Genomic DNA, 114904 nt, shown 5'->3' with positions numbered 1-114904 from the left:
CTCCACGCCGCGCAGCCGGTCGCGCAGCTCCCGCAGCCCGGCGAGGTCGTCGGGGGTCACCCGACCGAGCGTCCCGCCGCCCGCGCCGAGGACGTCCGCCGGTACCGGCATCCCGAGAGCGCGGGCCAGCCCGACCAGGGCCCCCGCACCGGCGTCGTTCGTCGCGGAGCCGCCGAGCCCGACGACGATCCGTCGCGCTCCTGCGTCGAGGGCGGCGGCGAGCAGCTCCCCCACCCCGCGGCTCGAGGTGCGGGTGGGGTCGCGCTGGTCGTCCGGGACCAGCGGGAGGCCGACGGCCTGCGCCGACTCGACGTACGCGGTCCTGCCCACGAGCAGGACGACCGCAGGGACGGGCGTGCCGACCGGCGACGCGACGGTCACCGGGACGAGCTCACCGCCGAGCGCCGACTGCAGCGTGGCGACGAACCCGGGGCCGCCGTCGGAGAGCGGCCGCACGGTCACCTCGTCGTGCGGAGCCGTCGTCCGCCACGCTCCGGCGATGGTCTCGGCAGCCTCGGCGGCCGTCAGGCTCGAGCCGAAGCTGTCGGGGGCGATGAGCACGCGCACGGCCGCATCGTGGCACGGTCTGCCACCGAGAGCTGTGCGAGGATCGCCGCGTGAGTGTGAGCACCTTCTCCGAGCCGGCTCCGTCGGCCCTCCTGCTGCTGGGCCGCGGTGTCGACCTGGCCTCCGAGCGCGGCGTCGAGTGCGTCGGCGACCTCCCCGCGCCGAGCGACCCGGACCTCGTCGAGCGAGCCCGCGCCGCGCGCGCTGCCCTCGGCTCTCGCGCGTTCGTGCTGGGTCACCACTACCAGCGCGACGAGGTCATCGAGTTCGCCGACGTCACCGGTGACTCCTTCAAGCTCGCGCGCGAGGCGGCCGCGCGGCCCGAGGCCGAGTTCATCCTGTTCTGCGGCGTGCACTTCATGGCCGAGTCCGCCGACATCCTCACGTCCGACCACCAGCAGGTGATCCTGCCGGACCTCGCGGCCGGGTGCTCCATGGCGGACATGGCGGCGATCGACCAGGTCGAGGACGCCTGGGACGTGCTGGCCGATGCGGGCGTCGCGGAGTCGACCGTGCCCGTGACGTACATGAACTCCGCGGCGTCGATCAAGGCGTTCACTGGCCGGCACGGCGGCACCATCTGCACGTCGTCCAACGCGCACGTGGCGCTGCGGTGGGCCTTCGACAAGGTGGGCGGCCTCGACGGCACCGGCAAGGTCCTCTTCATGCCGGACCAGCACCTCGGGCGCAACACCGCCGTCCAGCAGCTGGGTCTGTCGCTCGACGACTGCGTCGTGTTCGACCCGCGCAAGCCCGGCGGCGGTCTGACCACCGAGCAGCTGCGGGACGCCCGGATGATCCTGTGGCGTGGGCACTGCTCCGTGCACGGCCGTTTCTCCGTCCGGAACGTCACGGACATCCGTGCCGCGGTCCCCGACGTGACCGTCATCGTGCACCCGGAGTGCCAGCACGAGGTGGTCCTCGCGGCCGACCTGGTGGGCTCGACGGAGTACATCGTCAAGGCGCTCGACGCCGCCGCGCCGGGCAGCTCCTGGGCCGTGGGCACCGAGCTCAACCTGGTGCGCCGGCTCGCGGCCGCGCACCCGGACAAGAACATCCACTACCTCGACTCGACCGTGTGCTTCTGCTCGACGATGAACCGCATCGACCTGCCGCACCTGGTGTGGGCGATGGAGTCCCTGGTGGCGGGCCGGCCGGTCAACCGGATCGTCGTGGACGCCGACGACGCCCACTGGGCCCGCGTCGCGCTCGACCAGATGCTCGCCCTGCCGGGGTACTGACCGTGTCGACCGGCCACCATCTGCGTGTCGGCATCTTCGTGTTCGACGACGCCGAGGAGCTCGACGTCGTCGGCCCGTACGAGGTGCTCGCGTACTGGTCGCGGAACTCGGAGCTGCGGCCCGAGGTCGTGACGTTCTCGCTCGACGGCAGCGGCGTCCGCTGCGCCAAGGGGCTGCGTCTCGTTCCCGACCTGAGCGCCGACGAGGTCGGCCCGTTGCACGTCCTGGTCTACCCCGGCGGCTTCGGCACCCGCGCGCTCCTGCGCGACCCGGCCCACCTGGAGTGGGTGCGTGGGATGCGAGCGTCGACGCCGCTGATGACGAGCGTCTGCACGGGCGCGCTCGTGTACGCGGCAGCAGGGCTGCTCTCCGGGCGCCCGGCGACCACGCACTGGCAGGCGTTCGACGAGCTCGCGGTGATCGACCCGAGCGTGCTCGCCGACACCGAGGCCCGGTTCGTCGACGACGGCGACATCGTCACCTCGGCCGGGGTCTCCGCGGGGATCGACATGGCCCTGCACCTGGTCGCCCGGCTGGAGTCGGTCGACGCCGCGCGCGCCGTGCGTCGCGGCATCCAGTACGACCCCGAACCGCCCGTGTGACCGGGCTGCTCGACGCCCCCGTGCTCGAGCACGCGCTCCTGCCGGTGCGTCCCGGCGAGCAGGACGCGTTCGAGGCGGCGATGGCGCAGGCGGTGCCGCTCGTGTCGAGCATCCCGGGCTTCCGTGGGATCCGCGTCTCGCGCGGGGTCGAGCAGCCCGGGACGTACCTGCTGCTGATCGGGTGGGACTCGGTCGAGGCGCACGAGGTGGGCTTCCGCGGGTCGCCGGAGTACCTGCGGTGGCGTGAGCTCCTGCACCACTTCTACGACCCGTTCCCGGTGGTCGAGCACTTCGTCCCGGTTCCGGTCGAACCTACTCGCGAGTAACATCGCCGGAATGACCCGGATGATCCAGCTCGCGCTGGCCACCACCCGTCCCCGCCGTGCCGTTCCCGGCCGGGGCGTGCTCGACCCGTCGGTCACGCAGCTGCGGGTGCGCCTCGGTGACCTGGACTTCTACCGCCACGTGAACAACGGCGTGTACCTGCAGATGATGGACGTCGCGCGGAGCAACTTCCTCGCGGACCTCGGAGCGTTCGGCCTCCTGAACGAGCGCGGCTGGTACCCCGTCGTCGCCTCGTCGACCATCTCGTACCGCCGCTCGCTCACGCTCGGCCAGCGGTTCGAGATCACCACGCGGCTGCTCGGCTGGGACCCGCGCTGCGCCTACCTCGAGCAGACCTTCACGCGCGGCGGCCAGCATGTCGCCCGCGGGGTGATCGCCGGCCGGTTCCTCAGCCGGGACGGTTCGCGCGTGCCCGCGCCCGACGTCATCGACCTGCTGGGCACGCACGCCGGCCCCTCGCCCGAGCTTCCCGCCGACGTGCAGGCGTGGGCCGAGGCCGTCGGCGTGGCCCACCGGGAGCAGCCCGCGTCCTGAGAGCCCTGGCTGGATGGGCGCCTCAGCTGCCCGACGCCAGCCGCTCCAGCAGGAGCGCCTCGGCGAGCACGACCTTCTCCAGCTCTCCCAGGTGCACCGACTCGTTGGCGCCGTGCGCGCGGCCGTCGGGGTCCTCCACGCCGGTGACCAGGATCGCGGCGTCCGGGTAGACCTCCAGCAGGTCGGCGATGAACGGGATCGAGCCCCCGACACCGATGTCCACCGGGTCGGTGCCCCAGGACTGCCCGAACGCCCATCGCGCCGCCTGCATCGCCGTCGAGTCGGTCGGCGCCTGGAACGGCTTGCCCTTCTCGCCGTCCGTCACGGTGACGCGAGCGCCGAAGGGCGCCTTCGCGACCAGGTGCGACCGCAGCGCGTCCATCGCGGCGTCCGGGTCCTGGCCCGGTGCGAGACGGACAGAGAGCTTCGCCGACGCACGCGGGGTGATGGTGTTCGACGCGCTCGCCACGCGGGGGGCGTCGAAGCCGATGACACCGATCGCGGGGCGGGTCCACAGCCGGGCGGTGATCGGTCCGGTGCCCGCCAGGCGGACCCCGTCGAGCACGCTCGCGTCGGCGCGGAACGTGTCCTCGTCGTAGTCGACCGTCGGGTCCGGCGCGTGCACGAGGCCGGCGACGGCGACGTTGCCCTCGTCGTCGTGGAGCGTGGTGATCAGGCGTGCCAGCAGGGTGGGCGCGTCGAGGACCGCGCCGCCGAACATGCCCGAGTGCACGGCGTGCTCCAGCACGGCCACCTCGACCACGCAGTCCACGAGGCCGCGCAGGGACGTGGTCAGACCCGGGACCCCGATCGCCCAGTTGGAGGAGTCGGCGACGACGATGACGTCCGCGCGGAGCAGGTCCTGGTAGGCGTGCAGGAACGCGGTGAACGTCGGCGAGCCGATCTCCTCCTCGCCCTCGATGAACACCGTGACGCCCACGCCCAGCTCGTCGCCCAGCACCCGCAGGGCTCCCACGTGCGCGATCACCCCGGCCTTGTCGTCCGCGGCGCCGCGGCCGTAGAGGCGTCCACCACGCTCGGTCGGCTCGAAGGGCGGGCTGTCCCAGTCGGCGTCGTCCCCGGGCGGCTGGACGTCGTGGTGCGCGTACAGCAGCACCGTCGGCGCACCCTCCGGCGCCGGGCGGCGACCGACGACCGCGGGAGCACCCGACGGCACGGACAGGACCTGCACGTCGTCGAGGCCGGCGCCGCGCAGCAACGCCACGACGGCGTCCGCGCTCGCGGTCACGTGCGCCTGGTCGAACTCGGCGTTGGACACGCTCGGGATGCGGACGAGGGCCTCCAGGTCGGCGCGCAGCGCGCCGAACGCGGCGGCGGTCCGCGCACGCAGCGCGTCCGTCCGGTCGGTCGGGAGTTTGGACGAGAAGAGGGCGGCGTCGGTCACGGACAAGCACGCTACTCGACTACCCTGACGGGGTGTTCGGACGCAGCAACGACCCCCAGCCCGTGACTCCCGCACTGACGGAGAGCACGCCGCCGCCCACGGACGCGGGCAAGGGCCGCCCGACGCCGAAGCGCAAGGTCTCCGAGGCGGCGAACAAGCGCCCCCTCGTGGCACCCGCCTCCAAGAAGGCCAGCCGCGAGCGGGCGAAGGCGCAGCGGGACATCGAGTACCGGGCCATGCAGACCGGCGACGAGCGCAACATGCCGGCCAAGGACCGCGGACCTGTGCGCCGGTTCATCCGCGACTCGGTCGACGCCCGCTGGAACCTCGGGGAGTTCTTCCTGCCGGTGGCCGCGGTGTTCCTGGTCATCCAGTTCGCGCTGGCCAAGACCGGGTTCGCCGTCTTCGCCATCCTGGCGCTGTACGTCTACATCATCGCGGCCGTCATCGACGCGTGGCTCATGTGGCGGGGCCTGAAGAAGCGCCTCGTCGCCAAGTTCGGGATCGAGCACATCCCGCGCGGCGCGGCCATGTACGGCGTCCTGCGGGCGTTCCAGATCCGCCCGTCGCGCATGCCCAAGGCGCAGGTCAAGCACGGGCAGCGACCCGTCTGACGCCGCCGTAGGGTGGCGGGCATGGTTTCCTACCGCTACCTGGGCCGTTCCGGCCTGAAGATCACCGAGATCACCTACGGCAACTGGCTCACGCACGGCTCGCAGGTCGAGAACGACACCGCGAAGGCCTGCGTGCGCGCCGCGCTCGACGCGGGCATCACGAGCTTCGACACAGCCGACGTCTACGCGAACACGAAGGCCGAGACCGTCCTCGGCGAGGCCCTGAAGGGCGAGCGACGGCAGTCGCTCGAGATCTTCACCAAGGTCTACTGGCCCACCGGCCCCGGCGGCGCGAACGACTCCGGGCTGTCGCGCAAGCACATCCTCGAGTCGATCGACGGCTCGCTGCAGCGCCTCCAGACGGACTACGTCGACCTGTACCAGGCGCACCGCTACGACGAGTCGACCCCGCTCGAGGAGACGATGCAGGCGTTCGGCGACGTCGTGCGCTCGGGCAAGGCGCTCTACATCGGCGTGAGCGAGTGGACCGCGGACCAGATCCGCGCAGGGCACGCCCTCGCCACGGACCTCGGTTTCCAGCTGATCTCGAACCAGCCGCAGTACTCGGCCCTCTGGCGGGTCATCGAGGGCGAGGTCGTCCCCACGTCCGCGGAGCTCGGGGTGTCCCAGATCGTCTGGTCGCCGGTGGCGCAGGGCGTGCTGACCGGCAAGTACAAGCCGGGCCAGGCGCCGCCCGCCGGGTCGCGCGCGACCGACGAGAAGGGTGGCGCCCGGTTCATCGGGCGCTTCCTCGAGCAGCCGGACGTGCTGCAGCGGGTGCAGGACCTCACTCCCGTCGCTGACGAGCTCGGAATGTCGCTGGCCCAGCTGGCAGTGGCGTGGGTGCTGCAGAACCAGAACGTCGCGGCCGCGATCATCGGCGCGTCGCGACCCGAGCAGGTGACCGAGAACGTCAAGGCGTCGGGCGTGACGATCCCGGCCGAGCTGCTGGCACGGATCGACGCCGTCCTGGGTGACTCCGTGGTCTCCGACCCGGCCGAGACCGCGAAGAACGCGCCCCCGGCCCGCTGAGCGACGACCCGGCCCCAGCGATGGGGCCGGGTCTCTCTCTCACACCGTGACGAGCTCCTCCGTCGCGACCGGGACCGTCAGACGCGCCAGGAACAGGTGCACGAGCGGGCCGATGGCCAGCGCGTAGGCGAGCGTCGCGAAGCCGACCGTTCCGCCCAGCAGCCAGCCGACGGACACCACCGTCACCTCGATGGTGGTGCGGACCAGCCGCACGGAGCGCCCGGTCCGGCGGACGAGCCCGGTCATGAGCCCGTCGCGCGGCCCCGGCCCGAGGCGGGCACCGACGTACAGGCCGGTCGCCAGTCCGTTGAGCACGATGCCGGAGGCCGCCAGCGCGATGCGCACGCCGATCGGGTCGGGCAGCCCGTCGAGCAACGCGAGGAACGGGTCGACGAGCGCGCTGATCACGATGACGTTCGCGACGGTCCCGACGCCGGGGCGCTGCCGCAGCGGGATCCAGCACGCCAGGACGAGCACACCGGTCAGCAGGGTGACGACGCCGAAGGACAGGCCCGTGTGCCGCGAGATCCCCTGCGTCAGGACGTCCCACGGCATGCTGCCCAGGCCGGCGTCCACGAGCATCGCGATCGACGCCGCGTACAGGACGAGCCCGACCAGCAGCTGCACGCCCCGGCGGACGGGGCGCGCGTCGGGACGCATCCAGGGCAGCACCGCGCGAGCATACGTGCGCTCGTCGCCGGCCCTCACGTGAGCAGCTCGGAGTGCTCGGACCAGTCGTGCCGCGACGCCGGCGGAGGCCGGTGCCCCAGCCCGTCCTGCCGGACCGCGCGCCACAGCGTCACGACCAGCCCCGCGAGCAGGACTGCCGCCATCCCCATCCACAACCACATCTCCATGGACAGCCACTCTGGCCCGTATGTGGCATCGCTTGGAATAGCCACTTCTGGCATAGTGGCCCCATGACGATCGAAGAACTCCCCGCGGACCGCCGGATCAGCGGCCTGCGGCTGGACACCGTCCTGGGCGCGTGGCAGCGGCCTGGGCCGGCTTACGTCGCGCTCGCCGACGCACTGCGCGCCGCGATCCTCTCCGGCTCCGTCCCCCTGAGCACCCGCCTGCCGAGCGAGCGCGAGCTCGCCGACGCCGCCGGCGTGTCCCGCACGACCACCACCGCCACCTACGGGCTGCTGCGCGACGAGGGCTACCTCGTGAGCCGGCGCGGCTCGGGCACGGTCACCACCCTTCCGTCCGGACCGGGCGCACGCGTCTCGATGGCGGAGTCCGTCGGTCACGAGCCGGGCGTCGTCGACCTCGCGATGGCCGCTCCCTCGGCACCCTCGTCCCTGCACGGCGCCTACCTCGCCGCGCTCGACGCGCTCCCCCGGCACCTCTCCGGAACGGGTTACTCGCCGCTCGGCCTGCCGGTGCTGCGCGAGGCCGTCGCCCGCTGGTACACCGGGCGCGGCACCCCCACGAGCCCGGACCAGATCCTCATCACGACGGGCGCGCAGCAGGCGATCCACCTCCTGGTCACGGCGCACGCCGGACCCGGAGACCGCGTGGTGGTCGAGCACCCCACCTACCCGCTCGCGATCGACGTGGTGCGGAGCGCCGGTGCCCGCCCGGTGCCGGTCCCGTCAGGCGGTTCCGGTCTGGACATCGACCTGCTCGAGTCGACCCTGCGGCAGGTGTCGCCCCGGCTGGTCTACCTGATCCCCGACCACCACAACCCCACCGGGACCAGCCTCGACGACGAGGAGCGCGCCCAGGTGCGTGCCCTGGCCCGGCGGTATCGCACGGCGATCGTCGGCGACGAGGTCCTGACCGAGCTGACCATGGACGGCCCGGCTCCCCGCTCGTACGCAGACGACGGCACGGCGTCGGCCCACGTCATCTCGATCGGCTCGGCGTCCAAGAGCTACTGGGGTGGGTTGCGGGTCGGCTGGGTCCGCGCGCACCCGGACCTGGTGTTCCGGCTCGCCACCATGCGTGCCCATACCGACCACGGGACAGCGGTGCTGGAGCAGCTGGTCGTGGCCGAGCTGCTCGCGCAACCCACCGACCTCCTGGACCGCCGACGGGCCGAGCTGCGCGCCCGGCGCGACCTGCTGGTCGGCCTGCTGCTCGACCAGCTTCCCTCCTGGCGTTTCGACGTGCCGGCAGGCGGGCTCTCGCTCTGGGCGGATCTGGGCGCACCCGTGTCCAGCGCGCTCGCCGCGATCTCCACCCGGCACGGCGTCCGCGTGGTCCCCGGCACGGCGTTCGGGGTGGACGGCAGCTTCGAGCAGAACCTGCGACTGCCGTTCACCACCTCACCCGACGACCTGCGCCGAGCCGTCGCCGGGCTGGCCTCGGCGTGGGCAGGCCTGGGGATCACCGCACCGGTCACCGGACCCGACCGGCTGCACGCGCTGGTCTGAGGTCAGATCAGCGGCAGCGTGAGGGTCGGCGTCGCCTGGGCACCCTCGTGGAGCAGACCCACCGCGTGCACACCCTGCGCAGCCAGCGTGCGCCAGTGCTCGCCGAGCCACTGCTCGGCGTCGTACTGCGTCGTGAACACCGGGCTGACCGGACGGTCGAGCGCGGACCCGTCCGCGCCGTCGAAGCGCCACTCCCACTGCGGCCGCACCACCATCACGCGACCGCCTTCCGCCGAGCCGGACCACGCAACGCCTCGTCGGCCGCGAGGGCGCGGGCGATCCGCGACGCATACGCCGGACCCTCGTAGATCAGGCCGGTGTAGCCCTGCACGAGGGTCGCGCCGACGGCCACGTACTCGCGGGCGTCGGCGGCGGTCGTGATGCCGCCGACCCCGACGATGACCGCGTCCGGACCCAGCTGGTTGCGCAGTCGCGCCACCACGTCGAGACCACGGGCGAGCACGGGCGGGCCGGACAGCCCGCCGGGTCCGAGGTCGTGGCCGATGGTCGTGTTGACCGCGACGATCCCGTCGAGCCCCAGCTCGGCGGCGAGCTCGGCCACCGCGTCGACGTCGTCGTCGGACAGGTCGGGGGCGATCTTGACCAGCAGCGGCACGGGAGCCAGCCCGGCTGACGTGGTCGCCTCGTCGGCCGCCACGCGGGTGGCCTCCAGGATCGGGCGCAACGCCTCGACCGACTGCAGGTCGCGCAGACCCGGGGTGTTCGGGGACGACACGTTCACCACCAGGTAGTCGGCGTACGGCGCGAGCCGGCCAGCGCTCGTCGCGTAGTCCGCCGGTGCCTGCTCCGCCGGGGTGACCTTGGTCTTGCCGATGTTCACCCCGACCACGAGCCGTCGGCCCGCCGGGGTCGCGCGCAGGCGCCGCAGCCGGGCCGCCACCGCCGCCGAGCCCTCGTTGTTGAAGCCCATCCGGTTGCGCAGCGCCCGCTGCTCGAGCACGCGCCACAGGCGTGGCGGCTCGTTGCCCGGCTGCGCGTGCGCGGTGACCGTGCCCACCTCGACGAAACCGAAGCCGAGCATCGTCAGGCCGGCGACGCCGACCGCGTTCTTGTCGAATCCGGCCGCCAGCCCGAACCGCGAGGGGAACCGTCGCCCCCAGACCTGCACGGCGCCCTCGTCGGAGGCCCGGAAGACCCGGTGGACCGCGCCACGCAGGAGCGGGACCTGCGCCACCACCCGGATCAGCCGGAACGCGACCTCGTGCGCGCGCTCCGGATCCATGCGGCGGAAGACGAGGTCGAACAGCAGTCGGTACACGTTCTTCACCCTAGGTCGTCCGACGCGGGCGGCACGTCGGGCGTCCGCCCCGTGCGCCACAGCCACACCAGGCCGAGGAACGGCAGCACCAGCGGGACGTAGCCGTAACCCTGCCCGAACGCCGACCACACCGTCTCGTCGGGGAAGTCCCCCACGTCCACCAGCGACAGCAGCCCGACGGTCAGCACGCCGAGCATCTCGATCGACACCGCCCACCACGCGAGCGTCCGCCGGTCGGTGGCCAGCGCGATCGTCGCGACGACGTACACGAGGCCCGCGCCGAGCGAGAGCAGGTAGGCGATCGGCGCCTCGTCGAGCTTGGTGGCCACCTGGTAGATCCCGCGGGCCGTCGCGGCGAGCGCAAGGATCCCGTACACCGCCACGAGGAGGCGGCCCGGGCCGCTCCCCGTCGGTCGCTGCCTCGCCGTCGGTCGGTCGGTCACACGGTCCCCCAGATCTGGAGCAGTCGGAACTCGAGGAAGGCCACGGTCAGCGTCGCGACGAGCAGCACCACCGAGCTCCAGCGGGTGCGCTCGGCGAACGCCCACGCGGCTGCGATCGGCAGGATCAGCGCCTGCGTGAGGACGTAGCCCCAGAGCAGGACGCCGTCGACGTCGGGCGAGCCGGTCGCGGCGAGGATGCCGGCGATCGCGGCCTGCAGGACGAGCACACCCTCGATGACGGCGGCACCCCACAGCTGGCGCAGCACCACGGCGCGGTCCCGGACGACGAACCAGGCTGCCCACGCACCCAGGGCCAGGCACAGGGCGCCGACGAGCAGCGCGAGGGGGACGATCACGATGCCCCACCGTACCGGCGACAGACATCGAGCCCGTGCACGTCCGTGCCTATCATCGACGCGTGACCGTCTCGCTGACCTCCCACGACCCTGCCCGCCTCGCCGTCGACGCCCTCGTGGTCGCGGTCGCCCAGCAGGACGGTGCACCAGCCGTCCTCGGCCTGGAGCGCCTCCCCAAGGACCTGCGCGCCCAGCTGGCCTCTGCAGCTGCGCTCGGGATCACCGGGGCCCCCGACGAGGTCCGCCGGCTTCCCGGCACGGGGCTGACCGCCACGGTGCTGGTGCTCACGGGCGTCGGGCCCGCGGACAAGATCACCCCCGAGACACTCCGCCGTGCCGCGGGCGCTGCGACGCGCGAGCTCGCCGGCACCGCGAGCGTCGGTCTCGCGCTCCCGGCCGACGACGCCGAGTCGGTGGCCGCCGTCGCGGAGGGCGCCCTGTTCGGCGCGTACTCCTACACGCGCTACCGCGCTTCCGAGGCCGCCAAGCATGCGCCCGTCGGCACGATCCAGGTCGTCACCGCGCACCCCCGGGACCGCGCGACGCTGGCCGCGGTCGCCCGCGCCGAGGTCGTCGCCGCCGCGGTGCACGGCACACGCGACCTGGTCAACGCCGCGCCGAACGACCTGTACCCCGCCGCATTCGCCGAGGCGGCGAAGGCCGCCGTCAAGGAGTCGGGCGCCAAGGGCCTGAAGATCACCGTGCTGGACGACAAGGCGCTCGCCGCCGGCGGCTACGGCGGCCTGATCGGCGTCGGGCAGGGCTCCGTGCGCGGTCCCCGGCTGGTCAAGGTGTCGTACTCGCCGTCGCGTCCGAAGGTCAAGGTCGCGCTCGTCGGCAAGGGGATCACGTTCGACTCGGGCGGCATCTCGATCAAGCCCGCCGCCGGCATGGAGGCCATGAAGTCCGACATGGCCGGTGCCGCGGCCGTGCTGCACACCGTCGTCGCCGCCGCGCGCCTCGAGCTGCCCGTCGCCGTCACCGGCTGGCTGTGCCTGGCGGAGAACATGCCGTCCGGGACGGCTCAGCGTCCGTCCGACGTGCTGACCATCCGGGGCGGGAAGACCGTCGAGGTGCTGAACACCGACGCCGAGGGCCGGCTGGTGATGGCCGACGGCCTGGTCGCCGCCATCGAGGAGAAGCCCGACGTCGTCCTCGACATCGCCACCCTCACCGGCGCCCAGCTCGTCGCGCTCGGGCACCGCGTGTCCGCCGTGATGGGCACCGACGACGTGCGCGGCGAGGTGGTCGCCGCCGCCGAGGTCAGCGGCGAGCAGTTCTGGCCGATGCCGCTGCCCGCGGACCTGCGCGCCTCGCTCAAGTCGAAGGTCGCGGACATCGCGAACATCGGCGACCGGTTCGGCGGCATGCTCACCGCGGGGATCTTCCTGCAGGAGTTCGTCGGGCAGACGCCCTGGGCCCACCTCGACATCGCCGGGCCCGCCTACAACGAGCGGACCGCGCACGGCTACACGCCCGTGGGCGGCACCGGTGTCGGCGTGCGGACGCTGCTGGCCCTGCTCGAGGGTCGGGCGCCGAAGGCCTAGGACGCCTAGGCGTGCTTGCGCTTGCGCGCGAGCCGCTGCCGCGAGTTCCAGTCCCGGACGCGCTGGGGGTAGCCGGTCCGCTGCACGTCGTACACGGGGATGCCCATGTCGCGGGCCAGCTCCCAGGCCGTCTTCGGGTCCGGCACCCGGCGCCGGGTCCACTCACCGTCCGTGGCGACGAGCATCATCGTCGTCGGCGTGGAGTTGGTCTGCGGCTCGACGTACGCCTCGACGCCGACGCGGGTGGCGACGAAGTCCTTCAGGTGGGCGAGCGTCGCCTCGCGCGCGTCGCGGTCCGTCGGCGCGTCGGTGGCGGCCGGCTTGCGGCGTGAGAACAGGCCCATGGCGCACGAGGGTAGCCTGCGAACCTGTCGATCTGCGGGGCGGACTGCGGACGTGACGCACGAGACGGAACAGCAGTCATGGGACGACTGTTCTGAGTGTCACATGGGCGCGTCCGCCGTCCGGGTCGTTCAGGGCCTGCGGGGATGACAGGATGGTCGGCGAGCTCGAGACCACCAAGTCTGCGTATGAGGAGTCTGCACGTGGCCGACACGAACGGCACCGCTTTCGACATCGTCGTCCTGGGCGGAGGCAGCGGCGGCTACGCAGCCGCACTGCGCGCCGCACAGCTGGGCAAGACCGTCGCCCTCATCGAGGCCGACAAGGTGGGCGGCACCTGCCTCCACGTGGGCTGCGTGCCCACCAAGGCGCTGCTGCACGCCGCCGAGCTGGCGGACAACGCCCGCGACGGCGCCCACTTCGGCGTCCACACGAGCCTCGACCACATCGACATGAACGGTGTGAACGAGTACAAGGCCACCGTCATCGGTCGCCTCTACAAGGGCCTGCAGGGGCTGATCAAGTCCCGCAAGATCACCGTGTTCGAGGGCTACGGCAAGCTCGTCGCCAAGGACACCGTCGAGGTCAACGGCGAGCGGGTCACCGGTGAGTACATCGTGCTCGGCACCGGCTCCTACGCGCGCTCCCTGCCCGGTCTGGAGATCGGCGGCCGGGTCATCACCTCCGACCAGGCCCTCCAGCTCGACTGGGTGCCGAAGTCGGTCATCGTGCTCGGCGGCGGCGTCATCGGGTCGGAGTTCGCCAGCGTCTGGAAGTCCTTCGGCGCGGACGTCACGATCATCGAGGCGCTCCCCCACCTCATCGCCAACGAGGACGAGTCCCTCTCCAAGGCCTTCGAGCGCCAGTTCCGCAAGCGCGGCATCAACTTCAACCTGGGCGTCCGGTTCGCCGGCGTGACCCAGGACGACAACGGCGTGCACGTCTCGCTGGAGGACGGCAAGACGTTCGACGCCGACCTCCTGCTCGTCGCCGTGGGCCGCGGCCCCCGCACCTCCGGCGTCGGCTACGAGGAGCAGGGCATCACGCTGGACCGCGGGTTCGTCATCACCGACGAGCGCCTGCACACCGGTGTCGGCAACATCTACGCCGTCGGCGACATCGTCCCCGGCCTGCAGCTCGCGCACCGCGGGTTCGCGCAGGGCATCTTCGTCGCCGAGGAGATCGCCGGGCTCAAGCCCGCCGGCATCGTCGAGTCGGGCATCCCGCGCGTGACCTACTCCGACCCCGAGGTCGCCTCGGTCGGTCTCACGGAGGCGCGCGCCAAGGAGGTCCACGGGGCCGACGGCGTCGAGACGCTCGAGTACAACCTGGGCGGCAACGGCAAGAGCCAGATCCTCGGCACGCAGGGATTCGTCAAGCTCGTGCGCCAGAAGGACGGACCGGTCATCGGCGTCCACATGATCGGCGCGCGCGTCGGCGAGCTCATCGGCGAGGGTCAGCTCATCGTGAACTGGGAGGCCTACCCCGAGGACGTCGCCTCCCTCGTGCACGCCCACCCCACGCAGAACGAGGCCCTCGGGGAGGCGCACCTCGCGCTCGCCGGCAAGCCGCTGCACGCCCACAACTGACCTCACGATTCGAAGGAGACACGAGCGGTCATGTCCGACAACGTGCAGCTGCCCGCACTCGGTGAGTCCGTCACCGAGGGGACCGTCACCCGCTGGCTGAAGAACGTGGGCGACACGGTGGAGGTCGACGAGCCGCTGCTCGAGATCTCGACCGACAAGGTCGACACCGAGATCCCGTCGCCGTTCGCCGGCGTGCTCGAGCAGATCCTGGTGCAGGAGGACGAGACCGTCGAGGTCGGCGCCACCCTCGCCGTCATCGGTTCCGGGGAGGGTTCGTCCTCGCAGGACGCCGCCCCCGCCGAGGAGGCGGCTCCCGCGGCCGCCGCCGAGGAGGCACCGGCCGAGGAGGCACCGGCCGAGGAGGCTCCCGCCGAGGAGCCCGCCGCCGAGGCCGCTCCCGCGGAGCAGCCCGTCGAGGAGCACGAGGAGCCTGCCGCTGCACCCGCTGCCGCCGAGCAGGGTGGCGGGACCGGCGAGAACGTAACCCTTCCCGCGCTGGGCGAGTCCGTCACCGAGGGCACCGTCACGCGCTGGCTCAAGGCCGTCGGTGACGAGGTCGCCGTGGACGAGCCGCTGCTCGAGATCTCGACCGACAAGGTCGACACGGAGATCCCGTCGCCGATCGCCGGCACGCTGCAGCAGATCCTGGTCCAGGAGGACGAGACCGTCGAGGTCGGTGCGGTGCTCGCCGTCATCGGCTCCGGCTCTGCGCCGGCCGCGCCGCAGCAGTCCGCCCCGGCCGAGGAGAAGGCGCCGGAGAAGGCCCCCGAGCCTGAGCCTGAGCCTGAGCCTGAGCCTGCCGCCGAGAAGGAGGCCCCGGCCGCTCCCGCGCCCGTCCCGGCGACACCGACGCCTGCGCCGGTTCCCGCCACGCCCGCTCCGGCCGCAGCCCCCGCGGCGGCGCCGTCCGTGTCGGGCACCTACCTGACCCCGCTCGTCCGCAAGCTCGCGGCCGACAAGGGCGTCGACGTGGCATCGCTGGTCGGCACCGGTGTGGGAGGCCGGATCCGCAAGGAGGACGTCCTCGACGCCGCGGCCAAGGCCGAGGCGGAGAAGGCTGCCGCGGAGGCCGCCAAGGCCCAGCCGGCTGCTGCGGCGCCTGCCGCACCCGCCAAGCCTGCAGCCGCCGTGCCGGCGGTCTCGCCGCTGCGGGGCACCACGGAGAAGGCCAGCCGGCTGCGCCAGATCATCGCCGAGCGCATGGTCGACGCCCTGCACTCGCAGGCGCAGCTGACCACCGTCGTCGAGGTCGACGTGACCCGGGTCGCGCGGCTCCGCGCAAAGGCCAAGGAGGACTTCAAGGCGCGCGAGGGCGTCAACCTCACGTTCCTGCCGTTCTTCGTGCTGGCCGCCGTCGAGGCGCTCAAGGCGTTCCCGAAGATCAACGGTGTGCTTGAGGGCAACCAGATCACGTACCACGCACAGGAGAACGTCGGCATCGCGGTCGACACCGAGAAGGGCCTCCTCGTCCCGGTCATCCGCGACGCGGGCGACCTGAACCTCGCCGGCATCTCGCGCAAGATCGTCGACCTGGCAGGCCGCACCCGCCAGAACAAGGTCACGCCGGACGAGCTCAGCGGTGCCACCTTCACGGTGACCAACACGGGCTCCGGCGGCGCGATCATCGACACCCCGATCGTCCCCGGCGGCACGTCCGCGATCCTGGGCACGGGCGCGATCGTCAAGCGTCCCGTCGTCATCCATGACGCCGACGGCGCCGAGGTCATCGCGATCCGGTCGATGTGCTACCTCTCGCTGTCGTACGACCACCGCCTGGTCGACGGCGCCGACGCGTCCCGCTACCTCTCCGCGGTCAAGAACCGCATCGAGGAGGGCGCGTTCGAGTCCGAGGTCGGTCTCTGATCCGCGGCACCTGACCCACCACGACGGCCCGGTACCCCGCGAGGGGACCGGGCCGTCGTGTGACGGTGCCTGGGGGCCCCCGGCGGGCCGACGGCGCACGCCGACCGTAGGGTGAGCGCCATGCAGGTCGTCATCGCCGGGTCGCACGGCTTCATCGGGTCCGCTCTCGTCCCCCACCTGCGGCGCAGCGGTCACGACGTCCGCGTCCTGGTCCGCGGTCCCGCGAGCGGCCCGTCGCAGATCTCCTGGGACCCCGACGCAGGACGCCTGGACCCCCACGCCGTGGCCGGTGCCGACGCCGTCATCAACCTCGCGGGCGTGAACCCCGGCTCGAGACCGCTCACGACGGCCCGCAAGCGGGAGGTCCTGTCGTCCCGCCTGAACACCACCGGCCTGCTGTCCCGGACGCTCGCCGAGCTCGACGACGGACCGCACGTGCTGCTCCAGGCGTCGGGGATCGGTGCGTACGGCTCCCGCGGGGAGGACGTCCTGGACGAGGACGAGCCGCTCGGGACCACGTTCTTCGCGAACGTCGTACGGCACTGGGAAGCGGCGACCGCACCCGCGCAGGACGCCGGGCTGCGGGTGGTCCACCTGCGGACGGGCATCGGGCTGGGCCAGGGCGGTGGCGCCCTCGGTCGCCTGCTGCCGCTGATCCGGCTGGGCGTCGGTGGCCGGCTGGGGTCAGGTCGGCAGTTCTGGCCGTGGATCACGCTGCTCGACCACGTCCGAGCCGTCGAGCACCTGCTCACCGCGCCGGTGCACGGTCCGGTCAACCTGGTGACCGCCCCGGCGCGCAACGCCGAGGTGATCGCTGCGCTCGCCCGGGCGATGCACCGACCCGCGGTGGTGCCGGTGCCCGCGTTCGCGCTGCGCGCGGTTCTCGGCGACTTCTCGTCGGAGGTGCTCGGCTCGATCCGCGCGATCCCCTCTGTGCTGGACGCGAGCGGGTTCGTGCCGGTGCACGCGGACCTGGCCACGGCAGCGGAGTGGGTCGCTCAGCCCGACTGACGTCACGGCTCGACGACGTCCCAGACCCGCCACCCCTCGGCGGTCCAGCGCAGGCCCAGCACGACCGTACGGGCCTCGGAGGCAGCCACCTGGACCGCGGAGCCGCCGTCGACAGGCACCCGCGAGTGCGCCGACATCGCGGACGTCACGGCGACGTCCGTCGTGTCACCTCGACTGCCGTCGTCCTCGACGACCCAGGCATCCTGCACGTCGACCGCGAGCCCGTCGACCCGTGCTCCCTCCAGGTCCGCGAGCAGCCGCGCGTCTGCCACGGCCGCCGGGCCGTCGGCGATGTCGACCGCCCGGAGCAGGGACACGTCGCCGGTCTCGATGACCTCGGCCCGCGCCTGGCTGAGCTCGATGGCGGCCTGCACAGGGTCGTCGGCCACGGGAGCCGTGGCGGGCTGGCGATCGAGGAGGCGCCATCCTCCGACGCCGGCCGCCAGGACCACCGCAGCGACCGCCACGCCCGTGCCGACACGTGCTGCGCGTCGCCTGCGCCGTTCCCGGGCCTGCCGGCGGGAGAGGACCTCTGCGCGTGCGGGATCGCCCTCGCGCGCCGAGGCCGTCAGCGCCGAGGAGGCCCGTGCGCCCGCGTCGGGGATCCGGACAGGTTCGGGGTCCGCGGTGTCGTAGCACGCGTCGACCACCCGGTAGGCGTCGAGCCCGGGCACCGTCAGCAGCTCGTCGAGGGCCGCCCGCAGGCTCCCGTCGTCCGCCTGGTCGGAGACCAGGTGCACGTCCGCGTCAGGCATCTGGCCGAGCACGGTGGCGACCAGTCGCCGTACGTCCGCCTCGGTGTCAGTGGCGCCGCAGAGGGCACCCCGCAGGTCGGTCAGCACCGGGCGGCCGTCGGGTCGGACCACGATCGTCGACTCGCTCACGGCCCCGTGGGACAGCCCGGCGTGGTGCAGCGCCGCGAGGGCGCCGGCCACGGGGATGGCCACCGTGGCAGCCTCGCCGTCGGCCAGCGGTGCCCGGGCAGCGCGGATCTGCGCGAGCGAGAGGCCGTCGACGTGCTCGACGACGAGCCCGAGCCGCCCGGACGACAGCTCGACGACGTCCAGCACCTGCGGGAGGTGCTCGTGCCGGACGGAGCAGAGCCGCGCGGCGCGCTCCGACATCCCGGCGTCGGCGACGGCGGGCACCACGTGCAGCTCGAGGCGTCGGTCGGAGCCGTCCAGGGCGACAGCGAGCCACCCGGACCCGGCGACCTCGACGGGGTGGAACCCGGCGTCCACGAGGGCGGTCTCGACATCGGTCGGCACGACGAACCTGTCCATCGGGACATCCAAGCCCGATGGGCGCGAGCCCGTCGGGGGTCGTCCACAGGCCCGTCAGGGCAGCTGGACCACCCTGCGCTCGGCAGCCGACACCAGCGCCGCGTCGAGCACCCGGGCGGTGCGGGCCGCATCGGCCGGGTCGACCGGGGGCGGGCCACCGTCGACGACCCACCGCACGACCGCGCGGTACACGTCGCCGTGCCCCCCGGCGGCCTGCGGCACCGGCAGCCGGTCCGCGCCGCGCACCAGCCAGCCCTCGTGCACGGGCTCGCCCGGCCGACGGGTCTCCTCGTAGGCGTCGTCGAGCGCGGCGAACGGGGTCGGTTCGCCCTCGAAGCTGGTCACCAGGTACGCGCCGCCGTCGCCCAGCACCCGCGTGCGTGGCCCGGGGGCGCCCACGACGGAGCCGGCCTGCAGGTGGCTCACGACGCCGTTACCGGCGTGCACGAGCGCGAGGAACACGTCGTCGACGGCCGGCGTGCTGCGGGCGTGGAGCTCGGCGTACACCTGCGCGACGGGTCCGAACAGCTGGACGGCCGAGTCGACCAGGTGGGCGCCGAGGTCGAGCAGGAGCCCGCCGGAGTCGGGGTCGTTCTCCTTCCAGCGGTTCTGCGGCACGGGCCGGAACCTCTCCCACCGCCGCTCGAACCGGTGCACGGTGCCCAGCTGTCCGCCGGCGAGCACCCCGAGCAGGGTCAGCTGCTCGGGGTCCCAGCGACGGTTGTGGAACACGGTGAGCCGCCCGTCGCCGCGCGCCGCCAGCAGCTCGGCGTCGTCCGCGGTGGTGGCCAGCGGCTTGTCGACGAGCACGTGCAGACCCGCGTCGAGCGCCGCCAGGACGTGCGTGACGTGCTCGCCGGTGGGGCTCGCGATCACCACGAGGTCGAGCTCGTCGGCGTGCGCCAGCAGACCGTCGACGTCGGGGACGACGCGTGCTCCCGGCCAGTCCGCCTCGACCTGCACCGCCCGGCTGCGCGTGACCACGGTCGTGACCTGCTGACCGGCCTCGCGCAGCAGCCGGGCGTGGATCCCCCGGCCCGCTCCCCCGTACCCGACCAGTCCGACCCGCAGTGCCTCCATGCGGCTCACTCTAGGTCGGGCGTGACCTTGTGCAGACCGTGCTCCTGGTGCCGGGACAGCGCGCTCGGCCACCACGTGCGGCGGCCGAGGTCGTGCACGAGCGCCGGGACGAGCAGGCTGCGGACCACGAACGTGTCGAGCAGCACCCCGAACGCCACGATGAACGCGATCTGCGCGAGGAACAGCAGCGGGATCACACCGAGGGCCGCGAAGGTCGTGGCGAGCACGATGCCCGCCGACGTGATCACGCCGCCCGTGACGGCGAGCCCGCGGACCACGCCCGCGCGCGTCCCGACCTTCAGCGACTCCTCGCGGACGCGCGTCATCAGGAAGATCGAGTAGTCCACCCCGAGGGCGACGAGGAACACGAAGGCGAACAGCGGGACCACGGGATCGGCGCCGGCGAAGCCGAGGACGTGGTTGAAGACGATCGCCGAGACACCGAGCGCGGCGGCGAACGAGAGGACGTTCGCGGCGAGCAGGAGCGCAGCAGCGGCCACCGAGCGCAGCAGGAACATCAGGATCACGCCGATGACGAGGAGCACGACGGGGACGATGACCCGTAGGTCACGCTCGCTGGCCCGGTTGGTGTCCAGCGTCTCCGCCGAGGCACCCCCGACGAGCGCCGTGGGGCTCACCTCGTGGACCGCGGTGCGCAGGTCGTCGACGGTGGCGACGGCGTCCTGCGTGTCGGCGGACGCGGTCGTGGCGACGTCGAGACGCACGCGGTCGTTGACCACGATGGGCGCCGCGCCGTCGGTGGGCGCGCCGGCGCCTGCCGGCGCGCCGGTGTAAGGGGTCACCGACTCCACGCCGTCGACGCCCTCGGCTGCGGTGGTGACGGCGTCCACGTCCGCCTCGTCCACGATGACGATCGCGGGCTGGACGGATCCGGCCGGGAAGTGCTCCACCAGGACCTCCTCGCCGGCCACCGCGTCCACGTCGGTGAGAAAGATGTCGACCTGGTTGGTCCCGGACGCGTTCAGCGTCGGCAGGAACGCCGCACCGACGCCGAGGGCGAGGGCCGTGACGATCCACACGGGCCTCGCCTTGCGACCGACGAACCGTGCCAGTCGCGGCCACAGCCCCGGGCCGTCGGCGGGGTCGGGCTCGATGGCCGTGTCGACGTGCGCGTGCTCGGCGGTCGTGGCGACGACCGGCGTGGGCCGCGGCGCTCGCGGCCAGAACAGGATGCGCGAGTGCCTGCCGAACACCAGCAGCAGCGCGGGCAGGAGCGTGAGCGCGCCGAGCAGCGCGGACGCGATGCCGATCGCGGCGACCGGGCCCAGGCTGCGGTTGGAGCCGAGGTCGGACAGCAGGAGGCACAGCACGCCGGCGATGACGGTGCCGGCGCTGGCGGCGATCGGCTCGACGCACGCCCGCAGCGCGCGCCTCATCGCGGCCGCGGGGTGCTCGACACGGGCGAGCTCCTCCCGGTAGCGCGCGACGAGGAGCAACGCGTAGTCCACCGACGCCCCGACCACGAGGATGGACAGGATCCCCTGTGACTGGCCGTTCAGCACGAGGGTGCCGTTCGCGGCCAGGTTGTAGATCACGAGACCGGCGAGGCAGAGCGCGAACACGGCGGTGAGGATCACGACGAACGGCAGGAACGGCGAGCGGTACACCAGCACGAGGATCAGCAGCACGGCGCCGAGCGCCACCAGCAGCAGGACGCCATCGATGCCGCCGAATGCGGTCACCAGGTCGGCGACGAACCCGGCCGGACCGGTGACCCACGCCTGGAGCCCTAGCTCGCCGGCCGAGGTCGCGGTGGCCCCCAGCTCGGTCTCCAAGGAGTCACGCAGGGCGACCACGAACGAGTCGGTGACGCCCTCCTCGTCGGCCAGCAGATCCTCTGCCTTCGCACCGTCGAGCGAGAAGGCGACGAGCACCGCCTCGCCGTCCTGCGACGGCACGACCGCCACCTCACCGACGAGGTACTCGGACCAGGTGCCGTCGTTGCCGGGCGGCAGCGCCATGTCCGGCACCGCCTGCGCCCAGTCCTCGACGGCGGCCAGCTGCTCGGGCGTGACGCCGGACCCGTCAGCAGGCTGGAGGACGACGAGCGCGGGTAATGTCTCGGTGTCGACGAAGCCCTTGCTCTCCTCGGCGGCCTGGGTGGACTCGGCCGACGAGGGCAGGAACGCGGAGGCGTCGTTCGTCTGGACCTGCGACAGCTTGCCCTGCGCCATCCCTCCGGCCGACCCGATGCCGAGCCACACGACCAGGGCGACGCCGACGAGGACGGCGCGGAGGACGGTGGACCGGCGATTACTCAGCATGCTGAGTATCATTGAGGCTGATCGTCGAAACAGCAAATGGAAGGGCGAAGCGTGGACCACCAGGGCGTGCCGAGCGACGCGCTCGATCCCGCCTCCCCCGACCCGGCTCAGTGGCCGGTCGGTCGGCTGCTGTCCTCTGCCGCGCGTCGCGTCGAACGGGACTGGAACGCCCACCTGGCCACGTGGGACCTGAACCACGCCAGCCACGCCGTCCTCGCCCACCTCCTGCGCTCGCCCATGTCCCAACGTGAGCTCGCGACCGCCAGCAGTGTCACCGAGCAGACGATGAGCCGCGTCCTGACCCGCATGGAGCGCAGCGGGTACGTCACGCGGGCGCCGCACGACGACGACCGGCGCCGGCACGTGATCACGATCACGGACGCGGGACGCTCGGCCTTCTTCGTGGCGTCGGACCGTGAGCTCGCCGCGTCGATGGTCACCCGCGGGCTCACGCCGGAGCAGGCCGAGCAGCTGCGGCGGCTGCTCGTCGTCGTCGCCGGCGAGCGAGGGCCGGAGGACGACCCCGACCTCTCCGCAGGATCCGCGGGTTAGCCTGGCGGCATGCGGTTCGACGAGCTCGACCTCGGCACACGTCTGCTGCCCTACGAGCCGACGTGGGAGCTGCAGCGCGAGATTCATGCGGCGGTCGCAGACGGCACGCGGGAGGACGTCGTGCTCCTGTGCGAGCACGAGGACGTCTACACGGCCGGCCGTCGCACCGCGTCGTGGGACCGGCCCGTCGACGGCACGCCCGTCGTCGACGTGGACCGCGGAGGCCGCATCACGTGGCACGGACCCGGTCAGCTCGTCGGCTACCCCATCGTGAAGCTCGCGACGCCCATCGACGTCGTGCGCTACGTGCGCGTCCTGGAGGAGGCGCTCATCCGGACGTGCGCGGACCTGGGGCTGACCGCGATCCGCGTGGACGGTCGCAGCGGCGTGTGGTTCGCCGCCGACCACGACCGCCGGGAGCGCAAGGTCGCCGCGATCGGTGTGCGCGTCTCCCGCGGCGTCACGATGCACGGCTTCGCGCTCAACTGTGAGCCCGACCTGGCCGCGTTCGACCGCATCGTGCCGTGCGGGATCGAGGACGCCGACGTCACGTCCCTCTCGGCGGAGACCGGTCGGCGCGTGACGATCGCCGAGGTGCTGCCCCTGGTCCGCGGTCACCTCGTCGACACCCTGGTCCCGATCCTCGCCGCGCACCCCGCCGTCGCGGTGTGACGCGCGACTCCCCCGCAGCCGACGGCGCGACGGCGGGTTAGTCTGACCGGCGTGACGATCGCAGCCGATGGCCGACGCATGCTCCGCATCGAGGCGCGCAACGCCGAGACCCCCATCGAGCGCAAGCCGGAGTGGATCCGCACGCGCGCGACGATGGGCCCCGAGTACACCGAGCTCAAGGGCCTCGTGAAGCGCGAGGGCCTGAACACGGTGTGCGAGGAAGCCGGCTGCCCCAACATCTTCGAGTGCTGGGAAGACCGCGAGGCCACGTTCCTCATCGGCGGCGACCAGTGCACGCGGCGCTGCGACTTCTGCCAGATCGACACCGGCAAGCCGGCCGACTTCGACGCCGACGAGCCCCGCCGCGTCGCCGCGTCCGTGCAGGCGATGGGCCTGAAGTACTCGACCGTCACCGGCGTGGCCCGCGACGACCTGCCCGACGGGGGCGCCTGGCTCTACGCGGAGACCGTCCGCCAGATCCACGCGGTCAATCCGGGCACCGGCGTCGAGCTGCTCATCCCGGACTTCAACGCGACGCCCGAGCTCCTGGACGAGGTCTTCTCGTCGCAGCCCGAGGTCCTGGCCCACAACCTCGAGACCGTCCCCCGCATCTTCAAGACGATCCGCCCGGGCTTCCGCTACGACCGGTCGCTCTCGGTGATCACCCGCGCGCACGACGCCGGGCTGGTCACCAAGTCCAACCTCATCCTCGGCATGGGCGAGACCACCGAGGAGGTCGTCGAGGCCCTGGGCCAGCTGCGCGAGGCCGGCTGCGACCTCATCACGATCACGCAGTACCTGCGCCCGTCGGTGCGCCACCACCCCGTGTCGCGCTGGGTGCGCCCGGAGGAGTTCGTCGAGCTCTCGCAGGAGGCTGAGCGCCTCGGGTTCCTGGGCGTCATGTCCGGGCCCCTGGTCCGGTCGTCGTACCGCGCGGGCCGGCTGTGGGGTCAGGCGATGCGCCGCTACGGGCGGCCGATCCCCGAGGCGCTCGCGCACCTCGCGGAGCCGACGACCTCGCGCCAGGAGGCTGCGAGCCTGCTCGCCCGCTGACGGGGTCAGGAGGGGGCAGATCGGTCGGTAGACTTCGGGCCCATGGCCCGCGACAAGACCTCCGACGCTGCACCGACGCCCAAGGTGAAGAAGACCCGCTGGTACCACCAGGTGTGGCAGGCGTACCAGATGACCCGGAAGAACGACCCGGCGGTCACCTGGATCATCCTCGCGGTGTTCGTCGGCATCATCGCGGTGGGCCTCGTCATCGGGTTCCTCGTCAACGCTTTGATCTACGTCCTGCTGCTCAGCATCCCGTTCGCGCTGCTCGCGGCGATGTTCGTCCTCGCCCGCCGCGCGGAGACTGCCGCGTACACACAGATCGAGGGCCAGCCCGGTGCGGCTTACGCGGCGCTCGGGACCATCCGCCGCGGCTGGACGTTCACGCAGGAGCCGGTCGCCGTCGACCCCCGCACGCAGGACCTCGTGTTCCGGGGCGTGGGCCGCCCGGGTGTCGTCCTCGTCGGCGAGGGCCCGGCCCCGCGCATCGGCAAGCTCCTGGAGGCCGAGCGCAAGCGCACCGCCCGCGTCATCTCCGGTGCGCCGATCACGCTCATCCAGGTCGGCGACGGCGAGGGTCAGGTCGCGCTGCGCAAGCTGCCGCGTGCCGTCCAGAAGCTCCGCCCGAAGCTCAGCAAGCAGGAGGTCGCCGAGGTGAACAAGCGGCTCACCGCGCTCGGCGGCGTCCGGCTCCCCGTGCCGAAGGGTGTCGACCCGATGCGCGCGCGCCCCGACCGCAAGGGCATGCGCGGCCGCTGACCGCCCGATGAGCGACGGGCGTTGGAACCACAACACGCACTACCACCGGCTCGCCCTGAGGCTCGCAGGCGGCGCGTCGAGCGCTCTCGACGTCGGGTGCGGCGAAGGGCTGCTGACGCGCGAGCTGCGCGCAGCCGGCGTCGCGCGCGTCACCGGCCTCGACCTCGATCCGGACCAGGTCGCGCGCGCCCGGTCACTCGCGCAGGCGGACGACGGGCTCCGGTACGTCGCCGGCGACGTCCTCGAAGTCCTGCAGGGCGAGCGGTTCGACCTCGTGACGTGCTTCGCGACGTTGCACCACCTCGACCTCGACGACGGCCTGCGGCGACTCCGCGAGCTCGTCTCCCCCGGCGGTCACCTGGTCGTCGTCGGGCTCGCCCGCGTCGCCACGCCCACGGACGCGGCGCTCAGCCTGGCCGCCGTCCCGGCCGCGAAGGTGGCCGACCGTGCCCGCGGGCACTGGGAGCACGGTGCACCCGTGCGGGACCCGGAGCACAGCTACGGCGACGTGCGGACGGCCGCGCGGTCGATCCTGCCCGGCGTGCTGTGGCGCAGACGCCTCTACTGGCGCTACAGCCTGGTCTGGCAGTCCCCCGCCTGAGCGGTCACCGGCGGACGATCGCCGTCCCGGCCACCCGGTCGTGCAGTCCTCGGCCGTCCGAGTCCCAGACGACCGCCGGGACCACGAGGCACAGCAGGACGGTGCGGGCCAGCGCGCTGAGGAACCCGGGCGCCATCGTCGCCCACGCTGCGTCGTCCCGCTTCTGCCCCGGGAACACGCGACGCACCCGCAGGCCCACGAGCCGGTGCCCGAGGGTGTGACCGATCGAGCCGACCAGGAGCACGTTCTCCAGGGCGAAGATCGCGAGGGTGGCCAGCGGGTTGCCGCGGCTCAGCAGGAACGCGTCCGGGTCGCTCACGAAGAACGCACCCGAGATCGCCAGGCACGCCACCCAGTCGATGGCGAGCGCCGCCACCCGCCGGCCCAGGGGCGCCAGCGCTCCCGGCCCCTCGGACGGCAACCCCAGCCGTCCACCTCGGCCGCTGCCGGGTTCGGGTGCCGGTCCGCCGCCGAGCCACGAGCTGAGGTCGCCTCTGTCTGCCACCTGGAAAGGTTAGGCGACGAGTCGGAGCCAGACGGCAATGCCCCGGAAACACCAGCGGTATACGACGTTCGTACGGTGACCCCACCTGCTCCGCTGACCACACCGGGGCGTCGAGTCCTGCCTGAGGGGTCTTCATGAGCGGAAACGCCGTGCGTCGCGAGGCGATCTGGAACGTCGAGGCCTACGTGCCGCCCGCCATCAGCTTCAACGGTGCCGAGGCACCCGGCGAGATCTTCGGCCTCAACGTCTTCAGCAAGACGGTCATGCAGAAGCGGCTGCCCAAGTCGGTCTACAAGTCCGTCATCGCCACGATCGAGCACGGCGCCATGCTGGACCCGGACGTCGCCGACGCCGTCGCCTCCGCGATGAAGGACTGGGCCCTGGAGAAGGGTGCGACGCACTACGCGCACGTCTTCTACCCGCTCACCGGCCTGACCGCCGAGAAGCACGACAGCTTCTTCGAGCCGGTCGGCGACGGGTCCTCGCTGGCGGAGTTCGCCGGCAAGACCCTCGTGCAGGGCGAGCCGGACGCGTCGAGCTTCCCGAACGGCGGGCTGCGCAACACGTTCGAGGCCCGCGGGTACACCGGCTGGGACGTGACGAGCCCGGCGTACATCCTGGAGAACCCGAACGGCAACACCCTGTGCATCCCCACCGTCTTCGTGTCGATGACCGGTGAGGCCCTGGACCACAAGACGCCGCTGCTGCGCTCGCAGCAGGCGATGGGCGAGCACGCGGCGCGCATCCTGACGCTCTTCGGGCACGAGAACCAGAAGGTCGTGGCGTTCTGCGGTCCCGAGCAGGAGTACTTCCTGGTGGACCGGCACTTCTTCCTGGCTCGCCCGGACCTGCTGAACGCTGGTCGCACCCTGTTCGGCACCAAGCCGCCGAAGGGTCAGGAGTTCGACGACCACTACTTCGGCGCCATCCCGGACCGCGTGCTGGGCTTCATGATGGACACCGAGCGCGAGCTGTTCAAGCTCGGCATCCCGGCCAAGACGCGGCACAACGAGGTGGCCCCCGGCCAGTTCGAGATCGCGCCGATGTTCGAGCGCGGCAACCTCGCGGCCGACCACCAGCAGCTCCTGATGACCACGTTCAAGGCGATCGCCAAGAAGCACGGCATGGAGTGCCTGTTCCACGAGAAGCCGTTCGCCGGCGTCAACGGCTCCGGCAAGCACGTCAACTTCTCGCTGGGCAACGCCGACCTGGGCTCGCTGCTGGTGCCGGGCGACACCCCGCACGACAACGCGCAGTTCCTCGTCTTCTGCGCGGCCGTCATCCGCGCGGTACACAAGTACGCCGGCCTGCTGCGGGCCTCGGTCGCGTCCGCCACGAACGACCACCGGCTGGGCGCCAACGAGGCTCCCCCGGCGATCATCTCGATCTTCCTCGGTGACCAGCTGGCCGACGTGTTCGAGCAGATCGCCAAGGGCGCCGCCTCGTCGTCCAAGGGCAAGGGCGTGATGCACATCGGCGTCGACACCCTGCCCGTGCTGCCCACCGACCCGGGCGACCGCAACCGCACCAGCCCGTTCGCCTTCACCGGCAACCGGTTCGAGTTCCGCGCACCGGGCTCGATGCAGACGGTCGCCGGTCCGATGACGACGATCAACACGATCATGGCCGACTCGCTCGACTACGCGGCCGGCGTGCTCGAGACGGCGGTCGCGGCCGGCACGGACTTCGACACCGCCGTGCAGGACCTGCTCACGCAGATCATCACGGACCACGGCAACGTCGTGTTCAACGGCGACGGCTACTCCGCGGAGTGGCCCATCGAGGCGGAGCAGCGAGGCCTGGCCAACCTCAAGACCACGCTCGACGCGCTGCCCGAGCTCATCACCGACTCCGCGATGGAGCTGTTCGAGCGGTACGGCGTCTTCAACCACCGCGAGATGCACAGCCGCTACGAGATCGGCCTGGAGCAGTACACGCTCACGATCGGGGTCGAGGCCCGCCTCTCCCTGGAGATCGGGACCACGGCGATCCTGCCTGCCGCGGTCAAGCACCAGACGGAGATCGCCCTGAACATCGGTGCCCTCAAGGCCGCCGGGGTCGAGGCGGACACCGCGCCGCTCGACGAGGTCGGCGCACCGATCACCGCGCTCCGGGCCGGGCTGTCCGCCCTGCGCGCCGCGCTCAAGGCCGACGTGGGCCACTCGGCGCTCGCGGAGGCCGAGCACGCCCGGGACGTGCTGCTGCCGGCGATGGCCGACGTCCGGGCGGCCGCCGATGCGCTCGAGGAGCTCGTCGCCGACGAGCTGTGGCCGTTGCCGACCTACCAGGAGATGCTCTTCATCCTGTGATGAGACGGGCATGACCGACACCCACGCCCAGGGCATAGGGTCAACATTCGTTACACGAGGGACGGCCCCGTAACGCTGTCGAAACACTTGGTACACGACAGAGAAACCAGGCGCTCGTAACCTCGCCTTGCCCGACCCCACGGGTACCACCGACCGAGGAGCAGCGGATGTTCAGCAAGCCAGAGGAAGTCCTGGCGTTCATCAAGAGCGAGGACGTGAAGTTCGTCGACGTCCGGTTCTGTGACCTGCCCGGCACGATGCAGCACTTCAACGTCCCCGCGTACTCGCTGGAGCTGGACTTCTTCACCGAGGGCCAGATGTTCGACGGGTCCTCGATCCGCGGCTTCCAGGCGATCCACGAGTCGGACATGAAGCTCATCCCCGACATCAGCACGGCGTACCTGGACCCGTTCCGGGTCGAGAAGACGCTGAACATCAACTTCCACATCGTCGACCCGTACACCGACGAGCCCTACAGCCGCGACCCGCGTCAGGTCGCCGCGAAGGCCGAGGCGTACCTGAAGTCGACGGGCATCGCGGACACGGCCTTCTTCGCCCCCGAGGCCGAGTTCTACATCTTCGACGACGTCCGCTTCCACACGAAGCAGAACGAGTCGTTCTACTCGATCGACTCCTTCGAGGCCGCCTGGAACACGGGCCGCGAGGAGGAGGGTGGCAACCTCGGCCACAAGATCCCCTACAAGGGTGGCTACTTCCCCGTGCCCCCGGTCGACGGGTTCTCGGACATCCGCGACCAGATCAGCCTGCAGCTGGACGCCCTCGGCCTCGGTGTCGAGCGCGCCCACCACGAGGTCGGCACCGCCGGCCAGCAGGAGATCAACTACCGCTTCGACAAGCTCGCCATCTCCGGCGACAAGGTCATGCTCTTCAAGTACGTCGTGAAGAACGTGGCGCACGAGAACGGCAAGACGGCGACCTTCATGCCGAAGCCGCTCTTCGGTGACAACGGCTCGGGCATGCACGTCCACCAGTCCCTCTGGAAGGACGGCGAGCCGCTGTTCTTCGACGAGAAGGGCTACGGCGGCCTGTCCGACCTCGCCCGCTGGTACATCGGTGGCCTGCTCAAGCACGCGCCCTCGCTGCTGGCGTTCACCAACCCGACGGTGAACTCCTACCACCGCCTGGTCCCCGGCTTCGAGGCCCCCGTCAACCTGGTCTACTCGGCCCGCAACCGCTCCGCGTGCATCCGCATCCCGGTCACCGGTTCGAACCCGAAGGCCAAGCGCATCGAGTTCCGCGTGCCGGACCCGTCGTCGAACCCGTACCTGGCGTTCGCGGCCATGCTCATGGCCGGCATCGACGGCATCCAGAACCGGATCGAGCCGCCGGACCCGGTGGACAAGGACCTGTACGAGCTGCCCCCCGAGGAGCACGCCCAGATCCAGCAGGTCCCGGGCTCCCTCGGCGAGGTCCTCGACCACCTCGAGGCCGACCACGACTTCCTCACGGCGGGCAACGTCTTCACGCCCGACCTGATCTCGACGTGGATCGACTACAAGCGCAACGCCGAGGTCGACCCGATCCGTCTGCGCCCGCACCCGCACGAGTTCGAGCTGTACTACGACGTGTGATCGTCCCGCCTCACGGCTGCTCCCGTGAGGCGGTGACCTGCAGTGACGGCACCCCCGTCGCCCTCGTGGCGGCGGGGGTTCCGCACGTGTGGGGGGCGCATGGACTGATCCCCTGTTCTCGCCTGCAGGGACGCTCGCACGATGGCCCGCCCAGACGCCGGTGCCCTCGAGCACGATGTTGGACGCGGCACCGTCCGGCGAGGAGACTCGAAGACGGCCCGGGACTCGACACCACCCGGGGAAGGGCGGCCGACGATGGCCGGGCACGGCGCGGCGGACGAGGCGGAGCTCGAGCGTCTGCGACGCGCGCGCGACGACGCCACCGACCAGTTCACCGCAGCGAACGCCGTCCTCACCGCCCTCGGCCGGTCGGCCATGGACCCCGACGCCGTCCTCGACACGATCGTGGACTCCGCTCGCCGCTTGTGCCGGGCCCAGGCCGCGCAGGTGTACCTCATCGACGGCGACAGCTTCACGCTCGCGTCCTCGGTCGGCGTGACCGATGCGTTCCGGCGTCACCTCGAGGCGCACCCGATCCGGGTGGACCGGGACACGATGGTGGGACGGGCGGCCACCGATCACAGCGTCCAGCAGATCGCCGACGCGCAGGAGGACCCCGCGTACCGGCGCCGTGACATCCAGGAGATCGCCGGGTTCCGCACGGTGATCGCAGCGCCGATGCTCCTGGACGACGAGGTCGTCGGTGCGTTGTCGTTGCTCCGGAGCGACGTCGACCCGTTCGACGCGAGCGGGTCCGCCCTGCTCGAGACCTTCGCCGCCCAGGCGGCGGTCGTCGTGCGCCACGTGCACCTGCTCGCGGCCCTCGACACGCGCGGCGCCGAGCTCGGGCGCCGTGTCGACCAGCTCGAGGCGCTCAGCGAGGTCGGCGGCCTGGTGAGCTCGAGCCTGGTGCTGGACGAGGTGCTGTCGACGATCATCAAGAACGCCGTCCGCTTCTCGGGCTGCGACGGTGGATCCGTCATGGAGTACATCGAGGACGACCACTCGTTCTCGGTCCGCAGCGCCTACGCCAGCAGCCCCGAGCTCCTCACCCGACTCCGCGAGGTACGGATCGAGCTGGAGACGACCCTCGTCGGCCGCGCTGCACGCGAACGCCACCCGATTGCCGTCCCGGACCTCGACGACGTGGACCTCGACCCTCATCTCGCGGTGCTGCACGACGACGGCTGGCGATCCGTGCTCGCCGTGCCGGTGCTGCGCGGTGAGCGGATCATCGGTGCGCTCGTGGTGCGACGCCGGACCCCTGGTGCCTTCGCGCCTGCGACGGTCGACTTCCTGGAGACGTTCGCCGGCCAGTCCGCCCTGGCCGTGACGAACGCGCGGCTCTTCCGGGAGCTCGAGCTCAAGTCCGCCGAGCTGGAGGTGGTGAGCCAGCACAAGTCCGACTTCCTGGCGAGCATGTCGCACGAGCTCCGGACCCCGCTCAATGCCGTGATCGGGTTCTCCGAGGTGCTGCTCGAGAGGCTCTTCGGCGACCTCAACGAGCGGCAGGAGGAGTACTTGCGGGACATCCTCAGCTCCGGCCAGCACCTCCTCGAGCTGCTGAACGAGATCCTCGACCTGTCGAAGGTCGAGGCCGGTCGCATGGAGCTGGAGCCGTCCACGTTCTCGGTCCCAGCGGCGCTGGACTATGCCATCGCGATGGTCCGGGGGCGTGCGACCGTCCACGGGATCACGATCACCCTGGACGTCGATCCTGCGCTCGACATGGTCGAGTCCGACGAGCTGAAGTTCAAGCAGGTGCTCGTGAACCTCCTCAGCAACGCGGTGAAGTTCACTCCCGACGGTGGCCATGTCTCGGTGGGCGCGCACCAGGTCGGGCGGGACGTCGAGGTCACGGTCCGAGACGACGGCCCCGGGATAGCGCCCGAGGACCGAGAGCGCATCTTCGAGGCGTTCCAGCAGGGGCGACGGGGAGCGCCCAAGGAGGAGGGCACGGGTCTGGGTCTCACCCTGTGCCGACGTCTCGTCGCGCTCCTCGGCGGCCGGATCTGGCTGGAGACGGAGATCGGCGCCGGCAGCACGTTCGGCTTCTCCGTCCCTGCCGGCACCGCGGTGCCCACCACCACCGCGCCACGTGTCGACGCCCCCGCGATCGTGGTGGTCGACGACGACCGCGCGTCGCTGGACCTGCTCGCCGCCTACCTCGACGGGCTCGGCGTGCGCGTCGTCCGGGCCCGAGACGGGCGGGCCGGACTCGATGCCGTGCGATCCACTCTGCCCGTAGCGGTCGTCCTGGACATCCGGCTCCCCGGGATGGACGGCTGGGCGGTGCTCGAGCACCTCAAGGCGGACTCGACCACGCGAGACATCCCCGTCGTCGTCGCCTCGATCCTCGACGAGCGGCCACGTGGCCTCGCGATGGGAGCCTCGGAGTACCTGGTGAAGCCGGTCGGCCGTGACGAGCTGGTGAGCGCTCTGCGACGGGCCGACGCCCTGCCCACCGACCTCGGGACCGCGTCGACGGAAGGAGCTCGGCGATGACGGGTGGCCGGATCCTCGTGGTCGAGGACAACGCGCTCAACCTCAAGCTGATCCGAGACGTGCTGCAGGTCGGCGGCTACGAAGTCGTCGAGGCCCGCTCGGGCGAGGAGGGCGTCCACCTCGCGCACGACTGCTCCCCCGACCTCGTCCTGATGGACCTGCAGCTCCCCGGCATCGACGGGGTCGAGGCCTTGCACCAGATCCGTCAGGACCCCGAGATCGGCGACGTCCCGGTGGTCGCCGTCACGGCCTTCGCCATGGAGGAGGACCGCGAGCGCGCCTACGCGGACGGCTTCGACGGCTATCTGGCCAAACCGATCAGCGTGCGGGCCCTTCCGTCCCAGGTCGACGCGTTCATCGTCCGCGGCCACCCCCATGGCTGACCAGGTGACGATCCTCGCCGTCGACGACCTGCCGCAGAACCTGCGGCTGCTCCAGGCGGTCCTCGAGCCGCGCGGCTACCGGCTCGAGCTCGCGTCGTCGGGCGAGGAGGCGCTGGCGTTCCTGGCGAAGCCTGACCAGGTGGTCGACCTGGTGCTTCTCGACATCGTGATGGCCGGCATCGACGGGTACGAGGTCTGTCGCCGGGTCAGGGCTGACCCGCGCACCGCGTACCTGCCTGTGGTGATGATCACCGCGAGCGGAGACCAGGAGAAGCTGCACGCGATCGAGGCCGGCGCCGACGACTTCGTCGCGAAGCCTTTCCACCAGGGCGAGCTCGTCGCACGGGTGGCGTCGCTGGCTCGGGTGAAGCGGTACCAGGACACGATCGCGCGGCAGGCCAGCGAGCTCGCGGAGTGGAACCGCGAGCTCGAGACGCGCGTCCGCACGCAGGTGGATGAGCTGCAACGGCTCCAGCGGCTCCGTCGTTTCCTGCCGCCGCAGCTCGCGGACCTCGTGATCGACTCCGGGGACGAGTCGCTGCTCGACAGCCACCGCCGGGAGATCGTCGTCGTGTTCTGCGACCTCCGCGGGTTCACGCCGTTCGCCGAGCAGTCCGAGCCGGAGGAGGTGATGCAGGTCCTGGGCGAGTACCACCGCGAGCTCGGCGAGCTGATCGTCGAGTACGAGGGGACCCTCGAGCGATTCACCGGTGACGGTCTCATGGTCTTCTTCAACGACCCGGTCCCCTGCGACGACCCGGCCTGGCGGGCGGTCGCGATGGCGATGGCGATGCGCGACCGCGTCGCTCGCCTGGCCCAGGGATGGACGCGGCGCGGGCACGACCTCGGCTTCGGCGTCGGCGTCGCGCAGGGCTTCGCCACCCTCGGACGGATCGGCTTCGAGGGCCGCTCGGACTATGCCGCCATCGGAAGCGTCACCAACCTCGCGGCGCGGCTCTGCGCCACGGCCGGCCCTGGCCAGGTCTTGGTCAGCGAGCGCGTCTTCGCGGCGGTCGAGGAACGCGTCGCCGGGCATCCGGTCGGTGCACTCGAGCTGCGCGGGTTCAGCCGACCCGTGAGCACCTACGTGATCGGGAGTCCCGAGATGAGCCAGCCATGACGACGTTGGACGAGCTCGACGACGCAGCGCGGTGGGAGCGGTTCGTCGGGCTCCAGCAGCGGATGCGGTCCGTCTGGGACACGATGCGCCTCGATAATGACGACGAGTCGGTCGTGATCGTGCCCTCGGTGGCGGTCGACTCCCTGGCCAGCGCGGGCCTCGCACAGGCGTTCGAGGAACGCTTCCTCTTCCTCCTTCTCCTGCTGCGGCAACCAGCGCTCCGGATGACCTACGTGACGTCGACCCCCATCAAGGACGGCATCATCGAGTACTACCTCGCACTCCTGCCGGGGGTGATCCCGAGCCACGCTCGTGCCCGGCTGACGCTCGTGTCGGTGGACGACTCGACGTCCCGACCGCTCGCCGAGAAGCTGCTCGAGCGGCCGAGGCTGCTCGCGGACATCGGGGCCGGCATCCTCAACCGCGAGCGCTGCCACCTGATCGCGTACAGCACGACCAACCGCGAGAGGGACCTCGCCCTCACCCTCGGCATCCCGATGTACGGCTCGGACCCGCGACTGTCCGCCCTCGGCACCAAGTCGGGGTGCCGTCGGCTCTTCGCGGAAGAGGGCGTCCGGCACCCGCTGGGCGCCGAAGGGCTCCGGGATCGGGAGGCGGTCGTCGACGCCATCACGTCGATCCTCGCCGAGCACCCCGGCACGGCATCCATGATCGTCAAGCTGAACGACGGGGTGGCGGGCAACGGCAATGCAACGGTCGACCTGCGTGACGTCGACGGAGGTCGTCCAGAGCTGGTGGCCGAGCGTGTCGCTGTGCTCGAGCTGGAGTCGCCCACTCTCACGCGTGACGAGTACTGGGACCGGTTCGCCCGCGACGGCGGCATCGTCGAGGAGCGGGTCACCGGCACCGAGCTGCGCAGCCCGAGCGTCCAGCTCCGGGTCCTGCCCGACGGCCAGGTCGAGCTCCTGTCCACCCACGACCAGCTGCTCGGCGGTCCCAGTGGCCAGCGCTACATCGGCTGCACCTTCCCGGCGGACCCTGCGTACTCGCGACTGATCAGCGGTCCTGCGGAGGTCATCGGCCGGCGCCTCGCGGCGGAAGGCGTCCTCGGCCGGTTCGCCGTCGACTTCGTCGTCGTGCGCGACGACGCGGGCGAGTGGGTGGCGCACGCGATCGAGCTGAACCTGCGCAAGGGAGGCACTACCCACCCGTTCCTCACTCTGCAGTTCCTCACCGACGGTCGTTATGACGGACCATCCGGGCGATTCCTCACGTCGACTGGCGCCGAGCGGCACCTGGTCGCGACGGACCATCTGGAGAGCCCGGCATTGCGTGCCCTGCGAGTCGGCGACCTCTTCGACGCCGTCGCCCGCCACCGGCTGCACTTCGACCAGTCCCGCGAGACAGGTGTGGTGTTCCACATGATCAGCTGTCTGACCGAGCTGGGCCGGGTCGGGCTGACCGCGATCGGGAGCACCCCGGACGAGGCGATGGACATCTTCCGGCGCGCCGAGCAGATCCTGCTGACCGAGGCGACGACGGCCGGCCGTGCGGCGGAGCTTCCGGCATGACGCCGGAACCCACGGCTCGGCTCTGGTACGTCGCGTACGGCTCGAACCTCAGCGCCAGCCGCTTCCGCCACTACCTGCGGGGTGGGAGGCCGCCCGGCAGCCGCCGCACGTACCCCGGGTGCCGGGACCGCCGCGACCCCGAGCGCACAGCAGCCCTCGTGATCGCAGGTCGCCTGTACTTCACCGGGTCGTCGGCGACCTGGGGCGGGGGGACCGCCGTTCTCGACCCGTCCGCGCCCGGCGAGGTCCCGGCGATGGCCTACCTCCTGCGTCCAGGACAGCTGGCAGACGTGCTGGCCCAGGAGATGGGCCGCGAGCCCGGGACGGACCTCGACCTGCCTGCTCTGGCGCGTGACGGGCGCCATCGGCTGGGACCCGGACGCTACGAGACAGTCGTGCGCATCGGGACCCTCGACGGGATGCCGCTCCTCACCCTGACCGCCCACCGGTGGGACGCGGCGCCGCTGAACCGTCCGAGCGAGGCCTACCTGTCCACGATGGCCACCGGGCTGCGGCAGGGTCATGGCTGGGACAGCGAGCGCATCCGGTCGCACCTGGCGACGATCGCGGGCGCGCAGCCGCCCTCCCGGCGGGCAACGCCGTAGCGCCCGCCCGGATCTCGACGTGGATCGACAACACGGCGGACGCCGAGGTCGCCCCGAGGGTCTGCGCTGTCGCACCAGGCACTCGGTGTCGGAAGCCGGGGGTCAGAGCTCTGATGGCCCGGTGGTTCACGCCGACCTCGGGTGTGCCTCCCGCTCGCCGAGGCCGAAGCGTTCGTGGATGAGGCCGTGCCGCAGGCCGCGGTCGCTGACCGTCAACCGATCCATCCCCAGCTTGTCCATGACGGTGCGCACGATGCAGGCGCCGGCGAGGATCACCTCGGCGCGCTTCGGCTGCAGCCCCACGATCGACCGGCGTCCGTCGGCGTCGAGCGACCGGTACGTCTCGATCTGGCGTTCGACCTCGGCGCGCTCGAGCACCGAGCCCTGGACGGCGACCGGGTCGTAGCGCGCGAGTCCCAGCATCACGGCGGTGAGGTTGGTCATCGCACCGCCCATCCCCACCAGGGCGTCCGGCGCCTGCCGGTCGTCCAGCCGGTCAAGGTCCGCGGCGATCGCCGCCAGGGCATCCTGGAGCGTCTCCGGGGAGACCTGCCTGTCGAGCCCGAAGCGCTCCGTGTAGCGGGCCGCGCCGACGTCGACGCTGAATCGCTCGTCGACCACGTCGCCGTGGCCGAACGTGAACTGTGAGCTGCCGCCGCCGGTGTCGAAGACCACCACCGCGCCGTCCGACCCGCCGAGGCCGGCAAGGGCGGCGACGTAGGCCAGACGGCTCTCCTCGTCACCGGAGATGACCTCCACGGAGACCCCCGTCGCCCGTTCGATCGACTCCAGGACCTCGGTGCGGTTCTCGGCCATGCGCAGCCCGGCGGTCCCGACGGCGGCGATCTCCCTGACCAGGTGCTCGCGGGCCTCCTCGACCATGCCGCGGATGGCCTGTGTCGTGCGCTCGATGGCCGCCGGCGAGACCCTCCCCGTCTGTGCGAGCCCGGCGCCGAGCTGGGTCACCTCGGCGCGATCGACCAACGCCTCCCACCGCCCGCCCAGGATCGGCTGGCCGATGTGGAGCTTCACCGAGTTGGTGCCCACGTCGATGGTCGCGTACCTGGGCGGCGCGTTGTCGAACAGCGCGCCCAGGCCACGCGGGTAGCTCGTGTTGACCCGGTTGCCCAGCCCCACGGCTCGGACGGCGGCCACGACCGCGTCCCGGTCCTCCGACTCGATCGCGATCGTCCTGGTGACCCACTCGCCGACCTCGACCTCGGAGAGCTCGCCGATGCAGCCCTCGATCGTGTGGCGGACGCGCCGCTTGCGGACGGGAACTGCCCGAACGCCGGGGTGGGGGTCGACCAGCTCCCGGAGGAGCTCCTCGAGGCTGTAGGTCTCCTGCGCCAGGTCGGGCATCGGCTCACGCAGCGCGGCGAAGATCGCGGCGATGTCGCTGTGGCCGAGCGGGAACGGAGCCTTGAGGACCGGTTCCCACCGTTCCAGCCCACCGAGGCCGACCTCACGGATGAGCTTGATGTCCATGAGGCCGTCGCGCACCTTGACGGTGTCGCCGCGCACCGACAGGAGGTAGAGCTCGTCGCTCTCCTTGGTGCCCGTGGGTACCTGGCCGGCCAGGAAGTCCTCTGCCGGGCCGAACGCCACGCCGAACGTGCGCCACTCCCACCGAGGGATGATCTCCGTCTGCCCCATCGGTCACCACCTCCTCGGATTGCGCGACCGTCGGCACAGTGCGGCCGGGTTCATGCCGGCTTTGCTTGCAGCTCCGCGGAGAAGAACTCCAGAGCTGTGCTGGTCTTGGTCTGCTGTGCGCCGGTGATGTCGACGCCCTTGTCGCCGAGGAGCCGCCGGAGGTCGCCGGCGACAGCGATGCCTTCCGTGGGGAGGCACTTGGTGGACAGCTCGAGGATGCGTGAGCCATCCGGGTAGAACCACATCTCGGCGACGAGCCGGCGGTCGAACGTCTCCGGCACGACCTTCAGCTTGAGCACGAAGATCGGTCCGAGGATCGACAGGTCGTCGATCGTCAGACCGTCGGGGGCGTGCTCGGCGAAGAACGCCCGCTGCTCCTTCGAGAACAGCTTGCGCAACGGCCGTTCACCGGACGCCGAGGCCCGGACCGCGGTGGCGGGGAGCTTGTTCTTCAGCGACGCGGAGCACACGAAGCTGCCGGGGACGATGTCCACCTCGACGCTGAAGTTCGGCGACTTGCGGATGTCCCTCGGGAGCTCGCTCGGGACGACGGGCCGCAGCTTCACGACCGAGTCGTTCCCGCCACCCTGGATCCGCCGCGCCCGCACGACGACGCCGACCTTGTTGAGCGCGAGATCCGGGGTGTCGAAGAAGTACACGTGGCGGATCTGGGCATCGATCGGGTCCAGGCCGAGCGTCGCGGTCGTCGAACGGTGCGCGACCTCGGGCACCGTCACCTTCAGCTCGATGCCGTCAGCCTCGCTGACCAGCTCTCGCAGCCGCAGCAGCTCGTCGGACAGCAGCACGCCTCCCGTGGTGGCCACGTCGCCCTTTCCCGCCCGCGCCGCACAGGGCGCTCCGACGTGCGTCAATCTACGCCGATCGGCGCCCCCGCATGCCGATTCCGCGCCTCCGCTCACACCGGTGCGCCGGTCCAGGCTCCCACCGGACAATCGGGACGTATCTGGCACGTCGCCAGACCGCTCCTGGTCTTCGAGCGGGCACATCGAGGTGCCCGCACTCATCTGGGGGCAGAAGACCATGGCATACGAGATCCGCGGATCCCTGTGGGGAACGCTGTGTCACGACGTCCGGGAGCCGCTCGCCGGCCTCGAGCTGCGCGCGTACCGGTCGACGGGCGACCGAGCCACCGAGCAGGCGGTGGCGGACGAGAAGGAGACGTTCCACGAGGTCGCCGAGGGCGAGCGCACGGGGGCACCGCTAGCCGTGGCCCGCGTCGACGACTCGGGAGCGTACGTCCTGACGATCGACGACAAGGAGTACGACGGCGGGCCGCTGGACCTCGACCTGTACGTCGAGAAGGCGCCGCGGCCGCGGCAGGACCCGACCTCGAAGCCGCGCCAGCTCGCCGTCACCACGCTCCAGCCCCGCTGGCGGCAGACCGAGGACCGCGTCATCGCGGTCTGGGAGTACGCGATCCCGAACCGGTTCTGGTGCCACATCCTGGCGCTGTTCGGCATCTGGACGATCAGCGGCCGGATCACGACGTGCGACGACAAGACCCCGATCCCGGGTGCGGTCGTCTCCGCCTTCGACGCCGACTGGTTGCAGGACGACCCGCTCGGCACCGCCACCACCGACGGGACCGGCCACTACGTCCTGACGTACCTCGCGTCGAACTTCCGGCGCACACCGTTCTCGCCGTACATCAACGTCGAGCTGACCGAGGGTCCGGACGTCTACGTCAAGGTGGAGCTCGGCGGGCAGCCGATCATCACCGAGACGCAGTCGGACGGTCGCAAGCCTGGCCGGCAGAACGTGGGGCACTGCTTCTGCCTGGACCTGTGCACCGACAAGCTGCCCGGTGGTCCCGAGACCGTGCCGCACTGGCAGCAGGTCGAGGTGTTCGACATCCACCCGGGCAACGGCCAGCCGGGCTCCACGTTCGACACGCTCGGCTACGCCGATCCCGCGGGCGGTGCGTACGTGTTCGGCGGGACCGTGACGCTGCGCGGCAACTGCCCGCTCACCGACATCGGCACCGGGCACCCGCTGAAGTACCGGTTCCTGGTGGGCGAGTACACCTGGACCGGTGCGGAGGACCCGGCCAACCCGCCGACCGTCGCCCCCGCGAGCCTGACGCCCGTGACGACGCAGGTCACCGGCACGCACGTCGGCTACGTGTTCTACACCGACGGCAACAGCCAGGCGCAGTCGGTGTCGGTCGTGGTGACCGCGGCCAACCTCGACGCCGACGGCTTCGTGCAGATCGACGGCCTGCCGGTCACCGTGCCGATGTACAACCCGCCCGGTTCGACCGCGGTGGTCAACGTGAGCGGGTCGAACTTCCTGCGCACGTTCGACCTGCTGGAGCTGAACACGGCGCCCATCACGGCACTGCACCCGACGAAGAAGCCTGGTGGTCTGCCGAAGGCGCAGGCGGGCGAGACCCTGCCTTCGGCCGAGCAGGAGCCGGTCCGCCGGTACCGCGTGGGCTTCGAGGTGCGCGACGCCGTCACCAACGCCACGACGCACACCGACCAGCTCGACTCGATCATCTTCGACAACTCGGCGGTCATCGCCACGCTGGACCTCGAGGAGCTGCGGCTCAACGGCTGCAACCCCTTGTCCGGCGCGACCTTGATCCACCTGCTGTACACGGTGGACCACCCGCACCTGAGGAACTTCTCCGTCACGATCAACAACAACGGGGGCTCTGTGCACATCCCGCCGGAGACGCCCTCGGGTGCGTTCACCACGGGGGGCTACTCGTTCCGGGGCGGCGCGTCCGGCCCGCACAACGGCTCGTTCACGGGCGGCCTCCCGATCGACGTGTCGGCCGACCCGGCGTGCGCCTACTCGGTCAACCTGGGCTGGGTGACGCGTCGGTACCTCGACACGAGTCAGACGCTCCAGCGGCTGTACTGCCACTGACGGCGGTCTCGGGGGCGTCCGGTCGCACCGGGCGCCCCCGAGTCAGGACCAAGGACCCGTCCGCAGACGGCCCTGGCGGGGCACGATGGTGGTACCGGCAACCCCGGCTCTGTCCGAATGCACCCACCAGGAGCGACCATGTCCGCCGTCCACCCGTCCCCCACCCCGCGTGACCGCGTACGACGTCTCGTCGAGACCGTCCGGTGGGCACCCGCACCGGTCTGGGGCGAGTCGACCGGTGAGCGCACGCGCTACTCGGTGTACCTGGCGGGGAGCATGCTCGCCTGGGCCGTGGCCGGCCTGGTGATGGCTGCGCTGATCGGTGCAGCGCTCAGCCTCGTCGTCTGACGCAGGTCAGGCGATCCGGCGCAGGGCGATCGCGGCATACATCAGCGCCGCGACGGTCTCGCCGTCGGTGATCGTGCCGTCCGCGACCATCGCCATGACGCCCGTCCACGGGACGGTCCGCACTGCGGTGATGCCCTCGACGGCGTGCTCGGTGGGCTCGCCGGACGGTCGGAGGACGCGCGCGAGGAAGACGTGCTCGGGCGCGTTGCAGATCCCGTTGAGCGCGAACATCGATCCCACGCGCTCCCAGGAGTCCGCGACCAGACCGGTCTCCTCCCGCAGCTCCCGCTGCGCCGCGAGCAGCAGGTCCTCGCCGTCGGAGCCACCCGCGGGGACCTCGAGCGACACTCCGGTCGTGTAGCGGTCGACCTCCACGAGCACGACCTCGTCGTCGGCGGTGACGGGAACGATGAAGACCGCGGGATTGCGGACCTCCACCACGCCGTAGATCCCCGCGCTGCCGTCCGGGCGGTCGACGGCGTCCTCCCGCACCCGGACCCAGGGGTTCTCGTACACGGTCGTCGAGCTGCGCGTGCGCCAGAGCGTCATGAGAGAAGCCTTTCAGACGGTCGGAGGGATTGCGCTTACCGGACAGGATGTGACACCTTACGGAAACCGGTTTCTCACCCACCTGTCGGAGACAAGGACGTCTCATGAGAGCTCGTCGTACCCTCGTCGTCACCCTCGCCGCAGGAGCTCTCCTGCTCCCCCCGACGACCGCGAGTGCCACTCCCCCGCCCCCCGCCGTCGACCTCGGCCGTGAGGTCCTCCCGCCCGGCGACGGCTGGGCCTCCTACGAGGGCCCGACCGTCCCCGACGGCAAGCCCACCGTCGCCACCGGGACCACCGGCGGGGCCGCCGCGGACGCCTCCCAGGTGTACGTCGTCGACACGTGGCAGGAGCTGCGCGACGCCCTCGCCGGAAAGGCGGGCGGCAGCCAGACGGACGCGCGCACCAACACCGTCCCCCGCATCATCTACGTCACGGGGACCATCACGGCCTTCGACCCGGCGACCTGCCACAGCTTCGCCCAGCAGGTCACGGTCTCCGACACCGGCCGGCCGTTCAGCGTGGCCGACTACATCGCGTACTACGACCCCGCCGGACCGTGGGGCAAGGTCAAGCCGAGCGGACCCCTCGAGAACGCCCGCATCGCGGCCGCGGCGATCCAGGCGACGACGACGCTCCAGCACGTGGGCTCGAACGTCACCCTGGTCGGTGTCGGTGACGACGCGCAGATCGTCGGCGCCAGCATGCGGATTCGCGACGCGCACAACGTCATCGTCCGGAACCTGACCGTCGCCGACGCGTACGACTGCTTCCCCGTCTGGGACCCGACCGACACCGCCGTCGGCAACTGGAACTCCGCGTACGACAACGTCTCGGTGTGGACGTCGACGAGCGTCTGGGTGGACCACAACTCGTTCGACGACGGTGCCCACCCGCACTCCGCGCTTCCGGTGGTCTTCGGCCGTCCGTTCGAGACGCACGACGGCCTGCTCGACATCACGCACGGCTCCGACCTGGTGACCGTCAGCTACAACACGTTCACGGAGCACGACAAGACCGAGCTCATCGGCTCGTCGGACTCCCGGCCGCAGGACCGCGGCCAGCACCGCGTCACGCTGCACCACAACCACTGGGTCGACATCGGCCAGCGGGCGCCCCGCGTGCGGTTCGGCGACGTGCACCTCTACGACAACCTCTACACGCAGACCACCGAGGGGCTGTTCCAGTACCACTGGGGCGCCGGCATCGAGTCGAGCATCTACGCGGAGAGCAACGCGTTCGAGCTGGCGCCCGGCGTCGACCCGGCACGCATCATCACGCGCTGGGCAGGGACGCAGCTGTTCGAGACCGGCTCGACGGTGAACGGCCAGCCGACCGACATCCTCGCCGCGTTCAACGCGACGGCGCCGGTCCCGCTGGCCGCGACGGCGCGGTGGAACCCGGCCGACGTGTACGACTACACGCTCGACCCGGTCGAGGACGTCCCGGCGATCGTCCGTGCCGAGGCCGGCGCGGGCGTGCTCTCCTCCGGTACCCCCGTGGCCACGGCCGCTCCGGGTGTCGCCGTGCTCTCCGACGACAACGGCCAGGGCACCGGCCTCTTCGACGGCTCCTACACAGTCACCGCGAACCTCTACTGGGGCCAGAACGCGACGGTCGCCAAGCTCTACGAGAACGGCGTCCTCGTCGGCGCCCAGTGGCTCACCGGTACGACCCCCCGCCGTCAGACGGTGGAGTTCCCGATCACCGGCAGGGTGAACGGGTCCTACACCTACGTGGTCGAGCTGCTCAACCCGTACGGCACCAGCACGTCACGACCGCGCACCGTCGTCGTCAAGGACGCGTCGCCCGCGCTCGCGGTCCTGTCCGACGACAACCGCGACGGTGACGGCTCGTTCACCGTGACGACCAACCTGTGGTGGGGCACCAACGCGACGCACTACGCCCTCTACCGCGACGGGGTGCTGGTCGACGAGCAGGACCTCACCGCGGCGACCCCGCGACGCCAGACCGTCCGGACGACGGTGACGGGTCTCGAGCCGGGCACCTACCGGTTCGTCGCGGTGCTCAGCAACGACGCCGGGAGCACGCCGACGGCGGAGCGGGCGGTGACCGTGAAGCGCTGACCTGTGCGCGGGCTGGGAGTCAGTTGTGGAGAGTCCCGGCACCACTGCACACAACGTGCACGGGACCCGCGCGCAAGTCCCTGACGTGCGAGAACACGCGGTCCTACGTTGTCGTCCATGAGCGACACCGGAGCACCGACGCCACCGACTCCCCCTGCTCTCCCCGGCCCGCCACCCACCTGGGTGGCGGGCCGCGGCGTGCCTGTCCCGCGCGAGGCCGGACGCCTCGCGCAGGTGCTGACCGCGTTCTGGGCGGAGCGACGACGACCGGTGGCCGCGAGCACGCTCGTCCTGTGCGGCGTGGTGGGCGTGGTCGGCGCCGTGCTGCTCGTCGGCCACCAGCCCGGCCTCGGTGCCGCGCTGATCGGGCTGGTCGTCTGGGCCGCAGCGGCGCCCGCACTGATCCGTCGCCGGAACGTCAACGACCTGATCACCGCGGCACTGTCGATCACGCTCTTCGCCGTGGTCGCCCTGCGCGACGCGGGCTGGGTCGTCGTGCTCTGCGCGCTCGTCGCCGCCTGGACCGGCGTGGTCGCCGTGACGTCGACCCGCTCCGCCCCCGCCGCTGTGCTCGCGCCGCTGACCTGGGCTGCGGGCACCGTCCGCGCGATGCCGTGGGTGGCGAAGGGCATCGAGACCCTCGCGGGCGCGCGTCGCGGACAGCTGCTCGTCGCGCTGCGCAGCGTGGGGATCACCGTCGGCCTGCTGGTGGTGTTCGGCCTGCTGTTCGCCAGCGCCGACCGCGTCTTCGCCCGGATGATGCCGCGCGTGGAGGCGGACCTGCTCCCGGGCCAGCTGGTCGTCGGCGTGCTCGTTGCCGTCGTCGCGGCCGCCCTCGCGCACCTGGCTCTCGCGCCGCCCAGCTGGTCCGACGCCCGCCTCGCACCGCGGCCGGCCGCGAAGCGCGCCGAGTGGCTCCTCCCCGTCCTCGCGCTCGACGCGATGGTCCTGCTGTTCGTGACGGTCCAGGTCGGCGCGTTGCTCGGCGGCCACCGCCACGTGCTCGAGACCGAGGGTCTCACCTACGCCGAGTACGCGCGGGAGGGGTTCGCCCAGCTGGTGGCGGTCACCGTCCTCACCCTCGTCGTCGTGGCGGTCGCCGCGCGGCGCGCACCCCGCGAGACCCCCCGAGACAGGCTGGTCTCCCGGCTGGCGCTCGGTGCGCTCTGCGTGGGGACCCTGGGCGTCGTGGCGTCCGCGCTGCGCCGGATGGACCTGTACGTCGACGCGTTCGGGCTCACACGGCTGCGCGTGTTCGTGACCGTCACGGAGATCGCCCTCGCCGCGGTCTTCGTGCTGCTGCTCGTGGCGGGGATCCGGTGGCGCGGCGGATGGCTGCCGCGAGCCGTGCTCCAGGTGGTGGGCGTGGCGATGCTCGGCCTCGCCCTCGTCAACCCCGACGCGCAGATCGTCCGCCACAACACCACGGCCGACCTGGTCACCACCCTCGACGCCGACTACCTCGCCGGGCTGTCCGCCGACGCGGTCCCGGCCTACGACGAGATCGAGGGCGACCCGGCGCTGCGTCAGTGCCTGCTCGCGTCGACCAGCGTCGCGTCGTCCACGGGCATCGGCGGCTGGAACCTCGGCCGGGAACGCGCCGCGCAGGTGCTGGCGACCGAGCAGCCCGACAGCGACCGGTGGTGCACGTCGGACCGGTGATCCGCGGTCAGACGAGGACGGGTTCCTCCTCCTCGACGGGTACGGCACCTCGGGGTCGTGCGAGTAGGGTCACCAGGCCGAGCACGAGGAGCGCGATGACGAACACCCCGACCACGTACGCGGGGGTGAGCCGGTCCGCCAGGACGAGCGCGAGCGCGGCCAGGGCGATGATCACGACGCGGACGAGCGTGCGCTGCTCGTCGAGCCACACCCCGACCGGTCCCGTGCTGATGCCCCGGCGATCCCCCGCACTGCGCAGCCAGGCTGACGCGTGGGACGACGACGCGCGCAGCTGCCTGGCCGCGGTCGTGCCGCCCGCGGCGAACGCGATGATCGCCAGCAGCAGTCCGAGCACCAGGCCGACCCGCAGCTCGATGCGCAGCAGGGAGACGAACTGGTCGTAGATCGCGACCGCGGTGTCCACGCGTTGCACGGTCGGCGGCAGCGAGCTGGCATACAGCGATCTGCCGAGCGCCAGCGCGATCCCGAGCAGGAGCATCGCGCCCGCCAGTGACAGCCCCGCCACGACCAGCGCCCGCGACCGGTGCTGTGCGGCGAGGACGCCGGCGGCGAGCAGCGCCAGCGACAGGTACGGCAGCAGCCCGCCGACGATGTCGATGAGCCGGTACGCGCTCTGCAGCCGCACGAGGTCGGCGCTCGACGCGATCGGGAACGTCACGTTGATCGTCGGGATCCGGCTCACCAGCGTGAAGCCCGCCTCCTCCAGCGAGGTCTTGACCTGCTCGATGATCGGGGTCACGTCGAGCGTCAGGGTGCCCGTGTCGCTGATCTGGGCGAGCGCGTCGGGGTCGCCTCGCAGCGTCGCGACGATCTGCTCGTGGGCGGCCCGGTTGGCCTCCTCCCAGACGTTCTCGAAGGCGTCCGAGCTGACGATCTTGGTGACGTTCTTGCGGATGAACCCGGTGATCGCCTCCTGCAGCGGCGCCTGCAACGAGGTGACGGCCTGGCCGACCAGAGGCGGCAGGTCGAGCCCGGCGACCGCGTCGGTCGCCTGCGTGGTGAGCTCCTCGACGTTCAGCGCGTCGACGACGGCGATGGTGATCCGGTTCGCCACGGCCGACTGCACCAGCGGGTCCTCGGCGATCGGCGCGACCGTGTCGACGTAGTTGTCGGTGGAGACGACCAGCCCGCGAGCCCAGCTGCCCACGACCGCGATCGGAGCGAGCAGGGCGCCGATGAGGATCAGGACGACCGCGGCGGTCGAGCGGCCCACCTTGCGCCGGGGACGGGGTGCCACCGGGGCGGGCGGCGGGACGGTCGCCGTGGCCCGCAGGCGCGCGTTCTCCGTCTCCAGGAGCTGCAGGCGGGCCAGCAGCACGGCGCGGTCCTCGGCCGGCGAGGACGCGGGGACCTGGACGTCGATGCTCGTCGGGATCTCCGCGGTGTCGTGCGGCGATCCGGTCGGGATCTCGGCCGTGTCGTTCTCGTCCTCCGGCGACGCCACCGCGTCCGACGGCCCGGTGTCGTCCGGGATCTCCTCGTCCGGCGTCACGTAGGGCGACTCGGTGTCCGGTGTCGCCGCGGCGTCGTCCGTGGCGGGCGTGCCCACCGACGGGTCCGGGGCTCCGGCCGGCGGCTTCGCGCCGGTTCCTCGCGGCTTACGGGGCGACGGCTTGTTCTCGACCACGAAGTGCCCTCCCGACATGTCGGACATGTTGCGACGAGCCGAGCATGTCAGTAGCGCTGCTCAGAGCGCGAGAGGCAGGCCCGCACCGGCTCGGCGCGGGTCACCGTCGCGAGCCGCGTCGACCGGTACGGTGCCACGGAGACGAACGCCGCCCGCGAGCCCGCTCGCCTGCCCGCACGGGGGACACGATGCCGAACATCCCTGTGACTCACCCGGTCCGCGTAGGCGCGCGGGACCCCCGCAAGCCTCCGGCGTGGCTCCCCCGCGCGCTCCTGATGACCGGGTTCGCGGTCTTCCTCGGGCTCGCGACGTGGCGGGCGCTGTCCGTGCTGGGCAACGTCATCTTCATCGTGGTGATCTCGTGGTTCCTGGCGCTGGCGATGGAGCCGCCCATCCGGTGGCTGGTCGCTCGCGGTCTGCGACGCACACGTGCCACCGGGCTGGTGATGATCGCCTCGCTGGTGGGGATCCTCGCGGTGATCGCGCTGTTCGGGGGCCTGTTCGTCACGCAGGTCATCGAGCTCGTGCAGTCGTTGCCGGAGTACTACGCGCAGTTCGCCGACTGGGTCACGCAGAGGTTCCCGGTCGAGATGCCAGAGGCGGACGACCTGCTCGTCGGGCTCAGCGAGAACTGGCAGCAGCTGGCCCCGGGCCTCATCGGCCTCGGCTCGACGATCGTCGGCGGGCTGTTCACCGCCAGCGCCGTCCTACTCGTCGTCTACTACATGGCGAGCGCGGGCCCCAAGCTCCGAGCGGCGATCTGCCGGATGCTGGCCCCCGCCCGGCAGCGCGAGGTGCTGCGCCTGTGGGAGGTCTCGCAGGAGAAGGTCGCCGACTTCATCAGCTCGCGCATCGTGCTGGCGGCGCTGTCGACGTTCTTCACGTTCATCTTCCTGACGATCCTCGGCATCCCGTACGCGCTGCCGCTCGCGGCGTTCACCGGCGTGGTCTCGCAGTTCGTCCCGACCATCGGCACGTACATCGGCGGCGCGCTGCCCATCGCCGTCGCGCTCGCCGTCGACCCCGTCAAGGGCCTGCTCACGCTGGCGTTCATCGTGGGGTACCAGCAGGTCGAGAACCTGATCTTCTCGCCCAAGGTCTCGCAGCGGTCGCTCGAGATCAACCCCGCGATCGCGTTCCTCGCGGTGATCGCGTTCGGCGCGGTCTTCGGCCCGATCGGGGCGTTCCTCGCACTGCCGGTCGCGGCGACGATCCAGGCGGTCTCGTCGACCTACATCCGCCGGCACGACCTGGTCGACGACGAGCTGCTCCGCGAGGACGAGCAGGCGATGCGACGGCAGCGAGGGTGGGTCGACATGCCGGAGGACGAGCCCGACGAGCCGTCGGAGGGCCCGGAAGATCAGCCGTAGAAGACGCGCTCCACCACCGCGCGGGCCCGTCGCGCGGTCCGCAGGTAGTCCTGCTCGAGCTCACCGCCGGACCCGGCGGGGTACCCGACCACGCGGGCCAGCCCGGCGAGAGCCTGCCGGTCGTGCGGCAGGACGTCCGCGTGCGCTCCCCCGCGACCGCTCCACAGCACGTTGGCGTCCCGCAGCCGGCTCGCCAGGAGCCACGCCTCGCTCAGCACCCGTGCGTCGTCGGCGTCGAGGAGACCCGCCTCCGTCGCCGCCTCGAGGGCCGCCAGCGTCGCCGTCGTGCGCAGCGCCGGCACCTCGTGGGCGTGCTGGAGCTGGAGGAGCTGCGCGGTCCACTCGACGTCCGCGATGCCACCGCGTCCCAGCTTGAGGTGCCGGGCGGGCTCGACGCCTCGCGGCAGCCGCTCCGACTCGACCCGGGCCTTGATGCGGCGCACCTCACGCTCCACCGCCGGCTCGACCCCGCCGGCCGGGTACCGCAACGGGTCGATCAGCCGCAGGAACCGCTCGCCGAGCTCGTCGTCACCGGCCACCGGGCGCGCCCGCAGCAGCGCCTGGGACTCCCACGGCGAGGACCAGCGCTCGTAGTACTCGGCGTAGGAGTCGAACGACCGGACCAGCGGACCGTTGCGGCCCTCCGGGCGCAGGTCGGCGTCGACCTCCAGGGTCGGCTCCGGCCCGACGGTGCCGAGCAGCGTGCGCAGCTTCGTCGTCACCAGCAGCGCGAACTCTTGTGCCGCCCGCGGGTCCGCCCCCTCGACGGGATCGTGCACGAACAGCACGTCGGCGTCGGAGGAGTAGCCCATCTCCGCGCCGCCCCACCGACCCATCGCGACGACGAGCAGCCGCGTCGGGCTCGTCTCCAGCCCCTTGTCCGCGCGCGCCTCCCACTCCGCCACGCGCAGGGCGCCGACGAGGACGACGTCGGCCGCGACGCTCAGGCTCCGCGACGCACGCTCGCCGGTGACGACGCCCAGGACGTCCGCCGCGGCCGTCCGCGAGAGCTCCCGCCGACGCAGCCCGCGCAGGGCCGTCACCGCCGTGACCTGCTCGTCGGACCGCGTGAGGATCGCGTCGGCCTCGGCGGTCAGCCGCTCGAACGTGCGGGGCACAAGGTCGGCGTCGTCGGCCAGCCACGTCACGGACTCGGGCGACTTCGTGAGGGCGTCGGCGACGTAGCGGGACGTCGACAGCACCTGTGCGAGCCGACGGGCCGCCGTGCCCGAGTCACGGAGCAGCTTGAGGTACCAGTGCGTGGTGCCCAGCTCGTCGGACAGGCGCCGGAACGCGAGCAGGCCACCGTCCGGGTCCGCGCCGTCCGCGAACCACCCGAGCATCACGGGGAGCAGCTGCCGCTGGATCGAGGCTCGTCGCGACACCCCCTCGGTCAGCGCCGCGATGTGGCGCATGGCGCCCGCAGGGTCGGTGTAGCCGATGGCTGCGAGCCGGGCCTTGGCGGCCTCCGGGGCGAGGCTGGCCTCCGCGGTCGACAGCTGGGCGGTCGCCGGCAGCAGCGGCCGGTAGAACAGCTCCTCGTGCAGGCCTCGGACCTCGCGACGCGTCGCGCGCCAGCGGTCGTTCAGGCCGTCGGCGCCCTCGGCCCGCATGCCGATCGAGCGCGCGAGCCTGCGCAGGTCCGGCTCGGTCGTCGGCATGAGGTGCGTGCGGCGCAACCGGTGGAGCTGGATCCGGTGCTCGAGCACCCGCAGGAGGCGGTAGCAGACAGCCAGGTGGGCCGCGTGCGAGCGCCCGACGTACCCCCCGGCAGCCAGCGCGGCGAGCGCCGTCAACGTGCTGGGGCTGCGGATCGTCTCGTCCGCGCGCCCGTGCACCAGCTGCAGGAGCTGGACGGTGAACTCGACGTCCCGCAGGCCGCCGACCCCGAGCTTGAGCTGCCGGTCGGCCTCCGCCGCGGGCACGTGGCCCTCCACCCGGCGGCGCATCGCCTGCGAGTCCTCGACGAAGTGCTCGCGGGTCACGGCGCTCCACACGAACGGCTGCGTCATCTCGACGTACTCGCGTCCGAGCGCCTCGTCGCCCGCCAGCGGTCGCGCCTTGAGCAGCGCCTGGAACTCCCAGGTCTTGGCCCAGCGCTCGTAGTACGCCTTGTGGCTCGCGATCGTGCGCACGAGGGGCCCGTTCTTGCCCTCGGGTCGCAGCGCGGCGTCGACCGGCCACAACGCCGGCTCGCCCGACGGCGTCGAGCACACGCGCGCCAGGCCCGCGGCGAGCCGCGCCCCGACCGCGAGAGCCTCGGCCTCGTCGACCCCGTCGACGGGCTCGGCGACGTAGATGACGTCGACGTCGCTCACGTAATTGAGCTCGCGGCCACCGCACTTCCCCATGCCGATGACCGCGAGGCGCACGCCTCGGCCGTGGTCGTCGAGATCGGCACGGGCCAGCGCGAGGGCCGACTCCAACGCCGCACCCGCCAGGTCCGCCAACGCGGCCGCCACACCGGGCAGCCGGCTGAGCGGGTCGGTGCTGGTCAGGTCCGTCGCCGCGATGCGCAGCAGGCGCGTGCGGTACGCGAGCCGCATCGCATCCGTCCCGGCCGCCCCCGCCAGCGTCGCCACCGGGACGTCGGCGTCCGCGTCGGCTGCGACCGCGTGCAGCAGCTCGGCCCGGACCTCGGCCACCGGGACGCCCGTCCCGGGCACGTCGTCGAGGAGCACCCGCAGCGTCTCCGGGTGCGCGACGAGCGTGTCCCCGAGTGCCACGGATGCGCCGACCACCGCGAACAGCCGGGCGCGCGGCGGACCGTCCTCCTCCAGGATGTCCCGCAGGACCGCGAGCAGCTCGGGGTCCCCGACGACCGCGCCGGCGAGCTTCGCCAGCGCGAGCACCGCCTGGTCCGGGTCCGCGACGTCCGCGAGCGGCGGGATCAGCACGTCCGCGGGCGCGTCGACCACCTGCAGGAGCGCCGCGTCCGCGAGCAGCCGCTCGGCACGGCCGGCGTCGGACACCCCGACCCGGGTCAGGCGACCGGCCAGCGTCGACCCGCGCCCGGCAGAGGTCGAGCTCACGCTCACAGCACCGGGAGGAACCGCCGCAGCTCGTACGGCGTCACCTGCGAGCGGTAGGCCTCCCACTCCTGGCGCTTGTTGCGCAGGAAGTAGTCGAACACGTGCTCGCCCAGCGTCTCCGCGACGAGCTCCGACTTCTCCATGATCGAGATCGCCGCGTCCAGCGACGTCGGCAGCGGCTCGATGCCGAGCGCGCGCCGCTCCGAGTCGGTGAGCTCCCAGACGTCGTCCTCGGCACCCTCCGGCAGCTCGTAGCCCTCCTCGACACCCTTGAGGCCGGCGGTGAGCAGCAGGGCGTACGCGAGGTACGGGTTGGTGGCGGAGTCGACCGCGCGGTACTCGATGCGGCTCGAGTTGCCCTTGCCGGGCTTGTACATCGGCACGCGGACCAGCGCGGAGCGGTTGTTGTGGCCCCAGCAGACGTAGCTCGGCGCCTCGGCACCGCCCCACAGCCGCTTGTAGGAGTTCACGAACTGGTTGGTGACCGCCGTGATCTCGGCGGCGTGCTTGAGCAGCCCCGCGATGAACGAGCGCGCGGTCTTGGACAGCTCCAGGTGTCCGCCGGGCTCGTGGAAGGCGTTGCGGTCGCCCTGGAACAGCGACAGGTGCGTGTGCATGCCGGAACCGGGCTGGTCGGCCAGCGGCTTGGGCATGAAGCTGGCGAAGACGCCCTGCTCGAGCGCGACCTCCTTGACCACCGTGCGGAACGTCATGATGTTGTCCGCGGTGGTCAGGGCGTCGGCGTAGCGCAGGTCGATCTCGTTCTGGCCCGGTCCGGCCTCGTGGTGGGAGAACTCCACCGAGATGCCCATCGACTCGAGCATCGTGATCGCGGCGCGGCGGAAGTCGTGCGCGGTGCCGCGCGGCACGTGGTCGAAGTAGCCACCCTGGTCGACGGGCACCAGCGGCAGCGTCGGGTCCGCGGGGGCGTCGAACAGGTAGAACTCGACCTCGGGGTGCGTGTAGAAGGTGAACCCCTGGTCGGCGGCCTTCGACAGCGCCCGCTTGAGCACCGTGCGGGAGTCCGCGAGCGACGGCTCGCCGTCCGGCGTCAGCAGGTCGCAGAACATGCGGGCGGTGCCGTGCCGCTCCCCCCGCCAGGGCAGGATCTGGAACGTCGACGGGTCGGGCTTGGCGATCATGTCCGCCTCGTACACCCGGGTCAGCCCCTCGATGGCGCTGCCGTCGAACCCGATCCCCTCGGAGAAGGCGGCCTCGAGCTCTGCGGGTGCCACCGCCACCGACTTCAGGATCCCGAGCACGTCGGTGAACCAGAGACGGATGAAGCGGATGTCCCGCTCCTCGACCGTGCGGAGCACGAACTCCTGCTGCCTGTCCATGCGGTACATCCTGCCTGATGAACGGTCCGGTGAACGGCCACTGTCCGGGGCGGGTCGCACGAGATGGTTAGGCTCGGCCACATGCCTTCCCCCCGCATCGCTCTCGCGCAGATCGACACGCGCGTGGGCGACGTCGACGCGAACGCCCAGGCCGTCCTCGACTGGGCCCGGACGGCCGCCCAGGCGGGCGCCGACCTGGTGGTCTTCCCCGAGATGACGCTGACCGGCTACCCCATCGAGGACCTCGCGCTGCGTGCGTCGTTCCGCCGCGGGGCCGAGGCCGCGCTGCAGCGCACGGCTGCGGCGCTGGCCGCCGACGGGCTCGGCGACCTGGCCGTCCTCGTCGGGACCGTCGGCGAGAAGTCGGTGACGCCGGTGCACGAGCCCGGTGCGCCCGAGGGCCCGAGGCGCCCGACCAACCAGGCGGTCCTGCTCCAGCACGGCCAGGTGCAGGTCCGGTACGACAAGCACCACCTGCCCAACTACGGCGTCTTCGACGAGTACCGCATCTTCGCGGCCGGCGACGACGTCTGCGTGATCGACGTCGCGGGCCGACGGGTGGGCGTCGTGATCTGCGAGGACATCTGGCAGGACGGTGGACCCGTATCGCAGATGGACGAGAACGAGGTCTCCCTGCTGGTGGTGCTCAACGCGTCGCCGTACGAGGAGGGCAAGGGGTACCAGCGCGTCGAGCTGGCCGCACGCCGCGCGCACGAGGTCGAGGCTCCCGTCGCGTACGTGAACCTGGTGGGCGCGCAGGACGACCTGGTGTTCGACGGCGGCTCCTTCGTCATCGCCACCGACGGCACGGTGCTCGCGCGCGCCCCGCAGTTCGTGGAGCACCTGCTGGTGTGGGACCTGCTCGGCGACGACGACGCCCCCGCGACCGGCGTCGTCGCACCCCCGCTCGCACCCGACGAGGAGGTCTACCGCGCCCTGGTGACCGGCCTGCGCGGCTACGTGACGAAGAACGGGTTCCGGTCCGTGGTGTTCGGGATGTCGGGCGGGATCGACTCGGCGCTCGTCGCCGCGATCGCTGCGGACGCGATCGGGGGCGAGAACGTCGTCGGCGTGTCCATGCCGTCGGTGTACTCCTCGGAGCACAGCAAGGACGACGCGGCCGACCTGGCCAAGCGGATCGGCGCGGACTACCGGGTGCAGCCGATCGCCCCGATGGTCGACGCCTTCGAGGGCGAGCTGGCGCTCGACGGGCTCGCGGCCGAGAACCTGCAGGCCCGCGTGCGCGGCGTGATCCTCATGGCGCTGTCCAACTCCGAGGGCCACCTCGTGCTCGCCCCCGGCAACAAGACGGAGCTCGCCGTGGGCTACTCGACGATCTACGGCGACGCCGTCGGCGGCTTCGCGCCGATCAAGGACATCGACAAGTCCCGCGTGTGGGCGCTCGCCCGCTGGCGCAACAACGCGGCCCTGGACGGCGTCTTCGGTCCCGACGAGCTCCCTCCGATCCCGGAGTCCTCGATCACCAAGCCGCCGTCGGCGGAGCTGCGCCCGGGCCAGGTCGACCAGGACTCGCTCCCCCCGTACGAGATCCTGGACGAGGTCCTCGACGCCTACGTCGAGAACGCCGAGGGGCGTGCGGAGCTGCTCGCCCGCGGGTTCGACCCCGCCGTCGTCGACAAGGTCCTCGCCCTCGTCGACCGCGCCGAGTGGAAGCGACGCCAGTACCCGCCGGGCACCAAGGTGACCGCGCTGGCATTCGGCCGAGACCGCCGGCTGCCCATCACCACCCAGTGGCGCGAGCCGTGACCACCCCGACAGGAGCTCCACGAATGACCTCGACCCCGAAGCGCGTGCGCGTGCACCACCTGCGCGAGGCGAAGGAGCGCGGTGAGCGCCTGACCATGCTCACGGCCTACGACGCCGTCACCGCCCGGATCTTCGACGAGGCCGGCATCGACATGCTGCTGGTCGGCGACTCGATCGGGAACACCATGCACGGGCACACGACGACCCTGCCGGTGACGGTCGACGACCTGATCCCCCCGGCACGCGCCGTCGCCGGAGCCGCCAGGCGCGCGTTCGTCGTCGCGGACCTGCCGTTCGGCTCCTACGAGGCCGGCCCCGCGCAGGCGCTGGCGACCTCGGTGCGCATGATGAAGGAGACCGGCGTCGCCGCGGTGAAGTTCGAGGGCGGCAAGCGGGTCGCCGCGCAGATCAAGGCGATCACCGACGCCGGCATCCCCGTGGTCGGGCACCTCGGCTACACGCCGCAGTCGGAGAACCTGCTGGGCGGCCCCCGCGTGCAGGGCCGCGGCGACCTCGCTGCCGAGCTGCTCTGCGAGGACGCCGTGGCCATCCAGGAGGCCGGCGCGGTCGCCGTGGTCCTCGAGATGGTGCCCGCGCCGGTGGCCGCACGCGTCACGGAGATCCTGCACATCCCCACGATCGGCATCGGAGCCGGCACGCAGTGCGACGGCCAGGTGCTGGTCTGGGTCGACATGGCGGGGATGACGGACTGGTCCCCGCGGTTCGCCAAGCGGTTCGGCGAGGTCGGTGCGGCGCTCAAGGCAGCGGCGGCGGCCTACGCCGACGAGGTGCGTGGCGGCACGTTCCCCGACGCGGACCACCAGTTCGACGCGTGAGGTCGGGGGGCGGGGCCCTCCGGGTCGTCGTCTGGGTCCTCGCGGCCGTCGTCGGCGGTGCGCTCGTCGCGCTCGCGGTCCCGGTCGCGTCGGGCGTCTACCCGGTCGCGCAGGTCGTCTCGTTCCGTGCGGTGCTCGGGGTGGGCGCCGCCGTCGCGGTCACCCTCCTGGTCGCCGTCCCGTGGTCGCGCCGTCGGCTGCTCCCGCTGACCCTGGCGTTCGCCCTGGGTGCCGCCGCGCAGGCCGCGGTGCTCGTCGTGCGGTCGTACCCGCAGGAGGCGGCGACTCCGGGACCTCGCGACGAGGTCGTCGTCCTGTCCTTCAACACCCTCGACACGGTGGGCGCCGAGGTGCTCGCCGACCTCGTCCTGGAGCAGGGCGCCGACGTCGTCGTCCTGCCCGAGACGTCGGCGCACGTTGCGCGGTCGACGGCGGAGCGGCTCGGGGCCGCCGGCCGGCCGATGCAGGTGCTGAGCGCGGACGGGAACACCTCGTTCATCGCCGGCACCGCGCTGCTCGTCTCCCCCGACGTCGGCACCTACCCGGTCGCACAGCCGCTGCCGACCCGCCTCGGCTCGTTGCGCACGGAACCGGTCGAGCCGCTGGGCTCACCGGTCCTCGTGGCCGCGCACCCGGTGGCGCCCGGCAACCGGATCTCGATGCCGACCTGGCGGACGGAGACCCGCCTGATCGCCGACGAGTGCAGCACCACACCCGGGGCGATCGTCGCCGGCGACCTGAACGCGACGCTCGACCATCCCGGGCTCCAGGACCTCGGGCCGTGCGTGGACGCCGCCCGGGCCGCCGGTGCCGCCTCGTCGGGCACGTGGCCGGCGGACGTCCCGACCGTGTTCGCCGCACCGATCGACCACGTCCTCGTCGACGCCCGCGCCTGGCGCGTGACCGGCTTCGAGGTCCTCCCGCCGACAGGCGCCAGCGACCACCGGCCGATCGTGGCGACGCTCGCCCGCCGCTGACCGTCGTCACTCGTCGGCGGGCTCGCCTCCGACGGCCCCGGCAGCCCTCTCGGCCTTGCGCTTCTTGCTCGCGGCGGCCTTCGCCTGCGCCTGCTTCTCCCACATCTTGAAGGCCTCCCGCCGCTTGGCCTCGTCCTTCTTGCGGAACGACTCGATCGTCGCGACCTGTTTCGCCACGGTGGCGGAGATGGCCCCGGCGTCCGGCTGGACGGGTCCGCCCCGAACGTCCTTGTTCGCCTTCTTCAGCTCGGGCTTGATCGCTCCCTCGCCCTCCGTCTCGACGGCTTTCACCGTCCGCGCGATGGCCAGGTCCGCCGCCTCGCGGAATGCCGCGGCGATCTCCTCGTCGGCGTCGTGCGCCAGGTCGCCGGCGAGCGGCTCTCCCGGCTCGGCGGCTGCCTCAGGATCGGGTACCGGACCCTTCAGGGCGTCGAGCCTCTCTTTGAGCTCGCGGCTGGCGGCGTGGTCGTCGACCTTCTTCTTGCCGTCCGAGGTCGTCGGATCGTTCGTCTTGATGTCGCCGGCGCCCTTGTAGATCTGGATGACCTCCATCTGGCCGTACTCGAGGCTGTCGGTCGGCGCGAGAGTCAGGCTCGTCAGGTAGTGGGCGACCAGCATGTCGGGCACGACGTGCTCGCCCGTCATCTCCCAGTAGGGCATGCGCAGCTGGTCCTTGGGCCCGTTCGAGGGCGCCTGCCATCCCGGCGGCTTCGACGAGTACGGCCCGCTCCAGCCGATGTTCGGTGCATGCCCGAGCGCATCCGTGATCGAGGCCCACAGCTCGGGATGTGCCTTGAGCATCGCCTTGAGCTCGTCGATCTTCACCTTGATGTCCTCGGCCTGCTTCTTCTTCTTGTCCGGGGTGACGTCGGCCACGAGGAGGTCGAGGATGACGTTCACCAGCGCCATCGCGTCGGGTACGGCGGCGGAGATGTTGACGTCGCCGTCGGAGTGCACGTGCAGCTCCTTCTTGCCCTTCTCGAAGGTGATGTCGTGATGCTCCGGACCGACGTCGAACTTTCCGTCGAACGTGACATCCGCGTCGTCGTCGGCGCCCGTCAGCGCGGCGAGCGCGCTCTGCGCCAGGCTGACCGCCTTGTCGATCAGCCAGTCGATGGCCTCCACGATCTTGGCGCGCAGGTCGATGATGATCTGCTTGACCTGCTCCGGGACGTCCCCGAGGCCCGCCTGGTTCGCGAGGAACCCGATGGCGACCGGGACGGCGTTGGCCAGTCCGGTCTCGAGCATCGCGGCGCCGGGTCCGACGTTGCCCTTGGCGATCTGCGCGACGGTCGAGACGTAGGAGTCGATGAGCTCGAGCAGCTCGCGCATGTAGTCGAGGACCGACTGGACGGCCTTGAAGAACGCGATGCACGAGTTGACGACGGCCATGATGCCGGTCGGGTCCAGCATCGACAGGACCTTCGCGATCGCCTTGTTGACGATCTCCTTCATGATCCACGACTTCGCCGCGTCGAAGATCAGGTCCCACAGGTTGCTCAGCTGCTCGCTGATCTTGTCCCAGATCGCCTCGATGCCGCGTTCCTGGACGTCCTTGATGAAGTCGAACGCCTGGCCGGCCAGCTCGAGCGCCGCCCGGATCTTGTCGACCTTCTCCTGGCCGATCTTCGCGGCGAGGCGTTGCCAGAGCAGCTCCACCGTCACGCCGGACACCTGGATGACCAGGGTGATGGCGGCTTCGAGCGTCAGCTCGGTGGGGGTCTCGATGCCGAGGGACTTCAGGCCCCGGAACATCCACGCGGCCAGCCCCTTGAGCAGGTGCTCGAGGATGTTGTCGAAGAACCGGCTGAAGCCCTGCTTCATCGCCTCGACGACGTTCAGCAGGAACTCGACCGGATCCCGCTTGATGTCGTCGATCGCCGACTCCACCTGGCTGAGGATGTGCCCGAAGATCTCGGGCGGGAAGTTCATCAGCCGCAGGATCAGCTCGACGACCACCTGGATCACGACGGCCGCGAACCGGATGATCCGCTCGAGCGGGTCCCCGAACTGGTCCAGGATCTTGTTGAACGTCTCGATCGGAGACAGCAGCGACTCGAGCGTGACCAGGTTCCAGATGCCGAGGAACGTGTCGGTGATGAGCGCCCAGGAGATGTTCAGCTCGGTCATCGCCGACGTGATCCGCCCGGCGGCGTTCGCGATCACGCCCGACTCGGCCAGCTTGGCGTACATCCCGTCGCCGCCGGGCAGCAGGAGGATGAACCCCTTGATCAGGTTCTCGGCCGTGCGCGGCACCGCGTCGCCGGTGAACGGGTCCTTCTCCAGGATCACGGTCAGCAGCTCGTAGCCGGGGATCTTCTTCGCGTACGACGAGAGCCACGCGAGCAGCGAGTCCTTGACCAGGACCAGCACCTGCGCGATGACGTCCTTCGCGAAGTCGCCGATCTGCTTGATGATCGAGAACGCCTGGTCGGCCAGTGCGGGCAACGTGTCCAGCAGGTTCGGCAGGTTGGCCGGGCTCAGCGCGGCGCCGGCCTGCTCGAGCAGCGCGGCGACCTGACCGACGATGCCCTTGAACTGGTCGATCTTCGAGTCGACCCAGTCGGCGGTCTTCTGCAGGGTGCCCCGCTCGGTCATCTGGTCCAGCACCTTCTGCTGGCCGATGACCTTGAGGAACTCGGTGAGGATCTCGACGGTGGTGGCCGGGACGTCCTCGCCGGTCAGGGGGTTGGTGTGCAGGACCTTCTTCGCGAGGCTCCAGTACGGCGCGATGCTGTCCTTCTCCAGCAGCGGCTCCGCGACGGCCGCGAGGACGGACCGGACCTTGGCGATGACGGCGTCCGCGATCTCGCTCAGGAAGGCCTTGACGTCGTTGACGATGGCGGACAGGTACCGGCGGGCGATCGCCAGGTTGAAGTCGACGCCCTCGGTGATCGACATCTCCTCCCAGGCGCTGTCGAGGTCGGCGAGCACCCGCGCGAAGGTCAGGTTGTGCCTCTCGAGGCCCTCGGACAGCATCGTGAAGACGTCGTCGAGCACCTTCGCGGCCTGCAGGACGGGTCCTGATGCCGCGCCGAACGGGCCGAACGTCAGCAGCTTCTCGACGAACCCCTGCCGGCCTTCCGCGGCCGACTCGCCCGTGATCGGGTCGCTGCCGATGACGGTGCTGACGACGGAGTACCCGGGGATCGACTGGATGTCGTGGATGAGCCAGTCGGGCATGACGGTGCCCAGCGACAGGCGGGCGACCTCGACGCGGTACACGCCGACGGCCTGCTGCTGCACGACGTGCGTGGACTCGTGCGCCATGAGCTCGAGGTCCGTCGCCGACTCGCCCTCGCCCAGGAAGATGTCGGCGCCCACGGTGAAGGCGCGCGCCTGCAGCGCCGCGGCGGCGGCGCTCGCGTCGGGGCCCTGGTGGACGCGGACGCTGCTGAGGTCGGCCCCCAGGACGGGCGCGACCCGGGCCTGGACGCCGGGTTCCAGCGGCACGCCGGTGCCCGGGCTCGCGATGAGCGACGCCACGCTCTGCGGGACCTCGACCTGACCGCCCTCGGCGATCTCCTCGGCGTGCTCGACGACCGACCCGGCCTCTGCCGCCGGCACCGGAGGCGCCGGTCCGGTGGCGGGGTCACGGGCTGCGCGCGCCCCGGGTGCCGAATCGCCATCCGACCGCGAGCGGCCGATCGGCGGGTCCGCCGGTGCCGCGGCCTGCGCCACGACCGTCCGCCGGTGCACGACGTCGGAGGCGACCCGTTCAGCCTCGCGCTCCACCGGGTCGTCCGGGTGCGTGACGGCCAGGCTCGCCCGGGCGACGCGGTTGCTCCACGCGTGCAGGGCGGCGTTGGGCGGCGAGCCACCGGCGCGCGCGAGCCGTGCGAGCTCCCCGTTCGAGTGCACCGCACCGACGGGCTGGCGCGCTGCGGGGGTGCCGACGGCCGCGGCCCGGTGCCGCCGCTCCGGCTCCTGGACCACCTCGCGCGCGAGCGTCGTCGGCACGACCTCACCCGCCCAGGGGGTCGCTGCCGGCGCGCTCGGACGGCTGCCCGGTCATCCACCCGTCATAGCCCATCGAGGCCCGACTCCGACCCTGCGACGGGCATCACCGCCCGAGCGGCTGCCCTTCGGGGCAGCTCACGGTGCGTCTTGGGGCACCGCGGCTCAGGACTGCTCCTCGTCCTGCGCTTCCCAGTCCTGGTTGCGCCTGCGCGCCTTCTCCAGGGCGTGCGTCGCCTCGTCGCGGGTCGCGTACGGCCCCATGAGCTTGGTCCAGTCGCTCTGCCGGCCCTCCTCGACCTCGTGGGTCTCGGTGTTGAACCAGTACTTGTCCGCCACGGCGGTCTCCCTTCCTCGGGGCACCGGTGCCGATGGCTGCTGACCGGCCGCGATGCCCTCCTGTCCGTAGACTGCCAGGTATGCCGCCCGTCCACGCGCCACGATCCGCCTTGGTCCCGGGCACGCTGAGCCCTCGCCGGTCCGTCCCGTCGGCAATCGCCCGTCCCGAGTACGTCGGCCGGCCCGGCCCGGCGCGGTGGACGGGCAGCAACGTCCTCGACCCCGACATGATCGAGCGCGTCCGCGTCGCCGCCCGTCTCGCCGCGCAGGCTCTCGAGCTCGTCGGCAGCCACGTCGCCCCCGGCATCACCACCGACGAGCTGGACGCGATCGGGCACGACTTCCTGGTCGAGCACGGTGCGTACCCGTCGACGCTCGGCTACCGCGGGTTCCCCAAGTCGCTGTGCACGTCGGTCAACGAGGTCATCTGCCACGGCATCCCCGACTCGACGGTGGTCGAGGACGGCGACATCGTGAACATCGACGTCACCGCCTACATCGGCGGCGTGCACGGCGACAACAACGCGACGTTCCTGGCGGGTGACGTCGACGAGGAGTCGCGGCTGCTGGTCGAGCGCACGCAGGAGTCGCTCGCCCGCGCGATCAAGGCGGTGGTCCCCGGGCGCGAGATCAACGTGGTCGGCCGCGTGATCGAGAAGTACGCGGCACGCTTCGGGTACGGCGTCGTCCGCGACTACACCGGGCACGGGGTGGGCCCCGCCTTCCACACCGGGCTCGTCGTCCCCCACTACGACGCCGCGCCCGCCTACGACACGCTCATCGAACCGGGGATGGTGTTCACCATCGAGCCGATGCTCAACCTCGGCACCCCCGACTGGGTCATGTGGGACGACGACTGGACCGTCCTGACGGCCGACGGCCGACGCAGCGCGCAGTTCGAGCACACCCTGCTGGTCACCGACACCGGAGCGGAGATCCTGACCCTGCCATGAGCGACCACAAGCACAAGAAGTCCCCCGAGACAGCCTTCGGCGTCGACATCGGCGGGAGCGGGATCAAGGGCGCCCCCGTGTCACTGGCCGACGGACAGTTCGCCGCGGACCGACTGCGCATCCCCACGCCCCAGCCGTCCACCCCCGATGCCGTCGCGGCGACGGTCGCGAAGGTCGTCGACTCGTTCCACCTGGGCAAGGACGTGCCGATCGGCGTGACGTTCCCCGCGGTGATCCTGCACGGCGTCGCGCAGTCCGCGGCGAACGTCGACAAGTCGTGGATCGGCACGGACGTCGAGAAGGCGGTGCACGACGCGACCGGCCGCAGGGTGCTCGCCGTCAACGACGCGGACGCCGCCGGGTTCGCCGAGGTGCAGTACGGCGCCGCGAAGGGCGTGCAGGGCGTCGTGCTCGTCGTGACGCTGGGCACCGGCATCGGCTCGGCGCTGATCGTGGACGGGCACCTGGTGCCGAACACCGAGCTCGGGCACCTGGAGATCGACGGGTACGACGCGGAGTCGCGGGCGGCCGAGAGCGTGCGGGACCGGGAGGACCTCGACTGGGCGCAGTGGGCGGAGCGCCTGCAGCGCTACTTCACCGTGGTGGAGAACCTGTTCTGGCCCGACCTCTTCGTCGTCGGCGGCGGGGTGAGCAAGCACCACGCCAACTTCCTGCCGCTGCTCGACATCCGCACGAAGATCGTCCCGGCGGAGCTGCGCAACGCCGCGGGCATCGTGGGTGCCGCCGCGCTGGCGGCAGAGGCTCACGGCTGACGTCCTGCGCGACCTCGTCGAGGTCGCCGCCGGGGTCCACGTCACGACGAGCGCGGTCTACTCGACGACGTCGACCGTGGTCGTCGGCCCCGACGGGTCGTGCCTGGTCGTCGACCCTGCACTGACCGCTCCCGAGGTGGACGGCCTCGCCGCGACGGTCCGCGCGCGCGGCTGGACGCCCGTCGCCGTGTGGTCGACACACGCGCACTGGGACCACGTGCTCGACGGTCCCGCCCTCGCGCACCTGCCCCGCTGGTCGGCCGGCGTCCCCGCCACCGATCGCGAGACGCTCGCCGCGGAACGGGACGCCGACCCCGAGCTCGCCCGGAACGATGGACCGCCGGCCCCGATCGCCGCGGCGGCGACGGCGTATCCCGAGCAGTCCCCCGGTGTGCTCGAGTGGCCCGGCCCGACCATCCAGGTCCTCGTCCACGCCGCGCACGCGCGACCGCACACCGCCCTCTTCCTGCCCGGAACCGCCGTGCTCGTGGCGGGCGACATGCTCTCCGACATCGAGATCCCGCTGCTGGACCTGTCTGCGGAGTACCCCGTCGACGACTACCTGCGCGCGCTCGCGCTGCTGGAGGCCACCGGCGCCGAGGTCGTCGTCCCCGGGCACGGGCAGGTCGGACGGGACCTCGGCCGACGTGCCGCCGCCGACCGCGCCTACCTGACCGGGCTCGTCGCCGGTGCGGACACCCCCGACGGGCGGCGCAGCACGCCCTGGACCGCCGCCGCCCACGCCGCGCAGCAGGCAGCCGTGGGACGATGACCGGCATGGGATGGCTCATCGCCGGCGCGGTCGTCACGCTCGTGCTCATGCTCGTCGCGGTGGACCGCATGATGGCCCGCGGCTGGTTCGACCGCCGTCGTCCACGCGAGCGCCGCCGGACCGGGGCCGTGGGTGGCGCCGGGGCGTTCGGTGCGCTCGTCGACGTGTTCCAGCCCAACCGCGAGTACCTCACCGCCGAGCAGGACCGCCAGCAGCTCGACATCAAGCAGACCGGCGACGCGGCCGGGCGGCTCGACCTCGACTCGGGCGTCGTCCGTCTGGACCAGGGTCCGTCGCCGAAGTAACGGGTCGCGCGTGTCGGTGCTCGCCCCTAGCGTGCCCTGCATGACACCCGTGGTCTCCCACCTCACGATCGACGCCGCCGACCCCCGCGCCCTCGCCAGCTGGTGGCGAGACGTCCTCGGGTGGTCCTTCGTCTGGGAACCGGCCGACGATGACGACGAGATCGCCATCCAACCCGCCGACGGCGCCGCGACCGGCTGGCTGTTCATCAAGGTCCCCGACGCCAAGGTCGCCAAGAACCGCCTGCACGCCGACCTGCGTCCGCCGAACGGCTCCGACCAGCCCACCGAGCTCGACCGCCTGCTCTCGCTCGGCGCGACCCGCGTCGACATCGGGCAGGGCGACGTCCCCTGGCACGTGCTGGCGGACCCCGAGGGCAACGAGTTCTGCCTGCTGCGCAGCACCCCCGACCAGCTCGCCGCAGCCCTCGCCGCGCAGGCGTCCGGCTCCTGATCGTTCCCCCGCACGGGTGACGGTGGCGCGTCAGCGTCGAATTCGGACGAATCGGTCGGTACCTTCCCTGAATGATCAGCGTCGAGCTACCGGTCCTGGGGGACGTCGTCTGGCAGGACTGGGAGCAGTGGGCCCCGCTGGCCATCTCCGTCCTGACGCTCGTTGCCGCCCTGGGCGCCTGGATCGTCGCGGGCAGAGCCGCCCGCCGGTCCAAGCGGCTCGCTGACGCCACCAACAGGCAGACGAAGGTCTTCGACGAGCAGGTGGCGATCGCCCGCGACGCCATCGCGCTCGCGCAGCAGGAGGCGCAGAGCGCACGTGCCGACGCCGACCGGCAGCGCGCCGAGTCCCACCGGATGCGCCGGATGCTCGAGGAGGCGCGGCTCGACGTGCTCGCCCCGACGATCGTCGCCCGGGCGTTCCCCGAGGGCTCCGGCACCCCGGGCAGGCCCGGGCTCGAGTTCTGCCAGCTCACCACCGGCGGACAGGACCGGTGGCGCCAGCTGACCGGTCAGCTCCAGGTCGGGCGCGACGAGACGTACGCGTTCCGCACGGCCCTGACCATCTGGTTCGAGAACGTGTCCGACGGCGTCGCTCAGGTCAACGTCATCGAGCCCGCCGGCGGCGAGCTGGACCTGCTGCCCGGGCATCCGCTCGTCGTCCCCGCACGGGAGTCCCGCAGCGTCACCTGGATGCGGCTGTGGACGTCCCGGGACCTCGACAGCGACGCCCGGATCCAGGACCCGGCCGCGTGGCTGTTCAACCTGACGTTCACGGTGACCGACCTGGGGGTGCACGTGCGCGACACCTACGCGTTCGACGGCGACCTGCGGTTCTTCGACCGGGACGGCTCGTGGCTCGTGGTGATGCCCGAGCCGCCACTGCCATGGACCTCCGACGTCGCGTCGATGCTGTCGGGCCGCACCTACGAGTCGCTCCCCGCGTCCGTCAGCTGAGCGCGGCGCGCACCAGCGTCGAGAGCTTCTTGCCGTCCGCAGACGCACCGGCGCGCGCGCCCGCCTCCTTCATCACCGCACCCATGTCCCGGATCGAGGTGGCGCCGACGTCGGCGATCACCGCGGTCACCAGTGCCTGCAGCTCGTCGTCGGACAGCTGCGCGGGCAGGTAGGTCTCGATGAGGTCGGCCTCGGCGGTCTCCGTCGCGGCACGCTCCGGCGCCCCCGCGTCCGTGTAGATCTGCGCCGAGTCGCGACGCTTCTTGACCTCGCGCGCCAGGATCTTGAGCACGTCGTCCTCCGACAGCTCCTTCTCGACCGTGCCGGCCTTCGCCTCGAAGCGCACCGCGCCGATGATCTGGCGCAGGATGCCCGTGCGCTCGGTGTCGCGGGCCTTCATGGCGGTGGTCAGGTCGGACGTCAGCTGGTCGAGGGTGCTCATGGAGCCATCGTGCCCTGCGACCGGCGACCGGCACAGCCGGAATGTGCCGGGCCGCCGCGATCAGCGGGTCGCCCGCCGACGGATCACCGTGAGGCTGAGGCCGGACAGCACCAGGAGCAGTGCGGAACCCAGCGTGATCGCCACGCCGTCGCTCCCGGTGTCCGCCAGCTCGGCCGAGGTCGAGCCGTCCGCAGCGAGCACCTCGGAGTAGAACTCCGCCGAGGCGTCGCTGTCCGCGGCGAGGACCTCGTCGACCGTCGCCGGGGCATTCGGAGTTCCGGGCAGCTCTGGGCGCGGTGTCCCGGGGAGCTCCGGGCGCGGAGTCCCGGGGAGCTCCGGGCGCGGAGTACCGGGCAGCTCCGTGCGCGGAGCCTCGTAGGCGAACGGCTGGGTGCTGCAGCCGAGGTCCTGGCTGCCGACGACGGCCGACTGTCCCTCGTTGACGTAGATGCGCACCGATCCGACGGTCGGGTCCACCAGGGCGTCAGCCGCCAGGTCGTACGACTCGTAGTAGCCGCCCTTCAGCGAGGCGTCCGGGAGGACGCCCTGCTGCGAGGTCCAGAAGCGCCCGTCGCCGTCGTAGTGCAGCTGCGCCGACAGGTCGCCGCCCTCGATGAGCACGCCGCCCCACCAGATCCCGGACGAGGAGACCAGGTCGGTGCCCAGGCCCGCGGCGATGTCGGACAGATGCGTCCCGGCCGGCAGGTCGAGCCGAGCCCATGCCGAACCGGCACCGACGGTGCCGTCCAGGCGCAGACCTCCCTCGACATACGCGGAGCCGCTGTTGGGCTTCAGCACCCACCCTCGCGTGTCGAGGTTGGTGCCGAGCGGCAGCACGTCGCGAACCTCGCAGGTCGGGATGTCGATGCCGGACGTCGGCAGCGAGGCCGCATCACACGTCACGGCGGCGATGGCGTCGTGACCCTGGACATCCACGACGCGGAGCGTCGGCTCGCCCTGCGGCGGCACCGGGTCCTCGTCCCACGCGGCCGTGTCCTCGACGGTGACCGTCGTGGTCGTCCAGTAGAAGTACGCGCCGGTGTCGCCGCCCTTGCTCTCGAACCACACGACACCGATCGGGTCACCCTCGTGGTACGTCGACGTGTTCGCGGTCCACTTGCCCTGGGCGGGCGTCGGCCAGGCCGGCGCGATGTCCTGCGCACCCTGCGGGTTCCACGAGTAGCGCTGGTCGGCGACCGTCTCCTCGTGGGTCTCGGCGGGGTGGTGCGCACCCGGCTTGCCCGGGACGTAGTCCGGGTTCGGGACCAGCTTGTACGTCGTCTCGACGGCAGGCGATCCCTCGGACGGGACACAGATGTCCGCCGGCGGGGCTGCAACGGGCTCGTCAGCAAGCGCCGCGCCCCCCGTGCCCAGCACGAGGGCAAGGCTCGCCCCCAGCACGACCAGGGTCTTTCTGAGCATGTGGTTCCCTTCAGCGTGTCCGCGCAGCGCGGACGATCGACGCTGCCCAGGACGCGGTACAACTCGCGAGCAGCCGTGGTGACGTGGGGTTCGTCGATGAGCGTCCGGCTCCGCGAGGAGCCCTCGGGCGTCCGACTCAGCGACCAGGGCGCGAGTCGACGACAACGCTCTGCCGACGTGTTCCGACCAGCGACGACACCTCAGCGCTGGATCACGTCAAGTCTGACGTGCCCGGGGAGGCGTCATCTGGGACCTAGGTCCGGGGAGGCGCTGCTCGCGCGCGCTCGAGGAGTCTGCGAGCGTCTTCGCACATCAGACGGCCAAGAGGCGGATGAGTCAGTCGATACGCCGGGTTCTGTCCTCGCGCGCGGTTGCCCGCACTGCGCGAGTGGCGGCCATCCCTCTACGACGCACGTTGCCGTACGCCTCCAGCGGCCTACCCGGGAGCTCGGGCGAGCAGCCCTCGAACGCTCCCTGTCTGACCTTGCTCCGGGTGGGGTTTACCTAGCCGCACCGGTCGCCCGGCACGCTGGTGGTCTCTTACACCACCGTTTCACCCTTACCCGACCGGCGGACCGGTCGGGCGGTCTGTTCTCTGTGGCACTGTCCCGCGGGTCACCCCGGGTGGGTGTTACCCACCACCCTGCTCTGCGGAGCCCGGACGTTCCTCGGCGAGCCCGAGGGCTCGACGCGGCCGCCTGACTGACTCATCCGCGCGCGCCAGCATACTCGGCGGCAGGTCCCACCCATCCGTCTCACGCTCGGCGCCGAACCACGGGCATGGACACCACACACGCACTGACCCGGCGCGAGCGAGTGATCCTCGCGCACCTGGCCCTGCCGTTGACGCTGAGCGAGATCGCGGCGTCCCTGTACGTCACCCGGAACACGGTGAAGTCGCAGGTCCGGTCGATCTACATGAAGCTCGGCGTGACGGATCGTGAGTCGGCGCTGGCGGCCGGTCGCGACCGCGGGGTTGTCCCTACGGACCTGGGGCTGCCCGAGGTGGAGCAGTCCCGGCGGCGGCTGATGGAGCTGCCGCGGCCGTCCGTTCAGACGTCCACGCGGTAGGTCAGGGACAGCTCGTCACCGGAGACGCCGCGGATCCCCCAGTTCTCCGGCGGGCTCTCGATGATGATCACCTCGAGGTCGTCGAGGGCGAGCCCGAGCGTGGGAGCGACGTCGTCGTAGAACGCGGCGATCAGGGCGCGCCGGGCCTCGCGCGTGCGGCCCGTGAAGCAGAGGATCTCGACGACCAGGTAGTCCTTGCCGCGCGGCGCCACCAGGTCGTCGGCGTCCAGGAGCAGGAAGCGGTGGAACCGCTTGTCCGCGGGCAGGCCCCAGGTCCCGGTGAGCGCCCGGTGCACCGCGTCGGACACGGACCCTCGGCGGTCCTGCCAGACGTCACGTCGGCCGTAGATCTTCACGTGCGCCATCTGGTCCTCCTCGCGCTGCACCGTGGCGCGGAGCCTACAGTTCAGGCGTGCTCGTGCTCCTGCCGCCCTCCGAGGGCAAGACGCCGCCGCGCGCCCGCGGCCCCCAGCTCGACCTCTCCAGCCTCTCGTCACCCGACCTGTTCCCCGTGCGGGAGAAGGTGCTGGACGCGCTCATCGAGGTCAGTGCGTCGACCGACGCCCTGCAGGTGCTGGGCGTCGGGGCCAGCCTCGATGCCGAGATCGCGCGGAACGTGCAGCTGCGCAGCGCCCCGACGCGCGAGGCGAAGCACGTGTACTCGGGCGTGCTCTACGCGGCGGCCGGCCTGGACCGGCTCACGCCGACGGGCCGTGCGCGCGCGGCGGAGAGCGTGCGGATCGTCTCCGGGCTCTGGGGGCTCGTCGCGCCGGACGACCTGATCCCCGCCTACCGCCTGTCCATGGGCACGCACCTGCCCGGCATCGGGTCGCTGCCCGGTGCGTGGCGCGGTGCGCTCGGTGTCGAGCTCGACGCGCGTGCCGACGGTGAGCTGGTGGTCGACTGCCGGTCCGCGACGTACCTCGCCGCGTGGCACCCGCCGCGGTCGTCCGACTGGGTGCAGGTCCGCGTGCTCCGTGAGCTCGACGGCAAGCGCTCGGTCGTCTCGCACAACGCGAAGCACACGCGTGGAGTCCTCACCCGTCACCTGCTGACCCGCCGCGGCCGCGCGCCGCAGGACGCCGAGGGGCTGGCCCGGGTCGCCGCCGAGCTCGTCGGCTCCGCCCTGCTGGCCGTCGAGCTCGGTCCGCCGACGCGTGGTGCGCGGACGCTCGAGCTCGTCGTGGCCTGAGTGGCCCGCCGTCGGCACGTGCCCTGGTGGCTCGTCGCGGTCGTCGTGACCGTGCTCGTGCTGGTCACCGGTGCGTTGCCCGCCGACGACGCCCGGGACCTGGCCGAGCGGACTCTCCCGGTCCTGGTCTTCGTCGCGGCCCTGACGGTCGTCGCGGAGATGTGCGCCGGTGCGGGCCTGTTCGACGCCGCCGCAGGGCTGGCCTCGCGGGTGGCGGGCGGTCGTCGTTGGGCGTTGTGGGGGCTCATCGTCGTGCTGGCAACCGTGAGCACCGCGGTCCTGTCGCTCGACACGACGGCCGTGCTGCTCACGCCGGTCGTCATCGCCCTCGCTCGGCACACGCGCACCCCGCCGTTGCCGTTCGCGCTCGCGGTGCTCGCGCTGGCCAACACCGCGTCGCTCGTCCTGCCGGTCTCCAACCTCACCAACCTGCTGGCCGACCACCTCCTGCGCGCGGACGGCGTCGGGTACCTCGGGCTGATGTGGGCACCGGCGCTGGCGGCGATCCTGGTCACGGTTGCCGTCCTGGCGGTGCGGGACCGGCGGTCGCTCGGCGGCTCCTACGACCCCGGCCCGCCGCACCCTGTGCGCGACCGGACCCTGCTCGTCGTGTCCGCGGTCGCGGTCGGAGTGCTGGCGGTCGCGTTCGTCGTCGGCGCTCCGACCGCACCCACCGCCATCGTCGTGGCCGTCGTGCTGCTCGCGGTGACGCTCGCCCGGCACCAGAAGCTGCCCGTGCCGGCGCGCGACCTGGTGCCGTGGCGGACGCTGCTCGTGGTCCTCGGTCTCTTCGTCGTCGTCGCCACGGCCCATGCCCAGGGCCTCGGCACGCTGCTCGCCCAGGCAGCAGGCACCGGCAACGGTCCGGGCGCGCTCCTGCAGGTGGCCGCCACGGGCGCGCTCGCGTCGAACGCGATGAACAACCTGCCCGCCTACCTCGCGCTCGAGCCGGCCGCCGGTACCGACCCGCTGCGGCTCGCGGCGCTGCTCATCGGCACCGGCGTCGGGCCGCTGATCACGCCGTGGGGCTCGCTCGCGACCGTCCTGTGGTGGCAGCGGTGCCGCACGGTGATGCTCAACGTCCCGGCCGGCACGATCGTGCGTCAGGGGCTGCTGCTCGCCCCGCTGACGGTGGTCGCGGCCACGCTCGCGCTCGTCGCCACGAGCTGACCGGTCAGGACGACCAGCCCTCGCTCGGCACACCCACCACGGCGATCTCGTCGCGGCGGTCTGCGAAGAGGCGCACGATGCTCACGGACGCGGGCGCGACCCGCAGCTGGCTCCACGACGACGGCTGCGCGCCCATGGTCACCCCGAGGGCGGCGCGGATGGAGACGGCGTGGCTCACGACGACGACCGTCCGGTCGACGCCCTCGGCCAGCAACCCGTCGAGGCCGCGCTGCAGCCGGCGCCCCACGTCCTCGATCGACTCGCCGCCGGGCGGCCGCAGGTCGGCCTTGGTGTGCCACGGCTCCAGCTGACCGGGCCAGCGCTCCTCGATCTGCTCGGCGGTCAGCCCCTGCCACTCCCCGAAGTTCGCCTCCTGGAACGTGGCGTCCGTCCGGATGGGCAGCCCAAGCCTCTCGGCGATGATCGCACCGGTCTGCTGCGTGCGGACCATGGGCGAGACGATGATCTCGCTCGGGTACGGGATGTCGCCCCACAGGTCGCGTCCGACGCGGTCGACGAGGTTCGCGGCGTCACGCGCCTGCCGCAGACCGGTCTCGTCGAGGGGCGGCCCGGGTTCACCGGACCCGGAGTACCCGCGCGAGACGGTCATCGTCGTCTGGCCGTGCCGGACGAGCACGACCGTGACCGGCTGCTCCTCGTCGAACCGGACGCCGGCGCCGGACGGTCGTGGCGCCCGTCCCGCAGGGTCGGCAGCGTTGGTCTCCAGCGGTTCAGCGGCGTCGCTCACGACTCGCAGTCTGTCGCTCTCCCGCCGGACGCGCGACCTGCGGCTCAGCCCTTCGCGGGCTCCGGGATGCGAACGAGGATGCGACCGCACTCCTCGCAACGCGCCACCTGGTCCTCAGGGGACTTGACGATCGCCTCGACGTCCAGCGGGTTGAGCTCGAGCCGGCAGCTCTCGCACCGACGCCCGCGCAGGGCACCGGCACCCTTGCCGCCCAGCTGGGCGCGCAACCGCTCGTAGAGCGTCACCAGCCCGCCGTCCAGGCCGTCGACGGCCGTCGCACGCTCGGCGCGGACCGTCTCGGCCTCGGCGTCGAGAGCGGCGTACGCGGCGTCGCGCTCCGCCTCCACCCCGGCACGCTTCTCGGCGAGCGACTCGTGCGCCGTGGTGACCTCGGCGAGCGCCTTCTCGTGGGCCTCGAGCCGCTCCATGACGTCGAGCTCGACCTCCTCGAGCTCGGCCTGCCGACGCCCGAGGGTGCCCAGCTCGCTCTGCAGCGCCTGCAGGTCCTTGGGGCTGCCGGTGCCGGAGTCGAGCCGCGCCTGGTCGCGCGCAGCACGTACCCGCACCTGCTCGACGTCCGCCTCCGCCTTGCGCAGCTCGCGCTGCAGGTCGCTGACCGCCGTCTGGGACGTGACGAGGGCGGTGTGCAGGTCGGTGACCTGCGAGCCCAGCTCGGTCAGCCGCGCGAGCTCCGGCAGCGTGCGCTTCTTGTGGGCGATCTGGTCGAGGCGGGTGTCGAGAGCCTGGACGTCGAGCAGTCGGCGCTGGTCCGCTGCGGGTGCAGTCGTCACGGGTGTCCTTCCGGCGGTGCTGTGGGGTCAGGCTTCATGCGGTTTCCGGGCTCGCGACGCGTCCCGTCCACGGGTCGGTGCTCACCGTGCTGACGCGGGTCTCCACCGTAGTCCCCGCAGCAGCGGCGTCCTGCTCCAGGGCGCGGGCCGCGTAGGCGAGCCAGGGCCACTCGGAGGCGAAGTGCGCGACGTCGACGAGGTAGGGCGTGGATGAGCCCTCGTGGTCGGCGCGCTCGCGCAGCTCCGACACTGGGTGGTGGCGCAGGTCGGCGGTCACGTAGGCGTCGACGCCCGACGCACGCACGGCGTCGAAGAACGAGTCGCCGGACCCACCGACGACAGCCACGCGCTCGACCCGACCGTCGGGATCGCCCGCGAACCGCACACCCTGGACGGTCGCCGGCAGCGCGGCGGCAACGGCGGCCGCGAACGCGCGCAGCGTCGTCGGCTCCCCCAGCGTCCCGACGCGGCCGGTGCCCGTCGAGCCGGGCCAGGACGCGAGCTCGAGCACGTCGAACGCCGGCTCCTCGTACGGGTGCGCGGCACGCATGGCGGCGACGACCGACGAGCGCAGACGACGCGGGGCGACCATCTCGACGCGCGCCTCCACGACGCGCGACGCCTCCCCGGCGGAACCGACGGTGGGCGACGCAGCCTCGGACGGGGTGGACGTCCCCTCGCCGGTCGACGTCCACGCGCACCGCGTGTAGTCGCCGATCGCACCTGCGCCCGCGGCCCCGAGTGAGTCGACCAGGCGCTCCGCGTCCGCGACGGGGACGAACACCACGTGCTTGTCCAGGGACTCTGCCGGGGCGGGGTCCAGGGGCACCGTGCCGACGAGCCCGAGCGCCGCGGCCAGGGCGTCGTTGACTCCCCCGGCTGCCGCGTCCGCATTGGTGTGCGCGGTGTACAGGGCGGTGCCGGTGCGGACCAGCGTGTGCAGCAGGGCGCCCTTGAACGTCGTGGCGGCGATCGAGTGCACGGGCCGCAGGAGCAGCGGGTGGTGCGTCACGACGAGGTCAGCCCCCCAGGCGGTCGCCTCGTCGACGACGGTGGCCACGGGGTCGACCGCGAACAGCACGCGGCGCACGGGCTGGGACGGGTCGCCGGTGACCAGGCCGACCGCGTCCCACGACTCGGCCGTGGACGGGGGGTAGCGGCGCTCGAGCAGCCGAACGACATCCGCCAGGACCGGTGAGCTCACGTGCCGCACGCTACCGGTCCGACGTCCGGACACCGTCGCCGACCGTGACGACGCCGCCGCGCACGGGGACCATCTGGATGCCGAACCACACCTCGCCGTCGCGACGTCGGTGCCGCGCCAACGACGCGAGGGGCTCCTTGCCCTTGACCTGCGTGTCCGGGTCGATCGTGGTCAGGACGCACCGCCCGCAGTGGTCGGCGAACCGCAGCTCGACGTCCCCGACCACGAGCGTGGCCCAGCCGTCCTCGACGAACGGCTCGAGGTCACCGTCCACCACCAGGTTGGGGCGGAACCGGCGCATGTCGAGAGCCGTGCGGGGCGCGGGCTCGGGGTCACCCTTCTCGAGGGCACGAGCGACCCGTTCGTCGTGCAGCTCGGCGGCCCACGCGTCGAGTCGACGGAGCGACGCCGTCGTCGTCACGTGCACCGGTCCGGTGTCGGTGAGGGCGAGCGGGTCCGCCAGCGTCCCGCCGTGCGCCTCCGCCATCCCCCGGCGGGCCGGGTCGTCGAGCCAGACCAGGCTCGCGTGCTGACCGAGGAGGTCCGAGACCCACGCGTCGGCCTCGTCGCCCGCGCGGGTCGCGGTGTCCAGGCGCTTGAGCTGTACCGGGACGTCGGGCGGCCCGGACGGCTCGCCCACGTCGAGCGTCGGCAGGCCGTCGGCACGGAGGCGCACCCCTCCGTCGTACCTCGTCGCCCGGGCGGCGAGCATGCGCGGGTGGCTGCGAGCGGTGAGCGTCGAGCCGTGCTCGTCGACGACCATCCACCGGCGGTCGCCCCGCGGGCCGGCGATCTCGACGTCCATCGACGTCATCGGGGTACCGGCGAACGACTTCACCGGGAAGACGGTGAGCGCCGAGACGACGAGGGCTGGCTCCGACATGCTCGGACCCTAACAACCGAGGAGCGCCGGCTCGGCACCGACCCCCCGCACTCCTCGTCGAGGACGTCAGCCACCGGCGACGAGCACCCGGCCCAGCGCTCCCGCCTCGGCGTCGGCCATCGCGTGGGTCACGAAGGCGTACGTGCCCGGCTCGGGGAACGTCAGCTCCACGAACCCGCCCTGGGCCGGTGCGAGGTCGAGCACCTGCGCGCCACCCGTGCCCGTCGAGCCGCCGTCCGGCAGCACCCAGTCGCCCTCGCGGTAGACGGTGTCGAACTGGCCGCCGACGACGTGGAACGCGCTGGGCAGGTTCGGCCCGGCGTCGAGGAGCCAGAAGCGCACCCGCTCGCCCGCCACGGCCTCCAGGGGTCGGTCGCGGTACTGGTTCGCGTACCCGTTGAACACCACGAGGTCGGAGCTCCGCGCGGCGACCTTCGCCGCGTCGGCGACCTCTCCCTGCGGGCCCAGGTAGAGCTCGGACTGCACGATGACGTACTCGCGGTCGACGTCCGGCAGACCCGGCGGGTCGATGATGACGGCGCCGAACATCCCGCTCGCGATGTGCATCGACATCGGCATCGTCGAGCAGTGGTACATCCAGATCCCGGACCGCGTCGCGGTGAACTCGTAGGTCAGCGACTCCCCCGGCTGGATCGTCCGCATGACGTCGTCGGGCGCCAGCGCGCCGGCGTGGAAGTCGATCGAGTGGCCGATGGACCCGTCGTTGACGAGCGTGATCTCGAACCGGTCCCCGACGCGGCCCCGCAGCACGGGTCCTGGCGCCTGGCCGCCGAACGTCCACAGCCGCTGCGTCACGCCGGGTGCGACCTCGCGGACGACCTCCGTCACGGCGAGCGTCACGCGGTGGGTCGTGGCGCCGGGATCGGCAGGCGCCACGGTCGCCTCGTGCGGGACGAACGACGGCGCCGGGGTCGCCATGACGTCGGGCTCGGCATCGGGCCGCTCGGCCTGCTGGGTGTGCTCGGCGTGCTCTGTCGGCGCACCGCTGGCGACGATCGTCAGGGTCATCCCCATCTGGCGGTGGCCGGCCACGGGGCACCACCCGTCGAGGTCGCCGCCGACGACTCCGACGTCGATGGTGCCCTGCTCTCCGGGCGACAGACGGCCCGACCCGGCACCGTTCTCGACGACGAGCTCGTGGACGTCGTCGTCCTCGTTGGTGACCTCGACGACGAGCCTGTCGCCCACCGGGACCTCCACGGTCGACGGGCTGAAGCGCATGTCGAGCGCGCGCACGGCGACCGTGGTGGTGCGTCCCGTCGCGACGACCGGGTCCGTCGGCGTGCTCGACCCGATGCCCGCGGCGGCGGGATCGACGGCCACGCCCAGGGCGACGACCATCGCCAGCAGACCGGTCGCGACGACGGCAGCACCACTGCGCGACGACCGGGGCTCCGGCACCGGGACACCCTCACGACGCCGGGCGGCGAGCACCGCGCGGCCGGCCAGCGCGAGGAACGCGACGAGCGCCCCGAGGACGACGAAGGACGCGAGGACGCGCACGGCGCTGGGCACGGGCGCTGCGAACAGCACGAGGCCGCCGTTGACCAGCACGGCCCGCAGGACCGCACCGCGGTCGAGCTCGGCCGCGGTCCGCCGTGCGGTCGCCGGTCCACCCCCGAGGACGACGGGCAGCAGGTACGAGAGCGAGCCGACGAGGATCTGCGCGGCGAACCCCACCGCGAAGGGAACGACCAGCACCCGGAAGCCCTCCGCGGCCGCGACCCAGCCCGGAGCGGTGACGACCAGCGCGCCGAACGCCACCGTGCACGCCGTGAGCCACACGACGGCTGCAGCAAGGCTCCAGGCGGCATACGTGCGCGGCGGCGACGTGCGCGCCTGGGCGACCATGACGGTGCCGCCGATCGCGGTGCCGAGAGCGACGACCACCGCGCCGAGCCCGACCAGCACCCGCCATCCGCTCGCCGCACCCGCGGCGACCAGCACCAGGCCCAGGAGCGCGACGGGCAGCGCCCTGCGGCCCGCAGCCTCCTGCGCCGGCTCGATCCGAGCGTGCAGGACGGTCGGCCACAGGACGACGAGCGTGCCGAGCACCGTGAGCCCGACCCAGCCGAGGAGCGCGAGGGCGACGTGCCCGACGTACAGCCGGGCGTGGACGACGTCGCTCACCTCGCCGCGCGCCATCACGACGCCGCACCCGACCGCGACGGGAAGCACCAGCCCGGCGGCCACGTAGTACCGGACCGCGTGCCCGAACCTCGACGGGAGTGCGGCGCGCGACTGCACGACCATGATCCCGACCTGCACGAGTGCGGCGGCGGCCACGAGCGCCGAACCGGCGACGACGAGCCACGCGACCGACCCGGCGACGCCGAGGACGACGGCCAGGGCTCCCACGGTGTGGACAGCGAGCCGCGCGGTGAGGCCGGTGCGCCCGCCGCGCGCGGGCCGGCGCAGCAGGGTGTCCGCGAAGTGCTGGCTCCAGACGAGGATCGCCGTGCTCACCGCGCCGAGCAGGAGCAGGTGCACGAGCAGCCACGGGGCGGCAGGGACGGCCCGGTGACCGAGCGCGAGCAGCGCGGCGGCCACGAGCCACGCGCCGACGAGGGCGTTCGCCCGCAGGTGCCAGGACGCGCGGCTCATCGCAGCGCCGCCTCGCGGACCAGGGGTCCGACCCGCACGGCGGCGTCCGGCGGACGGGCCGGCGGCCCGACGGCGACGCTCCACACCGCCACCGCGAGGAACGCCAGGACGGCCACGACGTTCGCGACGCCGCCCACGCGGACCGCGGCGACGCTCCCCCAGCCGTCCCCGACGACGAGCCGGAAGGCGAGCGAGAGGTGCAGCAGGATCAGCGGGGCGAGCATCACCGGCCGGTACGGCAGCGGCCGCCGCAGCACGGCGGGCAGGATCACGGGCGCGTGCGCCATCACCATCGACATGACGAACCCGAGGAACACGGCGTGCAGCACGGCGTCGTAAGCGCGTCCGTCGGTCACCGCACCGCCGAGCAGCCACACCCCTCCCGCGACGGCCAGCCACGCGAACCCCGCGACCATCGCGAGCGCCATGAAGCGCGGGAGACCTGTGCTGCGGACCGTCCGACGGGCCACGTCGTGGCGCGCGAGGAGGACCGCGAGCGAGACGAGCGCCAGGCCGAGCACGGCACCGCCGGCCCGCGGGTGCAGGAGGGCGATGGCCGACCCCAGGAGCAGCGCGAGCCCGGCGACGACGATCCCCGCGCGGACCGACGCGGGCGGCGCGGCGACGCGCATGAGCTCGACGCGCTCTCCGACCACCGTGAGGACGAGGAACGCGACGAACCACGGTGTGACGACGGGGACCGGCACCCCCGCGAGGAGCAGCAGCGCCGACCCGACGGCCGCGGCGGCGCCCGCGCCCTGCACCGCGATCGCGGGCGCCGGCTGCCGGCGCCACACGACGACGTACGTCCCGACGAGGGCGACGGTCCCGGCGAGGTGCAGCGCGTGGCCGACGGCGAGAGGCGCGGTGCTCAGCAGCGCGAGCGAGCCGGCCGCGAGCAGCAGCGGCGAGGAGAAGGCGAGGCGCCGACGCACCGCGACGGCCCGCTCCAGCGCGACGAGGGTGCCGACGACGCCGAGGACCATGAGCTGCCCGTGCACGTCGGCGAGCCGGTCGAGCCGGATCGGCGCGGGGACGCCCAGCAGCAGGAGAGCCCCGTCGAGACCCGCGAGCATGGCGAGCCCGGCGGGTGCGAGCAGCACGAGCCGCAGCGGTGGACGGCCCGTGCCGCGAGGGTTTTGCACGGCTCCGACGCTAGTTATCCACGCCTCGCGTCGTCCCGGGACGAACGTCCCGCACGACGGGACCTCCGACCCATCCGCACGCCACTGACCGTGGAAATACTCGTCGCATGTCCATCCGCCGCACCCCGGCCGCACGCACGCTCGCCTCGGGCAGCCGCGTCGACCTGCTGCACCTGCTGCAGGACGGTGGCGAGCACACGATCGGCGAGCTCGCGGTGGCGACCGGACTGCACGAGAACACCACGCGCGAGCACCTCCAGCGGCTCGTCAGCGACGGGTTCGCGCAGCGCGCCCCCGAACGGCGCACCGTGCGGGGGCGTCCGCGGATGGTGTACCGCGCGGTGTCGGCGCACGACCTGCGCACCGACCCGCGTGCGCAGAGCCGGATCGAGGAGTCGATCGCGCGGGTCGCCCTCACACGTGCCCTGCTCGACGGGTACGGGCGCTCGGTGTCCTCGCCGTCGTCCGCCGCACGGGCGGCCGGCCGGGCGATGGTGATCGACCGTGACCTGCCGCCGGTGACCGCCTCGACCGGCACCGTCGGTGTCGACCGCCAGCTCGACGCGCTCGAGGGTCACCTGGAGCGGCTCGGCTTCGACCCGGAGCTCGACCGGTCGCAGCTGGCGTTCCACCTGTACCGCTGCCCGTTCCTCGACCTGGCGAAGGCGCGCCCCGAGGTCGTCTGCAACGTGCACCTCGGTCTCGCGCAGGGCGTGCTCGACGCCGTCCCCGGACCCGTCGCGGCCCGCGAGCTGCTGCCGTTCGTCGGGCCCGAGCACTGCGTCCTGCAGCTGCGCCGCGACGACGTCGAGGGTCGGAGCGAGCCGCTGTGAGCCGATCGGATTTTCCACGGTTCTTTCGAGCGCACGGCTCGGACCCCGCGGACATGCTCGCCGTGAACCCGACGACGGGCTCACGGAACGGATGACCGCGGGAGGTCCCGATGCCCACCCTCACCCTGCGCGGACCCGATCTGTCGCACTGGGACCCGGAGAACGAGTCGACGTGGGACCGGCGGCTGGCCTGGCGCACGCTGTGGATCACGACGTACAACCTGACGCTGGCGTTCTGCGTCTGGTACCTCGTCAGCGCGATCGCGCCGCGGCTCAACGACATCGGGTACGACCTGACGACCGGCCAGCTCTACTGGCTCGTGGCGATCCCCGGGCTGGCTGCCGGGCTCTCGCGGCTCGTCTACATGTTCCTGCCCCCGGTCGTCGGCACCCGCACCCTGGTCGGCGGCTCGGCCACGCTGCTCCTGCTGCCGATGGTGGGCTGGGTGCTCGCCGTGCGCGACCCGGGCACGTCCTACACGGTGCTGCTGCTCCTGGCTGCGGCGTCGGGCGTCGGTGGCGGTGCGTTCGCGGGGTTCATGCCCTCGACCAGCTACTTCTTCCCGCGCCGCATGGCGGGTACCGCGCTGGGCCTGCAGGCCGGGATCGGCAACTTCGGCGTCAGCCTCATCCAGCTGCTCGTGCCGTGGGTCGTGGGCTTCGGCCTGCTCGGCACCGCCGCGCTCACCCCGCAGCAGCGTGCCGACGGCTCCTCGATCTGGCTGCACAACGCCGGCCTGGTGCTCATCCCGTGGGTGCTGCTCGGCATGGTGCTCGCCGCCGTGTGGCTCCGCCGCGTCCCGGTCACGGCGAACTTCCGTGAGCAGCTCGACATCTTCAACGAGAAGCACACCTGGTACATGACGGCCGTCTACCTCATGACGTTCGGCGCCTTCTCCGGCTTCGCGGCCCAGCTCGGTCTGCTCATCAAGAACATGTACGAGGGCATGGAGGGCGCTCCCGACCCGCTGAAGTACGTCTTCCTGGGCCCGCTGCTGGGCTCGATCACGCGGGCCGCCTGGGGTCCCCTGTGCGACCGCTACGGCGGCGCGGTCTGGTCGCTCGTCGCCGGCATCGGCATGACGGCAGCGACGGTGTTCACGGCCTTCTTCCTGGCACCGACCGACACCAGCACGTTCGGGCTGTTCCTCGGCGGCATGCTCGCGATCTTCACGTTCGCCGGCATCGGGAACGCCGGCACGTTCAAGCAGATGCCGATGATCTTCGAGCGCCGCCGCGCGGGCGGCGTCATCGGGTTCACCTCCGCCATCGCGGCCTTCGGTCCGTTCCTCGTCGGCGTCGGGCTCTCGCTCGTCGCACCCCAGGCGTTCTTCATCGGGGCCGCCGTGTACTTCGCGCTCTGCACCCTCCTGGTGTGGCGCCAGTACGCCCGCCCCGGCGCACCCCGCCCCAGCTGAAGGAGGCCGTCGTGACCGCACGCACCGACAAGCCCGGCACCGACAACGCGGCCGTCGACGCGCTCCTGAGCCTCGGGTCCCGCCTGCGGCCGGGCACGATGTCGCCGGACAAGCGTGCGCTGTTCCTGGAGGGCGGGCGCGAGGGCGACGCCTTCTACCGGGACCGCTGGAGCCACGACAAGGTGGTCCGCTCGACGCACGGCGTGAACTGCACGGGGTCGTGCTCGTGGAAGGTGTACGTCAAGGACGGCATCATCACGTGGGAGACCCAGCAGACGGACTACCCGTCGGTCGGCCCGGACTCCCCCGAGTACGAGCCCCGCGGCTGCCCGCGCGGCGCGGCCTTCTCCTGGTACACCTACTCGCCCACCCGCGTGCGGTACCCGTACGTGCGCGGTGCGCTGCTGCGGGCGTACCGCGCCGCCAAGGAGCGCACGGGCGACCCGGTGCTCGCCTGGGCCGAGGTCACCGGCGACCCCGAGACGGCGCGCTCGTACAAGTCGGCCCGCGGCAAGGGCGGGCTGATCCGCGCCACCTGGGACGAGGCCTCGGAGATCGTCGCCGCGGCGCACGTGCACACCATCAAGACGTACGGCCCGGACCGCGTCGCGGGGTTCTCGCCGATCCCCGCGATGTCGATGGTGTCGCACGGCTCGGGCGCGCGGTTCGTCTCGATGCTCGGCGGCACGATGCTGTCGTTCTACGACTGGTACGCGGACCTGCCCGTCGCGTCGCCGCAGGTGTTCGGCGACCAGACGGACGTCCCGGAGTCGGCCGACTGGTGGAACGCGAGCTACCTCATGATGTGGGGCTCGAACGTGCCGGTGACGCGCACGCCCGACGCGCACTTCATGACCGAGGCGCGCTACCGCGGCCAGAAGGTCGTCACGGTCTCCCCCGACTACGCGGACAACACGAAGTTCGCCGACGAGTGGCTCGCGCCGCACCCCGGCACCGACGGTGCGCTGGCCACCGCGATGGGGCACGTGATCCTGCGGGAGTTCCTCGTCGAGCGGCGCACCGCGCGGTTCGCCGAGTACATGTCGACGTTCACCGACGCGACCCACCTGGTCACGCTGCGGCAGCGCGGGGACGCGTGGGTACCGGACAAGTTCCTCACGGCCGACGCGCTGGGCGGCCCGGTCGCCGGACCCGACGGGATCCCGCGCGACACCCACGGTCGGGACGCCGCGTTCATGACCGTCGTGCTCGACGTCGACGGCTCGCCGCGTGTGCCGAACGGGACCCTCGGGCACCGGTTCGACCCGGCGCAGGCGGGCTCCTGGAACCTGGACCTCGGCACGATCCGGCCGGTCCTGTCCGTCGCCGACCTCGACACCCACGACAGGACGGCCGTCGCCGTGGACCTGCCGCGGTTCGACGTCGCGGCCGACGGGCCGGACGGTGAGCACACCGGCGGCGCCGGCGTCGTGCGCCGCGGCGTGCCGGTCACCCGCATCGGCGACGCGCTGGTCACCACCGTGTTCGACCTCCTCCTCGCTCAGTACGGCGTCGGTCGCGACGGGCTGCCCGGCACCTGGCCGACCGGCTACGACGACCCGAGCACCCCCGGGACGCCCGCGTGGCAGGAGGAGATCACCGGGGTGCCGGCCGCGGCGGCCGAGCGCATCGGACGGGAGTTCGCCGAGAACGCCGAGGCGTCGGGCGGCCGCTCGATGATCCTCATGGGCGCCGGCACCAACCACTGGTTCCACTCCGACACGATCTACCGCACGTTCCTCGCGCTCGTCACGATGACCGGCTGCCAGGGCGTCAACGGCGGCGGCTGGGCGCACTACGTCGGCCAGGAGAAGTGCCGGCCCGTCACCGGCTGGGCGCAGTACGCGTTCGGCCTCGACTGGGTCCGCCCGCCGCGGCAGATGATCGGCACCGCGTTCTGGTACCTCGCCACCGACCAGTGGCGCTACGACGGCCTGCCCGCCGACGCACTCGCATCCCCGCTGGCCGAGGGCCTGTTCGCGGGACGGACCACCGCCGACTGCCTCGTCGAGTCCGCGAAGCGCGGGTGGATGCCCAGCTATCCGACGTTCAACCGCAACCCGCTCGAGCTGGTCGACGAGGCTCGCGCCGCAGGCAAGGACCCGGCGGCGCACGTCGTCGACGAGCTCCGCGAGGGCCGGCTGAAGTTCGCCGTCGAGGACCCCGACGACCCGGTGAACTTCCCGCGCGTGCTGACGGTCTGGCGGGCCAACATCCTCGGCTCGTCGGGCAAGGGCAACGAGTACTTCCTGCGCCACCTGCTCGGCACGGACTCGGCCGTCATGGCCGAGGAGTCCGGCCCCGACCGTCGCCCGGCCTCCGTGACCTGGCACGACGAGGCGCCGCGCGGCAAGCTCGACCTGCTGGTCACCAGCGACTTCCGCATGACGTCGACCACGCTGTTCTCCGACGTCGTGCTGCCCGCGGCGACCTGGTACGAGAAGCACGACCTGTCGACGACGGACATGCACCCGTTCGTGCACTCGTTCAACCCGGCCATCGCCCCGCCGTGGCAGACCCGCACGGACTTCGACATCTTCGTCACGCTCGCGAAGGCGGTCTCGACGCTCGCCGTCGGGCACCTCGGCAAGCGCGAGGACCTCGTGGCGGTGCCGCTCATGCACGACACCCCGGACGAGATGACCGTCCCGCACGGCACCGTCGACGCGGTCGAGGACCTGATCCCCGGCGTGACGATGCCCAAGCTCGTGGTCGTCGAGCGGGACTACACCGCGCTGGCCGACCGGCTCACGTCGCTCGGCCCGCTGACCGCGACCGCCGGCATGGTGACCAAGGGCGTGAAGTTCATGCCCGACAAGGAGGTCGCCGAGCTCGGCCGGCTCAACGGGGTCGTCACCGACGGACCCGCCGCGGGCCGACCCCGGCTCGCGACCGCCCAGCACGTCTGCGAGACGATCCTCGCGCTGTCGGGCACGACGAACGGTCGCCTCGCGGTGCAGGGGTTCGAGGACGTCGAGAAGCAGTCGGGCACCGAGCTCGCGTGGCTCGCGCGCGAGCACGAGGGCAAGCGCATCACGTTCCCCGACGTGCAGGCGCGTCCCGTGCCCGTCATCACGTCGCCCGAGTGGTCCGGCTCGGAGCACGGCGGCCGCCGCTACACGGCCTTCGCGATCAACGTCGAGCAGCTCAAGCCGTGGCACACCCTCACGGGCCGGCAGCACTTCTTCCTCGACCACGACTGGATGAGCGAGCTCGGCGAGAACCTGCCGGTGTACCGGCCTCCGCTGGACCTCGGCCGGCTCTTCGGGGACCGGCGCCTGGGTTCGACGGACCCGTCAGGCACCCCCGGGTCCGAGGGCCACGCCGAGGTCACCGTGCGCTACCTGACTCCGCACTCGAAGTGGTCGATCCACTCGGAGTACCAGGACAACCTGTTCATGCTCTCGCTGTCGCGCGGCGGCCCGACGATCTGGATGTCCCCGCAGGACGCCACGACGATCGGCGTCCGCGACAACGAGTGGATCGAGGCCTACAACCGCAACGGGGTCGTCGTCGCCCGCGCGATCGTCAGCCACCGGATGCCCGCCGGCACGGTCTTCATGTACCACGCCAAGGACCGCACCGTGGATGTCCCGCGGTCCGAGACCTCGGGCCTGCGCGGCGGCATCCACAACTCGCTGACCCGCGTCCTGCTCAAGCCGTCGCACCTGATCGGCGGGTACGCGCAGCTGTCGTTCGCCTTCAACTACCTGGGCCCGACGGGCAACCAGCGCGACGAGGTGACGACGATCCGACGTCGCTCGCAGGACGTGACGTACTGATGGGGAGCATCGCATGAAGGTCATGGCGCAGATGGCGATGGTGATGAACCTCGACAAGTGCATCGGGTGCCACACGTGCTCGGTCACGTGCAAGCAGGCGTGGACGAACCGCACAGGCGTCGAGTACGTCTGGTTCAACAACGTCGAGACCCGCCCGGGGGTCGGCTACCCGCGCGGGTACGAGGACCAGGAGAAGTGGGGCGGCGGCTGGGTCCGCACCAAGCGGGGGCGGCTCAAGCTGCGCTCGGGCGGGCGGTTCACCAAGCTCGCGCACATCTTCTCGAACCCGAGGCTGCCGGAGATCCACGACTACTACGAGCCGTGGACGTACGAGTACGACACCCTGCTCTCGGCTCCGCAGGGCGAGCACACGCCCGTCGCGCGGCCCATGTCGCTGCTCACGGGCAAGGCCATGCAGATCCACTGGTCGGCGAACTGGGACGACAACCTCGGTGGGTCGATGGAGACGATGCAGGACGACCCGGTCCTGAAGCAGATGAGCGAGAGCGTCACGGCCGAGCTCGAGCAGGCGTTCATGTTCTACCTGCCGCGCATCTGCGAGCACTGCCTCAACCCGTCGTGCGTCGCGTCGTGCCCGTCGGGCGCGATGTACAAGCGGGCCGAGGACGGCATCGTGCTCGTCGACCAGGACCAGTGCCGCGGCTGGCGCATGTGCGTGTCCGGCTGCCCGTACAAGAAGGTCTACTTCAACCACAAGACCGGCAAGGCCGAGAAGTGCACGATGTGCTACCCGCGCCTCGAGGTGGGTCTGCCGACGGTCTGCTCGGAGACGTGCGTCGGCCGGCTGCGCTACCTCGGGCTCGTGCTCTACGACGCCGACCGGGTCCTCGAGGCCGCGTCGGTGGAGGACCCCACCGAGCTGCTGGCCGCCCAGCGGTCCGTGCTGCTGGACCCGCACGACCCCGAGGTCATCGCCGGTGCCGAGCGCGAGGGCATCCCGCGCGACTGGATCGACGCCGCCCAGCGCTCGCCGATCTGGTCCCTGATCAGCACGTACGAGGTCGCGCTCCCGCTGCACCCGGAGTACCGGACCATGCCGATGGTCTGGTACATCCCGCCGCTGTCGCCGGTGGTCGACGTGGTCACGGGGTCGGGCAACGACGGCGAGGACGCCCGGACGCTGTTCGCCGCCATCGACCGGCTCCGCATCCCCGTGGAGTACCTGGCCGGCCTGTTCACGGCAGGCGAGACGGCACCGGTCACCGCCGTGCTGCAGCGTCTCGCGGCGATGCGGGCGCACATGCGCAACGTGAACCTCGGCACCGACCAGGACCCCCGCATCGCGGAGTCGGTGGGCATGACGGCCGCACAGATCGAGGGGATGTACCGCTTGCTCGCCATCGCCAAGTACGAGGACCGCTACGTCATCCCCGCCGCGCACGCCGAGAGCGCCCGTGCCCTCGAGGAGACGGCGACGGGCTGCTCGCTCGACGTCGACGGTGGCCCCGGCATGGGCGGCGGCGGCCGGTTCGGCTCGTCGTCGGGACGCCCGATGCGCGCCGCCGTCGAGACGTTCCACGCGCTGCGCAACCGGCAGACCGCGGACAAGGCGGCCGGGCCGTCGCAGCCCACGCGCGTCAACCTGCTGAACTGGGACGGCAACGGGGCTCCACCCGGGCTGTTCCCGCCGGAGCCGGGCCAGGACGGCTACGGCGACGGACCGGAGGCAAACGCATGAGCCGCCGGCCGGGCGCCGGGCGCGCGCCGTCGCTGCCGTTCCTCGAGCCCGTCGACGCGCACCCGCGCGAGCGCGTCATCGCGCACATGGCCGCGTCGCTCCTGCTCGAGTACCCGACGCAGGAGCTGCGCGAGCGGCACGACCTGCTCCGCGACACCACCGGGATCCTGTCCGACGACGTCGCGGCGGCCTTCGCCCAGTTCCTCGACGCGGTCGAGCCGCTCGACCTCGACACCCAGCAGGCGCACTACGTCGAGACGTTCGACCTGCGCCGGCGGTGCGCGCTCTACCTGACGTACTACGCGGCGGGTGACACCCGGCGCCGCGGCATGGCGCTGGTGACGTTCGTCGAGGCGTACCGCGCGTGCGGCTGGGAGCCACCGGACGACGAGCTGCCCGACCACCTGCCGACGGTCCTCGAGCTGTCGGGGCGGGAGCCCGGGCCGATCGCCGACACCCTGCTGGGCACCCATCGTGCCGGGATCGAGCTCCTGCGCTCCGCCCTGCACCACGCGCGCAGCCCGTACGCGAACCTCCTCGACGCGGTGTGCCTCACGCTGCCCGCGATCGACGACGCCACCGCCGCACGGTTCGCCGACCTGGTCGCCAGCGGCCCGCCGTCGGAGACGGTCGGCCTGTCCGCACCCCTGCTCCCGTTCCCGACCGTCCGTTCGGAGGTACCGGCATGACGACGCGCGACATCCTGCTGTGGGTGGTGCTCCCGTACATCGCCGGGGCCGTGTTCGTCGTCGGCCACCTGTGGAGGTACCGGTACGACCGCTTCGGCTGGACCACCCGCTCGTCGCAGGTCTACGAGTCGCGGCTGCTGCGGGCCGGGTCGCCGATGTTCCACATCGGGATCCTCATGGTGATCGGTGGGCACGTCGTCGGCCTGCTGATTCCCCGGACGTGGCTCGAGGCCGTCGGCGTCACGGAGCACGCGTACCACGTGGTCGCCACGTGGGCCGGCACGATCGCCGCGGTCCTCACGCTCGCCGGGCTCGGGATCCTCGTCTACCGCCGCCGCACCGTCGGTCCGGTCTTCCTGGCGACGACCCGCATGGACAAGCTCATGTACGTGGTACTCGGCGCGACCCTGGCGTTCGGCACCGCGGCCACCGTCATGTTCCAGGTGCTCGGCGACGCGTACGACTACCGCGGCTCGGTATCGCCGTGGGTGCGCGGGCTGCTGACGTTCCAGCCCGACCCCGCCCTGATGGCCGAGGTACCGCTGGCCTTCCAGCTGCACATCCTGTGCGCCCTGGCGCTGTTCGGCCTCTGGCCGTTCACGCGGCTGGTGCACGTGTTCTCGGCGCCCCTGGGCTACGTCACCCGGCCGTACATCGTGTACCGGACCCGCGACGACGACCGCCTGGGCAACCGCGTCCCACGACGCGGCTGGGAGCGCGTCGAGCGCCCCGGCGCACCCCGCTGACCCCGCACCACCCACCCCGAGGAGAGACCATGACCGCCGAGCACGTCGAGATCCTGCCCACCGCCCCCGAGCCCGCCGGCCACTCCTGCGGCTGCGGCGGCCACGACGAGGCCGACCCGGTGCTCGACGTCCGCCCGATCCCGCACGCCATCCGGCATGCGACCGTCTTCGGCGCGTTCGAGGCGATCCCGCCCGGCCAGTCGCTGGTCCTCGTCGCGCCGCACCTGCCCCGCCCGCTCATCGCGCAGCTCCGCGAGCGGGCCGAGATCGACGTCGAGGTGCTGGTGGACGGTCCGGACGCCTGGCACGTCCGCCTGACCCGCCTGGGGTGACTCCCCCGAGACCGGCGTCGCCGTCGCAGAGCAGCGACGGCGACGCTGCTGGGTGGGCCCGGCCGGTTTCGAACCGGCGACCTCCGCGGTGTAAGCGCGGCGCTCTGACCAGCTGAGCTACAGGCCCCTGAGCCGCCCGACGCGCGGGCGGCCCGACGGTCGCCAAGGATACCGGCGCGCGCCGTCGTCAGGCGGCGAGGTCCGCCAGCGCCGCACGGTACGACGAGAAGTCACGAGCCCGCCCGGGAGGGTTGACCAGGCTCCACCGCAGCATGCCCTCGGCGTCGACCAGGAAGCTGCCGCGCACCGCGAAGCCCCGGGTGTCGTCGAAGACGCCGTAGGCATGCGCGACCTCGCCGTGCGGCCAGAAGTCGGACAGCAGGTCGAACGCGAAGCCCTCCTGCGCCGCCCACGCGCGCAACGAGTGGCCCGGGTCGCAGGAGACGACCAGCACGTGGACGCCGGCCTCCTCGAACTCCTTGATGTTGTCCCGCAGCTCGCACAGCTCACCGGTGCACGTGCCGGAGAACGCGAACGGGACGAAGACGATCACGACGGGACCGCCGCGCAGCCCACTGAGGGTCACCGGGGTGCCGTGGGTGTCGGGGAGCGAGAACTCCGGGGCGGGTGCGCCGGTCGGGGGCGTGGTGCGGGCGGTGGCGTCCATGGCGCGGACTGTAACAACGACCGCCGAGCCGTGCGATCCGGCGGTCAGCGTCCGCGGCCGCGCGCGCCGAGCCGGGTGGCGGACCAGTCGGGCGCGATCGAGAAGGTGCTCATGGCGTGCAGCCCGGAGGTCGTCGCCGCCTCCTCGATGTCGCTGTGGGACACGTGCCCGGAACGGCCCGCCTTCGGGGTGAGGACCCAGATGGGACCGCCGTCGTCGAGCACGGTCATGGCGTCCACGAGCGCGTCGGTGAGGTCACCGTCGCCGTCACGGAACCAGATGACGGCACCGTCGGTGACGTCGTCGTACTCCTCGTCGACCAGCTCTGTGCCGGTGACGGCCTCCAGGCTGGCGCGCAGCTCGTCATCGACGTCGTCGTCGTAGCCGAACTCCTGGACCACCTGGCCCGAGGTGAAGCCCAAGCGGGCGGCCGTCTGCGACGCGCCTTCGTCCGCGGTGGATGACACGTCCGGACCGCTCCCTCCGTCTCGGCGACCCCGTCCGGGGAGCGCCTGCTCATTGCCGCACACGCTAGCCCACCGCACCCGGGCGGGCGCACGCAAGACCTGCACGGATGATGGTGTCGCACCGTCGCGCAACCCGGGCCAGCCCCCGGCGGGAGCGACTGTCGCGGACGTCACGTGGACGTTCCTGCTACTCGGTGTGACTTTCGGGCCCGCGGGGTCAGAGAATGGGTCGACTACCCGTACCCGTCGTCGCCGCCCACACCGGCGCGCGCCCGGGGGTTCGGGCCAGATGCGCCGCCGATGCCGACCGGGCTCGTGCGCGCGGACGAGAGGCAAGGAGCGCTGGTGGCTTCGATCGACGAGACAGGACCGCTCATCGGTGGCCTGCTCAGCCAGGTGCCGGACATCGATCCGGACGAGACCGGCGAGTGGGTGGAGTCCCTCGACGGACTCATCGACGAGAAGGGCGGGCCTCGCGCGCGCTACGTGCTGCTGAGCATGCTGCGGCACGCGCGACAGCGGAACGTGGCCATCCCGGCCTCGCTCAACACCCCCTACGTCAACACCATCGCGGTGCACGACGAGCCCTACTTCCCGGGCGACGAGGCGCTCGAGCGCCGCTACCGGTCGTGGATCCGCTGGAACGCCGCGGTGATGGTCACGCGGGCGCAGCGACCCGGGATCGGCGTCGGGGGGCACATCTCCTCGTACGCGTCGGTCGCGACGCTCACCGAGGTGGGCCTCAACCACTTCTTCCGCGGCAAGGACCACCCGGGCGGCGGTGACCAGGTCTACTTCCAGGGCCACGCCTCCCCCGGCGTCTACGCCCGCGCGTTCCTCGAGGGCCGGCTCTCCGCCCACCAGCTGGACGGGTTCCGCCAGGAGCTGTCCCACCCGGGCGGCGGCCTCCCGTCGTACCCGCACCCGCGCCTCGCGCCGGACCTCTGGGAGTTCCCGACGGTCTCGATGGGCCTGGGCCCGGCCTCCGCCATCTACCAGGCGTGGACCAACCGGTACCTGCACCTGCGCGGCATCAAGGACACCAGCCAGCAGGACGTCTGGGCGTTCCTCGGCGACGGCGAGATGGACGAGCCCGAGTCCCGCGGCATGCTCCAGCTGGCCGGCCAGCAGGGCCTGGACAACCTGACCTTCGTCGTCAACTGCAACCTTCAGCGGCTCGACGGCCCGGTCCGCGGCAACGGCAAGATCATCCAGGAGCTCGAGGCGCAGTTCCGCGGCGCCGGGTGGAACGTCATCAAGGTGATCTGGGGCCGCGAGTGGGACGCCCTGCTCAACGCCGACAAGGACCGCGCGCTCGTCAACCTGATGAACACGACGCCCGACGGTGACTTCCAGACGTACCGCGCCGAGAGTGGCGCCTTCATCCGCGAGCACTTCTTCGGCCGCGACCCGCGGACCAAGCAGCTCGTCGAGAAGATGTCCGACGACGAGATCTGGGCGCTCAAGCGCGGCGGGCACGACTACCGCAAGATCTACGCCGCCTACAAGGCCGCCCGCGAGCACACGGGGCAGCCGACGGTCATCCTGGCGCACACCATCAAGGGCTACGGCCTGGGGTCCGGGTTCGCCGGTCGCAACGCCACGCACCAGATGAAGAAGCTCAAGTCCGACGACCTCAAGACGCTGCGCGACTCGCTGCACATCCCGATCACGGACGAGCAGATCGACGAGAACCCGTACGTCCCGCCGTACTTCCACCCGGGGGCCGACGACGAGGGCATCCAGTACCTGCTCGAGCGTCGCCGTCAGCTCGGCGGATTCGTGCCGGAGCGCCGCACGACGCACAAGCCGCTCGTGCTGCCCGAGGACAAGGTCTACGAGGGCCTGGCCAAGGGTTCGGGGCACCAGGAGGTCGCCACGACCATGGCGCTCGTGCGCCTGTTCAAGGACCTGGTGCGGGACAAGGAGTTCGGCCACCGACTGGTGCCGATCATTCCCGACGAGGCCCGCACGTTCGGCCTGGACTCGATCTTCCCGAGCGCCAAGATCTTCAACACGAACGGCCAGAACTACATGGCCGTGGACCGCGAGCTCATGCTCTCCTACAAGGAGTCCGAGTCCGGCCAGATCATGCACACGGGCATCAACGAGGCCGGTTCCGCCTCGGCGTTCCAGGCCGTCGGCACGTCCTACGCGACGCACGGCGAGCCGCTGATCCCGTTCTACTTCTACTACTCGATGTTCGGGTTCCAGCGCACCGGCGACCAGTTCTGGGCCGCCGGTGACCAGATGGCCCGCGGGTTCCTCATCGGCGCCACCGCCGGCCGCACCACCCTGACGGGTGAGGGTCTGCAGCACGCCGACGGCCACTCGCCGCTGCTGGCCGGCACCATGTCCCACGTCGTGCACTACGACCCGGCGTACGGGTACGAGATCCGGCACATCGTCAAGGACGGCATCGAGCGGATGTACGGCGAGGGCCACGACCGTGACCGCGACGTCATCTACTACCTCACCGTCTACAACGAGCCGATGCAGCAGCCCGTGGAGCCCGAGGGCGTCGACGTCGAGGGCATCCTGCGGGGCATCCACCTGATCGCCCCCGCCGAGGGTGACGGGCCGCGCGCCCAGATCCTGGCGTCCGGCGTCGCGGTGCCGTGGGCGCTCGAGGCCAAGAAGCTCCTGGCCGACGACTGGGGCGTCCAGGCGGCGGTGTGGTCGGTGACCAGCTGGAACGAGCTGCGCCGCGACGGCCTCGCCGCGGACCAGCACGCCTACCTGCACCCCGGTGAGGAGGAGCGGGTGCCGTACCTGACGGCCAAGCTCCAGGGGGCGGAGGGTCCGTTCGTCGCGACGACGGACTTCGACCACCTCGTCGCCGACCAGGTCCGTGCCTGGGTCCCGGGGACGTACGCCACGCTGGGCGCCGACGGCTTCGGCTTCTCGGACACCCGCGCGGCGGCCCGTCGTCACTTCAAGATCGACGGCCCGTCGACGGTGGTGCGCGTGCTCCAGCAGCTGGCGCGCTCCGGCGCGGTGGCCCCCGAGGCGCCGGCACAGGCCATCGAGCGCTACCGGCTGTACGACGTCACGGCGGGCACGTCGGGCAACACCGGCGGCGACAGCTGACCTGACGACACGACGACGGCCCGGACTCGCGAAGAGTCCGGGCCGTCGTCGTTGCGCGTCAGGTGCCGGGGATCGTCTGCTCGGCGTGCGCGACGTCACGGGCGAGCTCGCCCTTGAGGTCGGCGACCGCCCGCTGGTTCGGGTACAGGTCGAGCGCGGCGATGTGCTGCTTGGCCTCGAGCGGGCGCCCGGCCTCGATGGAGGCCAGCACCAGCTGGCGGGCGACCTCCGGGTCGTGCTCGCGGGGCCGCCAGTGGCCGACGCCGAGCCCGAGCGCGTCCACCGGCATGCCGGCCTGGCGCAGGAGGGCGAGGGCCTCGACCAGCGCCTTGCCCGACGGGTCCCGCTCGGCGGCCGTGGTCAGCCGGCGCAGGGTGCCCTCGTGGTCGTCGTGCACCGAGAGGCGGGCGACCTCGATGAGCGCGTACCAGGCGCGCGGGTTCCCGGCGAGCTCCTCGCCGAGCGCCCACACCGCCAGGTCCGCGGCACGCTGACGCTCGGTGTCGGTGGTCTCGGCGGAGAGCGGGTCGTGGTCGGGGCTGGCCTCGGCGGCCCGGCGACGGACGATCTCCGCGAGGGCCACGAAGGCCCGCTCGTTGTTCGGGTCGTCGCTGAGCATGGAGCGCAGCGCGTCCTCGTGGAGCGTGTCGCCGCGCCGCGCAGCCTTGGTCGGTCGGCGCGCGCCGACCCGCGAGGCCGAGGACGGCCGTCGCATGAGCTGACGCAGACGGGGCAGTAGAGCCATGACGCGACCCTATCCGCTGGGGGCGGACCACACCCTTTTGACGACGTACCTCACAATCCGGTCGGGCCGACTCGATCGTCGCCGAGGGCCGGCCTTTGTCGACTTCCCACAAGGCCGGACCCTATGCTCGGCCCATGTCCAGCACCCTGGGCGGGAAGGGCTCCGCCCCCGCCGCTGCGCCCGATCGGCCTGAGCCGCCGGACCCGTCGCCGACGCCGAGCCGGACCCGCCGCTCGGCGCCTGCGCGCCTGCGCGCACCGGTGCTCGAGGCGCGTGGCGGCCCGGAGACGCAGCGCCGGGTGCGCGACAGCGCCGGGCTGCTGTCCGCCGCGGCCATGCGGCGGCTCGACGACGACCTCGAGTGGTACCGCGCGCTGCCGGCCGAGGACCGCTCGTGGGTGGGCCTGGTGGCGCAGGCGGGGATCACGGCGTTCGTCACCTGGTTCGCGGAGCCCACCCGCCCGCCGCACGGGGTCGGCGACATCTTCGCTGCCGCCCCGCCCGAGCTCACGCGGTCCATCTCCCTGCAGCACACCCTCCAGCTGGTCCGCGTCGTCGTGGACGTGGTCGAGACCCACAGCGACCGGCTCGCCGCCCCGGGCGACGAGCGCGAGGTGCGCGAGGCCGTGCTGCGCTACTCCCGGGAGGTCGCGTTCTCCGCCGCCGAGGTCTACGCCCGCGCCGCCGAGGTCCGCGGCGCCTGGGACGCCCGCCTCGAAGCCCTCGTCGTGGACGCCCTCGTGCGCGGTGACGTCGACGACGCCCTGCGCTCCCGGATCGCCGCGCTCGGGTGGAGCGGACGGGGATCCACGCTGGTCATGGTCGGGACGACGACGTCCGCGCTCGACGACGTCCGCGCCGCCGAGCTCCGTCGCGCGACCCGCCGCGCAGCCGACGACGCCCTGGTCGGCATCCAGGGCGACCGGCTCGTCGTGTTCCTGGGCGGCGAGGGTGACCTGCTGGCGGCGGCCGGGACGCTCCTGCCGCGGTTCGGCCCGGGACCCGTGGTGATCGGACCGGTGGTCGGTGACCTCACCGACTCCGCCCGGTCCGCGCGGGCCGCGCTGTCCGGGCTCGTCGCGGCACCCGCGTGGGAGCAGGCTCCCCGCCCGGTCCAGGCGGACGAGCTGCTGCCGGAGCGCGTGCTCATCGGGGACGTCACCGCGCGCCGGACGCTCGTCGCGCAGGCCTACGCGCCGCTGGCGGCCAGCCAGGGTTCCCTGCTCGAGACCGTGTCCGCCTACCTGGGCACCGGGCGCTCGCTCGAGGCGGCCGCACGCACGCTGTACGTGCACCCCAACACCGTGCGCTACCGCCTGCGCCGGGTGGCCGACGTGACCGGCTGGGACCCGTTGGACGCCCGCGAGTCGTACGTGCTGCAGACGGCGCTGGCGCTCGGTCGGCTCGACGCCGTGACGCCTCCGCCGGCCGCCGGCGCGCGCTGACCCATGCACGTCGACGGGCTCGGCGCGTTGTAGGAGTCGCACAAGGGCGTCCGAGAAGGTTGGTGCACGCCGTGAGGCGGGTCGACCGGCTCGGCCAGGCAGAGTGGTCGGGTGCTCGTCGTCGTCTGCCCCGGTCAGGGCGCCCAGTCCCCCGGCATGCTCGCCCCGTGGCTCGAGCTGCCGTCCGTCGCCGAGTCGATCGCGCGGGCCTCCCGCACGACCGGCCTCGATCTCGTCGCCCACGGCACCACGTCGGACGCCGACACCATCCGGGACACCGCCGTGGCGCAGCCGCTGCTCGTCGCGTCGGCCCTGGCGAGCCTGCGTGCCGTCCTCGATCTCGACCCCGACGACGCCCTCGACATCGCTGCACAGCGGGTGGTCGGCGCCACCGCAGGGCACTCCGTCGGCGAGCTCGCCGCTGCCGCGATCGCGGGCGTGCTGACCGACGACGAGGCCCTGCGGCTCGTGTCGGTGCGCGGTGCCGCGATGGCCCGCGCCGCGGCGACGACCCCGACCGGCATGTGCGCGGTGCTCGGCGGAGACCCCGACGAGGTGCTCGCTTCCCTCGCGGAGCACGGCCTGGTGCCCGCGAACGTGAACGGCGGCGGCCAGGTGGTCGCGGCGGGCACGCTCGACGCCCTGGCCGCGTTCGCCGCCGCTCCCCCGGCCCGCGCCCGCGTCATCGCGCTGCAGGTGGCGGGTGCGTTCCACACCGAGCACATGGCGCCCGCCGTCGCCGAGCTGCGTGCCGCGGCCGACGGCGTCACCCCCGGCGAGCCGATGGTGCCCCTGCTGACCAACTCCGACGGCAGCGTCGCAGCGTCCGGCGCGCGGGCGCTCGAGCTGATCGTCGCGCAGGTGGCCAACCCCGTCCGCTGGGACCTGTGCCAGTCCACGCTCCAGGCGCTCGGGGTCAGCGGGCTGCTGGAGGTGGCCCCCGGAGGGGTGCTCACGGGGCTGGCCCGGCGTACGCTGCCCGGGGTCGAGACGGTCGCCGTCAAGACCCCAGCCGACCTGGACGCCGCGCGCGACCTCGTCCGTCGGCACACCGGAACCCCCGAGAGCCACCAGGAGAAGTCGTCGTGACCCGTCCCACTCTGACGCAGGCCACCGGCCCGGCCCACACCCGCATCCTGGGCATCGGAGGCGTCCGCGGCGAGCGGGTCGTCCCCAACGACGAGCTGATCGGCCCTATCGACTCCTCGGACGAGTGGATCCGCCAGCGGACCGGCATCATCACTCGCCGCCGCGCCGAGGCGGGCACCGACGTGCTCGACCTCGCCGAGGGCGCCGCGAAGGCCGCGCTCGAGAACGCCGGCCTCACGGGTGCCGACATCGACGTGGTCATCCTGTCGACGGTCACCTACTTCCACCAGACGCCTGCGGGTGCGGCGATCATCGCCGACCGCATCGGCGCCACACCGGCAGCCGCGTTCGACATCTCGGCCGCGTGCGCCGGGTACTGCTACGGCATCGGGCAGGCCGACGCGCTGGTCCGTGCCGGCACGGCCCGCAACGTGCTGGTGATCGGCGCCGAGAAGATGAGCGAGCTGGTCGACCCGACGGACCGGTCGATCTCGTTCCTGCTCGGCGACGGCGCCGGGGCGGTCGTCATCGGCCCCTCCGACACGCCCGGCATCGGCCCGACCATCTGGGGCTCGGACGGCAGCCAGGCCCAGGCCATCCGGCAGACGCACTCCTGGCTCGCCACGCGTGACGAGGGCCTCGGCTGGCCCACGCTGCGCCAGGAGGGCCAGAGCGTCTACAAGTGGGCCGTCTGGCAGATGGCCCCCGTCGCGCAGAAGGCGCTGGACGCAGCCGGGGTGAGGGCCGACGAGATCGAGGCCTTCATCCCGCACCAGGCGAACATGCGGATCATCGACCAGATGATCAAGACCCTCAAGCTCCCGGCCTCGGTCGTCGTCGGCCGTGACATCGCGGAGACCGGCAACACGTCCGCCGCGTCGATCCCGCTGGCGACCGAGCGGCTGCTGCGCGAGGGTCAGGTGAGCAGCGGCGCGCTCGCCCTGCAGATCGGCTTCGGAGCCGGCCTGGTCTACGCCGCGCAGGTCGTCGTCCTGCCCTGACACCCGTGCGGTACGACCCCCGGTTGTACCGTTCGTCCGACCCCACACCGCAGAAACAGACACGAGGAGAAACCGATGGCGTACAGCGAGCAGGAGATCCTGGCCGGACTGGCCGAGATCGTCAGCGAGGAGACCGGTCTGCCCACGGACTCCGTCCTGCCCGAGAAGTCCTTCACCGACGACCTCGACATCGACTCGCTGTCGATGATGACGATCGTCACGCTCGCCGAGGAGAAGTTCGACGTGCGCATCCCCGACGACGAGGTCAAGAACCTCGCCACCGTCGGCGACGCCGTCACGTTCATCACGGGCGCGCAGGCCTGATCCTGCGCGACCGGGTCGGTCCCGGGCTTGTCGCCCGGGACCGGCTCCCCTCTCACAGCATCTCGACCGCAGATCTGGAGCACCGATGAGTCACGTACCCGACGTCGTCGTCACCGGGCTGGGAGCCACCACGCCTCTCGGCGGTGACGTCCCCAGCACCTGGGCCGCAGCGCTGAACGGCGAGTCCGGCGCACGGCGCTTCGACAACGACTGGGTCGAGAAGTTCAGCCTGCCCGTCGAGTTCGCGGCCACCATCAAGGTCGACCCGTCCGAGGCCCTGACACGGCCCGAGATGAAGAAGATGGACCCGTCGGCGCAGTACGCGATCATCGCCGCCCGCGAGGCCTGGGCCGACGCCGGATCGCCCGAGGTGGACAACGACCGGTTGGGCTCCGTCGTGTCCTCCGGCATCGGCGGCATCCGCACCATCCTGGACGCGTGGGAGAGCCTGCTCGCGAGCGGAAACGCGCGACGGGTGCTGCCCATGACGGTGCCCATGCTCATGCCCAACTCCCCGACCGCCTACGTGTCGCTCGAGTTCGGCGCCCGCGCCGGAGCCCACGCTGTCGTGTCCGCCTGCGCCTCGGGCGCCGAGGCCATCGGCTACGGCGTCGACATGATCCGCAGCGGACGCGCCGACATCGTCATCGCCGGCGGCACCGAGGCGTCGATCCACCCCATGAACGTGGCCGCGTTCGCCGCGTCGCGCACGCTCTCGCTGCGCAACGACGACCCCCAGGGGGCCTCGCGCCCCTACGACGTCGACCGCGACGGGTTCGTCATGGGCGACGGCGCCGGTGTGGTCGTCCTGGAGAGCGCCGAGCACGCTGCCGCTCGCGGCGCCCGCGTGTACGCACGCATCGCCGGCGTCGGCCTCTCCGCCGACGGTTACCACATGACCTCCCCCGAACCGTCCGGCGAAGGCCAGATCCGCGCGATGCGCGCCGCGCTCGAGGAGTCCGGGATCGCCCGCATCGACGTGGTGCACGTCAACGCGCACGCGACGTCGACGGTGGTGGGTGACCTCATCGAGGCTCGCTCGATCCGCGGCCTGCTGGGCGACGAGGCCGACCACGTGGCCCTCTCGGCCACCAAGTCGATGACGGGCCACCTGCTCGGCGGCGCCGGCGCGCTGGAGACGATCTTCGCGATCCTCGCGCTGCGCGACCGGCAGGCACCGCCCACGATCAACGTCGACAACCCCGACCCCGAGCTGGTCCTCGACCTGGTCCGCGACAAGCCCCGCACCCTGCGCGACGGCGACATCGCAGCGATCAACAACTCGTTCGGTTTCGGCGGCCACAACGTCGCCCTGGTTGTCGCCTCGGTCTGACGACCGGACGGGCTCGTGCCCGTCCTCGTCTCGCCACGGTCGTGGCCGGGCACACCGACGACTCTGACGAACCGGCCCTGAGTGACGCGGAGCAAGCCTCTGCGTCACCCAGGGCCGCTTCGCTCAGTAACCGGTGAACGCGTCCGTGCGGATGCGGCGGACACCCGAGCGGCGCAGGACGCGGCGCGAGTGGTCGACCATGCCCGGTCCCCCGGAGACGTACGCGACCCGGAGTCCGGCGTCGGGCACGGTCGCCTGGAGGGTCGTCGCGTCGATCGTCGGGCCGGTGGCGAACACCCACGACTCCGGCATCGCGGGCGGCTGCTCCGGGCTCACGACGACCACGCGCGCCCCGGAGTCGACGAGCACGTCGGCGTACGGAGCCTCGTCGCCCGGACCGAGCAGCAGGACCACGACGACGTCCCGCTGCGCACCCGACCGAGCGAGGTCGGCCAGCTGGCTCACGAACGGGGTGATGCCGATGCCTCCCGCGACCAGCAGCAGCGGGACCGTCGGGTCCTTGGGGAGGACGAAGTCGCCACCGACGCCGGTCGCGCGCACGAGGCCACCCTCGGGCAGCGCGCTGAGCGCCTGCTTGAACGAGCTGAGGCTCTCGGTCACCCGGAACGCGACTGCGACCCCGTCGGCGTGGTCGGGCGGGGTGGCCAGCGAGAACACGCGTCGCGACCCGCGCGCGTCGGCACTCGTGTGTGGGACGTGGAGCTCGATCCACTGCCCGGGCCGGAACCGCACCGCGTCGTCGGACGCGAACGCGACCTCACGGATGCCCGGCGTGACCATCCGCTGGGCGCGCACCCGCAGGTGGACGGCGCGGCGCTGACCCAGCGTGAAGGCCAGCACGTTGCCGACGACGAGCGCGAGCTCGGGTGAGGCGTACAGGACGCCGACGCTGAACGGTACGACCGTCAGAGCGCCCACCAGGGCAGCCTCGGACAGCTGCTGCCACCGGCGCGGCGGCAGGGTGAGCGGCTCGGTGAGCATGAACCCGGCCGCGAAGACGAGCGGGTACGACTGCAGGGCCGTCAGGAGGGCGTCGAGCGGGGCGGCACCGGCGGCGACGAGCCGAGGCAGGAGCACGGCGAGCGCGACGGCGAGGTAGGTGGCCACGAGCGCGAACCGACGGGTGCGCAGCACGACGACTAGCGCAGCCACGGCGACGACGGGCAGCAGGGCGGGTGTCGCCACCCACCAGGTGGCCCCGAAGCCGCCGAAGACCGGCACCAGCAGACCCGCAGCGAGCGCGCCCGCGGCGGCGGGGTTGAGGACGTGTCGCGCGCGGACCGCCACGACGAACTTGGACAGCGCGGCGAGCGCGGCAGCCAGGGCGACGACGCCGAGCCCGGCGGGTGTGGTCTCCGGCCAGAACAGGAGCGCCAGGATCAGGCCCGTGATGACCGCCGACTCGGTGTGCACGCGGGTGCGCCAGAGGGCGCCGCACACTCGACTGGCGAGCACACTGACTCCCAGCGCGACGGCCGCGCTGACGGCGACCGCGACCGGGTCCTGCTGCACGGGGCCGAGGACGGACAGCGCCAGGGCGACCAGGAGCACGCCACCGAGGGCGATCGTGACCAGCCGGTACATCGTCACGCGGCCGAGGACGGCGTCGATCGTGCTCATGCGAACAGCTCCCCAGGCAGGCCGAGCGAGTAGCGGACCCGACCGTCCGCGTGCACCCGCACGTAGGTGTGGTCGAACGCGGCCTCCAGCCGGTCGGGGTCCGCGAAGAAGTGCGCGGTGCTCAACCCGTCCGCGACCATCGCGGTGTCGGCGACGACCCAGGTGGCGACGACGTCCTGCGCCGGTCGTCCCGTGCGCGCGTCGACGACGTGGTGCAGCCCGTCCCCCCACGCCCGGCGGTCCACGGCCGACCCGCACAGCGCGGCACCCTCGAGCTCCATGACGCCGATCGCCCGCGTCGGGTCACCGGGCTGCTGGAGGGCCACCCAGAAGGCAGCTCCGCCGTGGTTCACCAGGTCCCCGCCGGCGTCGACGACGTACTCCTCGATCCCGCAGTCCCGCAGCTCGGCCGCGACGAGGTCCACCAGCTGACCCTTGCCCGCGGCGCCGACGTCGAGCAGGACCGGCTCGCGGACGACGAGCGTGCAGCCGTCGCGCTCGAGCACGTCGTCCCACGCCGGTGCCGGCTCAGGCTCGCCCGCCGGCCGCAACGAGTAGCCCGCGTCGTACCCGAGCCGGACCAGGCTCCGTGCGACCAGCGGCGACACGGCGCCGTCGGTGCAGCGCCCGAGCGTGGCATACAGGTCGAGCAAGGACCCGGCCTCCGCGGGCAGCCGGTACGTCCCGGGCTCGCGCGACATGCGAGCGACCACCGAGTCGTCGCGGAACCGCGACCAGACGGCGTCGTACGCCGCGATCCGGGACCTGACCCGGGCGAGCGTGACGACGTCCAGAGGCCCGTCGACGTGGATCGACCAGTGGGTGCCGATCGCGTCGAACGACGCCTCAGGCGAGCGCATCCGCGGCGATCTCCGCGACCGCCGCGTTGAACCCGTCGGGGGTCAGCGACGAGCCGGAGACGGTGTCGACGGCGAGGCCCTCGATCGGCTGCCCTACGACGGCGTCGGCCACGCCCGAGGCGAACTGGGTCTGGAACTTCTGCGAGGCGGGGTTGGTCGCCTCCGGGGTGACCACGACGGCCGTCACCACTCCGCCCGCGAGCGTGATCGAGACCCCGACTGTCTCCGGTCCGGCGGGAGACTCGTACGAGCCGGTCGCCGTGTAGGTCCCGTCGGCGTACTCGGGCTCCTCGGCGGCGGCGGTCTCGGCCGGCTGCTCGACGGCGTCGTCCGCGGTGTCCGGGCTCGCGCCTCCGCTGCTGCACGAGGCGAGCGCAGCGACTGCGGACACCCCCGAGACGAGCGCGATCGTGGTCCTGCGTGGCGTCCTCATGCGTGGTGTCCCCTCATCGTGTCCCCCTGGCCCCGGCCTGTACGGCCGCAGCGCGACAGGTCAGGACGCTAGGGTCCACGGCCGGGCGCACGCTGTGAACGTCCAGTGGGCGAGCGAACCGATTAGGCGTACGGGTCAGCCCACGCGGTGCAGCCAGCGGACCGGCGCCCCGGCTCCCGCGTAGCGGAACGGCTCCAGCTCGTCGTCCCAGGCCTGCCCGAGGGCGAGGTCCAGCTCGCTGCGCAGGCGGACGGGGTCGGCGGAGTGCTCCAGGGCGGCGCGGATGCGGTCCTCGGGCACCACGATGTTGCCGTGCACGTCGGTCGCGGCGTGGAAGATCCCCAGCTCGGGCGTGTGGCTCCAGCGGGAGCCGTCGACACCGTGACTGGCTTCCTCGGTGATCTCGTAGCGCAGGTGGGCCCAGCCGCGCAGCGCCGAGGCCAGGCGCGCGCCGGTGCCCTGCGCGCCCTGCCACGAGTGCTCAGCACGGTAGAACCCGGGACCGGCCGGCTGCGCCGTCCAGTCGAAGGTGGTGCGTGAACCCAGCACGTTGCCTGCCGCCCACTCCACGTGGGGGCACAGCGCGCGCGGTGCAGAGTGCACGAAAAGTACACCGCGGGTGATCGCACCAGCCATGTCGTCCTCCTGAACGGGCTCGAGGTTCGCCTTCCCCAACGACCTCAGTCACGTTCCCAGGAGTACGCATGCCGGACGGACAGCTTCGCGGCGTGCTGGGGACAGCATGCCGGACGTTCCCCCGGCACGCCAGCGAACTACAGCGTGTCGCGGATGGCGCGCATGGCTTTCTTGCGCACGGACCGCTCCAGGCGGTCGAGATAGAGCATGCCGTCGAGGTGGTCGACCTCGTGCTGGAGGCAGCGGGCCATGAGCTCGACACCCTCGACGACGACCTCCTTGCCGTCCAGGTCCGTGCCGACGACCCGCGCGTACCAGGACCGGTGCGTCGGGTACCAGAGGCCCGGGACCGACAGGCAGCCCTCGTCGCCGTCCTGGTACTCGTCCTCGGACAGCTCGACGATCACGGGGTTGAGGACGTAGCCGACCTCGTCGTCGATGTTCCAGGAGAACGCCCGCAGGCTGACGCCGATCTGGTTCGCTGCCAGGCCGGCGCGCCCCTCGGTGTCGACGGTCTCCAGCAGGTCGTCGACGAGACCGCGCACGCGGTCGTCGATCGTCGTGATCGGGTCGCAGGGGGTGCGCAGGACGGGGTCCCCGACGGTCCGGATCTCTCGCATGGCCATGCGGAAGATCCTCGCACGGCAGGCCGGTCGACGAGGCGGGGACGGGCCCCTGCGCCCGTCCCGACGGCCGAGTGTGAGCAGGGAGACAGCCCAGGCGGGTGCAGCGGAGCTCCTCCGAGCGTACTTTTGTACTGACCAGTCAGTTTAGGAGATGTCGTGATCGAACCCGCCGTGATCGCACGCGGCTTGCAGCTGCACGGCGACCGGGGACCCGTCTTCGGTCCCGTGGACCTCAAGATCGCAGCCGGGACGCTCACCCTGGTCCAGGGACCGCAAGGCGCCGGGCGGACCAGCCTGCTGCTCGCCCTCGCGGGTCGCATGGTGCCGGACGCGTCGTCCGACCTCGTCGTTCTGGGCCACCGCCTGCCGGCACAGCGGACGCTCACGCAGCGCCAGGTCTCGCTCGCCGGGTTCACGGGCATCGACGAGCTCGACGACTCGGTGACCGTCGGCGACCACGTGCGGGAGCGGCTCGCCTGGCTCGCGCCCTGGTACCGGCGCGCACCCCGCGCCGACCAGGCCGTGGTCGACCGCGTGCTGCTCCCCGTCTTCGGCGACCTGTCCGTCCCGGACGTCGACACGGTGGTGTGGCACCTCGACGAGGTCGACGCGCTCCTGCTGCGGATCGCCCTGGCGACGGCCCAGCGGCCCCGCCTGCTCGTCGTCGACGACGTGGACCAGGTGCACGACCGCGCCCGTCGCCGCATCGTCTGGGACCGCCTCGCCGCACTCGCAGCCACGGGCGTGACGGTCGTCGCGTCCTGCGCCGACCCCGACGAGGCCGTCGGCACCCGCTGGACCGTCCTGCCCGTCTCCGTCCCCACCCTCTGAAGGTCCGTCATGCTCTCGCTCACCTCCGGCACCGAGCTGCGCCGGTTCGGCCGTGGACGGCTCCCCCGGCTCGCCGTCGCGGCGATGCTGCTGGTCCCGCTCCTGTACGGCGCGCTGTACCTCTGGGCCTTCTGGGACCCGACCGGGCACCTGGACGCCATGCCCGTCGCGCTGGTGAACGCCGACGCGGGCGCCGACCGCGACGGCGCCCGGGTCACCGCGGGCCAGGACCTCACCGACGAGCTCACCGACGGCGCCGCGCTCGACTGGGTGGTCACCGACGCCGCCGACGCAGCCGCGGGCGTACGCGACGGTGACTACTACTTCGCCGTGACCATCCCCGCCGACTTCTCGGCGGACCTCGTCTCGGCCGGCGGCGACGAACCGACCTCCGCGCAGATCGACGTCACCTACAACGACGCCAACTCCTTCATCGGGACCACGCTCGGGCGCTCGGCCATGGACCATGTGCGCGACGGTGTCGCGGCGACCGCGGGCGAGCAAGCCGTGGACCAGGTGCTCATCGGGCTCGGGTCGGCGCGCGACGGCATGCTGCAGGCCGCCGACGGTGCCGTCTCCCTGCGCGACGCGTCCGAGCAGCTGGGCGACGGAGCGCACCAGCTGGCCGACGGCGCGGCCGACGCCCGGGACGGCGCCGCGCGGCTGGCCTCCGGAGCGTCCGCGCTCGACGACGGGGTCGGTCAGGTGGCAGGGGGCGCCGACCGGCTGTCCTCGGGCGCCGCGCAGCTGTCGGCCGCCGCGCGCACCGCGGCGGACGCGGGCGGCTCGCTGGCCGCGGGCACGCAGGCGGTCGCCGACGGTGTCCACGCCGCCACCCAGCAGGTCGACGCCGTGGCGGGAGGGCTGCCCGCGCTCAGCGACGGGCTCACCCAGGTCGGCGCCTACCTCACCGCCCGCGCCGCCGCCGGTGACCCGGACGCCGCCGCACTCCTGGCGGGGCTGGGCAGCGCGGACCTGCCGGACGCAGCAACGATCTCGGCGATGACCGACCAGCTCCACGCGCTCGACTCCGGCGCCGCGCAGACCGCCGCCGGCGCGCAGACGCTCAGCACCGGGCTCATCACGCTCGCAGATTCGTCGGCGTCCGTCGCCTCCGGCGCGTCGGCCCTCGCCTCCGGAGCCGACGGGGCGGCCGCCGGCGCCGACACCCTCGCCGCGGGGTCCGCGTCGCTGGCGACGGGCACCGCCACGCTCGCCGACGGAGCCGCCCAGGTGGCCGACGGCACCAGCCGGCTCGGCGGCGGCGCCCAGCAGCTCGCCGACGGGCTGACCGACGGAGCGGCGCAGATCCCCGACGACAGTGCCGCGCAGCGCACCGCCCGGGCCGGCGCGCTGGCGACCCCCGTGGGGATCGACGACGACGACGTCGCCCCCGCCGCGAGCCTCGGCGAAGGGTTCGCGCCCCTGTTCATCCCGCTCGCGCTCTTCGTCGGCGGCCTCATCACGTGGCTGCTGCTGCGCCCCCTGCCCACCCGCGCGCTCGCGACACCGGCGTCCGGGTGGCGGGTGACGCTCGCCGGCTATCTGCCGTCGCTCGTCATCGGCGCGGGTCAGGTGGTGCTCCTGCTGGGCGTCGTCGGGCTCGGGCTGGGCCTGAGCATCGGGCACCCGGTCGGGACCGCCGCGTTCCTGTTCCTCGTGGCAGCGACCTTCCTGGCGGTGCAGCAGATGCTCCTGTCGGTGCTCGGCTCCGCCGCGGGCAAGGTGGCGGCGATCGCGCTGCTGATGCTGCAGATCACGTCGGCGAGCGGCACCTACCCCGTCGAGACCACGCCGGCCTTCTTCCAGGCGATCCACCACGTGCTGCCCATGACGTACGCGGTCGGCGGTCTGCGCAGCCTGATCACCGGGACGCCCGACGCCCGGCTGTGGACGGCCGTCGGCTACCTGGTGGTCCTCGCGGTGGCGTCGCTGGCGGTGACGGCGTGGAAGGCCGGACGCCTGCGGACCTGGACCGTGGCGCGCCTGCACCCGGCCCTGAGCATCTGAGAGGCTGACGGGCATGCGCGCCACGGCCACCCGGGACCACATCGTCGAGGCCGCGCTCGCCCTCGTCGCCGACCGGGGGTTCACGGCCACGTCCGTCGACGACATCGCGTCGGCCGCCGGGGTGGCCAAGGGCAGCGTGTTCTACAACTTCGGGTCGAAGTCCGGCCTGTTCGAGGCGATCATCACCGAGGGCGTCGCGCGGCTCACCGCGGCGCTGCGAGCCGCCTCGGACGACCTGCACGGCCGCGACGCGCTCGAGGCGCTGGTCACGGAGCTGCTCACCCAGATCCGGGCACACCCCGACTTCGCGAAGCTCATGGTCGCCGAGACGTTCCGGACGGGTCGCAGCTGGCAGGACTCCATCCGGCTGGTGCGCGAGGAGTCGATGGGCGCGTTCGCCGCCGTCGTCGTCGAGACCTGGCCGGACCGCGACCCGTCATTGACCGCAGCTGCCCTGTTCGGCGCCACCCTCCTGGCCGGGCTCGAGTGGCTGGTCTTCCAGCCGACGCGCACCCTGGACGACGTGAGGGCAGCCGTACTCGCCACCGTGCACTGAGCCGACCGGAGCCGCCGAGATGCCCACCGACCCACCGAACGGCGTGCACTCCGAGGTCGGGCGCCTGCGCCGCGTGCTGGTCTGCGAGCCGGGCCTGGCGCACCGGCGGCTGACCCCGACCAACGCCTCCGACCTCCTGTTCGACGACGTGCTCTGGGTGGAGAACGCGATCCGCGACCACCGCGCGTTCGTCGCGGAGCTGCGGGCGCGCGACGTCGAGGTGCTCGAGCTGCACGACGTGCTGGCCGAGACGATGGCGGTGCCCGGTGCCCGCGACTGGCTGCTGGACCGCAAGATCGTGCCGGAGGACGTCGGCCTGGAGCTGATCGACGACACCCGTGAGTTCCTCGAACGGCTGGAGCCCCGGCGGCTCGCCGAGTTCCTCATCGGCGGCCTGGCGACCGTCGACATCACCGGCGGGTTCGACGACGACCACTTCGCGCTCGCCGAGTACTCCCCCGACACGCGCGAGTACGTGATGCCCCCGCTGCCCAACACCCTCTACACCCGCGACACCACCTGCTGGCTGTACGGAGGCGTGACCCTCAACCCGCTCTACTTCCCGGCGCGGCACGACGAGACGCTGCTGATGAAGGCCGTGTACCAGTTCCACCCGGCGTTCGTCGGCTCCACCGTCTGGTGGGGCGACCCGGAGCGGCACTGGGGTCGCTCTACCATCGAGGGCGGCGACGTCATGCCGGTCGGCAACGGGACCGTGCTCGTCGGGATGAGCGAACGGACGTCACGGCAGGGCATCACCCAGCTGGCGGAGGCGCTGTTCGCCCAGGGCGCCGCCGACCGTGTCGTCGTCGCCGGGATGCCTCGGCTGCGTGCGGCGATGCACCTCGACACGGTGTTCACGTTCGCGGACCGCGACGTGGTGACGCTCTACCCGAAGATCGTCGACGCGATCCACTCGTTCACCCTGCGTCCCGCCGACGGTGGCCGCGTGCACCTCACCGATGAGGGCTCGGCGCGGTTCGTCGACGTCGTCGCCTCGGCTCTGGGCCTTCCCGGGCTGCGCGTCATCGAGACCGGCGGTGACGCCTACGCGTCCGAGCGGCAGCAGTGGGACAGCGGGAACAACGCGGTCGCCGTCGAGCCGGGCGTCGTGTTCACGTACGACCGCAACACCACGACCAACGGCCTGCTGCGCGCGGCGGGCATCGAGGTGCTGGAGATCCGCGGGGCGGAGCTGGGGCGCGGGCGCGGGGGCGGGCACTGCATGACCTGCCCGATCAGCCGGGACCCCGTCGAGGACTGAACAATGCAGAAAGCCCCCCGTGCTCAATGAGCGCGGAGGGCTTTCTTCGATGCTGTGGAGAGTGAGCTCACTCCGCCGTGCGCTGCGTGGGAACGCCGGTGAGGAGCGAACGCACCTCGGACTCGTGGAAACGGCGGTGACCGCCGAGGGTGCGGACGGCGGAGAGCTTGCCGGCCTGGGCCCAGCGGGTGACCGTCTTCGGGTCGACGCGGAACAGAACGGCGACCTCGCCCGGCGTGAGCAGTGCACCCTGCGAGAGGGGGGCGTCCGTGGTGGTAACAGCCATGATGGTTCTCCTGTCGTTCGGTAGCTCGGCTGGCCCTGTAGGCCCCGTGGCTTTGCGTCCCCGCCTTGCAGCGGGTTTGCCGTTGTCGCTGACAAAAGGAACTATGCCCGAAACTGGACGCTTGTGCAACAACCTCCGCCGCACGATTCGCGCGCAAACGGGTGATTTAGATGCGGCCATATCGGGCACGGACGAACGAGTACACACCGTACGCAACGAACCCCAGAGCGACGATGACCAGCAGGAGCACTCCCGCGGGCTGTTCGCGCAGGGTGTGCAGGGCGCCATCCAGGCCCGTCGACTTCGACGGATCGGCCGTCACGGCCGCGGTGACGAAGAGCACACCGACGATGCCCAGGGCAACCCCCTTGGCGACGTAGCCGAGTACTCCGAGGCGCCGGACGACCGGCCCGGCGGTCCCTGACGGCAGCCGCTGGAGGTCCTCGAGGAACTTCTTCTTCCACCCCTTGTAGACGTGGTAGATCCCGACCCCGATGACCGCGAGGCCGACCGCACCGACGAGCAGCCGCCCACCGGGCGCCGCCATCAGCTTCGCGGTCGCGCTCGCCGTCTGCGTCGCCGAGTCGGAACCGCCACCGCGCGCGAAGCTCAGGGCCGCGAACGCCAGCGCGATGTAGACCGCCGCACGGCCGACGGCCTTCGCGCGCTCCCCCGTGTCGTTCGACCCGAAGCTCCCGTGGATCGCCTTGGCCACCTGCCACGCCCCGAGGGCGAGGAACGCGAGGACCGAGAACCACAGGACCAGCGCGCCGAACGGTGTGCCCGCGATCGTGCTGAGCGCGCCGGACTGGTCCGCCTGCTCACCGCCGTTCCCGAACGCCACCCGCAGGGCCAGCACACCGATGAGGATGTGCAGCACCCCGCTGACCGCGTACCCCGCCCGCGCCGCCAGCTCCCAGGACCGTTGTGCGTTTGCCGTTCCGCTCGTCGTCACCGCTCGTCATCTCCTCGCGTCAGGCCCCCGGCGCTGATCGTGGCAGGAGAGGGCCGCTCCGGCGACCGGAGGGCTCGGGAGGTGGTGGGGCAGGTGGGGCTTGAACCCACGACCGACGGATTATGAGTCCGCTGCTCTGACCGGCTGAGCTACTGCCCCGAGGCACCGCACACCCTATCGAGGCTCCCGACGTGCGTCGGTGCCGGCGCACGCGCGGGTACCGTGAGCCGGTGGCCCTGTTCTCCCGTCATCGACTGCCCGCGACCGACCGCACCCGGCTGGACCTGCGGCCCGGCGACGCCGTGCTGGTGAGCACCGAGCTGTCCGACGGCCGGTGGGCCGTCGCCTCACGCCGCGCCCTGCACCTCGTGCCCGTCGACGGTCCCGTCGTGCGGCACCCGTGGTCCGACGTCGACCACGGGTCCCTGGACCCGGCGACGCGCACGATGACGCTGCGCTGGGTCTGGGGCGAGTCGGAGCAGCTGACCTTCGCCGAGGTGCCGGGGTCGTTCGCGTTCTCCCAGACCTTCCGCGAGCGGGTGCAGCAATCGGTGGTCCATGCGGTGTCCGTCACACTCCCCCGCGGCCAGCGCGCGCGGGTCGTCCTGCGGCGCGACGAGGCCGGGGCGATGTTCACGCAGGTCCTGGGTGACGCGTCGATCGACCTGTCGGACCCGGCCGTGGCGGCCGTCGTGGATGCGGCCGAGGACGAGGTCCGTGACGCCGTCGGCCTGCCCCGCTGACCTGTCCGAGGCACCCGTCGACGGCTGCTAGAGTTTCTTCCCGCACGATCCCTCGTAGCTCAATTGGCAGAGCATCCGACTGTTAATCGGACGGTTACTGGTTCGAGTCCAGTCGAGGGAGCCAGTATCACCGCAGGTCAGGCCCCCTTTCGAGGGGGCCTTCGTGCTGTCGTGCCCACTACGTGCCCGAGCAGTACGTCACTACGTTCCGCGCCCCCAGGAGCACGGCGAACGCGGTCGACGCTCCCCACCCGGTGAGGAGGACGCGGCGCCAGCCCGCGGTGCGTGCGAAGCGTGGGCTGTCAAGAACGACGACCGCGGCGACGATCACCGCGAGGGCGCTGCCGACCGACACGCGACCGTCCAGATAGCCGATGAACGGGCGGAGCGCTCCCGCAGGTCACGACCGCTCCGCGATCCGCTGGAGCGACCCCGGCAGCCCCCAGGACGCCCACGACCAGGGCGGAACCGGATGCGAGTCCAGGCGCGAGATCGCAGACTGAGCGTGTGCGAGTGAGCAAAGTCGTGGTCGTGGTGCCCTGGAGACCCAAGCCGTCCCGACTGGACGCGTTCGACCGAGTGGTCACCTGGTACCAGCGACACCTCCCGGACGTGGAGCTGCGCACGATCGATACCGACGACGAGACCTTCAATGTCGCGCGCTGCCGCAACCAGGCGGTCGGCGCGTGGCCCGACGACGGCGTCGTGGTGCTGAACGACGCCGACACGCTCCCGGAGCGAGACGCGCTCCTGCGGGCGATCGAGGGGGCGGGGGCTGCACAGGCGGTCCACCTGCCGTACACCGAGTACCGCTGGCTCGGCGCGGTCGGCAGCGCGCAGTACGGCTCGGGGGCGCCCGCGGCGCACTGCGACTTCGAGCTGGTGCGTGGCGCATGTTCGGGAGTCACAGTGACGACGCCCCGCACGTGGTTCGCCCACGGCGGCCAGGACGAGCGGTTTCGCGGCTGGGGCTTCGAGGACGCCGCGTGGAACCTCGCGCACGAGACGATGCTCGAGCGGCCGCCCGTGCGGACAGACGGGCGCGTGTACGCGCTGCATCATGTCCCTGCAGCGCGCCACGGCTCCCAGTACGAGGCAAACGCTCGCCTCATGGCGCGCTACGAGGCCGCTGCCGGCGACCGAGCCGCCATGGCTCAGCTGATCGCCGAGGCGCCGACCGCGCGGAACGCTCTGGCGGGCCCAGGGTCCTGAGCGAGGGAACCGGCCGCAGCCGCGAGGAGCTCCACGCCGGCGCCCGTGAGACCCAGCAGTCGCAGGAGCGCTTCGCGGACCTCCCGGACCGAGGCTCGGTTGGGGTCGAGCACCTCACCCACACCGACACGCTCGATGGCCGCGGCACCGGCGAACTGGTCCGTCGAGAACGGCAGGACGAGCATCGGCGTCGCGGTGCCGACGGCCTCGGTGACCGAGTTGTTGCCGCCGTGCGTGACCAGCACGGCCGCCGTCCGGAGCAGACGCACCTGCGGGAGGTACTCGCGTACGAGCCACCCGGCGGGCAGCTCGCCAAGATCGGCGACGGGGGTCGCACCACTGGCGATCGCGGCCCGCACGCCCGCCTCGCGAAGCGCCGAGACCACTGTGCGCAGCACGTCTGAGCGGACGGAGAGAAAGCTGCCGAAGCTGACGTAGACGAAGGGCTCCGCGCTGCCGAGCCACGCGTCGACCTCGGGGTCGGCAGGCTCGGCACGCAAGCTCCCACCCAGGTACCGGTGCGGCGGGAGCTGCGCTGCGCGCTCGGGCGCCGCCAGTGCCTCGGGGTAGTGGAAGAGCACGAGAGGACCGTGCAGGGCGAATGCGTCGTCGACGGGCGCCTTCCCCGGCTCGAGCTCGGCGCCGGCTGTGTTCCACTCCCTCGTGAAGCCGGCGGCCACCCGTCGGCACAGCACGTCCAGCTCGGCGAGCCCGGCCGGGTCGGGGTGGAACGCTCGCGGCCACTGTGGCGGCTTGCCGTAGACCTCGTCGCCCACCGGCAGGGCCGTCGGGTGCCCGAGGACGACGTCGGCGTAGGGGACGTCACCGGCCCACAGGCCGAGGCGCGCACCGTACGCGAGGTGGTCGACCAGGATGGCGTCGGGGCGCACGGTCTCGACGACGTCGAGGGTGGCTCGCGCCTTCTCGACCGGCCTCCACATGAGGTCGACCAGCCGCTCCCGCGCCTGGTACGCGAGGGTCGGCACCATCCCGTGCCGGGTGGCGTCGAAGAACCCCCGCAACGAGTCCGCCTCGTCGTCCGGCTGCTTGTCAGCCCGGATCACCCCCGGGTTGGACCCACGGCCCAGCTGCAGGAGCGCCGTCTCGTAGCCGAACGAGGCCGCGATGCCCGCGGTGGCCTCACCGCTGGCGACGACCACGCGCTCCCCCGCGTCACGCCACGCCGTGCCCAGTGCGGCCAGCGGGATCAGGTGCGAGGCGTAGTCCGGGCTGATGATCAGCAGCGTCATCCGGGGCCGACCAGGGCCGACCGGTCCGCGATCTCGTCCGCCGCGACCCGTCGGTAGAGGTCTCCGAGCGTGTCTGCCATGCGCTGGATGGTGAAGTTCTGGGCGACTGTCGAGCGGGACCGGCCTGCACGCCGGTCGTCCGTCTCGGCGAGCGAGGCGTCGAGCGCTGACCCGATCGCCGCGCGGAGACGATCGGCGTGCCAGGTGGCGGTGAGGAAGCCGGTGTCGCCCTCGTCCACGTAGGTCGCCGGGCCGCCGCCGTCGGGCGCGACGACGACCAGGCCGGACGCCATCGCCTCGAGCAACGCGATGCCGAACTCCTCCTTGAGGCTCGCGCAGACGTAGATTCCCTGCGGCGCGCTGCGCCCGGGAAGCCCTGTGCGCGCGGCCGCGACCCATCGAGCGACGACGTCGTTGGGTCGATGGCCCGGGAGCAGCAGGCCGGCGTCTGCCCGCTCGGTGGCGGGCACGACGGCATCGATGAGGTCCAGCTGCTCGCGCTCGTCGGCCGACGGGTGCTCCAGGTCTCCACCGACGACGAGCAGGTTGGCCCGATCGCGCAGGCCGCCCCCCGCCCACGCCTGCACGAGCGTGGCAACGCCCTTGACCCGGTGCAGGCGCCCGACGCTCACGATCAGCGGCAGCGGCCGGCGCTCGATCGGCAGCGCGTCGACCAGCGCGCGCAGCTCGGCCAGCGCGGCCGTCGGTTCGCCGCCCGCGGCATACGCCTGTGCCTCCGCGACGGCGCGGTCGATCACGACGAGATCCACGCCCTCCGGCACGATCGTGTGCCGCTCCGGGTGCGCCAGGACGTCGATCCCCACCAGCTCGCGCATGTCGCGCTGCAACGCCGGACGAGGGAACAGGACCGTGTGCGCGGCGTTGGCGGCGAGCCGCTGCACGAGCCGTGCGCGGAACCAGAAGTGCTCTGCTGCGTCGACCTCCCCGAAGTTCTGCCGGGTCAGGCGCCCGGCCAGGTCGAGCGACTGGATCACGGCGTGCGGGTCGGGCGCGACCGTGAACACGGTGGGGATGTCCAGCTCGCTCGCGACGTCGGCGGCGGCCAGGCTCCCGACATCGGCCATCCGCAGGTGGACCATGTCGACTCCGCCGGCGGCACGCAGGACGCGCCGGATCCCCCGACGCGCCGACACGCGCAGCGACCAGGCCGCGGCCATCGGAACCGGCTCATGACGCAGCGGGACCCGGCCGTAGTGGTGCCCGCTGCCGTCCAGCGCGCGCAGGTCGGCGACGGCCTCCGGGACCGATCCCCGCGAGATGGTGATCACCCGGTCCACCGGCCGCGTCCGAGGGCCCGCGGCGACGAGCGCATCGCCGAGCCGCACCAGGAGCGTCGCGATGCCGCCGTTGTCGCCCGCCCCGGCGGCGGTGAGGCCCGCGTCGACGTCGGCGTGCAGGAACAGCTGAGCGACAGTGAGCCCGTGAGCCGCGGGCTCCCGCCGCCACGACGCGGCAGCGTCGATGTCGACGAGGGAGAGCCGGGCCACGTTCGCCAGCTCGTCATGTCCGGCGGCCAAGCCGTCGAGGAGCCCGACGACGGCGCCGTCACCCGGGCGCTGACCGAGCGCGGCGATGGCAGCACTGCGCACCAGCTGGTCCTCGCCGGTGTCATCGGCGATCTCCAGGAGCGGTCGGACGGCGACGGCGTGCCGCACGAGCCCGAGGGTCTCCACCACGCGGGCCCGCGCCTCGGGCTCCGTCACCCCGAGCAGCGCTGCCTCGAGGCCGACGGCCACCTGCTCGGGGGCGCCGGCGGACCACTGCTCCAACGTCCGCTGGGCGAGCATCCCGCCGAACCCGCCGGCCTCGGTCATGCCGATGAGGCGCGCGACCGCGTCCGCGCGTGGCAGACCCGAGCCCAGCACCCACGCTGCGTGCTCACGCACGAACGGCCGGTCGTCGGACAGCAGCCGGGCCACCGCGCGCGAGGCCTCGTCGTCGCCGATCTTCCCCAGCGCGTGCACCGCGGCGATCGCCACCAGCTGGTCGGCGTCGAGCAGCGCGCCCCGGAGCACCCGGATCGTCCGGACACCAGGGTCGCGAGTGCTCTCGAAGGCGAGCTCGTCGGCGAGACGCATGCCGTCGACGATGCGCGTCGCCGCACGTAGCTCGTCGAGCGAGGTCTGGATGCCCACGGGGTTCCTCTGCGTTGTGGTGCTGAACCGACGAGGCCCGTCAGTCCAGCACGGCCGATGCTAGGTCGGCTGCCGACGACCGGCCCGTCGAGTTCCTGGCAACGCTCTCAGAATCCAGCCAGGAGCGACCTGTGTGCGCCCCGGCTCGACTACGCGCGCTTCCTCGTCTGCGATCGCCCTGGCTCGGCGCTTGAGCCGTGCACGCCGCCCCGGGAGAGCGTGCGACCACTGCCCGCCAACTCTCGTCGTGTGCGGGATCCCGAACGCTCAGACGCCCGTCAGTCCCAGCAGCCGCCGGGATGGTTGCCAAGTCGCCGACGGTCCCCGAGTATGTGAGTAAGCGTTCACTTACAGGAGGATCCATGCATGCCGTCGCGACGCACGAGCTCACCCGCACCTTCGGACCACGTCGTGCGGTCGGCCGCCTCACCGTCGACGTCCCTCTGGGCGGGGTCGTGGGTCTGCTGGGCCCGAACGGGTCCGGCAAGTCGACGCTGATCCGGATGCTGCTCGGACTGGTGCGCCCGACCGAAGGTGACGCGGACGTGCTCGGGTCCTCGATCCGCCACCCGGCGCAGTACGCGGAGCGGGTGGGCGCGCTGGTGGAGAGCCCGGCGTTCGTCCCGGGTCTGTCGGCGCACGCCAACCTGCTCTCGCTCGCCCGCTTGCGCGGTCTGCCGAGGTCCCGCGTCGCTGAAGTCATCACAGCGGTCGGGCTCTCGGGTCGCGAGCGTGAGCCGGTGCGTCGGTTCTCGCTGGGAATGAAGCAGCGACTGGGGATCGCCGCGGCGCTGCTGCCCGATCCTGAGCTGCTGATCCTGGACGAGCCGACGAACGGTCTCGATCCCGCGGGGATCGTCGAGATCCGCGCGCTGCTGGTCCGCCTCGGGCAGTCGGGTCGCACGGTGATCGTCTCGTCGCACCTGATGGCCGAGATCGAGGCCGCATGCGACTGGCTCATCATCGTCCGCTTCGGCGAGCTGGTGTTCTCCGGGCCGATCGGTGAGCTCATGGCGCGCACCGAGACCTTCGTCGATGTTGAAGCGGAGCACCACGACGACAACGACACACTCGCCCGCGTGCTGGCCGTGGCCGGATGGGTGACCGAGCTCATGCCCGACGGGGTGCGCGTGCGGGCGGGACGCGACAGCGCCGCCGAGATCAATCGCACTGCCATGGCGGCGGGGTTCACCCTCGGCCGGGTGCAGGTGGTTCACGACTCGCTCGAGCACGTCTTCCTGGAGCTGACCGGGCAGACGGACGGCGAGCTGGCACAGGACCGCGCTGCCGGCCAGGAGCGCACCAAGGTCGTCCGATGATCGCCGCCACTCGCAGCGAGCTCGTGCGGCTGCTCCGACCTCGTCTGTTGACCGGCTGGTTCGGCCTCGTCGCGCTGTTCGCCGTGTTGATCAACACCGTGATGTTCTCCATGGCCGGCAGCGACGGTCCGGCGGCAGGGCCGGGCGTGACCTTCCCCGATGCCGCCACCCTCCAGAGCTCCGACGGGCTCGTGGCCGGCCTGTCGGCGGCCGCGAGCATGTTCGGGGTCGTGACGCTGTCGCTCTGGGCGCTCGTGACCGCAACGGACTACTCGAGCGGTCTCATTCGCCTGCTGGTGGCCGCTCAACCCCACCGCTGGAAGTTGCTGCTGGGAAAGCTCGCTGCACTCGTGGCTGGCACCGCCGTGGCCACTACGGTCGCGTTGATGGTGAACGTCGGCGTCGCGCCGCTCGCAGCCGACGCCGCGGGTATCGACAGCACCCTCTGGCGTGCGGACCTCACCGCGAAGCTCCTGGGCGAGGCGTGGGGAAATGCCTTCGCCGCCGCCCTCGTGTGGGGCGTCATCGGGCTGGTGCTGGCGCTCCTCCTGCGCTCGTCGGCGCTGGCCATCTCGATCGGCGTCGGCTGGGTACTGGTGATCGAGTCGGTGGTGGTGGCGGCCTCGGACGGGAACGTTCCATGGCTCCCCGGCACGGCGCTCTCCGCGCTCGCCTCGGGGGGCGATGACGTGCTCGACTACGCGCAGGCCGCCACCGTCGCGCTCGCATACTCCGCTGTCGGGCTGGCGCTCGCGTTCGTGGTGGGATGGCGCCGCGACATCACGGACTAGCCAGAGGCAGCGGCCGGCGACAACCCATCACGGAGAGGCGACCTGGAGATGAACGAGCGTGGCCGGGCGACCCGCGATCGCTTGTTGGCGGCGACGCGAGACGTGGTGCGCGACGTGGGGTACAGCCGAGCCACCACACGCGCCATCGCGCGCGCCGCCGACGTGACCGAGGGGACGATCTACCGGCACTTTCCCGACAAGACGACGATGTTCTTCGCGGCCGCGTTGGGTCCCCACAACGAGATGCTCACGCAGTTTGCCGACCTGCCTGACCTTGCCGGCACGAACACTCTGGCCGAGAACCTCACGACAGCCCTGATCC

105 protein-coding genes, 3 tRNA genes, 1 other RNA gene and 1 riboswitch (2 of these 110 only partly in view) are annotated in these 114904 nt (G+C 72.2%); of the genes, 63 read left to right on the top strand and 46 right to left on the bottom strand.

The window, feature by feature from the left end; all coding sequences use genetic code 11:
• Positions 1-567: the beginning of a glycerate kinase family protein gene (locus J2X26_RS09685; RefSeq protein ID WP_307491786.1), read on the bottom strand. Its footprint begins 615 nt before the window's first position; only the first 567 of its 1182 coding nucleotides appear in the window; its start codon is at positions 565-567; its stop codon lies beyond the left edge, outside the window.
• Positions 568-617: 50 nt separating this feature from the next.
• Here J2X26_RS09685 and nadA point away from each other — a divergent pair, with 50 nt between their 5' ends.
• From nadA to J2X26_RS09665, 4 genes are read left to right on the top strand one after another with little or no spacing between them, the layout of a single operon-like run.
• Positions 618-1808, top strand: coding sequence for a quinolinate synthase NadA (gene nadA, locus J2X26_RS09680; RefSeq protein ID WP_307491785.1), 1191 nt, complete (start codon positions 618-620; stop codon positions 1806-1808).
• 2 nt (positions 1809-1810) lie between these two features.
• Positions 1811-2410 carry a DJ-1/PfpI family protein gene (locus tag J2X26_RS09675; RefSeq protein ID WP_307491782.1) on the top strand — a complete coding sequence of 200 codons (600 nt, stop codon included), beginning with the start codon at positions 1811-1813 and terminating at the stop codon, positions 2408-2410.
• Positions 2407-2736 (top strand): antibiotic biosynthesis monooxygenase family protein, encoded by a 330-nt coding sequence (locus J2X26_RS09670; RefSeq protein WP_307491780.1) that lies wholly within the window; start codon positions 2407-2409, stop codon positions 2734-2736. The genes J2X26_RS09675 and J2X26_RS09670 overlap by 4 nt, the downstream gene beginning before the upstream one ends.
• Positions 2737-2746: 10 nt before the next feature.
• A complete protein-coding gene (locus J2X26_RS09665; RefSeq protein ID WP_307491779.1) occupies positions 2747-3289 on the top strand; it encodes an acyl-CoA thioesterase in 543 nt (180 codons plus the stop codon).
• Between the two features lie 22 nt (positions 3290-3311).
• On the opposite strand, the gene J2X26_RS09660 is transcribed toward J2X26_RS09665, so the two are convergent.
• Positions 3312-4694: a dipeptidase gene (locus J2X26_RS09660; RefSeq protein ID WP_307491777.1), complete on the bottom strand. Its 1383-nt coding sequence runs from the start codon at positions 4692-4694 to the stop codon at positions 3312-3314.
• A gap of 32 nt (positions 4695-4726) precedes the next feature.
• On the opposite strand from J2X26_RS09660, the gene J2X26_RS09655 reads away from it, so the two are divergent.
• Both J2X26_RS09655 and J2X26_RS09650 read left to right on the top strand, forming a co-directional pair.
• Entirely contained in the window at positions 4727-5308 is a 582-nt protein-coding gene (locus tag J2X26_RS09655; RefSeq protein ID WP_307491776.1) for a DUF3043 domain-containing protein, read from the top strand.
• A gap of 21 nt (positions 5309-5329) precedes the next feature.
• Positions 5330-6340 carry an aldo/keto reductase family protein gene (locus J2X26_RS09650; RefSeq protein WP_307491774.1) on the top strand — a complete coding sequence of 337 codons (1011 nt, stop codon included), beginning with the start codon at positions 5330-5332 and terminating at the stop codon, positions 6338-6340.
• A gap of 39 nt (positions 6341-6379) precedes the next feature.
• On the opposite strand, the gene J2X26_RS09645 is transcribed toward J2X26_RS09650, so the two are convergent.
• Complete coding sequence (locus J2X26_RS09645) at positions 6380-7012, bottom strand: YczE/YyaS/YitT family protein (protein WP_439897832.1); 633 nt, start codon at positions 7010-7012, stop codon at positions 6380-6382.
• Positions 7013-7044: 32 nt separating this feature from the next.
• Positions 7045-7197: a hypothetical protein gene (locus J2X26_RS09640; RefSeq protein WP_307491772.1), complete on the bottom strand. Its 153-nt coding sequence runs from the start codon at positions 7195-7197 to the stop codon at positions 7045-7047.
• A gap of 63 nt (positions 7198-7260) precedes the next feature.
• Here J2X26_RS09640 and J2X26_RS09635 point away from each other — a divergent pair, with 63 nt between their 5' ends.
• Positions 7261-8721 (top strand): PLP-dependent aminotransferase family protein, encoded by a 1461-nt coding sequence (locus J2X26_RS09635; protein ID WP_307491770.1) that lies wholly within the window; start codon positions 7261-7263, stop codon positions 8719-8721.
• Between the two features lie 2 nt (positions 8722-8723).
• Here J2X26_RS09635 and J2X26_RS09630 read toward each other — a convergent pair whose 3' ends face one another.
• The 4 genes from J2X26_RS09630 to J2X26_RS09615 are packed head-to-tail and all read right to left on the bottom strand — an operon-like array spanning position 8724 to position 10799.
• The gene (locus J2X26_RS09630; RefSeq protein WP_307492244.1) at positions 8724-8936 is read right to left on the bottom strand and encodes a hypothetical protein; all 213 of its coding nucleotides are present in this window, start codon (positions 8934-8936) and stop codon (positions 8724-8726) included.
• Entirely contained in the window at positions 8936-10000 is a 1065-nt protein-coding gene (locus J2X26_RS09625; protein ID WP_307491768.1) for a quinone-dependent dihydroorotate dehydrogenase, read from the bottom strand. The genes J2X26_RS09630 and J2X26_RS09625 overlap by 1 nt, the downstream gene beginning before the upstream one ends.
• A gap of 5 nt (positions 10001-10005) precedes the next feature.
• Positions 10006-10443: a hypothetical protein gene (locus J2X26_RS09620; protein WP_307491766.1), complete on the bottom strand. Its 438-nt coding sequence runs from the start codon at positions 10441-10443 to the stop codon at positions 10006-10008.
• Positions 10440-10799, bottom strand: a complete 360-nt coding sequence (locus J2X26_RS09615) for a hypothetical protein (RefSeq protein ID WP_307491764.1) — start codon at positions 10797-10799, stop codon at positions 10440-10442. Before J2X26_RS09615 ends, J2X26_RS09620 begins: the two co-directional genes overlap by 4 nt.
• A gap of 62 nt (positions 10800-10861) precedes the next feature.
• Between J2X26_RS09615 and J2X26_RS09610 the strand changes: the two genes are divergently transcribed.
• The gene (locus J2X26_RS09610) at positions 10862-12346 is read left to right on the top strand and encodes a leucyl aminopeptidase (protein WP_307491762.1); all 1485 of its coding nucleotides are present in this window, start codon (positions 10862-10864) and stop codon (positions 12344-12346) included.
• Positions 12347-12351: 5 nt separating this feature from the next.
• Here the strand turns inward: J2X26_RS09610 and J2X26_RS09605 are convergent, their stop codons facing one another.
• Entirely contained in the window at positions 12352-12690 is a 339-nt protein-coding gene (locus J2X26_RS09605) for an oxidoreductase (RefSeq protein ID WP_307491760.1), read from the bottom strand.
• A gap of 201 nt (positions 12691-12891) precedes the next feature.
• Here J2X26_RS09605 and lpdA point away from each other — a divergent pair, with 201 nt between their 5' ends.
• The 3 genes from lpdA (at position 12892) to J2X26_RS09590 (ending at position 17151) form a co-directional block, all read left to right on the top strand.
• Entirely contained in the window at positions 12892-14277 is a 1386-nt protein-coding gene (lpdA, locus tag J2X26_RS09600) for a dihydrolipoyl dehydrogenase (RefSeq protein WP_307491758.1), read from the top strand.
• Between the two features lie 30 nt (positions 14278-14307).
• Positions 14308-16140 carry a 2-oxoglutarate dehydrogenase, E2 component, dihydrolipoamide succinyltransferase gene (gene sucB, locus J2X26_RS09595; protein WP_307491756.1) on the top strand — a complete coding sequence of 611 codons (1833 nt, stop codon included), beginning with the start codon at positions 14308-14310 and terminating at the stop codon, positions 16138-16140.
• 120 nt (positions 16141-16260) lie between these two features.
• A complete protein-coding gene (locus tag J2X26_RS09590) occupies positions 16261-17151 on the top strand; it encodes a TIGR01777 family oxidoreductase (RefSeq protein ID WP_307491755.1) in 891 nt (296 codons plus the stop codon).
• A 2-nt stretch (positions 17152-17153) separates the two neighbouring features.
• On the opposite strand, the gene J2X26_RS09585 is transcribed toward J2X26_RS09590, so the two are convergent.
• Genes J2X26_RS09585 through J2X26_RS09575 form a run of 3 tightly spaced genes read right to left on the bottom strand, consistent with a single transcriptional unit; the run spans position 17154 to position 21799 of the window.
• Positions 17154-18434 (bottom strand): hypothetical protein, encoded by a 1281-nt coding sequence (locus tag J2X26_RS09585; RefSeq protein ID WP_307491753.1) that lies wholly within the window; start codon positions 18432-18434, stop codon positions 17154-17156.
• A gap of 54 nt (positions 18435-18488) precedes the next feature.
• Complete coding sequence (locus J2X26_RS09580; protein WP_307491751.1) at positions 18489-19514, bottom strand: Gfo/Idh/MocA family protein; 1026 nt, start codon at positions 19512-19514, stop codon at positions 18489-18491.
• A gap of 5 nt (positions 19515-19519) precedes the next feature.
• The gene (locus J2X26_RS09575) at positions 19520-21799 is read right to left on the bottom strand and encodes an MMPL family transporter (protein ID WP_307491749.1); all 2280 of its coding nucleotides are present in this window, start codon (positions 21797-21799) and stop codon (positions 19520-19522) included.
• A gap of 51 nt (positions 21800-21850) precedes the next feature.
• Here J2X26_RS09575 and J2X26_RS09570 point away from each other — a divergent pair, with 51 nt between their 5' ends.
• From J2X26_RS09570 to J2X26_RS09550, 5 genes are read left to right on the top strand one after another with little or no spacing between them, the layout of a single operon-like run.
• On the top strand, positions 21851-22351 hold the full coding sequence (locus J2X26_RS09570; RefSeq protein ID WP_307491747.1) for a MarR family winged helix-turn-helix transcriptional regulator: 501 nt from the start codon (positions 21851-21853) through the stop codon (positions 22349-22351).
• Positions 22352-22360: 9 nt separating this feature from the next.
• Positions 22361-23023 (top strand): lipoyl(octanoyl) transferase LipB, encoded by a 663-nt coding sequence (gene lipB / locus J2X26_RS09565; RefSeq protein ID WP_307491745.1) that lies wholly within the window; start codon positions 22361-22363, stop codon positions 23021-23023.
• A 51-nt stretch (positions 23024-23074) separates the two neighbouring features.
• Positions 23075-24076 carry a lipoyl synthase gene (gene lipA / locus J2X26_RS09560; RefSeq protein ID WP_307491743.1) on the top strand — a complete coding sequence of 334 codons (1002 nt, stop codon included), beginning with the start codon at positions 23075-23077 and terminating at the stop codon, positions 24074-24076.
• A gap of 42 nt (positions 24077-24118) precedes the next feature.
• Entirely contained in the window at positions 24119-24835 is a 717-nt protein-coding gene (locus J2X26_RS09555; protein ID WP_307491741.1) for a DUF4191 domain-containing protein, read from the top strand.
• Positions 24836-24842: 7 nt separating this feature from the next.
• Entirely contained in the window at positions 24843-25436 is a 594-nt protein-coding gene (locus J2X26_RS09550) for a class I SAM-dependent methyltransferase (RefSeq protein ID WP_307491739.1), read from the top strand.
• Positions 25437-25440: 4 nt separating this feature from the next.
• Here the strand turns inward: J2X26_RS09550 and J2X26_RS09545 are convergent, their stop codons facing one another.
• A complete protein-coding gene (locus J2X26_RS09545; protein WP_307491737.1) occupies positions 25441-25941 on the bottom strand; it encodes an RDD family protein in 501 nt (166 codons plus the stop codon).
• Positions 25942-26075: 134 nt separating this feature from the next.
• Here J2X26_RS09545 and J2X26_RS09540 point away from each other — a divergent pair, with 134 nt between their 5' ends.
• From J2X26_RS09540 to J2X26_RS09510, 7 genes are all read left to right on the top strand, one after another.
• Entirely contained in the window at positions 26076-28250 is a 2175-nt protein-coding gene (locus J2X26_RS09540; RefSeq protein WP_307491735.1) for a glutamine synthetase III family protein, read from the top strand.
• Positions 28251-28417: 167 nt separating this feature from the next.
• Positions 28418-29842, top strand: a complete 1425-nt coding sequence (gene glnA, locus J2X26_RS09535; RefSeq protein WP_307491733.1) for a type I glutamate--ammonia ligase — start codon at positions 28418-28420, stop codon at positions 29840-29842.
• 141 nt (positions 29843-29983) lie between these two features.
• On the top strand, positions 29984-32347 hold the full coding sequence (locus J2X26_RS09530; protein WP_307491731.1) for a hybrid sensor histidine kinase/response regulator: 2364 nt from the start codon (positions 29984-29986) through the stop codon (positions 32345-32347).
• The gene (locus tag J2X26_RS09525) at positions 32344-32730 is read left to right on the top strand and encodes a response regulator (protein ID WP_307491729.1); all 387 of its coding nucleotides are present in this window, start codon (positions 32344-32346) and stop codon (positions 32728-32730) included. Before J2X26_RS09530 ends, J2X26_RS09525 begins: the two co-directional genes overlap by 4 nt.
• Positions 32723-33850, top strand: coding sequence for an adenylate/guanylate cyclase domain-containing protein (locus tag J2X26_RS09520; protein WP_307491727.1), 1128 nt, complete (start codon positions 32723-32725; stop codon positions 33848-33850). Before J2X26_RS09525 ends, J2X26_RS09520 begins: the two co-directional genes overlap by 8 nt.
• A complete protein-coding gene (locus J2X26_RS09515; RefSeq protein WP_307491725.1) occupies positions 33847-35382 on the top strand; it encodes a peptide ligase PGM1-related protein in 1536 nt (511 codons plus the stop codon). The genes J2X26_RS09520 and J2X26_RS09515 overlap by 4 nt, the downstream gene beginning before the upstream one ends.
• A complete protein-coding gene (locus J2X26_RS09510; protein WP_307491724.1) occupies positions 35379-35987 on the top strand; it encodes a histone deacetylase in 609 nt (202 codons plus the stop codon). The genes J2X26_RS09515 and J2X26_RS09510 overlap by 4 nt, the downstream gene beginning before the upstream one ends.
• A gap of 126 nt (positions 35988-36113) precedes the next feature.
• Here the strand turns inward: J2X26_RS09510 and J2X26_RS09505 are convergent, their stop codons facing one another.
• A complete protein-coding gene (locus J2X26_RS09505; protein WP_307491722.1) occupies positions 36114-37643 on the bottom strand; it encodes a Ppx/GppA phosphatase family protein in 1530 nt (509 codons plus the stop codon).
• 50 nt (positions 37644-37693) lie between these two features.
• Positions 37694-38467 carry a hypothetical protein gene (locus J2X26_RS09500; protein ID WP_307491720.1) on the bottom strand — a complete coding sequence of 258 codons (774 nt, stop codon included), beginning with the start codon at positions 38465-38467 and terminating at the stop codon, positions 37694-37696.
• A gap of 217 nt (positions 38468-38684) precedes the next feature.
• On the opposite strand from J2X26_RS09500, the gene J2X26_RS09495 reads away from it, so the two are divergent.
• Both J2X26_RS09495 and J2X26_RS09490 read left to right on the top strand, forming a co-directional pair.
• A complete protein-coding gene (locus J2X26_RS09495; protein WP_307491718.1) occupies positions 38685-40538 on the top strand; it encodes a carboxypeptidase-like regulatory domain-containing protein in 1854 nt (617 codons plus the stop codon).
• 138 nt (positions 40539-40676) lie between these two features.
• Complete coding sequence (locus J2X26_RS09490; protein ID WP_307491716.1) at positions 40677-40886, top strand: chemotaxis protein CheW; 210 nt, start codon at positions 40677-40679, stop codon at positions 40884-40886.
• Between the two features lie 6 nt (positions 40887-40892).
• On the opposite strand, the gene J2X26_RS09485 is transcribed toward J2X26_RS09490, so the two are convergent.
• Entirely contained in the window at positions 40893-41435 is a 543-nt protein-coding gene (locus tag J2X26_RS09485) for an NUDIX domain-containing protein (protein ID WP_307491715.1), read from the bottom strand.
• Between the two features lie 104 nt (positions 41436-41539).
• Between J2X26_RS09485 and J2X26_RS09480 the strand changes: the two genes are divergently transcribed.
• Both J2X26_RS09480 and J2X26_RS09475 read left to right on the top strand, forming a co-directional pair.
• On the top strand, positions 41540-43522 hold the full coding sequence (locus tag J2X26_RS09480) for a pectate lyase family protein (protein WP_307491712.1): 1983 nt from the start codon (positions 41540-41542) through the stop codon (positions 43520-43522).
• A 117-nt stretch (positions 43523-43639) separates the two neighbouring features.
• Positions 43640-45184 carry a DUF4153 domain-containing protein gene (locus J2X26_RS09475; protein WP_307491711.1) on the top strand — a complete coding sequence of 515 codons (1545 nt, stop codon included), beginning with the start codon at positions 43640-43642 and terminating at the stop codon, positions 45182-45184.
• Positions 45185-45191: 7 nt separating this feature from the next.
• On the opposite strand, the gene J2X26_RS09470 is transcribed toward J2X26_RS09475, so the two are convergent.
• Positions 45192-46850 (bottom strand): hypothetical protein, encoded by a 1659-nt coding sequence (locus J2X26_RS09470; RefSeq protein WP_307491710.1) that lies wholly within the window; start codon positions 46848-46850, stop codon positions 45192-45194.
• Positions 46851-47020: 170 nt separating this feature from the next.
• On the opposite strand from J2X26_RS09470, the gene J2X26_RS09465 reads away from it, so the two are divergent.
• A complete protein-coding gene (locus J2X26_RS09465) occupies positions 47021-48202 on the top strand; it encodes an AI-2E family transporter (RefSeq protein ID WP_307491709.1) in 1182 nt (393 codons plus the stop codon).
• Here the strand turns inward: J2X26_RS09465 and J2X26_RS09460 are convergent.
• Positions 48193-51240 carry a bifunctional [glutamine synthetase] adenylyltransferase/[glutamine synthetase]-adenylyl-L-tyrosine phosphorylase gene (locus J2X26_RS09460; RefSeq protein WP_307491708.1) on the bottom strand — a complete coding sequence of 1016 codons (3048 nt, stop codon included), beginning with the start codon at positions 51238-51240 and terminating at the stop codon, positions 48193-48195. The two genes, J2X26_RS09465 and J2X26_RS09460, sit on opposite strands and share 10 nt — an antisense overlap.
• Complete coding sequence (glnA, locus tag J2X26_RS09455) at positions 51237-52574, bottom strand: type I glutamate--ammonia ligase (protein ID WP_307491707.1); 1338 nt, start codon at positions 52572-52574, stop codon at positions 51237-51239. Before glnA (J2X26_RS09455) ends, J2X26_RS09460 begins: the two co-directional genes overlap by 4 nt.
• An 81-nt stretch (positions 52575-52655) precedes the next feature.
• Between glnA (J2X26_RS09455) and J2X26_RS09450 the strand changes: the two genes are divergently transcribed.
• Genes J2X26_RS09450 through J2X26_RS09440 form a run of 3 tightly spaced genes read left to right on the top strand, consistent with a single transcriptional unit; the run spans position 52656 to position 56154 of the window.
• The gene (locus J2X26_RS09450; RefSeq protein ID WP_307491705.1) at positions 52656-54341 is read left to right on the top strand and encodes an NAD+ synthase; all 1686 of its coding nucleotides are present in this window, start codon (positions 52656-52658) and stop codon (positions 54339-54341) included.
• A gap of 23 nt (positions 54342-54364) precedes the next feature.
• On the top strand, positions 54365-55177 hold the full coding sequence (gene panB / locus J2X26_RS09445) for a 3-methyl-2-oxobutanoate hydroxymethyltransferase (RefSeq protein WP_307491703.1): 813 nt from the start codon (positions 54365-54367) through the stop codon (positions 55175-55177).
• A complete protein-coding gene (locus J2X26_RS09440; RefSeq protein WP_307491701.1) occupies positions 55174-56154 on the top strand; it encodes an endonuclease/exonuclease/phosphatase family protein in 981 nt (326 codons plus the stop codon). Before panB ends, J2X26_RS09440 begins: the two co-directional genes overlap by 4 nt.
• A 6-nt stretch (positions 56155-56160) precedes the next feature.
• Here the strand turns inward: J2X26_RS09440 and J2X26_RS09435 are convergent, their stop codons facing one another.
• Together J2X26_RS09435 and J2X26_RS09430 are read right to left on the bottom strand one after the other, a co-directional pair.
• Positions 56161-60114, bottom strand: a complete 3954-nt coding sequence (locus tag J2X26_RS09435) for an eCIS core domain-containing protein (RefSeq protein WP_307491700.1) — start codon at positions 60112-60114, stop codon at positions 56161-56163.
• A 162-nt stretch (positions 60115-60276) separates the two neighbouring features.
• Positions 60277-60450: an SPOR domain-containing protein gene (locus J2X26_RS09430; RefSeq protein ID WP_307491699.1), complete on the bottom strand. Its 174-nt coding sequence runs from the start codon at positions 60448-60450 to the stop codon at positions 60277-60279.
• Between the two features lie 80 nt (positions 60451-60530).
• Between J2X26_RS09430 and map the strand changes: the two genes are divergently transcribed.
• The 6 genes from map to J2X26_RS09400 all read left to right on the top strand — a co-directional run bounded on the left by map (position 60531) and on the right by J2X26_RS09400 (position 64660).
• On the top strand, positions 60531-61403 hold the full coding sequence (gene map / locus J2X26_RS09425) for a type I methionyl aminopeptidase (protein ID WP_307491698.1): 873 nt from the start codon (positions 60531-60533) through the stop codon (positions 61401-61403).
• Positions 61400-62176 (top strand): polyphosphate--glucose phosphotransferase, encoded by a 777-nt coding sequence (gene ppgK, locus J2X26_RS09420; protein WP_307491697.1) that lies wholly within the window; start codon positions 61400-61402, stop codon positions 62174-62176. Before map ends, ppgK begins: the two co-directional genes overlap by 4 nt.
• Positions 62142-62948 carry an MBL fold metallo-hydrolase gene (locus tag J2X26_RS09415; RefSeq protein ID WP_307491696.1) on the top strand — a complete coding sequence of 269 codons (807 nt, stop codon included), beginning with the start codon at positions 62142-62144 and terminating at the stop codon, positions 62946-62948. The genes ppgK and J2X26_RS09415 overlap by 35 nt, the downstream gene beginning before the upstream one ends.
• 5 nt (positions 62949-62953) lie before the next feature.
• Positions 62954-63253: a DUF6191 domain-containing protein gene (locus J2X26_RS09410; protein WP_307491695.1), complete on the top strand. Its 300-nt coding sequence runs from the start codon at positions 62954-62956 to the stop codon at positions 63251-63253.
• Between the two features lie 40 nt (positions 63254-63293).
• A complete protein-coding gene (locus tag J2X26_RS09405; protein ID WP_307491694.1) occupies positions 63294-63704 on the top strand; it encodes a VOC family protein in 411 nt (136 codons plus the stop codon).
• A 71-nt stretch (positions 63705-63775) separates the two neighbouring features.
• Positions 63776-64660 carry a hypothetical protein gene (locus J2X26_RS09400; protein WP_307491692.1) on the top strand — a complete coding sequence of 295 codons (885 nt, stop codon included), beginning with the start codon at positions 63776-63778 and terminating at the stop codon, positions 64658-64660.
• Here the strand turns inward: J2X26_RS09400 and J2X26_RS09395 are convergent.
• From J2X26_RS09395 to rnpB, 3 genes are all read right to left on the bottom strand, one after another.
• Positions 64653-65102 (bottom strand): GatB/YqeY domain-containing protein, encoded by a 450-nt coding sequence (locus tag J2X26_RS09395; protein ID WP_307491690.1) that lies wholly within the window; start codon positions 65100-65102, stop codon positions 64653-64655. The two genes, J2X26_RS09400 and J2X26_RS09395, sit on opposite strands and share 8 nt — an antisense overlap.
• A gap of 60 nt (positions 65103-65162) precedes the next feature.
• The gene (locus J2X26_RS09390) at positions 65163-66524 is read right to left on the bottom strand and encodes a hypothetical protein (RefSeq protein ID WP_307491688.1); all 1362 of its coding nucleotides are present in this window, start codon (positions 66522-66524) and stop codon (positions 65163-65165) included.
• Positions 66525-66852: 328 nt separating this feature from the next.
• Positions 66853-67234: RNase P RNA component class A (rnpB, locus tag J2X26_RS09385), an RNA gene on the bottom strand.
• A gap of 70 nt (positions 67235-67304) precedes the next feature.
• On the opposite strand from rnpB, the gene J2X26_RS09380 reads away from it, so the two are divergent.
• Positions 67305-67595 (top strand): LuxR C-terminal-related transcriptional regulator, encoded by a 291-nt coding sequence (locus tag J2X26_RS09380; protein ID WP_307491686.1) that lies wholly within the window; start codon positions 67305-67307, stop codon positions 67593-67595.
• Here the strand turns inward: J2X26_RS09380 and J2X26_RS09375 are convergent.
• A complete protein-coding gene (locus J2X26_RS09375) occupies positions 67577-67960 on the bottom strand; it encodes a tautomerase family protein (protein WP_307491685.1) in 384 nt (127 codons plus the stop codon). The genes J2X26_RS09380 and J2X26_RS09375 overlap by 19 nt on opposite strands.
• 47 nt (positions 67961-68007) lie before the next feature.
• On the opposite strand from J2X26_RS09375, the gene J2X26_RS09370 reads away from it, so the two are divergent.
• Together J2X26_RS09370 and J2X26_RS09365 are read left to right on the top strand one after the other, a co-directional pair.
• The gene (locus J2X26_RS09370) at positions 68008-68787 is read left to right on the top strand and encodes a YaaA family protein (RefSeq protein ID WP_307491683.1); all 780 of its coding nucleotides are present in this window, start codon (positions 68008-68010) and stop codon (positions 68785-68787) included.
• An 18-nt stretch (positions 68788-68805) separates the two neighbouring features.
• Positions 68806-69957: an SLC13 family permease gene (locus J2X26_RS09365; protein ID WP_307491681.1), complete on the top strand. Its 1152-nt coding sequence runs from the start codon at positions 68806-68808 to the stop codon at positions 69955-69957.
• 4 nt (positions 69958-69961) lie between these two features.
• Here J2X26_RS09365 and J2X26_RS09360 read toward each other — a convergent pair whose 3' ends face one another.
• The 6 genes from J2X26_RS09360 to J2X26_RS09335 all read right to left on the bottom strand — a co-directional run bounded on the left by J2X26_RS09360 (position 69962) and on the right by J2X26_RS09335 (position 77353).
• Positions 69962-70705: a histidine phosphatase family protein gene (locus J2X26_RS09360; RefSeq protein ID WP_307491680.1), complete on the bottom strand. Its 744-nt coding sequence runs from the start codon at positions 70703-70705 to the stop codon at positions 69962-69964.
• Between the two features lie 44 nt (positions 70706-70749).
• Complete coding sequence (locus tag J2X26_RS09355) at positions 70750-71496, bottom strand: zinc ribbon domain-containing protein (RefSeq protein WP_307491678.1); 747 nt, start codon at positions 71494-71496, stop codon at positions 70750-70752.
• Positions 71497-71530: 34 nt separating this feature from the next.
• Positions 71531-72700 (bottom strand): Nif3-like dinuclear metal center hexameric protein, encoded by a 1170-nt coding sequence (locus J2X26_RS09350; protein ID WP_307491676.1) that lies wholly within the window; start codon positions 72698-72700, stop codon positions 71531-71533.
• A 10-nt stretch (positions 72701-72710) separates the two neighbouring features.
• Positions 72711-73583 carry an MOSC domain-containing protein gene (locus tag J2X26_RS09345; RefSeq protein WP_307491674.1) on the bottom strand — a complete coding sequence of 291 codons (873 nt, stop codon included), beginning with the start codon at positions 73581-73583 and terminating at the stop codon, positions 72711-72713.
• Positions 73584-73649: 66 nt separating this feature from the next.
• Positions 73650-76208: a multicopper oxidase domain-containing protein gene (locus tag J2X26_RS09340; RefSeq protein ID WP_307491673.1), complete on the bottom strand. Its 2559-nt coding sequence runs from the start codon at positions 76206-76208 to the stop codon at positions 73650-73652.
• Positions 76205-77353, bottom strand: a complete 1149-nt coding sequence (locus J2X26_RS09335) for a hypothetical protein (protein WP_307491672.1) — start codon at positions 77351-77353, stop codon at positions 76205-76207. The genes J2X26_RS09340 and J2X26_RS09335 overlap by 4 nt, the downstream gene beginning before the upstream one ends.
• Before the next feature lie 107 nt (positions 77354-77460).
• On the opposite strand from J2X26_RS09335, the gene J2X26_RS09330 reads away from it, so the two are divergent.
• The 7 genes from J2X26_RS09330 (at position 77461) to J2X26_RS09300 (ending at position 86852) form a co-directional block, all read left to right on the top strand.
• Complete coding sequence (locus J2X26_RS09330; RefSeq protein WP_307491670.1) at positions 77461-78186, top strand: helix-turn-helix transcriptional regulator; 726 nt, start codon at positions 77461-77463, stop codon at positions 78184-78186.
• 110 nt (positions 78187-78296) lie between these two features.
• Entirely contained in the window at positions 78297-79604 is a 1308-nt protein-coding gene (locus J2X26_RS09325; RefSeq protein WP_307491668.1) for an MFS transporter, read from the top strand.
• Positions 79605-79615: 11 nt separating this feature from the next.
• Entirely contained in the window at positions 79616-83386 is a 3771-nt protein-coding gene (locus tag J2X26_RS09320) for a nitrate reductase subunit alpha (RefSeq protein ID WP_307491666.1), read from the top strand.
• A gap of 13 nt (positions 83387-83399) precedes the next feature.
• Positions 83400-85085: a nitrate reductase subunit beta gene (gene narH, locus J2X26_RS09315; RefSeq protein WP_307491665.1), complete on the top strand. Its 1686-nt coding sequence runs from the start codon at positions 83400-83402 to the stop codon at positions 85083-85085.
• Positions 85082-85774 (top strand): nitrate reductase molybdenum cofactor assembly chaperone, encoded by a 693-nt coding sequence (gene narJ / locus J2X26_RS09310; protein ID WP_307491664.1) that lies wholly within the window; start codon positions 85082-85084, stop codon positions 85772-85774. The genes narH and narJ overlap by 4 nt, the downstream gene beginning before the upstream one ends.
• The gene (gene narI, locus J2X26_RS09305; RefSeq protein ID WP_307491662.1) at positions 85771-86520 is read left to right on the top strand and encodes a respiratory nitrate reductase subunit gamma; all 750 of its coding nucleotides are present in this window, start codon (positions 85771-85773) and stop codon (positions 86518-86520) included. The genes narJ and narI overlap by 4 nt, the downstream gene beginning before the upstream one ends.
• Before the next feature lie 29 nt (positions 86521-86549).
• Entirely contained in the window at positions 86550-86852 is a 303-nt protein-coding gene (locus J2X26_RS09300) for a DUF2249 domain-containing protein (protein WP_307491660.1), read from the top strand.
• Between the two features lie 53 nt (positions 86853-86905).
• On the opposite strand, the gene J2X26_RS09295 is transcribed toward J2X26_RS09300, so the two are convergent.
• The 3 genes from J2X26_RS09295 to J2X26_RS09285 all read right to left on the bottom strand — a co-directional run bounded on the left by J2X26_RS09295 (position 86906) and on the right by J2X26_RS09285 (position 87986).
• Positions 86906-86979, bottom strand: a tRNA-Val gene (locus J2X26_RS09295).
• Between the two features lie 60 nt (positions 86980-87039).
• Positions 87040-87519: a peroxiredoxin gene (locus J2X26_RS09290; RefSeq protein ID WP_307491659.1), complete on the bottom strand. Its 480-nt coding sequence runs from the start codon at positions 87517-87519 to the stop codon at positions 87040-87042.
• A gap of 44 nt (positions 87520-87563) precedes the next feature.
• Positions 87564-87986, bottom strand: coding sequence for a DUF3052 domain-containing protein (locus J2X26_RS09285; protein WP_307491657.1), 423 nt, complete (start codon positions 87984-87986; stop codon positions 87564-87566).
• 345 nt (positions 87987-88331) lie between these two features.
• On the opposite strand from J2X26_RS09285, the gene aceE reads away from it, so the two are divergent.
• Positions 88332-91076 carry a pyruvate dehydrogenase (acetyl-transferring), homodimeric type gene (gene aceE / locus J2X26_RS09280; protein ID WP_307491655.1) on the top strand — a complete coding sequence of 915 codons (2745 nt, stop codon included), beginning with the start codon at positions 88332-88334 and terminating at the stop codon, positions 91074-91076.
• A 58-nt stretch (positions 91077-91134) separates the two neighbouring features.
• Here the strand turns inward: aceE and J2X26_RS09275 are convergent, their stop codons facing one another.
• A complete protein-coding gene (locus J2X26_RS09275) occupies positions 91135-91821 on the bottom strand; it encodes a hypothetical protein (RefSeq protein WP_307491654.1) in 687 nt (228 codons plus the stop codon).
• Positions 91822-91955: 134 nt separating this feature from the next.
• On the opposite strand from J2X26_RS09275, the gene J2X26_RS09270 reads away from it, so the two are divergent.
• The 5 genes from J2X26_RS09270 to J2X26_RS09250 all read left to right on the top strand — a co-directional run bounded on the left by J2X26_RS09270 (position 91956) and on the right by J2X26_RS09250 (position 97013).
• Entirely contained in the window at positions 91956-93266 is a 1311-nt protein-coding gene (locus tag J2X26_RS09270) for a PucR family transcriptional regulator (protein WP_307491653.1), read from the top strand.
• Between the two features lie 111 nt (positions 93267-93377).
• Positions 93378-94355: an ACP S-malonyltransferase gene (locus tag J2X26_RS09265; RefSeq protein ID WP_307491652.1), complete on the top strand. Its 978-nt coding sequence runs from the start codon at positions 93378-93380 to the stop codon at positions 94353-94355.
• Complete coding sequence (locus tag J2X26_RS09260) at positions 94352-95356, top strand: beta-ketoacyl-ACP synthase III (RefSeq protein ID WP_307491651.1); 1005 nt, start codon at positions 94352-94354, stop codon at positions 95354-95356. Before J2X26_RS09265 ends, J2X26_RS09260 begins: the two co-directional genes overlap by 4 nt.
• 75 nt (positions 95357-95431) lie before the next feature.
• The gene (locus tag J2X26_RS09255) at positions 95432-95680 is read left to right on the top strand and encodes an acyl carrier protein (RefSeq protein WP_055913595.1); all 249 of its coding nucleotides are present in this window, start codon (positions 95432-95434) and stop codon (positions 95678-95680) included.
• 85 nt (positions 95681-95765) lie between these two features.
• On the top strand, positions 95766-97013 hold the full coding sequence (locus tag J2X26_RS09250) for a beta-ketoacyl-[acyl-carrier-protein] synthase family protein (RefSeq protein WP_307491650.1): 1248 nt from the start codon (positions 95766-95768) through the stop codon (positions 97011-97013).
• 123 nt (positions 97014-97136) lie between these two features.
• Here the strand turns inward: J2X26_RS09250 and J2X26_RS09245 are convergent, their stop codons facing one another.
• The 5 genes from J2X26_RS09245 to def all read right to left on the bottom strand — a co-directional run bounded on the left by J2X26_RS09245 (position 97137) and on the right by def (position 101209).
• Positions 97137-98654 carry an FAD-dependent oxidoreductase gene (locus J2X26_RS09245; protein ID WP_307491648.1) on the bottom strand — a complete coding sequence of 506 codons (1518 nt, stop codon included), beginning with the start codon at positions 98652-98654 and terminating at the stop codon, positions 97137-97139.
• Positions 98651-99514: an FAD:protein FMN transferase gene (locus J2X26_RS09240; protein WP_307491647.1), complete on the bottom strand. Its 864-nt coding sequence runs from the start codon at positions 99512-99514 to the stop codon at positions 98651-98653. The genes J2X26_RS09245 and J2X26_RS09240 overlap by 4 nt, the downstream gene beginning before the upstream one ends.
• The gene (locus J2X26_RS09235) at positions 99501-99947 is read right to left on the bottom strand and encodes a hypothetical protein (RefSeq protein ID WP_307491645.1); all 447 of its coding nucleotides are present in this window, start codon (positions 99945-99947) and stop codon (positions 99501-99503) included. The genes J2X26_RS09240 and J2X26_RS09235 overlap by 14 nt, the downstream gene beginning before the upstream one ends.
• Before the next feature lie 135 nt (positions 99948-100082).
• On the bottom strand, positions 100083-100583 hold the full coding sequence (locus J2X26_RS09230; protein ID WP_055913577.1) for a DUF3145 domain-containing protein: 501 nt from the start codon (positions 100581-100583) through the stop codon (positions 100083-100085).
• A gap of 137 nt (positions 100584-100720) precedes the next feature.
• Positions 100721-101209 (bottom strand): peptide deformylase, encoded by a 489-nt coding sequence (gene def, locus J2X26_RS09225; RefSeq protein ID WP_055913574.1) that lies wholly within the window; start codon positions 101207-101209, stop codon positions 100721-100723.
• A gap of 156 nt (positions 101210-101365) precedes the next feature.
• On the opposite strand from def, the gene J2X26_RS09220 reads away from it, so the two are divergent.
• Genes J2X26_RS09220 through J2X26_RS09205 form a run of 4 tightly spaced genes read left to right on the top strand, consistent with a single transcriptional unit; the run spans position 101366 to position 105870 of the window.
• Complete coding sequence (locus J2X26_RS09220) at positions 101366-102040, top strand: ATP-binding cassette domain-containing protein (protein ID WP_307491643.1); 675 nt, start codon at positions 101366-101368, stop codon at positions 102038-102040.
• A gap of 9 nt (positions 102041-102049) precedes the next feature.
• Positions 102050-104050 (top strand): YhgE/Pip family protein, encoded by a 2001-nt coding sequence (locus tag J2X26_RS09215; RefSeq protein ID WP_307491642.1) that lies wholly within the window; start codon positions 102050-102052, stop codon positions 104048-104050.
• A 13-nt stretch (positions 104051-104063) separates the two neighbouring features.
• Positions 104064-104606: a TetR/AcrR family transcriptional regulator gene (locus tag J2X26_RS09210; RefSeq protein ID WP_307491640.1), complete on the top strand. Its 543-nt coding sequence runs from the start codon at positions 104064-104066 to the stop codon at positions 104604-104606.
• 19 nt (positions 104607-104625) lie between these two features.
• Positions 104626-105870, top strand: a complete 1245-nt coding sequence (locus J2X26_RS09205) for an arginine deiminase (protein ID WP_307491639.1) — start codon at positions 104626-104628, stop codon at positions 105868-105870.
• Positions 105871-105937: 67 nt separating this feature from the next.
• Here the strand turns inward: J2X26_RS09205 and J2X26_RS09200 are convergent, their stop codons facing one another.
• From J2X26_RS09200 to J2X26_RS09190, 3 genes are all read right to left on the bottom strand, one after another.
• Entirely contained in the window at positions 105938-106156 is a 219-nt protein-coding gene (locus J2X26_RS09200; RefSeq protein ID WP_055913562.1) for a BldC family transcriptional regulator, read from the bottom strand.
• 16 nt (positions 106157-106172) lie between these two features.
• Positions 106173-106247: riboswitch (cyclic di-GMP riboswitch) on the bottom strand.
• Positions 106248-106322: 75 nt separating this feature from the next.
• Positions 106323-107111: a DUF1206 domain-containing protein gene (locus tag J2X26_RS09195; RefSeq protein ID WP_307491637.1), complete on the bottom strand. Its 789-nt coding sequence runs from the start codon at positions 107109-107111 to the stop codon at positions 106323-106325.
• A gap of 82 nt (positions 107112-107193) precedes the next feature.
• Positions 107194-107270: transfer RNA gene (locus tag J2X26_RS09190), tRNA-Ile, on the bottom strand.
• Between the two features lie 71 nt (positions 107271-107341).
• Between J2X26_RS09190 and J2X26_RS09185 the strand changes: the two genes are divergently transcribed.
• Together J2X26_RS09185 and J2X26_RS09180 are read left to right on the top strand one after the other, a co-directional pair.
• On the top strand, positions 107342-107854 hold the full coding sequence (locus J2X26_RS09185) for a hypothetical protein (RefSeq protein ID WP_307491635.1): 513 nt from the start codon (positions 107342-107344) through the stop codon (positions 107852-107854).
• 48 nt (positions 107855-107902) lie between these two features.
• Positions 107903-107978, top strand: a tRNA-Asn gene (locus tag J2X26_RS09180).
• A gap of 54 nt (positions 107979-108032) precedes the next feature.
• Here the strand turns inward: J2X26_RS09180 and J2X26_RS09175 are convergent.
• Positions 108033-108209: a hypothetical protein gene (locus tag J2X26_RS09175; RefSeq protein ID WP_307491634.1), complete on the bottom strand. Its 177-nt coding sequence runs from the start codon at positions 108207-108209 to the stop codon at positions 108033-108035.
• A 158-nt stretch (positions 108210-108367) separates the two neighbouring features.
• Here J2X26_RS09175 and J2X26_RS09170 point away from each other — a divergent pair, with 158 nt between their 5' ends.
• Positions 108368-109066, top strand: coding sequence for a hypothetical protein (locus J2X26_RS09170; protein WP_307491632.1), 699 nt, complete (start codon positions 108368-108370; stop codon positions 109064-109066).
• Here the strand turns inward: J2X26_RS09170 and J2X26_RS09165 are convergent.
• Both J2X26_RS09165 and J2X26_RS09160 read right to left on the bottom strand, forming a co-directional pair.
• On the bottom strand, positions 109009-110316 hold the full coding sequence (locus tag J2X26_RS09165; RefSeq protein WP_307491631.1) for a nucleotide disphospho-sugar-binding domain-containing protein: 1308 nt from the start codon (positions 110314-110316) through the stop codon (positions 109009-109011). The two genes, J2X26_RS09170 and J2X26_RS09165, sit on opposite strands and share 58 nt — an antisense overlap.
• A complete protein-coding gene (locus tag J2X26_RS09160; protein WP_307491630.1) occupies positions 110313-112472 on the bottom strand; it encodes a glycosyltransferase in 2160 nt (719 codons plus the stop codon). The genes J2X26_RS09165 and J2X26_RS09160 overlap by 4 nt, the downstream gene beginning before the upstream one ends.
• A 362-nt stretch (positions 112473-112834) precedes the next feature.
• On the opposite strand from J2X26_RS09160, the gene J2X26_RS09155 reads away from it, so the two are divergent.
• The 3 genes in view from J2X26_RS09155 to J2X26_RS09145 are tightly spaced (at most 48 nt apart) and all read left to right on the top strand, a layout consistent with a single transcriptional unit that may run on beyond the window.
• Positions 112835-113791, top strand: a complete 957-nt coding sequence (locus J2X26_RS09155) for an ABC transporter ATP-binding protein (RefSeq protein ID WP_307491629.1) — start codon at positions 112835-112837, stop codon at positions 113789-113791.
• 47 nt (positions 113792-113838) lie between these two features.
• Complete coding sequence (locus J2X26_RS09150) at positions 113839-114582, top strand: hypothetical protein (RefSeq protein WP_307491627.1); 744 nt, start codon at positions 113839-113841, stop codon at positions 114580-114582.
• Positions 114583-114630: 48 nt separating this feature from the next.
• Positions 114631-114904: the start of a TetR/AcrR family transcriptional regulator gene (locus tag J2X26_RS09145; protein ID WP_307491626.1), read on the top strand. The gene runs 332 nt beyond the window's last position; only the first 274 of its 606 coding nucleotides appear in the window; it begins with the start codon at positions 114631-114633; its stop codon lies beyond the right edge, outside the window.

This window comes from Cellulomonas humilata (assembly GCF_030814415.1).
GTDB lineage: Bacteria > Actinomycetota > Actinomycetes > Actinomycetales > Cellulomonadaceae > Cellulomonas > Cellulomonas humilata_A.
The sequence above is the reverse complement of the archived record's forward strand: the minus strand, read 5'-3'. Positions and strand labels throughout refer to the sequence as shown.

Bases quoted from the DNA above. Each gene is read 5' to 3' on its own strand.
- J2X26_RS09665 (WP_307491779.1), top strand. From the start codon at position 2,747: ATGACCCGGATGATCCAGCTCGCGCTGGCCACCACCCGTCCCCGCCGT.
- J2X26_RS09650 (WP_307491774.1), top strand. From the start codon at position 5,330: ATGGTTTCCTACCGCTACCTGGGCCGTTCCGGCCTGAAGATCACCGAG.
- J2X26_RS09640 (WP_307491772.1), bottom strand. From the start codon at position 7,197: ATGGAGATGTGGTTGTGGATGGGGATGGCGGCAGTCCTGCTCGCGGGG.
- J2X26_RS09635 (WP_307491770.1), top strand. From the start codon at position 7,261: ATGACGATCGAAGAACTCCCCGCGGACCGCCGGATCAGCGGCCTGCGG.
- J2X26_RS09630 (WP_307492244.1), bottom strand. From the start codon at position 8,936: ATGGTGGTGCGGCCGCAGTGGGAGTGGCGCTTCGACGGCGCGGACGGG.
- J2X26_RS09605 (WP_307491760.1), bottom strand. From the start codon at position 12,690: ATGGGCCTGTTCTCACGCCGCAAGCCGGCCGCCACCGACGCGCCGACG.
- sucB (WP_307491756.1), top strand. From the start codon at position 14,308: ATGTCCGACAACGTGCAGCTGCCCGCACTCGGTGAGTCCGTCACCGAG.
- J2X26_RS09590 (WP_307491755.1), top strand. From the start codon at position 16,261: ATGCAGGTCGTCATCGCCGGGTCGCACGGCTTCATCGGGTCCGCTCTC.
- J2X26_RS09585 (WP_307491753.1), bottom strand. From the start codon at position 18,434: ATGGACAGGTTCGTCGTGCCGACCGATGTCGAGACCGCCCTCGTGGAC.
- J2X26_RS09580 (WP_307491751.1), bottom strand. From the start codon at position 19,514: ATGGAGGCACTGCGGGTCGGACTGGTCGGGTACGGGGGAGCGGGCCGG.
- J2X26_RS09575 (WP_307491749.1), bottom strand. From the start codon at position 21,799: ATGCTGAGTAATCGCCGGTCCACCGTCCTCCGCGCCGTCCTCGTCGGC.
- lipB (WP_307491745.1), top strand. From the start codon at position 22,361: ATGCGGTTCGACGAGCTCGACCTCGGCACACGTCTGCTGCCCTACGAG.
- J2X26_RS09555 (WP_307491741.1), top strand. From the start codon at position 24,119: ATGGCCCGCGACAAGACCTCCGACGCTGCACCGACGCCCAAGGTGAAG.
- J2X26_RS09550 (WP_307491739.1), top strand. From the start codon at position 24,843: ATGAGCGACGGGCGTTGGAACCACAACACGCACTACCACCGGCTCGCC.
- J2X26_RS09540 (WP_307491735.1), top strand. From the start codon at position 26,076: ATGAGCGGAAACGCCGTGCGTCGCGAGGCGATCTGGAACGTCGAGGCC.
- glnA (WP_307491733.1), top strand. From the start codon at position 28,418: ATGTTCAGCAAGCCAGAGGAAGTCCTGGCGTTCATCAAGAGCGAGGAC.
- J2X26_RS09530 (WP_307491731.1), top strand. From the start codon at position 29,984: ATGGCCCGCCCAGACGCCGGTGCCCTCGAGCACGATGTTGGACGCGGC.
- J2X26_RS09525 (WP_307491729.1), top strand. From the start codon at position 32,344: ATGACGGGTGGCCGGATCCTCGTGGTCGAGGACAACGCGCTCAACCTC.
- J2X26_RS09520 (WP_307491727.1), top strand. From the start codon at position 32,723: ATGGCTGACCAGGTGACGATCCTCGCCGTCGACGACCTGCCGCAGAAC.
- J2X26_RS09515 (WP_307491725.1), top strand. From the start codon at position 33,847: ATGACGACGTTGGACGAGCTCGACGACGCAGCGCGGTGGGAGCGGTTC.
- J2X26_RS09510 (WP_307491724.1), top strand. From the start codon at position 35,379: ATGACGCCGGAACCCACGGCTCGGCTCTGGTACGTCGCGTACGGCTCG.
- J2X26_RS09505 (WP_307491722.1), bottom strand. From the start codon at position 37,643: ATGGGGCAGACGGAGATCATCCCTCGGTGGGAGTGGCGCACGTTCGGC.
- J2X26_RS09495 (WP_307491718.1), top strand. From the start codon at position 38,685: ATGGCATACGAGATCCGCGGATCCCTGTGGGGAACGCTGTGTCACGAC.
- J2X26_RS09490 (WP_307491716.1), top strand. From the start codon at position 40,677: ATGTCCGCCGTCCACCCGTCCCCCACCCCGCGTGACCGCGTACGACGT.
- J2X26_RS09485 (WP_307491715.1), bottom strand. From the start codon at position 41,435: ATGACGCTCTGGCGCACGCGCAGCTCGACGACCGTGTACGAGAACCCC.
- J2X26_RS09480 (WP_307491712.1), top strand. From the start codon at position 41,540: ATGAGAGCTCGTCGTACCCTCGTCGTCACCCTCGCCGCAGGAGCTCTC.
- J2X26_RS09475 (WP_307491711.1), top strand. From the start codon at position 43,640: ATGAGCGACACCGGAGCACCGACGCCACCGACTCCCCCTGCTCTCCCC.
- J2X26_RS09470 (WP_307491710.1), bottom strand. From the start codon at position 46,850: ATGTCGGGAGGGCACTTCGTGGTCGAGAACAAGCCGTCGCCCCGTAAG.
- J2X26_RS09465 (WP_307491709.1), top strand. From the start codon at position 47,021: ATGCCGAACATCCCTGTGACTCACCCGGTCCGCGTAGGCGCGCGGGAC.
- glnA (WP_307491707.1), bottom strand. From the start codon at position 52,574: ATGGACAGGCAGCAGGAGTTCGTGCTCCGCACGGTCGAGGAGCGGGAC.
- J2X26_RS09450 (WP_307491705.1), top strand. From the start codon at position 52,656: ATGCCTTCCCCCCGCATCGCTCTCGCGCAGATCGACACGCGCGTGGGC.
- panB (WP_307491703.1), top strand. From the start codon at position 54,365: ATGACCTCGACCCCGAAGCGCGTGCGCGTGCACCACCTGCGCGAGGCG.
- map (WP_307491698.1), top strand. From the start codon at position 60,531: ATGCCGCCCGTCCACGCGCCACGATCCGCCTTGGTCCCGGGCACGCTG.
- ppgK (WP_307491697.1), top strand. From the start codon at position 61,400: ATGAGCGACCACAAGCACAAGAAGTCCCCCGAGACAGCCTTCGGCGTC.
- J2X26_RS09410 (WP_307491695.1), top strand. From the start codon at position 62,954: ATGGGATGGCTCATCGCCGGCGCGGTCGTCACGCTCGTGCTCATGCTC.
- J2X26_RS09405 (WP_307491694.1), top strand. From the start codon at position 63,294: ATGACACCCGTGGTCTCCCACCTCACGATCGACGCCGCCGACCCCCGC.
- J2X26_RS09400 (WP_307491692.1), top strand. From the start codon at position 63,776: ATGATCAGCGTCGAGCTACCGGTCCTGGGGGACGTCGTCTGGCAGGAC.
- J2X26_RS09395 (WP_307491690.1), bottom strand. From the start codon at position 65,102: ATGAGCACCCTCGACCAGCTGACGTCCGACCTGACCACCGCCATGAAG.
- J2X26_RS09390 (WP_307491688.1), bottom strand. From the start codon at position 66,524: ATGCTCAGAAAGACCCTGGTCGTGCTGGGGGCGAGCCTTGCCCTCGTG.
- J2X26_RS09380 (WP_307491686.1), top strand. From the start codon at position 67,305: ATGGACACCACACACGCACTGACCCGGCGCGAGCGAGTGATCCTCGCG.
- J2X26_RS09375 (WP_307491685.1), bottom strand. From the start codon at position 67,960: ATGGCGCACGTGAAGATCTACGGCCGACGTGACGTCTGGCAGGACCGC.
- J2X26_RS09345 (WP_307491674.1), bottom strand. From the start codon at position 73,583: ATGTCGGAGCCAGCCCTCGTCGTCTCGGCGCTCACCGTCTTCCCGGTG.
- J2X26_RS09340 (WP_307491673.1), bottom strand. From the start codon at position 76,208: ATGAGCCGCGCGTCCTGGCACCTGCGGGCGAACGCCCTCGTCGGCGCG.
- J2X26_RS09330 (WP_307491670.1), top strand. From the start codon at position 77,461: ATGTCCATCCGCCGCACCCCGGCCGCACGCACGCTCGCCTCGGGCAGC.
- J2X26_RS09325 (WP_307491668.1), top strand. From the start codon at position 78,297: ATGCCCACCCTCACCCTGCGCGGACCCGATCTGTCGCACTGGGACCCG.
- narH (WP_307491665.1), top strand. From the start codon at position 83,400: ATGAAGGTCATGGCGCAGATGGCGATGGTGATGAACCTCGACAAGTGC.
- narJ (WP_307491664.1), top strand. From the start codon at position 85,082: ATGAGCCGCCGGCCGGGCGCCGGGCGCGCGCCGTCGCTGCCGTTCCTC.
- narI (WP_307491662.1), top strand. From the start codon at position 85,771: ATGACGACGCGCGACATCCTGCTGTGGGTGGTGCTCCCGTACATCGCC.
- J2X26_RS09300 (WP_307491660.1), top strand. From the start codon at position 86,550: ATGACCGCCGAGCACGTCGAGATCCTGCCCACCGCCCCCGAGCCCGCC.
- J2X26_RS09290 (WP_307491659.1), bottom strand. From the start codon at position 87,519: ATGGACGCCACCGCCCGCACCACGCCCCCGACCGGCGCACCCGCCCCG.
- J2X26_RS09275 (WP_307491654.1), bottom strand. From the start codon at position 91,821: ATGGCTCTACTGCCCCGTCTGCGTCAGCTCATGCGACGGCCGTCCTCG.
- J2X26_RS09270 (WP_307491653.1), top strand. From the start codon at position 91,956: ATGTCCAGCACCCTGGGCGGGAAGGGCTCCGCCCCCGCCGCTGCGCCC.
- J2X26_RS09255 (WP_055913595.1), top strand. From the start codon at position 95,432: ATGGCGTACAGCGAGCAGGAGATCCTGGCCGGACTGGCCGAGATCGTC.
- J2X26_RS09250 (WP_307491650.1), top strand. From the start codon at position 95,766: ATGAGTCACGTACCCGACGTCGTCGTCACCGGGCTGGGAGCCACCACG.
- J2X26_RS09245 (WP_307491648.1), bottom strand. From the start codon at position 98,654: ATGAGCACGATCGACGCCGTCCTCGGCCGCGTGACGATGTACCGGCTG.
- J2X26_RS09240 (WP_307491647.1), bottom strand. From the start codon at position 99,514: ATGCGCTCGCCTGAGGCGTCGTTCGACGCGATCGGCACCCACTGGTCG.
- J2X26_RS09235 (WP_307491645.1), bottom strand. From the start codon at position 99,947: ATGAGGACGCCACGCAGGACCACGATCGCGCTCGTCTCGGGGGTGTCC.
- J2X26_RS09230 (WP_055913577.1), bottom strand. From the start codon at position 100,583: ATGGCTGGTGCGATCACCCGCGGTGTACTTTTCGTGCACTCTGCACCG.
- def (WP_055913574.1), bottom strand. From the start codon at position 101,209: ATGGCCATGCGAGAGATCCGGACCGTCGGGGACCCCGTCCTGCGCACC.
- J2X26_RS09215 (WP_307491642.1), top strand. From the start codon at position 102,050: ATGCTCTCGCTCACCTCCGGCACCGAGCTGCGCCGGTTCGGCCGTGGA.
- J2X26_RS09210 (WP_307491640.1), top strand. From the start codon at position 104,064: ATGCGCGCCACGGCCACCCGGGACCACATCGTCGAGGCCGCGCTCGCC.
- J2X26_RS09205 (WP_307491639.1), top strand. From the start codon at position 104,626: ATGCCCACCGACCCACCGAACGGCGTGCACTCCGAGGTCGGGCGCCTG.
- J2X26_RS09200 (WP_055913562.1), bottom strand. From the start codon at position 106,156: ATGGCTGTTACCACCACGGACGCCCCCCTCTCGCAGGGTGCACTGCTC.
- J2X26_RS09165 (WP_307491631.1), bottom strand. From the start codon at position 110,316: ATGACGCTGCTGATCATCAGCCCGGACTACGCCTCGCACCTGATCCCG.
- J2X26_RS09155 (WP_307491629.1), top strand. From the start codon at position 112,835: ATGCATGCCGTCGCGACGCACGAGCTCACCCGCACCTTCGGACCACGT.